Annotated in this window: 91 protein-coding genes, 4 tRNA genes and 1 pseudogene (2 of these 96 cut by a window edge); 63 read left to right on the top strand and 33 right to left on the bottom strand. The window is 70.3% G+C overall.

From position 1 onward, the window contains the following. The 3 genes in view from U8525_RS11145 to U8525_RS11135 are tightly spaced (at most 20 nt apart) and all read left to right on the top strand, a layout consistent with a single transcriptional unit that may run on beyond the window. Positions 1-1,034: the 3' portion of a dihydroorotase gene (locus tag U8525_RS11145; protein ID WP_374264592.1), read on the top strand. Its footprint begins 268 nt before the window's first position; the window shows 1,034 of its 1,302 coding nt (coding positions 269-1,302); its start codon lies off the left edge, out of view; the stop codon is at positions 1,032-1,034. Next, positions 1,034-2,161 (top strand): glutamine-hydrolyzing carbamoyl-phosphate synthase small subunit, encoded by a 1,128-nt coding sequence (gene carA, locus U8525_RS11140; RefSeq protein WP_374264590.1) that lies wholly within the window; start codon positions 1,034-1,036, stop codon positions 2,159-2,161. The genes U8525_RS11145 and carA overlap by 1 nt, the downstream gene beginning before the upstream one ends. A gap of 20 nt (positions 2,162-2,181) precedes the next feature. Further along, a complete protein-coding gene (locus tag U8525_RS11135) occupies positions 2,182-2,847 on the top strand; it encodes a hypothetical protein (RefSeq protein ID WP_374264588.1) in 666 nt (221 codons plus the stop codon). Between the two features lie 36 nt (positions 2,848-2,883). Here the strand turns inward: U8525_RS11135 and pyk are convergent, their stop codons facing one another. The 3 genes from pyk to U8525_RS11120 form a co-directional block, all read right to left on the bottom strand. Then, positions 2,884-4,284 (bottom strand): pyruvate kinase, encoded by a 1,401-nt coding sequence (pyk, locus tag U8525_RS11130; RefSeq protein WP_374264586.1) that lies wholly within the window; start codon positions 4,282-4,284, stop codon positions 2,884-2,886. 209 nt (positions 4,285-4,493) lie between these two features. Beyond that, positions 4,494-5,291: a bifunctional nuclease family protein gene (locus U8525_RS11125; RefSeq protein ID WP_374264584.1), complete on the bottom strand. Its 798-nt coding sequence runs from the start codon at positions 5,289-5,291 to the stop codon at positions 4,494-4,496. 129 nt (positions 5,292-5,420) lie between these two features. Beyond that, on the bottom strand, positions 5,421-5,777 hold the full coding sequence (locus tag U8525_RS11120; RefSeq protein ID WP_374264582.1) for a hypothetical protein: 357 nt from the start codon (positions 5,775-5,777) through the stop codon (positions 5,421-5,423). Positions 5,778-5,872: 95 nt separating this feature from the next. On the opposite strand from U8525_RS11120, the gene U8525_RS11115 reads away from it, so the two are divergent. Then, complete coding sequence (locus U8525_RS11115) at positions 5,873-7,696, top strand: long-chain fatty acid--CoA ligase (protein WP_374264580.1); 1,824 nt, start codon at positions 5,873-5,875, stop codon at positions 7,694-7,696. Between the two features lie 80 nt (positions 7,697-7,776). On the opposite strand, the gene U8525_RS11110 is transcribed toward U8525_RS11115, so the two are convergent. From U8525_RS11110 to aroF, 8 genes are all read right to left on the bottom strand, one after another. Further along, positions 7,777-9,078 (bottom strand): citrate synthase, encoded by a 1,302-nt coding sequence (locus tag U8525_RS11110; RefSeq protein WP_374264578.1) that lies wholly within the window; start codon positions 9,076-9,078, stop codon positions 7,777-7,779. Between the two features lie 86 nt (positions 9,079-9,164). Next, the gene (locus tag U8525_RS11105; RefSeq protein ID WP_374264576.1) at positions 9,165-10,460 is read right to left on the bottom strand and encodes a 3-phosphoshikimate 1-carboxyvinyltransferase; all 1,296 of its coding nucleotides are present in this window, start codon (positions 10,458-10,460) and stop codon (positions 9,165-9,167) included. Continuing rightward, the gene (locus U8525_RS11100) at positions 10,457-11,527 is read right to left on the bottom strand and encodes a 3-dehydroquinate synthase family protein (protein ID WP_374264573.1); all 1,071 of its coding nucleotides are present in this window, start codon (positions 11,525-11,527) and stop codon (positions 10,457-10,459) included. The genes U8525_RS11105 and U8525_RS11100 overlap by 4 nt, the downstream gene beginning before the upstream one ends. Further along, positions 11,524-12,543, bottom strand: coding sequence for a chorismate synthase (aroC, locus tag U8525_RS11095; RefSeq protein WP_374264571.1), 1,020 nt, complete (start codon positions 12,541-12,543; stop codon positions 11,524-11,526). Before aroC ends, U8525_RS11100 begins: the two co-directional genes overlap by 4 nt. Continuing rightward, positions 12,540-13,787 carry a shikimate dehydrogenase gene (locus U8525_RS11090; protein WP_374264569.1) on the bottom strand — a complete coding sequence of 416 codons (1,248 nt, stop codon included), beginning with the start codon at positions 13,785-13,787 and terminating at the stop codon, positions 12,540-12,542. Before U8525_RS11090 ends, aroC begins: the two co-directional genes overlap by 4 nt. Then, positions 13,787-14,386 carry a shikimate kinase gene (locus U8525_RS11085; RefSeq protein ID WP_374264567.1) on the bottom strand — a complete coding sequence of 200 codons (600 nt, stop codon included), beginning with the start codon at positions 14,384-14,386 and terminating at the stop codon, positions 13,787-13,789. The genes U8525_RS11090 and U8525_RS11085 overlap by 1 nt, the downstream gene beginning before the upstream one ends. Then, positions 14,367-15,056 (bottom strand): bifunctional demethylmenaquinone methyltransferase/2-methoxy-6-polyprenyl-1,4-benzoquinol methylase UbiE, encoded by a 690-nt coding sequence (ubiE, locus tag U8525_RS11080; protein ID WP_374264565.1) that lies wholly within the window; start codon positions 15,054-15,056, stop codon positions 14,367-14,369. Before ubiE ends, U8525_RS11085 begins: the two co-directional genes overlap by 20 nt. Beyond that, positions 15,053-15,895: a 3-deoxy-7-phosphoheptulonate synthase gene (gene aroF / locus U8525_RS11075; RefSeq protein WP_374264563.1), complete on the bottom strand. Its 843-nt coding sequence runs from the start codon at positions 15,893-15,895 to the stop codon at positions 15,053-15,055. Before aroF ends, ubiE begins: the two co-directional genes overlap by 4 nt. A 206-nt stretch (positions 15,896-16,101) precedes the next feature. Here aroF and U8525_RS11070 point away from each other — a divergent pair, with 206 nt between their 5' ends. From U8525_RS11070 to U8525_RS11040, 7 genes are all read left to right on the top strand, one after another. Further along, positions 16,102-17,397 carry an isochorismate synthase MenF gene (locus U8525_RS11070; RefSeq protein WP_374264561.1) on the top strand — a complete coding sequence of 432 codons (1,296 nt, stop codon included), beginning with the start codon at positions 16,102-16,104 and terminating at the stop codon, positions 17,395-17,397. Continuing rightward, positions 17,397-19,166, top strand: a complete 1,770-nt coding sequence (gene menD / locus U8525_RS11065) for a 2-succinyl-5-enolpyruvyl-6-hydroxy-3-cyclohexene-1-carboxylic-acid synthase (protein WP_374264559.1) — start codon at positions 17,397-17,399, stop codon at positions 19,164-19,166. Before U8525_RS11070 ends, menD begins: the two co-directional genes overlap by 1 nt. Continuing rightward, a complete protein-coding gene (gene menH / locus U8525_RS11060) occupies positions 19,157-20,008 on the top strand; it encodes a 2-succinyl-6-hydroxy-2,4-cyclohexadiene-1-carboxylate synthase (protein ID WP_374264557.1) in 852 nt (283 codons plus the stop codon). Before menD ends, menH begins: the two co-directional genes overlap by 10 nt. A gap of 8 nt (positions 20,009-20,016) precedes the next feature. Beyond that, positions 20,017-20,925, top strand: a complete 909-nt coding sequence (locus U8525_RS11055; RefSeq protein ID WP_374264555.1) for a 1,4-dihydroxy-2-naphthoate polyprenyltransferase — start codon at positions 20,017-20,019, stop codon at positions 20,923-20,925. Positions 20,926-20,934: 9 nt separating this feature from the next. Continuing rightward, complete coding sequence (menC, locus tag U8525_RS11050) at positions 20,935-22,089, top strand: o-succinylbenzoate synthase (protein ID WP_374264553.1); 1,155 nt, start codon at positions 20,935-20,937, stop codon at positions 22,087-22,089. A gap of 75 nt (positions 22,090-22,164) precedes the next feature. Then, positions 22,165-23,628, top strand: a complete 1,464-nt coding sequence (gene menE, locus U8525_RS11045; protein WP_374264551.1) for an o-succinylbenzoate--CoA ligase — start codon at positions 22,165-22,167, stop codon at positions 23,626-23,628. Positions 23,629-23,820: 192 nt separating this feature from the next. Then, entirely contained in the window at positions 23,821-25,059 is a 1,239-nt protein-coding gene (locus tag U8525_RS11040) for a cytochrome P450 (protein WP_374264549.1), read from the top strand. 65 nt (positions 25,060-25,124) lie between these two features. On the opposite strand, the gene U8525_RS11035 is transcribed toward U8525_RS11040, so the two are convergent. Both U8525_RS11035 and U8525_RS11030 read right to left on the bottom strand, forming a co-directional pair. Then, a complete protein-coding gene (locus U8525_RS11035) occupies positions 25,125-25,325 on the bottom strand; it encodes a hypothetical protein (RefSeq protein WP_374264547.1) in 201 nt (66 codons plus the stop codon). A 107-nt stretch (positions 25,326-25,432) separates the two neighbouring features. Further along, a complete protein-coding gene (locus U8525_RS11030; RefSeq protein WP_374264545.1) occupies positions 25,433-26,227 on the bottom strand; it encodes a hypothetical protein in 795 nt (264 codons plus the stop codon). A 445-nt stretch (positions 26,228-26,672) separates the two neighbouring features. Between U8525_RS11030 and U8525_RS11025 the strand changes: the two genes are divergently transcribed. After that, positions 26,673-28,313: a bifunctional 3-(3-hydroxy-phenyl)propionate/3-hydroxycinnamic acid hydroxylase gene (locus tag U8525_RS11025; RefSeq protein WP_374264543.1), complete on the top strand. Its 1,641-nt coding sequence runs from the start codon at positions 26,673-26,675 to the stop codon at positions 28,311-28,313. 4 nt (positions 28,314-28,317) lie between these two features. Here U8525_RS11025 and U8525_RS11020 read toward each other — a convergent pair whose 3' ends face one another. Beyond that, on the bottom strand, positions 28,318-29,061 hold the full coding sequence (locus U8525_RS11020) for an iron-containing redox enzyme family protein (protein WP_374264541.1): 744 nt from the start codon (positions 29,059-29,061) through the stop codon (positions 28,318-28,320). 10 nt (positions 29,062-29,071) lie between these two features. After that, positions 29,072-31,219 carry a hypothetical protein gene (locus U8525_RS11015; RefSeq protein ID WP_374264539.1) on the bottom strand — a complete coding sequence of 716 codons (2,148 nt, stop codon included), beginning with the start codon at positions 31,217-31,219 and terminating at the stop codon, positions 29,072-29,074. A 400-nt stretch (positions 31,220-31,619) separates the two neighbouring features. Here U8525_RS11015 and U8525_RS11010 point away from each other — a divergent pair, with 400 nt between their 5' ends. The 18 genes from U8525_RS11010 to rsmI all read left to right on the top strand — a co-directional run bounded on the left by U8525_RS11010 (position 31,620) and on the right by rsmI (position 48,408). Then, positions 31,620-32,162, top strand: coding sequence for a sensor histidine kinase (locus tag U8525_RS11010; RefSeq protein WP_374264537.1), 543 nt, complete (start codon positions 31,620-31,622; stop codon positions 32,160-32,162). A 181-nt stretch (positions 32,163-32,343) separates the two neighbouring features. Beyond that, positions 32,344-33,639, top strand: coding sequence for an NADP-dependent isocitrate dehydrogenase (icd, locus tag U8525_RS11005; RefSeq protein WP_374264535.1), 1,296 nt, complete (start codon positions 32,344-32,346; stop codon positions 33,637-33,639). Between the two features lie 29 nt (positions 33,640-33,668). Further along, on the top strand, positions 33,669-34,610 hold the full coding sequence (gene mdh / locus U8525_RS11000) for a malate dehydrogenase (protein ID WP_374264533.1): 942 nt from the start codon (positions 33,669-33,671) through the stop codon (positions 34,608-34,610). Between the two features lie 229 nt (positions 34,611-34,839). Continuing rightward, the gene (gene sdhA, locus U8525_RS10995; RefSeq protein WP_374264663.1) at positions 34,840-36,717 is read left to right on the top strand and encodes a succinate dehydrogenase flavoprotein subunit; all 1,878 of its coding nucleotides are present in this window, start codon (positions 34,840-34,842) and stop codon (positions 36,715-36,717) included. Positions 36,718-36,806: 89 nt separating this feature from the next. Beyond that, the gene (gene sdhB / locus U8525_RS10990) at positions 36,807-37,613 is read left to right on the top strand and encodes a succinate dehydrogenase iron-sulfur subunit (RefSeq protein ID WP_374264531.1); all 807 of its coding nucleotides are present in this window, start codon (positions 36,807-36,809) and stop codon (positions 37,611-37,613) included. Between the two features lie 268 nt (positions 37,614-37,881). Then, entirely contained in the window at positions 37,882-39,042 is a 1,161-nt protein-coding gene (gene sucC / locus U8525_RS10985; protein WP_374264529.1) for an ADP-forming succinate--CoA ligase subunit beta, read from the top strand. A gap of 32 nt (positions 39,043-39,074) precedes the next feature. Further along, positions 39,075-39,971, top strand: coding sequence for a succinate--CoA ligase subunit alpha (gene sucD / locus U8525_RS10980; protein WP_374264527.1), 897 nt, complete (start codon positions 39,075-39,077; stop codon positions 39,969-39,971). Between the two features lie 51 nt (positions 39,972-40,022). Continuing rightward, entirely contained in the window at positions 40,023-40,448 is a 426-nt protein-coding gene (ndk, locus tag U8525_RS10975; protein ID WP_374264525.1) for a nucleoside-diphosphate kinase, read from the top strand. Between the two features lie 181 nt (positions 40,449-40,629). Further along, entirely contained in the window at positions 40,630-41,445 is an 816-nt protein-coding gene (locus U8525_RS10970; RefSeq protein ID WP_374264523.1) for a siderophore-interacting protein, read from the top strand. 88 nt (positions 41,446-41,533) lie between these two features. Beyond that, the gene (gene rlmN, locus U8525_RS10965; protein ID WP_374264521.1) at positions 41,534-42,664 is read left to right on the top strand and encodes a 23S rRNA (adenine(2503)-C(2))-methyltransferase RlmN; all 1,131 of its coding nucleotides are present in this window, start codon (positions 41,534-41,536) and stop codon (positions 42,662-42,664) included. A 103-nt stretch (positions 42,665-42,767) separates the two neighbouring features. Then, complete coding sequence (gene rpsP, locus U8525_RS10960; RefSeq protein ID WP_014397299.1) at positions 42,768-43,028, top strand: 30S ribosomal protein S16; 261 nt, start codon at positions 42,768-42,770, stop codon at positions 43,026-43,028. Between the two features lie 23 nt (positions 43,029-43,051). Beyond that, positions 43,052-43,336: a KH domain-containing protein gene (locus U8525_RS10955; protein ID WP_374264518.1), complete on the top strand. Its 285-nt coding sequence runs from the start codon at positions 43,052-43,054 to the stop codon at positions 43,334-43,336. After that, positions 43,333-43,905: a ribosome maturation factor RimM gene (gene rimM, locus U8525_RS10950; protein ID WP_374264516.1), complete on the top strand. Its 573-nt coding sequence runs from the start codon at positions 43,333-43,335 to the stop codon at positions 43,903-43,905. The genes U8525_RS10955 and rimM overlap by 4 nt, the downstream gene beginning before the upstream one ends. Continuing rightward, positions 43,902-44,639: a tRNA (guanosine(37)-N1)-methyltransferase TrmD gene (gene trmD, locus U8525_RS10945; protein ID WP_374264514.1), complete on the top strand. Its 738-nt coding sequence runs from the start codon at positions 43,902-43,904 to the stop codon at positions 44,637-44,639. The genes rimM and trmD overlap by 4 nt, the downstream gene beginning before the upstream one ends. 119 nt (positions 44,640-44,758) lie before the next feature. Next, complete coding sequence (gene rplS / locus U8525_RS10940; protein ID WP_374264512.1) at positions 44,759-45,148, top strand: 50S ribosomal protein L19; 390 nt, start codon at positions 44,759-44,761, stop codon at positions 45,146-45,148. 101 nt (positions 45,149-45,249) lie between these two features. Continuing rightward, entirely contained in the window at positions 45,250-47,157 is a 1,908-nt protein-coding gene (locus U8525_RS10935; RefSeq protein ID WP_374264510.1) for a chromosome segregation protein SMC, read from the top strand. Between the two features lie 38 nt (positions 47,158-47,195). Next, positions 47,196-47,561: a YraN family protein gene (locus tag U8525_RS10930; RefSeq protein WP_374264508.1), complete on the top strand. Its 366-nt coding sequence runs from the start codon at positions 47,196-47,198 to the stop codon at positions 47,559-47,561. Positions 47,562-47,574: 13 nt separating this feature from the next. Then, positions 47,575-48,408, top strand: a complete 834-nt coding sequence (gene rsmI, locus U8525_RS10925; RefSeq protein WP_374264506.1) for a 16S rRNA (cytidine(1402)-2'-O)-methyltransferase — start codon at positions 47,575-47,577, stop codon at positions 48,406-48,408. Positions 48,409-48,450: 42 nt separating this feature from the next. On the opposite strand, the gene U8525_RS10920 is transcribed toward rsmI, so the two are convergent. The 5 genes from U8525_RS10920 to U8525_RS10900 all read right to left on the bottom strand — a co-directional run bounded on the left by U8525_RS10920 (position 48,451) and on the right by U8525_RS10900 (position 53,797). Then, a complete protein-coding gene (locus U8525_RS10920; RefSeq protein ID WP_374264504.1) occupies positions 48,451-49,746 on the bottom strand; it encodes a hypothetical protein in 1,296 nt (431 codons plus the stop codon). 78 nt (positions 49,747-49,824) lie between these two features. Next, complete coding sequence (locus U8525_RS10915; protein WP_374264502.1) at positions 49,825-50,856, bottom strand: M23 family metallopeptidase; 1,032 nt, start codon at positions 50,854-50,856, stop codon at positions 49,825-49,827. A 75-nt stretch (positions 50,857-50,931) separates the two neighbouring features. After that, complete coding sequence (locus U8525_RS10910) at positions 50,932-52,356, bottom strand: sigma-54-dependent transcriptional regulator (protein ID WP_374264500.1); 1,425 nt, start codon at positions 52,354-52,356, stop codon at positions 50,932-50,934. A 25-nt stretch (positions 52,357-52,381) separates the two neighbouring features. Then, positions 52,382-53,254: an encapsulin nanocompartment shell protein EncA gene (encA, locus tag U8525_RS10905; protein WP_374264498.1), complete on the bottom strand. Its 873-nt coding sequence runs from the start codon at positions 53,252-53,254 to the stop codon at positions 52,382-52,384. A gap of 63 nt (positions 53,255-53,317) precedes the next feature. After that, on the bottom strand, positions 53,318-53,797 hold the full coding sequence (locus tag U8525_RS10900; protein WP_374264496.1) for a ferritin: 480 nt from the start codon (positions 53,795-53,797) through the stop codon (positions 53,318-53,320). A 201-nt stretch (positions 53,798-53,998) separates the two neighbouring features. On the opposite strand from U8525_RS10900, the gene murJ reads away from it, so the two are divergent. The 5 genes from murJ (at position 53,999) to U8525_RS10875 (ending at position 58,489) form a co-directional block, all read left to right on the top strand. After that, on the top strand, positions 53,999-55,636 hold the full coding sequence (gene murJ, locus U8525_RS10895) for a murein biosynthesis integral membrane protein MurJ (RefSeq protein WP_374264494.1): 1,638 nt from the start codon (positions 53,999-54,001) through the stop codon (positions 55,634-55,636). Positions 55,637-55,864: 228 nt separating this feature from the next. Next, complete coding sequence (locus U8525_RS10890) at positions 55,865-57,871, top strand: S1 RNA-binding domain-containing protein (protein WP_374264492.1); 2,007 nt, start codon at positions 55,865-55,867, stop codon at positions 57,869-57,871. Positions 57,872-57,973: 102 nt separating this feature from the next. Further along, positions 57,974-58,047: transfer RNA gene (locus tag U8525_RS10885), tRNA-Met, on the top strand. Positions 58,048-58,117: 70 nt separating this feature from the next. Further along, a tRNA-Met gene (locus U8525_RS10880) sits at positions 58,118-58,191 on the top strand. Between the two features lie 166 nt (positions 58,192-58,357). Continuing rightward, a complete protein-coding gene (locus U8525_RS10875) occupies positions 58,358-58,489 on the top strand; it encodes a hypothetical protein (protein WP_374264490.1) in 132 nt (43 codons plus the stop codon). Here the strand turns inward: U8525_RS10875 and U8525_RS10870 are convergent, their stop codons facing one another. The 4 genes from U8525_RS10870 to U8525_RS10855 all read right to left on the bottom strand — a co-directional run bounded on the left by U8525_RS10870 (position 58,490) and on the right by U8525_RS10855 (position 61,050). Continuing rightward, on the bottom strand, positions 58,490-58,789 hold the full coding sequence (locus U8525_RS10870; protein ID WP_374264488.1) for a hypothetical protein: 300 nt from the start codon (positions 58,787-58,789) through the stop codon (positions 58,490-58,492). 142 nt (positions 58,790-58,931) lie between these two features. After that, positions 58,932-59,126 carry a hypothetical protein gene (locus U8525_RS10865; RefSeq protein ID WP_374264486.1) on the bottom strand — a complete coding sequence of 65 codons (195 nt, stop codon included), beginning with the start codon at positions 59,124-59,126 and terminating at the stop codon, positions 58,932-58,934. A gap of 105 nt (positions 59,127-59,231) precedes the next feature. Then, positions 59,232-59,963: a 2OG-Fe(II) oxygenase gene (locus tag U8525_RS10860; RefSeq protein WP_374264484.1), complete on the bottom strand. Its 732-nt coding sequence runs from the start codon at positions 59,961-59,963 to the stop codon at positions 59,232-59,234. Positions 59,964-60,042: 79 nt separating this feature from the next. After that, the gene (locus U8525_RS10855) at positions 60,043-61,050 is read right to left on the bottom strand and encodes a DNA topoisomerase IB (protein ID WP_374264482.1); all 1,008 of its coding nucleotides are present in this window, start codon (positions 61,048-61,050) and stop codon (positions 60,043-60,045) included. Between the two features lie 272 nt (positions 61,051-61,322). Here U8525_RS10855 and U8525_RS10850 point away from each other — a divergent pair, with 272 nt between their 5' ends. The 4 genes from U8525_RS10850 (at position 61,323) to U8525_RS10835 (ending at position 70,370) form a co-directional block, all read left to right on the top strand. After that, on the top strand, positions 61,323-62,135 hold the full coding sequence (locus tag U8525_RS10850; protein WP_374264480.1) for a hypothetical protein: 813 nt from the start codon (positions 61,323-61,325) through the stop codon (positions 62,133-62,135). 117 nt (positions 62,136-62,252) lie between these two features. Further along, positions 62,253-64,415, top strand: a complete 2,163-nt coding sequence (locus U8525_RS10845) for a hypothetical protein (protein ID WP_374264478.1) — start codon at positions 62,253-62,255, stop codon at positions 64,413-64,415. Positions 64,416-64,454: 39 nt separating this feature from the next. Continuing rightward, positions 64,455-69,989, top strand: a complete 5,535-nt coding sequence (locus U8525_RS10840) for a DNA repair ATPase (RefSeq protein ID WP_374264476.1) — start codon at positions 64,455-64,457, stop codon at positions 69,987-69,989. 189 nt (positions 69,990-70,178) lie between these two features. Continuing rightward, entirely contained in the window at positions 70,179-70,370 is a 192-nt protein-coding gene (locus tag U8525_RS10835) for a hypothetical protein (protein ID WP_374264474.1), read from the top strand. 57 nt (positions 70,371-70,427) lie between these two features. Here the strand turns inward: U8525_RS10835 and U8525_RS10830 are convergent, their stop codons facing one another. Beyond that, positions 70,428-71,030: an expansin EXLX1 family cellulose-binding protein gene (locus U8525_RS10830; protein WP_374264472.1), complete on the bottom strand. Its 603-nt coding sequence runs from the start codon at positions 71,028-71,030 to the stop codon at positions 70,428-70,430. 213 nt (positions 71,031-71,243) lie between these two features. On the opposite strand from U8525_RS10830, the gene U8525_RS10825 reads away from it, so the two are divergent. Further along, the gene (locus U8525_RS10825; RefSeq protein WP_374264469.1) at positions 71,244-71,846 is read left to right on the top strand and encodes a hypothetical protein; all 603 of its coding nucleotides are present in this window, start codon (positions 71,244-71,246) and stop codon (positions 71,844-71,846) included. Between the two features lie 101 nt (positions 71,847-71,947). Here the strand turns inward: U8525_RS10825 and U8525_RS10820 are convergent, their stop codons facing one another. Continuing rightward, positions 71,948-73,774, bottom strand: a complete 1,827-nt coding sequence (locus U8525_RS10820) for a von Willebrand factor type A domain-containing protein (protein WP_374264467.1) — start codon at positions 73,772-73,774, stop codon at positions 71,948-71,950. A gap of 144 nt (positions 73,775-73,918) precedes the next feature. Between U8525_RS10820 and U8525_RS10815 the strand changes: the two genes are divergently transcribed. After that, positions 73,919-74,410 (top strand): VOC family protein, encoded by a 492-nt coding sequence (locus tag U8525_RS10815; protein ID WP_374264465.1) that lies wholly within the window; start codon positions 73,919-73,921, stop codon positions 74,408-74,410. On the opposite strand, the gene U8525_RS10810 is transcribed toward U8525_RS10815, so the two are convergent. The 3 genes from U8525_RS10810 to U8525_RS10800 all read right to left on the bottom strand — a co-directional run bounded on the left by U8525_RS10810 (position 74,367) and on the right by U8525_RS10800 (position 88,484). Continuing rightward, positions 74,367-75,494, bottom strand: a complete 1,128-nt coding sequence (locus U8525_RS10810; RefSeq protein ID WP_374264463.1) for a heparan-alpha-glucosaminide N-acetyltransferase domain-containing protein — start codon at positions 75,492-75,494, stop codon at positions 74,367-74,369. The genes U8525_RS10815 and U8525_RS10810 overlap by 44 nt on opposite strands. Before the next feature lie 172 nt (positions 75,495-75,666). Continuing rightward, positions 75,667-87,750 carry a non-ribosomal peptide synthase/polyketide synthase gene (locus U8525_RS10805; protein ID WP_374264461.1) on the bottom strand — a complete coding sequence of 4,028 codons (12,084 nt, stop codon included), beginning with the start codon at positions 87,748-87,750 and terminating at the stop codon, positions 75,667-75,669. Between the two features lie 191 nt (positions 87,751-87,941). Next, a complete protein-coding gene (locus U8525_RS10800) occupies positions 87,942-88,484 on the bottom strand; it encodes a DUF3105 domain-containing protein (RefSeq protein WP_374264459.1) in 543 nt (180 codons plus the stop codon). A 241-nt stretch (positions 88,485-88,725) separates the two neighbouring features. Between U8525_RS10800 and U8525_RS10795 the strand changes: the two genes are divergently transcribed. The 5 genes from U8525_RS10795 to U8525_RS10775 all read left to right on the top strand — a co-directional run bounded on the left by U8525_RS10795 (position 88,726) and on the right by U8525_RS10775 (position 93,983). After that, complete coding sequence (locus tag U8525_RS10795; RefSeq protein ID WP_374264456.1) at positions 88,726-90,561, top strand: M2 family metallopeptidase; 1,836 nt, start codon at positions 88,726-88,728, stop codon at positions 90,559-90,561. A 121-nt stretch (positions 90,562-90,682) separates the two neighbouring features. After that, complete coding sequence (locus tag U8525_RS10790) at positions 90,683-90,886, top strand: cold-shock protein (protein ID WP_223632522.1); 204 nt, start codon at positions 90,683-90,685, stop codon at positions 90,884-90,886. Positions 90,887-90,963: 77 nt separating this feature from the next. Further along, entirely contained in the window at positions 90,964-93,048 is a 2,085-nt protein-coding gene (locus tag U8525_RS10785) for a hypothetical protein (protein WP_374264454.1), read from the top strand. Positions 93,049-93,090: 42 nt separating this feature from the next. Beyond that, positions 93,091-93,741: a hypothetical protein gene (locus tag U8525_RS10780; protein ID WP_374264451.1), complete on the top strand. Its 651-nt coding sequence runs from the start codon at positions 93,091-93,093 to the stop codon at positions 93,739-93,741. Beyond that, positions 93,738-93,983, top strand: coding sequence for a hypothetical protein (locus U8525_RS10775; protein WP_374264449.1), 246 nt, complete (start codon positions 93,738-93,740; stop codon positions 93,981-93,983). Before U8525_RS10780 ends, U8525_RS10775 begins: the two co-directional genes overlap by 4 nt. A 45-nt stretch (positions 93,984-94,028) precedes the next feature. Here the strand turns inward: U8525_RS10775 and U8525_RS10770 are convergent, their stop codons facing one another. Then, positions 94,029-94,802, bottom strand: coding sequence for an FKBP-type peptidyl-prolyl cis-trans isomerase (locus tag U8525_RS10770; RefSeq protein ID WP_374264446.1), 774 nt, complete (start codon positions 94,800-94,802; stop codon positions 94,029-94,031). 225 nt (positions 94,803-95,027) lie between these two features. Here U8525_RS10770 and U8525_RS10765 point away from each other — a divergent pair, with 225 nt between their 5' ends. The 14 genes and pseudogenes from U8525_RS10765 (at position 95,028) to U8525_RS10700 (ending at position 106,779) form a co-directional block, all read left to right on the top strand. Beyond that, complete coding sequence (locus tag U8525_RS10765; RefSeq protein ID WP_374264444.1) at positions 95,028-95,360, top strand: PilZ domain-containing protein; 333 nt, start codon at positions 95,028-95,030, stop codon at positions 95,358-95,360. 203 nt (positions 95,361-95,563) lie between these two features. Further along, positions 95,564-96,379 (top strand): LPP20 family lipoprotein, encoded by an 816-nt coding sequence (locus U8525_RS10760; protein ID WP_374264442.1) that lies wholly within the window; start codon positions 95,564-95,566, stop codon positions 96,377-96,379. 8 nt (positions 96,380-96,387) lie between these two features. Beyond that, on the top strand, positions 96,388-96,765 hold the full coding sequence (locus U8525_RS10755) for a hypothetical protein (RefSeq protein WP_374264440.1): 378 nt from the start codon (positions 96,388-96,390) through the stop codon (positions 96,763-96,765). A 153-nt stretch (positions 96,766-96,918) separates the two neighbouring features. Beyond that, positions 96,919-98,103 carry an AI-2E family transporter gene (locus tag U8525_RS10750; protein WP_374264438.1) on the top strand — a complete coding sequence of 395 codons (1,185 nt, stop codon included), beginning with the start codon at positions 96,919-96,921 and terminating at the stop codon, positions 98,101-98,103. Then, positions 98,100-98,780 (top strand): uracil-DNA glycosylase, encoded by a 681-nt coding sequence (locus U8525_RS10745; RefSeq protein WP_374264436.1) that lies wholly within the window; start codon positions 98,100-98,102, stop codon positions 98,778-98,780. Before U8525_RS10750 ends, U8525_RS10745 begins: the two co-directional genes overlap by 4 nt. An 83-nt stretch (positions 98,781-98,863) precedes the next feature. Continuing rightward, positions 98,864-98,935, top strand: a tRNA-Val gene (locus U8525_RS10740). 87 nt (positions 98,936-99,022) lie between these two features. Continuing rightward, positions 99,023-100,951: a threonine--tRNA ligase gene (thrS, locus tag U8525_RS10735; protein ID WP_374264434.1), complete on the top strand. Its 1,929-nt coding sequence runs from the start codon at positions 99,023-99,025 to the stop codon at positions 100,949-100,951. A 74-nt stretch (positions 100,952-101,025) separates the two neighbouring features. Beyond that, positions 101,026-101,769: a translation initiation factor IF-3 gene (gene infC / locus U8525_RS10730; RefSeq protein WP_374264661.1), complete on the top strand. Its 744-nt coding sequence runs from the start codon at positions 101,026-101,028 to the stop codon at positions 101,767-101,769. A gap of 100 nt (positions 101,770-101,869) precedes the next feature. After that, complete coding sequence (gene rpmI / locus U8525_RS10725) at positions 101,870-102,076, top strand: 50S ribosomal protein L35 (RefSeq protein WP_223632473.1); 207 nt, start codon at positions 101,870-101,872, stop codon at positions 102,074-102,076. Between the two features lie 94 nt (positions 102,077-102,170). Then, positions 102,171-102,518, top strand: a complete 348-nt coding sequence (gene rplT, locus U8525_RS10720) for a 50S ribosomal protein L20 (protein WP_374264431.1) — start codon at positions 102,171-102,173, stop codon at positions 102,516-102,518. 123 nt (positions 102,519-102,641) lie between these two features. After that, complete coding sequence (gene pheS / locus U8525_RS10715; protein ID WP_374264429.1) at positions 102,642-103,691, top strand: phenylalanine--tRNA ligase subunit alpha; 1,050 nt, start codon at positions 102,642-102,644, stop codon at positions 103,689-103,691. A 31-nt stretch (positions 103,692-103,722) separates the two neighbouring features. Then, positions 103,723-106,137, top strand: coding sequence for a phenylalanine--tRNA ligase subunit beta (gene pheT / locus U8525_RS10710; protein WP_374264427.1), 2,415 nt, complete (start codon positions 103,723-103,725; stop codon positions 106,135-106,137). A 93-nt stretch (positions 106,138-106,230) separates the two neighbouring features. After that, a pseudogene (locus U8525_RS10705) lies at positions 106,231-106,509 on the top strand (integration host factor subunit alpha); the annotation flags it as partial. Positions 106,510-106,702: 193 nt separating this feature from the next. After that, positions 106,703-106,779: transfer RNA gene (locus U8525_RS10700), tRNA-Pro, on the top strand. An 81-nt stretch (positions 106,780-106,860) separates the two neighbouring features. On the opposite strand, the gene U8525_RS10695 is transcribed toward U8525_RS10700, so the two are convergent. Beyond that, the gene (locus U8525_RS10695; protein WP_374264424.1) at positions 106,861-108,471 is read right to left on the bottom strand and encodes a glycoside hydrolase domain-containing protein; all 1,611 of its coding nucleotides are present in this window, start codon (positions 108,469-108,471) and stop codon (positions 106,861-106,863) included. A gap of 606 nt (positions 108,472-109,077) precedes the next feature. Beyond that, positions 109,078-109,254, bottom strand: a complete 177-nt coding sequence (locus U8525_RS10690) for a zinc ribbon domain-containing protein (RefSeq protein ID WP_374264422.1) — start codon at positions 109,252-109,254, stop codon at positions 109,078-109,080. A 365-nt stretch (positions 109,255-109,619) separates the two neighbouring features. On the opposite strand from U8525_RS10690, the gene U8525_RS10685 reads away from it, so the two are divergent. After that, positions 109,620-110,717, top strand: coding sequence for a hypothetical protein (locus U8525_RS10685; protein ID WP_374264420.1), 1,098 nt, complete (start codon positions 109,620-109,622; stop codon positions 110,715-110,717). Between the two features lie 39 nt (positions 110,718-110,756). On the opposite strand, the gene U8525_RS10680 is transcribed toward U8525_RS10685, so the two are convergent. Then, positions 110,757-113,198 carry a penicillin acylase family protein gene (locus U8525_RS10680; protein ID WP_374264417.1) on the bottom strand — a complete coding sequence of 814 codons (2,442 nt, stop codon included), beginning with the start codon at positions 113,196-113,198 and terminating at the stop codon, positions 110,757-110,759. A gap of 123 nt (positions 113,199-113,321) precedes the next feature. Here U8525_RS10680 and U8525_RS10675 point away from each other — a divergent pair, with 123 nt between their 5' ends. After that, on the top strand, positions 113,322-113,684 hold the full coding sequence (locus U8525_RS10675; RefSeq protein ID WP_374264415.1) for a YciI family protein: 363 nt from the start codon (positions 113,322-113,324) through the stop codon (positions 113,682-113,684). A gap of 332 nt (positions 113,685-114,016) precedes the next feature. Further along, positions 114,017-115,343: the 5' portion of a hypothetical protein gene (locus U8525_RS10670; RefSeq protein WP_374264413.1), read on the top strand. Its footprint extends 1,322 nt past the window's final position; the window shows 1,327 of its 2,649 coding nt (coding positions 1-1,327); it begins with the start codon at positions 114,017-114,019; the stop codon falls past the right edge of the window.

The raw sequence follows: 115,343 nt of genomic DNA, 5'->3' as shown, positions 1-115,343 counted from the left end.
CCGGCGTCGTGGCCATGCCCAACACCAAGGTGGTGAACGACAGCGCGCTCGTCACGGAGCTGGTGCTGTCGCGCGCGCGGGACGCGGGCCTGTGCCACGTGTACCCGGCGGGCGCCATCACCAAGGGGCTCAAGGGCGAGGAGCTGTCGGAGGCGGGCGAGCTGATTGGCGCCGGCTGCGTGGCCCTCACCGACGACGGTCGCCCGGTGATGAACGCGGGCCTGATGCGCCGGGTGCTCCAGTACGCCACGCAGTTCGACGTGCCGGTGATGGTCCACGAGGAGGACCTCACGCTGTCCGCCGGCGGCGCGATGCACGAGGGCGCCACCTCCACGCGGCTGGGCCTGCGCGGCATTCCCTCCTCCGCGGAGGTGGCCATGGTGGCGCGCGACCTGGTGCTCCTGGAGGAGACGAAGGGCCGGCTGCACGTGGCGCACGTGTCGTGCGAGGGCAGCGTGCGGCTCATCCGCGAGGCCAGGCAGCGCGGCCTGCGCGTCACCTGCGAGGTGGCGCCGCACCACTTCACCCTGGATGACCGCGCGGTGGGGGACTACGACACCCACGCGAAGATGGCGCCGCCGCTCCGGAGCGACGTGGACGTGAAGGCGCTGCGCGAGGCGCTGGTGGATGGCACGGTGGACGCCATCGCCACGGACCACGCGCCGCACGGCGTGTCCGACAAGCTGGTGGAGTTCGAGAAGGGCATCAACGGCATCGTGGGGCTGGAGACGGCCCTGGGGCTCACGCTGGCGCTGGTGCACGAGGGCGTGCTCACCCCGCGCCGGGCGGTGGAGCTGCTGTCGGACGGACCGGCGAGGGTATTCGGCCTGCCAGGCGGTCACCTGGCGCCTGGTGCCCCGGCGGACATCACGCTGGTGTCCCCCATGGAGGAGTGGACGGTGGATGCCCACCGGTTCTATTCCCGCAGTCGCAACACGCCCTTCCACGGGCGCACGCTGAAGGGCCGCGTGACGCAGACGTGGGTGGGCGGCCGGTGTGTGTTCGAGGACGGTCAGCTCAAGGAGTCGCGGTGATGACGAAGCGGGCGGTGCTCGCGCTGGCGGATGGCACCACGTTCGAGGGGCGCGCCTTTGGCGCGACCGGCGAGACGGTGGGCGAGGTCGTGTTCAACACGTCCATGTACGGCTACCAGGAGATCCTCACGGACCCCTCGTACGTGGGGCAGATCGTCACGATGGCGTACCCGGAGATGGGCAACATCGGGGCGAACGCGCTGGATGAAGAGGCGGGGCAGCCGCACGCGGTGGGCATGGTGGTGCGCTCGCTGACGAAGACGCCCTCCAACTGGCGCGCGCAGGAGACGCTGGACGCGTACCTCGCGCGCCACGGCCGCGTGGGCATCGAGGGCGTGGACACCCGCCGGCTGGTGCGCCACCTGCGCACGCACGGCGCGCAGACGGGCATCATCTCCACGGAGGACGTGTCCGCCGCCGCCCTGTCCGAGCGCGCGCGCAACGCCACCGGCATGGAGGGCCTGGACCTGGCCACGGGCGTGTCCTGCAAGGAGCCCTACGTCTTCACCACGCCGTCGCCGGACGTGTTCCTGGGCGCGGGCGACAAGCGCCCGGAGCCGGAGCTGAAGTACGACGTCATCGCGTACGACTACGGCCTCAAGCGCTCCATGCTCCAGTACCTGGTGGACGTGGGCTGCCGCGTGACGGTGGTGCCGTCCCACTTCACGGCGGAGCAGGTGCTGGCGAAGAAGCCGCACGGCGTCTTCCTGGCCAACGGCCCGGGCGACCCGGCCGCCGTGAAGGGCGCGGACCGCACGGTGGCGGCGCTCCTGGGCAAGGTGCCGGTGTTCGGCATCTGCCTGGGGCATCAGATCATGGCCCTGGCCCTGGGCGGCCGGACGTACAAGATGAAGTTCGGCCACCGCGGCGGCAACCAGCCCGTGAAGGATCTCACCACGGGCAAGGTGGAGATCACCGCGCAGAACCACGGCTTCGCGGTGGACGACGCCAGCCTCAAGGGCAAGGCCGTCGTCACGCACATCAACCTCAACGACGGCACGGTGGAGGGCCTGGCCGTTCCGGACGCGCGGGCCTTCAGCGTGCAATACCACCCCGAGGCTTCGCCCGGCCCTCACGACGCGCGCTACCTGTTCGGCCGCTTCGCGACGCTGATGGCGGGTTCGTAGGAAGAGGCTCGCAAACGGCCATGGACTCCGCGCTGACCCCGTTGTCGTATCAGCCGTACCTGGACCAGCTCATCGCCTTCGGCAGCTCGGAGGCGCGCAAGCCGGACCTCCTGGACGCCAAGGCGGAGTACTTCCGCCTCACCGGCGAGGTCTTCGAGGACGACAAGCTCTTCGAGCTGCGGATGGCGTCGTTCCTGGACTTCTACCTCTACGACCGCGTCTCGCCGCTCACCGGCAAGACGCCGGCCGCGGAGCTGTACGAGCAGCGCCTCCAGGCGGCGCCGCCGGAGGAGGCGAACGCCTTCCGCAGCTTCACGGAGACGGTCCACGGCCTCTTCGAGGTGCGCAAGCTGGGCAAGGGCATGGTGCGCCTGCGCGAGCTCTTCTCCGGCAAGGACTTTGACGTGACGGAGCGCCGCCACATCGCGGGCCTCGCGGCGGGGGACGTGCTGGAGGCGCGCCTGGTGCCCTTCGGCGGCCACCTGCTGTTCTCCTCCGCCTTCTGCTACCACCCGGCCGTGGCGCTGAAGGCCATCAAGGCCGAGGTGAAGCGCCGCAAGAAGAAGGAGCCGGAGCGCCCCGCCAAGGAGCTCGTGTGGGAGTGCGCGCGCCGGGCGCTCAACGTCGAGCGCTACCGGCAGCTGTCCGTGGAGAAGATCTACGACTTCGAGCAGAAGGTCCTGTAGGGCCCTCCGCCCTCACGCCTCCACCGCGCGCCGTCCTCAGGCGCGGTGGATGCTCATCAGGTTGGTGTTGCCCGGCACGTTGAGCGGCACGCCGGCCACCAGGATGAAGGGCTCGCCGGGCTTGCAGAAGCGCAGCTCCTGGCTGAGCCGGCGCACCTGCTTGAGCATGGCCTCCGTGGACGTGATGCGCTTCACGTGGTGGCCCGTCACCCCCCAGTACAGGCCCATCCGGTTCACCGTGTCCGCGTTGGGTGTCAGGCCGATGATGCGCGCGTCCGGGCGGAACTCGGAGATGAGGCGCGCGGAGTGGCCGCTCTCCGTGTACGCGATGATGGTCCCGATGTTGAGCTGCCGGGACGCGGCCACCGCCGCCGCGGCGACGCCGGTGCCCAGGTCCTCCGAGCGCTCGAAGGGGGAGTGGGCCAGGGGGATGAGGGTGCTGCGCTCCGTCTCCTCCACGATGCGCGCCATGGTGGCCACCGCGTCCACGGGGTAGCGGCCCGCAGCCGTCTCGCCGGAGAGCATCACCGCGTCCGCGCCGTCGATGATGGCGTTGGCCACGTCCGACACCTCCGCGCGCGTGGGTCGGGCGTTGAGCACCATGCTCTCCAGCATCTCCGTGGCGACGATGACGATGCCGCCCAGGCGGTTCACCTCGCGCACGGCGCGCTTCTGGATGGCGGGCAGCTGCTCCAGCGGCATCTCCACGCCCAGGTCGCCGCGGGCCACCATCACCCCGTCCGACTCCGCGGCGATGGCCTCCAGGTTCTCCACCGCCTGGGGCTTCTCGATCTTGGAGATGATCGGCGTCTTCAGCTTCGCCACCAGCGCGCGCGCCTGGCGCACGTCCTGCGCGGAGCGCACGAAGGACAGCGCCACGTAGTCCACGCCCACCTCCTGGCCGAAGGCCAGGTCCACCTTGTCCTTCTCCGTCAGCGTGGGCACCGACATGGCCGTGCCGGGCAGGTTGAGCCCCTTGTGATCCTTGAGCAGCCCGCCCACCTCCACGCGGCACTTCGCGTCCTGGCCGCTCACCTTGAGCACGCGCAGGCGCACCCGGCCGTCGTCCAGCAGCACCTCGTGGCCCTTCGCCACGTCCCGGGGCAGCGTGCGCACGGGGGTGGGGATGACGCGCCCCTGGCCCATCACCGCGCGCGTCGTCACCGTCACGGTGTCGCCCGCGGTCACCATCAGCTGGCCGCCCTCGAAGCGCCCCAGCCGGACCTTGGGGCCCTGCACGTCCTGGAGGATGGCCACCGGGACACCCAGCTTCTTCGACACCGCGCGGATGCGCTGGACGCGCTGGCGGTGCTCCTCATGCGTCCCGTGGGAGAAGTTGAGCCGGGCCACGTTCATGCCCGCCTGCACCAGGCCCTCGATGACTTCCTTCGAGTCCGACGCGGGACCGAGTGTGCAGATGATCTTCGCTTTGCGCATAAGTCGCCCATCCTAGCTCCACCCGGTGGGCGGCTTGACAGTCTCGCGGCCGACGGACTAACTCTTCGCTTCACGCGCTGGACGGAAAGTTACCGCAGGCCAGCGCCTGCCATTCGTGGCCTTCTCAGACGCTTGAGACGACGAAAGCCCGGCTACCCTGGGAGGGGGGGCCGGGCTTTCATCGTTTCCGGGTGGGCCTCGTCGGGCAGCTAGAGGTTGATCTCCTGGCCCTTGCCCATCGGCGCCACCTGCGGCTGCTCGCGGATGGAGTGGTCCATGCCGATGTCCTCCGACGGCGGCTTCGGATGGCCGGAGGGGCCCATGGGAGGCGGCGGGGGCAGAGGGCCCATGTCCTCGTCACCCAGGTCGCCGCTGCCGCCCACGCCCAGGTCCTGCTGCTTCTGGAGGGCCTCGATCTCCGCGCGGGTGATGCCCGCCATGGCCAGCACCTTGCGCGTCACGCGGATGCGGGCCTGGCTGTGCATGGCCATGGCGATGGAGTCAGAAGGCCGCGCGTCCAGCGCCAGCTCCTTCTTGCCCTGCTGGAGGAAGACGCGACCGGAGTAGACGTTGTCGCGCAGGTCGTCGATGCGGACCTCCGTCACCTTGCCGCCCAGCTTGGACACCACGTCATCCAGCAGGTCCTGCGACAGCGGCTGGGGCGGCGGACGCTCGGCGAGGCGGAAGGCGATGGAGACCGCCGCGCCCTCGTCCACGAAGAGGGGGAGCACCGTCTCCCCGTCCTTGGTGGTCAGCACGACGGCGTGCGTCTGCGCCTCCATCAAGGGGACCACGTCCTTCACCTCCAGCTCCACCAGCTCCGTGCAGGCCTTGGGGTCGCTGCCCTTCTCGGTGATGCAGGGCTTCTCCTTCTTTCCTTCCGCCGAGTCCCCAGCGGCGATGGCGCCGGGGATCCCGAACGCGGGAAGGAACAGGGCTCCCCCCAGCGCCAGCACCACGGCCGTGAACGGAGCGACGAAGAAATTGGCGCGGTTGGACGTTTTCACATCCCTAAGCTACGCACCTCGCCCTGCACCGGGAGGGCGCCGCCCCATCGCCGTCGCGAGCGGCCCCCGGGCCCTGGCCCACCCGGTAGGAGGGCGGGCGGGCAGCCGGGAAGAGGGCGTGTGAGACGACTAGCGGTCGTCGTCCTCGGACTCCTCGTCGTCGTAGTCCTCGTCGTCCTCGGACTCCTCGTCGTCCTCGTCCTCGTCGAGGTCGTCCTCGTCGGACTCCTCCTCGTCTTCGTCCTCGTCGTCGAGCTCGTCCTCCAGCTCCTCGGCTTCGAGCGTCATCGTCACCGCGAACTTCTTGCTCAGGGTCGCGATCTGCGCGCGCATCTCCGTGAGCGCGGCGACGAAGTCCTCCGTGAGGTTGGCGGGCGCCTTCGCGTCGCAGTGGGGACAGACAATCTTCTCCGTCCCCTCGATGAGGTCCTGGGCTTCCAACTCGAAGCTGGCCTCGCACTTCTGGCAGGTGAAGTCGATGCTCATGGTCGGGCGCGGCATACAAAGACGGTGAACATGCTGTCAACGCCTGAGACGGGGGGACGTGGAACGGGCGTGAGGCTTCCACTACGTTCCGCCCGATGGACCTGCCCAAGACGATGCTGCATGCGCTCCATGACCAGGCCGCGCGGCTGGAACACCGCCCGGCACTCTGGTCCCGCCATGGTGGCGCCTATGTCCCCACCTCGTGGTTCGACTATGCCCAGCGCGTCAAGCGCTTCGCCCTGGGCCTGCACGCGCTGGGGTTCCAGGAGGGGGACCCGCTGGGCATCCTGAGCTTCAACCGCGAGGCGTGGCACGTCGCGGACCTGGGGGCCATGGCCCTGGGGGGCGTGCCGGTGGGGCTCTACACCACCAGCAGCGTGGAGCAGCTCGTCTACATCCTGGGCCACTGCGAGGCGCGCTTCCTGGTGGTGGAGAACGCGAAGCACCTGGCCACCGGCCTGGAGGTCCAGAAGCGCCTGCCCGCGCTCCAGCACCTCATCGTGGTGGACACGCCCACGCCCCTGCCGGAGGGCGTGCTGCGCTACGCGGACGTGCTGGCCTCCGGCGCGAAGGCGGACGAGGCCCCCTACTGGGACGCTGTCCACGCGCTCCACCCGGACGCGCTGGCCACGCTCATCTACACCTCCGGCACCACCGGCCAGCCCAAGGGCGTGGCCCTCAGCCACCGCAACCTCGCCTGGACGTCGAAGCAGCTGGGCGACACCCTGGGCTTCCACGACATGGAGGACGAGCGGCTGGTGTCGTACCTGCCGCTGTCCCATATCGCGGAGCAGATCGTCTCCCTGCACAGCCCGCTCCTGCTGGGCACGCAGGTGTACTTCGCGGACTCGCTGGACGCGCTCGGCAAGAACCTCACGCAGGTGCGCCCCACCATCTTCTTCGCGGTGCCGCGCGTCTGGGAGAAGTTCAAGACGAAGGCCGAGGAGGGCCTTGCCGCGCAGCCGCCCCTGAAGCGCCGGCTGGTGGAGTGGGCCCGCGCCACGGCGCTGGAGCGCAACACGCGCGTGTTGAACCAGGAGCGCGTGCCGTCGCTCATGGAGGCCAGGTTCGCGCTGGCCCGGCGCGCCGTGTTCCAGCCGCTGAAGACGCGCATCGGCCTGGAGAAGGCGAGGCTGTTCTCCACCTCCGCGGCGCCCATTGGGCGGGACGTGCTGGACTTCTTCGCCTCCATCGACGTCGTGCTGCTGGAGGTCTGGGGCATGACGGAGCTGTCCGGCCCCGCCACGGTGAGCACCCCCGAGTGCGCCCGGCTGGGCACGGTGGGCCGCCCCATGCTGGGCGTGGAGGTGCGCATCGCGGAGGACGGGGAGATCCTCGTGAAGGGCGGCAACGTCTGCCTGGGCTACCACCGCAACCCGGACGCCACGCAGGAGCTCCTGGCGGACGGGTGGCTGCACACGGGGGACGTGGGGCAGCTGGACGCGGAGGGCTTCCTGCGCATCACCGGGCGCAAGAAGGAGATCATCGTCACCTCCGGCGGCAAGAAGACGTCCCCGGCGAACCTCGAGGAGCTGCTCAAGGCCGTGGCCCCCGTGGGGCACGCGCTGGTGGTGGGCGACCGGCGCAACTACCTGGTGGCGCTGGTGACGCTGGAGCCGGACCGGGCGCGGAAGCTGGCGCGGGAGAAGGGCTGGCCGGAGGACATGGCCGCGCTGGTGGACGACCCGCGGCTCCAGCAGCACCTGTTCGAGGCCTTCGAGCGGGACGTGAACCCGAAGCTGTCGCGCTTCGAGACCATCAAGCGCTTCCGCGTGCTGCCAGGGGAGTTCACCATCGACGGCGGTGAGCTCACGCCCAGCATGAAGATGCGCCGCAAGGTGGTGGAGCGGAAGTACGCGGACGTCATCGACGCGCTCTACCGCGAGCCGGCCGCTCCTGGCGCCGCGGCCCACGGGTAGGGCGGCAAAGCGAAAGGGGCGGAGGACCCGGCTTCGAGTCCCACGCCCCTTCGTGCTTCAGCGGCGGTGACCGCCGGCGACTACTTGCCGGTCCGCGCCTCGCGGGCCACGTAGTCGCGGCGCGCGGAGCCCGTGTAGACCTGACGGGGACGGGCGATCTTCTGCTCGTTGTCCGTCACCATCTCCTCCCACTGCGCGCACCAGCCCACCGTGCGGGGGATGGCGAACAGGACGGGGAACATCTCCGCCTGGAAGCCCATCGCCTCGTAGATGAGGCCCGAGTAGAAGTCGACGTTCGGGTACAGCTTGCGCTTCACGAAGTACTCGTCCTCGAGCGCGATGCGCTCCAACTCGAGCGCGATCTCCAGCAGCGGGTTCTTGCCCGTGACCTCGAAGACCTCGTCCGCCACGCGCTTGATGACCTTGGCGCGCGGGTCGTAGGACTTGTAGACGCGGTGGCCGAAGCCCATCAGCTTCTTCTCGCCCTCGCCGCCCTTCACCTGCTTGATGAACTCCGGGATGGCGGACTTGGTGCCGATCTCGCGGAGCATGCGGAGCACCGCCTCGTTGGCGCCGCCGTGCAGCGGGCCGTAGAGCGCGCCCACGCCCGCGGCGACCGCGGAGTAGGGGTCCACCTGCGACGAGCCCACCGTGCGCACGGACGTGGTGGAGCAGTTCTGCTCGTGGTCCGCGTGCAGGATGAAGAGGACGTCCAGCGCCTTCTCCAGCGTCGGGTGCACCTTGTACGTCGAGGTGCCGATGCGCTTGATCATCGCCAGGAAGTTGGCGACGTAGGACAGGTCGTTGTCCGGGTAGACGTACGGCAGGCCCATCGAGTGCCGGTACGAGAACGCGGCGATGGTGGGCATCTTCGCGATGAGGCGCGTGATCTGGATCTCACGGCTGCGCGCGTCGCGGATGTTCTTCGCGTCCGGGTAGAAGCCGGACAGCGCCGCCACCGTGGAGCCCAGCATGGACATGGGGTGCGCGTCGTAGCGGAACCCGTCCATGAAGGACTTGATGTTCTCGTGCACCAGCGTGTGGTGGGTCACGTTGTGCGTGAAGTTGTCCAGCTCCGCCTGCGTGGGCAGCTGGCCCTTGAGCAGCAGGTAGGCCACCTCCAGGAAGGTGGACTTCTCCGCGAGCTGCTCGATGGGGTAGCCGCGGTACTCCAGGATGCCCTTGTCACCGTCGATGAACGTGATGGCGCTCTTACAGTTCGCCGTGTTCAGGAACGCGGGGTCGTAACCCATCAGACCGAAGTCATCGCTGCCGGTCTTGATCTGGCGCAGGTCGGGGGTGCGGATACAGCCGTTCTCGATCGGGATCTCGTACGTCTTCCCGGTCCGATTGTCGGTGACGGTCAGCGTGTCCTTGGGCATGGGCGGAGATTTCACAGGGCGGCGGACGCTTTCAACAAAAAAGAACGATAAGTCCTAGAGGCGAAGTTTCCGGGTCGGCCCCCCGCTCAGGAATAGCGGACGCCGGCGCGCGCGAGCTGCCGCCAGAAGCCCGGGAAGCTCTTCTCCACGCACTCCGGCCCCGTCAGCTCCAGGGGCACCCCGGACAGCACACACAGGGTGGCCGCTGACATCGCCAGGCGGTGGTCGCCCCGGCTGTCCATGGCGAAGCGCGCGGGCTTCGTCCTGGGAGGGAGGATGCGCAGCGTCTCGCCGTCCGCGCCGGAGGACAGCTCCGCGGTGCCACCATAGGCGGCCACCAGCGCGCGGATTCCCTCCAGCCGGTCGCTCTCCTTGACCCGCAGGATGCCCACGTCGCCGAGGGTGGTGGGGCGCGGCAGCACGCACGCGAGCGCCGCCAGCGTGGGCAGCAGGTCCGGACATTCCCTGCCCGTCGCGCGCAGCTCGCCCGTGGCCTCTCCCTCGAAGCGCCACGTGTGGGGCGCGCCCGCGGGGAGCATCTTCAGCCCCACGTCGGCGACCAGCCGGAGGATCGCCTGGTCCGGGTGGGCGCTCTCGGGCTCCGCGCGCTCCACCGTGCCGCCCGTGCGCCAGGCGATGAGCACCAGGTAGCCCAGCGATGACCAGTCGCCCGGCAGTGATGGGACGGATTCGGGCGCCTGATACGCCGTGACGGCGTAGTGACCTTCGGACTGCTCCACGGTGAAGCCGAAGCGGCGCAGCCACGCCACCGTGAGGTCCATGTAGCCCGCGCTGGTGAGCGCGCCTTCGATCTCCACGCGCCACGCGCGCTTCTCGCGCAGGAAGCGCTCCGCGCAGCCCAGGAGCAGGCTGGAGGCGTACTGGCTGCTCTGCGCGCCCGGCACGCGGAACACCGGCGCCACCTCCGAGGTGTCCCGGGGCGCGTGCAGCTCCACGGGCCACGGGGCGCCCTCGGTGAGCGTCAGGCCGGCGGAGCCCAGGGCCTGCTTCAGCGACGTGAAGAGCGGGCCGTGGGGGCGCTCGCCCAGGCGGGGCGTGCCGGTGAAGCGCACGCGCGCGCCGGGCGTCACCGCGGCCTGCGTGACGAGGATGCGGAAGGGGGCGCCGCCATCCGCGCAGTCCACGTCGCGCACGGGGCCCGGGGGAAGGCGCAGGGCCTCCACGCCCCGGCGCAGCACGCGCACGTCGGCGGGGAGGTCCTCGTCCGACTCCGCCTGCACCGACGGCAGCGGCCAGGCGCCCGTGAGGTGTCCCAACACCAGGGCTCGCTGGGCGTCCGACTTCGACACGGGCGGGGTGAGCGGTGAGGCGCTCAAGGCGCTCGGGTCGACGGTGAGGCGGCTCGGCGAGGCGTGGCTCAAGGGCGGGCTCCACGGGTCCAGGCGGGCCACAGGGCCCGCCACGTCTTCGGCATCACGTCCACGACGTCGGCGGCGCCCACGGCGGTGAGCAGCACCATGCGCAGCTCGCCGTTGGCGCCGGCCTTCTTGTCGGCGTCCAGGAGCGCGACCACGTCCTTCAGCGCCGCGCGGTGGGCGATCTCCGCGGCGCGGTCGCGGCCGAGCACGCCCGGGCCCCTCGCCAGCGCGCGCTCCACCTCGTGCGCCACCGGCTCCGGGGTGATGCCCAGGTGCCGGCCCACGTCCAGGGCCCAGAGGATGCCCAGGCCCACCGCGTCGCCGTGCGACAGCTTGAAGCGCGACAGGCTCTCCAGCACGTGGCCGAAGGTGTGGCCGAAGTTGAGCACGCGGCGCAGGCCCTGGTGCTCGTAGGGGTCCTTCGCGCAGATGCCTTCCTTCAGGCCGCGCGCGTCCTTCACCAGCTTCTCCAGCGACGGCGGCGCGCGCACGTAGCGCTTGAAGAGGGACGCGTCCAGCGACGCGACCATCTTCCACGCCTCGATGGAGCCCTCGCGCACCTGCGCGTCGGACAGCGTGGCGTACAGCTCCGGGCACAGCCACGTCTCGTCCGCGTAGTGGAAGACGCCCGCGGGGTTCTTCACCACGCGGCCGCGCACCACCAGGTCCACCGCGCCCTTGCCGCCCAGGCTGCTGTCCACCGCCGCGAGCAGCGTGGTGGGCACCTGGAGCAGCCGCACGCCGCGCTTGAGCAGGTGCGCGGCCACGGTGGCCACGTCGCCCACGGTGCCGCCGCCCACGGCGACGAGCGTGCCGGAGCGCGGCAGCGTGATGCCGCCCGCGAGCACCTTCTGGAGCGACGCGAGGCTCTTCGCGCGCTCACCGCCGACCAGCTGGATGATGGCGCGCGGCTTGCGGGCCTCCAGCGCGGGGATGAGGGTGGGGTGGAAGCGCGCGACGGTGCGGTCCACCACGGCGACGCTGCCCTCGGGCAGCTTCGCGGCGAGCTTCGTGAAGGAACCCCAACGGTCGTTCGGGGGACGGTAGGAACCGGGAGGAAGCGGGCTCATGCGGAGTGGGGGCGGGCGTTGAGTTGCTGGACGAGGTCGGCGATGACGAGCGACACCATGGCCTCCAGCACCGGGACGGCGCGGGGCATGATGCACGGGTCGTGACGGCCGCCCTTGGCGTGATCCGCGAGCGTCGCGGGGGGCTTGAAGTAGGCGCGCACCTGCATGGGCTCGCCGTTGGCGAGGCCACCCTGGATGCCGCCGTAGGCGTCCTTCACGGAGTGGAACTTCGTGCCGGGCTGGCCGATGCGCTGGAGCAGGTCAGGCGGGCCCCACACGACCCCGGTCACGGCGCCGATGCTGCCCAGCGCCTGCGCGATGAGCGCCTTCAGCTTGCCGAAGATGGGCTCGCCCAGGCCCACGGGCAGGCCCTCCACCCGCACGTCGATGGAGCCGCCCAGGCTGTCACCGGCCTCCTTCGCGGCGAGGATCTGGCGGGCCATCTCCTCGCGCACGGCGGCGTCCGGGCAGCGCGTGGGGTGCGCGTCCACCATGGCGCGGGTGAGGCCCGGCGCCGGAACGGGAGCGACCAGCTCACCCACCTGGGAGACGTAGGCGACGGTGGTCAGCGAGGGGAGGTCTCGCGCGAGGTACGCCTCCGCGACGGTGCCGCCGATGACGCGGCAGAGCGTCTCGCGCCCGCTGGTGCGGCCGCCGCCCCGGTGGTCGCGGTGCTTGTAGCGCTCACGCCACACGGCGTCCGCGTGGCCCGGCCGGTCCACGCTGGCCAGCTGGTTGTAGTCCTGCGAGCGCTGGTTCGTGTTGCGCACGATGGCCGCGATGGGCGTGCCCAGCGTCTTGTCCTCGAAGACGCCGGAGAGGATCTCGACGGTGTCGGGCTCGTTGCGCGGCGTCACCAGGGCGGACTGCCCGGGGCGCCGGCGGTCCAACGCCGCCTGGAGCATGTCGCGCGTGAGCGGGACGCCCGCGGGGCAGCCGTCGATGACCGAGCCCAGCGCGGGGCCGTGGCTTTCGCCAAAGGTGGTCAGCCTGAAGAGGGTGCCAAAGGTATTCATGTCGCCGTTTCCCAGAGTTGTCGCTGCCGCCGGGCCTGGGCGACGAACCACGCCGCACCGAGCAGGAGAGGGGTGCCCCCGCGGCGAACGATCTCCGCGGCGACGCGCCGGCCGGGCGCACCGTATGCGATCACCGCCACGCGTGCCCCCTGGAATCTCAGGTTTTCGGGGGCGGCCACCCGGTCCGGCCACGTCCAGACCCACTCCCCCGACAGCGGGGCCTGGATCTCCGCGCGCCGCACGACGCGCAGGGCGAGCCCCTGCTCGGCGGCCACCAGCCGCAAGGCCTGCGTGGAGCCGCCGTCGCCCAGCACCGCCACGTCCTTCGCCCCCAGGCGCGTGAGCACCGCGCGGGCGCCCTCCGTGTCGGTGTTGAAGGACTCCCACCGCGAGCCCCGGCGCACCAGCGTGTTGACGGCGTCCAGCGAGGAGCCCGTGTGCTTCGCGAGCCGCATCTTGAACGGGCTCGTCACCGCGAAGCCCGCGTAGTGCGGCAGGAGCGCGTCCACCACCGCCTCCACCGGCGCGTCCTCCGCCAGGTCGATGCGGTCGAACGGTTGACGGTGGATGCGCGGCGAGCGCGAGTGCGGAATCGCCGTGCCCAGGATGCCCAGGCGGAGCGCGTGCGGATCCTTCGCCTTGCGGTGCTCGCGCACGACGTCGTCCAGCAGGCGCTGCCCCGGGGCCGCCGTCCACGGGCCGCCCATGGCCACGTACTCCAGCCCGTTCCGGCGCGAGAGCACCGCGCGCGCCGGGATGGCGACGGGCCCCATGCCCAGCACGGTGACGCGCTCGGCGCCGAAGCGCTGGGCCAGCCGCGCCTGGGTCTCCAGCAGCACGTCCAGGTGCGCGGGCCCATCCATGGGCTCCACGTGCTTCACCAGCGCATCCGGAGGGATGGGGCGCGACCAGCGACGGAGCGCCTCCTCCGTCGTCAGCGGCCCTTCCGCGTGGTGCGACGCGAGCAGCTTCCCGGGCGGCGCGTCCATGTCCTGCGCACGCTCCACGTCGCGGTCCACGCGCCACGCGGCCTGGAGCCACGGGGCGGGCAGCGGCCTGCCTCGCTCGGAGACGAGCAGCGGCATCGCGCGCGCGAGCGCCTCCGGGTCGATGTCGCCGGGCGCGTGCAGGTCGGTCCGCACCTCGATGACGTCCGCGCCGCGCTGGAGGCCGTCGCGCGCGAAGGCCGCGGCGTCCGCGCCGGTGAGCGTGGGGGGCAGGGTGATGATGCGCCGGGTGGCCATCAGGCGGGCTCCTGGGCAAGACAGCCCCGGAGGAAGTCCGCCAGGGAGATGGTGGGGACGCGGGCGTGCAGCGCCTCGCGCTCGTGGAACAGCGAGTGCAGCTCCTCCTCCAGCGACACGTCCGTGCGCAGCCGCGGGCGCGTGGTGTCCGCCAGCAGCCGCTCGCGGTACGTGGCGAAGGTGACGGGGACGACGAGCGTGAAGTGCCCCGCGAGCGCCTCCGGATGGTGCGACAGGAAGCCGCCGCCCACCGCCACCACGCTGCCCGCGGGCAGCAGGCCCAGCGTCTCGCGCTCGGCGGCCCGGAAGGTGGTGGGGGACTCGGCGACCCAGGAGCGCAGCGGGCGCCCGTGCCGGCGCTCCAGCTCCGCGTCCAGATCCAGCCCGGTCCTGCCGAGCAGCCGCGACACGAGCGGCAACAGCCGCGACTTGCCGGCGGCGCGGTGCCCCGCGATGACCACGGTCTGCGGGTCTGCGGGGCGGGGGCCGGGCCCCGGGGACGAGAGCGCCCCCTGGAGCGCCTGCCGGAGTCTGGGGTCTACCGACGCGACGACCTGGGAGACGAGGGCGCGGCGGGCCTCAACGGACGGTGCCGACATAGACGTAGGCGGTTCCAAACAGCAGGGGGTGGGCGGCGCGCTCGGAGTAGGCGCCGGCCTGGTCCATCAGGGAGAGGAAGCGGTCGCCGGCGGGGAAGGCCGCGGCGGTGCGGGGCAGGTACTGGTACGCCGCGCGGTTGCCCGTGAGCAGGCCGCCAATCGCAGGCATCACCGTCTTGCTGTAGAAGCGGAACAGCGCCCCGTACGGGCCCGTGGGCTGGCCGAACTCCAGCACCACCACGCGGCCTCCGGGGCGCACCACGCGCGCCATCTCCTGGAGGCACTTCACCGGATCATCCACGTTGCGGATGCCGAAGGAGATGGACGCCACGTCGAAGGTGTTGTCCGGGAAGGTGAGCGCCATGGCGTCCTGCACCTGGAACTCCACGTCCAGGCCCGCCTTGGCCGCCTTCGCCGGCGCGCTCTCCAGCATCTCCGGGCAGAAGTCCGTACCCACCACGCGGCCCGAGGCCCCCACCTTGCGCTTGAACGACAGCGCCAGGTCGCCCGTGCCGGTGGCGCAGTCCAGCACCTGGCTGCCGGCCTTCGCGCCGCTGAGCTTCACCGCCGTGCGCCGCCACAGCCGGTGCACGCCGAAGGAGAGGACTTCATTCGTCACGTCGTAGCGCGTGGCGATGGAGGAGAACATCTGACGCACTTCGGTGCTCATCGCGCCTCCGCGATCTGTTTTGCCGGCCCCGCCGGCGTCCAAAGGTGACGGTCCACCGCGGCGAGCACGCCCGGCAGCCGTTGCATCAACGTAGCGAAGTCCCCAGGCGACAGGGCCTGCTGCCCGTCGCACAATGCCTGCTCCGGCCGGGGGTGGACTTCAATCAACAATCCATCCGCCCCGCAGGCCGCCGCCGCCAGCGACATGGGAGCGATGAGGGACGGGATGCCCGTGGCGTGCGACGGGTCCACGATGACGGGCAGGTGCGTGCGCTCCTTCGCCCACGCCACCGCGGCCAGGTCCAGCGTGTTGCGCATCGCGGACTCGAAGGTGCGGATGCCGCGCTCGCACAGCATCACCTGCTCGTTGCCCCCCGCCAGGATGTACTCGGCGGCGTTGAGCCACTCCTGCACCGTGGCGGACAGCCCGCGCTTGAGCAGCACCGGCTTGCGCAGCCTGCCCAGCGCGCGCAGGAGCCCGAAGTTCTGCATGTTCCGCGCGCCCACCTGGAGCACGTCCGAGTGCTCCACCATGAGGGGCAGTTGCTCCGTCTCCATCACCTCGCTGATGATGGGGAGGCCGTGCCGTCTGCCGGCGTCCACCAACAGCTTCAGCCCCGGCTCCCCCATGCCCTGGAACGCGTACGGACTGGTGCGCGGCTTGAACACGCCTCCTCGCAGCAGGTGCGCCCCCGCCTGCGCCACCGCGCGGGCCGCCAGCTCCAGCTGCTCCGCGCCCTCCACCGCGCACGGCCCGGCCATCACCACGAAGCCGGGCCCGCCCACCTCCACGCCTCCCACCTGCACGCGCGTGCCCTCCGGACGCGCCGCGCGCAGCACGCGGTGTGCGCCCGGGTCACGCCGCCCGGCTGGGCTGTCTGGTTGCTGGGCTCCCACGGCGGCTCCCCTTCGCTGGAGTTGCAGGAATTCGTGTTTCATGGAGTTCAAGCGGTTTTGAACTCCTTGGTGCATGTATAGCCGAGATCGCTTAGAAGACAATCGAAGGTGATGTCACTCGCATCCCCCGAGGTGCAGGAGAATGGCTGATGACGCCGCTCAGTCCCGCTGAGGGCCCACGATGGGTCGCCGGGATGATTCCCCTGCCCGGTGTGGATCCGCTGGCTGGGGCGGACGGCCTCGGGGCTCCCTCGGTGTATTGGGAGCGGCCGGTGGCGCGCGAGGCGGCGGCGGGCTGGGGCGCGGCCGGGGTGCTCGAAGCGCATGCGCCGGGAGAGCTGCCGGCGGTGCTGGGCGCGCTCGGCGACGACCGCGTGCGGTGGCTGGACGCGGCGTCGCCCGTGGTGCCGGGCCCCTGGTTCGGCGGGATGCGCTTCAGCCCCACGGCGCCGGTGGATGGCGCGTGGCGCTCGCATGGCCTCGCGCGCTGGACGCTGCCGGAGGTGCTGGTGTGGCGCGAGGGCCCCGCGCTGGCGGCCGCCGTGTTCGCGCCGGAGGGGCCGGGCGCGGAGGACGTGGTGCGCTCGCGCCTGGAGCGCGTGCGGACGTCCTTCCCTTCGTCGTTCCGGCACCCGGTGGGGGCGCCGGTGGCGCTGCGCACGGCCTCGTCCCGGCCGGACTTCGAGGCGCTGGTGGACCGAGCGGTGGAGGCCATTGGCGCGGGCCAGTTGCACAAGGTGGTGCTGGCGCGGGCGCTGGAGGCGGAGGGGCCGGAGCCCTTCGACGTGGTGGATGTCCTGGCGCGGCTGCGCGAGCAGAACCCGCGCTGCGCGACGTTCCTCTTCCGCGCGCCGGACGGCACGGGCTTCCTGGGCGCGACGCCGGAGACGCTGTGCCGGGTGGACGGGCGGCGGCTGGAGACGGAGGCGCTGGCGGGGTCCGCGGCGCCGGGGGGCGCGGAGGCGCTGGACGCCAGCGACAAGGACCGGCGCGAGCATGAGGCGGTGGTGCGCTACATCCTCCAGGCGCTGACTCCGGTGGCGGCGAGCGTGTCCGCGGACGCGCAGCCTTCGGTGCTCGCCCTGAAGAACGTGGTGCACCTGCGCACGGGCATCCGCGCGGAGCTGGCGGACGGCGTGGACACGGCGCGCGTCGTCACCGCGCTGCACCCCACGCCGGCGGTGGGCGGCACGCCGCGCGAGCGCGCGCTGTCGTTCCTGGTGGAGCACGAGTCGTTGGACCGGGGTTGGTACGCGGGTCCGGTGGGCTGGGTGGGCCCCGGGCGGGCGCACCTGGTGGTGGCGTTGCGCTCGGCGCTGGTGCGCGGGGCGAAGGCCCGGCTCTTCGTGGGCGCGGGCATCGTCGCGGGCTCCAGCGCGGAGTCCGAGTGGCGGGAGACCGAGATGAAGAGTCTGGCCATGCTGCGCGCGCTGGGGGGCCAGTGATGTCCCTGGACGCCAACCTCAACGTGCTGTGGTCGCGTGCGCTGCTGGAGGAACTGGTGCGGGGCGGCGTCCGGCACGCGGTGGTGTGTCCGGGCTCCCGTTCGTCGCCGCTGGCGCTCGCGTGCGCGCACACCCCGGGCCTGCGGGTCTGGTCCGTCATCGACGAGCGGAGCGCGGGCTTCTTCGCGCTGGGCATGGCGAAGCAGTCGCGTCAGCCGGTGGTGCTGGTGGCGACGAGCGGCTCCGCGGGCGCGCACTTCTTCCCGGCCGTCATCGAGGCCGCCATGGCCCAGGTGCCGCTGGTCATCCTCACGGCGGACCGGCCGCTGGAGCTCCAGGGCTGGGGCGCGCCGCAGACGGTGCCCCAGGCGCGCTTCTACGGCGACTTCGCGCGGCTGTTCGCGGACGTGGGGATGCCCGAGGCGAACAGCGCCGCCATCGCGCACCTGCGGGCCACGGCCGCCCGGGCGGTGAGCGCCGCGTGCCGCGCGCCCCGAGGGGCCGTGCAGCTCAACGTGCCGTTCCGGGAGCCGCTGGCGCCCATCGCGCAGGACTTCGGCGCGGAGAAGCTGACGGCGCTCGCGAGGGAGGGGCGCCCGGACGCTCCCATCACCCGCATCCTGCCGTCCTCGCGGGCCCCGGACCCGGCGGCGCTGGACGCCGTGCGCGCGAGCATCGCCGCCACCGAGCGCGGCGTCATCGTGTGTGGTCCGCGCGACGAGGACGACGGCTTCGCGGAGGCCATCGCCGCGCTGAGCCTGGCGACCGGCTACCCGGTGCTCGCGGAGGCCACGTCGCAGGCGCGCTATGGCGGCGGCCCGCTGACCGTGTCGCTCTACGACGCGCTCCTCCGCCACGAGCCCTTCGTGCGGAGCCACGTGCCGGAGGTGGTGCTGCGCTTCGGCGGGGGCCTGACGCCCAAGTCGCCGCAGCAGTGGCTGGACACCTCCGGGGCGGACATCACCGTCTTCAGTGACGAGGGCGCGCTGTACGACCCGGCGCACCGGGCGACCCGGGTGGTGGAGGGCAACGCGGTGCTCGCGTGCCGCGCGCTGGCGGAAGGGCTGTCGCGAGGCCCCGGCCGCTGGTCGCAGGACTTCATGAACGCGGAGCGCGTGGTCCGCAACGCGCTGGAGGTGGCGCTGGGCGAACAGCAGGACGCGCTGACCGAGCCCCGGCTGGCCCGCGAGGTGGTGGCGGCGCTGCCGGAGAACGCGCTCTTCTTCGTGTCCAGCAGCATGCCCATCCGCGCGGTGGACGCGTTCGCGCACGGCGGTGGCGTGCCGCTGCGCGTGCTGGCGAACCGCGGCGCCAACGGCATCGACGGCATCGTGTCCAGCGCGGCGGGCATGGCCGCGGCGGCGGAGCGGCCCGCGGTGCTCCTGTCCGGGGACCTGGCGCTCCTGCACGACGTGGGCGGGCTCGTCACGGCGGCGCGGGCGCGCGTGCCGCTGACGGTCGTGGTGGTGAACAACGACGGCGGCGGCATCTTCTCCTTCCTGCCGCTCGCGCAGGTGGCGAAGGTGGACGAGTTCGAGGCCCTCTTCGGCACGCCGCATGGCGCGGACCTGTCGCACGCGGCGGCGCTCGCGGGCGCCCGCTTCGAGCGGCCCACGACGCCCGCGGCCCTGCGCGCGGCGGTGCGCACCGGGCTGGAGGGCGGGCTCCATCTGGTGGAGGTCGTGGTGGACCGGGCCACCAACGTGGACGCGCACCGACACCTCTTCACGCGGATGGCCACCGCACTGGGAGAAGGATCATGGGCGTGACGCTCGCTTACGACAGCTGGGGTGAAGGCCCCCATACGCTCCTGGCGCTGCACGGCTTCACCGGCAGCGCCGCTTCGTTCGCGCACCTGCGCCCGCTGCTGGGCCGCTCCGTGCGCGTGGTGGCGGTGGACCTGCCCGGCCACGGCCGCACGCCGCTGCCGGAGAAGACGGGACGCGACGGCTTCCTGGAGACGGTGGACGCCGTGGTGCGACTGGCGCGCGAACTGGGCGGCCACGTGGATCTGCTCGGCTACTCGCAGGGCGCGCGGGTGGCGCTGGGCGCCGCGGTGCGCGCGCCGGAGTGCTTCGGCCGGCTCATCATGGAGAGCGGCTCGCCCGGGCTGCACCGCCGCCAGGAGCGCTCCGAGCGGCGCGAGGCGGACGGCAAGCTCGTGGACCTCCTCCGCGCCAGGGGCGTGGACGCCTTCGTGGAGCGCTGGGAGGCGCTGCCCCTCTTCGACGGCCTGCGCCGCCTGCCGGAGCCGGCGCAGGCCGCGCTGCGCGAGCGCCGCAAGGCGTGCACGGCGGAGGGGCTCATTGGCGCGCTGGAGACCCTGGGGCTGGGCGTCCAGCCGGACTACTGGCCGGCGCTGCACCGTCAGCGGCTGCCCACGCTGCTGCTCACGGGCGACCAGGACGTGAAGTTCACGAACCTGGCGCGGCGCATGGCGGCGGAGCTGCCGGTGGTGTGGCGCCACGCGTTCGCCGGGGTCACCCACGCCCCGCACCTGGAGGCGCCGGAGGAGTACGTGCGAGAAGTGCTCTCGTTCCTCCAGACGCCCTGGTACGAAGCGCCTCAGTTCGAACACGCCATCCTGGCGCGAGAGGCGACCCACTCGTGACAACCCTGGTGAGCACCCCCCCCGATGCCGCGCGTCCCAAGCCCACGCTGAAGACGTGGCTGATGGCCGTGCGTCCGAAGACGCTGACGGCGGGCGCGGTGCCGGTGCTGGTGGCCACGGCGCTCGCATACGGTGACGGCGTGGGGCGCCTGGGGCCCGCGCTCGCGGCGCTGCTGGGCGCAGTGCTGATCCAGATCGGCACCAACTTCATCAACGACTTCTACGACTACAAGAAGGGCGCGGACACCGAGGAGCGCCTGGGGCCCAGGCGCGTGACGCAGAGCGGGCTCATCGCGCCGGGCACGGTGCTGCTGGGCGGACTCGGGTGCTTCGCGCTGGCGACGCTGGTGGGACTGTACCTGGTGGCGGTGGGCGGCTGGCCCATCGTGTTCATCGGCGTGGCCTCGCTGGTGTGCGGCTATGCGTATACGGGCGGCCCGTTTCCGCTGGCCTATCTCGGGCTGGGCGACCTGTTCGTGCTCATCTTCTTCGGCATCGTCGCGGTGACGGGTACGTACTACGTGCAGGCCGGCGTCGTGGGCCCCGCGGCCTGGTGGGTGTCGCTGCCGGTGGGCGCCATCGGCACGTGTCTCATCGTGGTGAACAACCAGCGCGACGCGAGCACGGACGTGAAGGCCGGCAAGCGCACGCTGGCGGTGCGCTTCGGAGAGGGCTTCGGCCGCGCGGAGTACGTGCTGCTGCTCGTCGCCTCGTACGCCACGCCGTTCGTGCTGTTCGCCAGGGGCTACGCGAGCGCCTGGGTCTTCCTGCCGCTCCTGAGCCTGCCGCTGGCGGTGCCGCCGCTGAAGCTGATGCTCAAGGCCGAGGGCGCGGCGCTCAACCCGGCGCTGGGCGGGACGGCGCGGCTCCAGATGATCTTCGGGCTGCTGTTCGCGGTGGGCCTGTACCTGCGCTGAAGGAGCGTCATGCGCATCACCGACGCGACGCTCACGCCGCTGCACCTCGCGCTGGCCCAGCCCCTGAAGACGGCGAGGGGCACCTACGCCACGCGCGACGGGTTCCTCGTGCGGCTGTGGGACGACGAGGGCCACATGGGGCAGGGCGAGGCGATGCCATTGCCCGAGTTCGGCACGGAGTCCCTGTCCACCACGCACACGGTGCTTCGCGGGTGGCTGAACGCCCTCAAGGGCCAGACGCTGGAGGACAGCATCGAGGGCGTCGAAGCCACGCTCGTGCCGTCGGCCAGTGAAGAGGTGCGTCAGCGCGGCGCGCGGCTCCGGGGCCTCGACACCGACGGGCCCGTCCCCGCCGCGCAGCACGGCCTGGAGCTGGCGCTGCTGGACCTGGTGGCCCAGCGCAAGGGCGTGCCCCTGTGCTGGCTGCTCGCGGAGGAGGCGCGACAGGACGTCTTCGTGAACGCGCTCCTGAGCGCCGAGGACCCCGAGGTGCTGGCGCGCGAAGCGCGGGCCGCGGCGGACGAGGGCTATCAGACGCTGAAGCTGAAGGTCGCGGGCCGCTCGCTGGACGCGGATGAAGCCCGGGTCCGCGCCGTGCGCGAGGCGGTGGGGCCGCGCGTGCGCCTGCGCCTGGACGCGAACGGTGGCTGGTCGGAGCCCGAGGCCAACCGCGCGTTGGACCGGCTGGGCTGGTATGACCTGGAGCTGGTGGAGCAGCCCACGCCGCCGGAGGATTTGCAGGCGCTGTGGCGGGTGCAGCGCCGCGCGCCGTGCATCATCGCCGCGGATGAGACGCTCGCCACGCCCCCCGCCGTGCGCACGCTCCTCACGATGGACCTGGGCGGTGGGCCCGCGGTGGGCGCGGTGGTGCTCAAGCCGATGGTGCTCGGGGGACTGCTCCCCTCCATGGTGGTGGCGCTGCGAGCCGCCCACCTGGGCATGCACGCCTACGTCACCAGCTCCATCGACGGCGTGGTCGCCCGCGCGGGCGCCGCGCACCTGGCCTCGGCGCTGCCGTCGGGGGAGCTGGCCTCCGGGCTCGCCGTGGGGCGGCTGTTCGCGGACGAGCCGAAGGAGCATCCGTATCACCCCCAGCAGGGGCTCGTGCGGCTGCGCGACCTGCCTGGGTTGGGGCTGGACCCGGGCCTCGGCCGCGGACACTGAGCCCTTCGCATCCACGACGGTATGCGAAGGCCCGCGACGGCCAAGGCGGATACATCTCCTCGGAGGAGCGAGGCCATGACCTACGACTGTCCCATCCGCGAAGGCGCGCGTCTGTCCCCCGACGCGGAGGCGCTGCGCTTCGCCGGACAGACCTGGACCTTCCGCGCGCTGGACGCGGAGGTGGCGCGTTGGACCGCCGCGCTGGACGCTCGCGGAGTGGGGCAGGGGGACCGCGTGGCGCTGCTGTCCACGAGTCACCCGGCGGTGACGTTCCTCTTCTGGGCCCTCGGGCGGCTGGGCGCGTTGTTCGCGCCGCTCAACGCCCGGCTCACCCCGGCGGAGCTACGGCCCCTGCTGGAAGACGTCGAGCCCCGGCTCACGCTGGCGCTCGACCCCCTGCGCGACCGGCTTCCCGAAGCGGAGCGCCTGGAGTCATTTCCCAACGGTGTCGCTGCCGGCTCCGTGGCCGCCCGCGCCTGGGACGCGGACACGGCCCGGGTCATCCTCTTCACCAGCGGAACGACGGGCAGGCCCAAGGGGGCCGTGCTCACCGAAGGGGCCTTCCGCGCCTCGTGCCGGGCCTCCGCCGCGAACCTGGGCGCGCACCCCGCGCCGCGCTGGTTGGGCACGCTGCCCCTGTTCCACGTGGGGGGGCTGGCCATGCTCACGCGCACCGCGTACGAGGGCGGCTGCCTCCTCCTGCACGATCGCTTCGACGCGGACGCCGTCAACCGCGCCATCGACACGGAGGGCGCATCCCACGCCAGCTTCGTCGCCACCACGCTGGAGCGCGTGCTCGACGCGAGGCACGACCGCAAGCTGCCCGGCACGTTCCAGTGCGCCCTCATCGGCGGCGGTCCCGTCCCCACGGCGCTGCTCACGCGGGCCCGGGCCGCGGGGCTCCTGGCCCTCCAGACCTACGGCCTCACCGAGGCCTGCTCCCAGGTCGCCACCGAGCGCCCCACGGAAGCGGACGGCCGCACCGCGGGCCCGCCCTTGCCAGGGCTGGAGGTTCGCATCGTCGGGCCGGACGGCGCGCCGCTGGGGGAAGGACAGGAGGGGGACGTGGAGGTCCGCGGCCCCACCCTCATGGCCCGCTACTGGCGCCAGCGCGACGCCACGCGCGAGGCCTTCCACGACGGCTGGCTGCGGACCCGCGACGTGGGCGTCCTGGACGAGAAGGGGCGCCTCACGCTCCTGTCGCGCCGCACGGACCTCATCGTGAGGGGAGGGGAGAACCTCTACCCGGCGGAGATCGAGGCCGTCCTCGCCAACCACCCCGCCATCCTCGAGTCCGCGGTCGTCGGCGTGCCGGATCCGCACTGGGGCGAGGTCCCCGTCGCCTTCGTCGTCCCGCGCCCCGGCCACGCGCTGCCCGGAGACCTGGACGCGTGGTGTCGCCAGTCGCTCGCGCGCTTCAAGGTGCCCACGCGTTTTGTTGCACTTGAAACATTGCCTCGTAACGCCATGAGCAAGGTGGAGCGCCCCGCGCTCCGAAAGCTCGCCCTGCCTCATCCGACGTATCAGCCAGGGTCGTGAAAGCCCTGTTTCCATGATGGGTGGGGTTCGCAGGACTCGCTGAGAAGACCTATCAGGTTGGGATATAATATTCCGCTGTGGGGGGATCCTGAGAGGAAGCTCACGGTGAGTACCGCAGTGGAAGCAGTGAAGGTGGAAGGGCAGTCCGAGGCGATCCCTATCGACGCGCACGCCAACAGGGCCGTTGGCGCCATGAAGTGCCCCCATCTGGGCGCGCAGTACAACCCGTTCGCGGGACCACACGTCGAAGACCCGCATCCGTTCTATGCGCAACTGAGGCAGGACGCGCCCGTCAGCTACAACCCCATGCTGGGGATGTGGCTGGTGAGCCGCTACGACGACATCTGCCACGTGCTGAAGGATCCGACGCGCTACTCGTCGGCGGATCTGGGCAACATGGGCTCGGTGCTGTCCCCGCAGACGCTCTCGGTGCTCGCCGAGGGCTATCCCCTCGCGGACAGCCTGATCAACTCGGATCCGCCCGCGCACACCCGCTTGCGCAAGCTGCTGGGGCGCGGCTTCTCCGCCCAGCGCATCGCCGCGCAGGAGGGCCCCATCCGCGCCGTCGCCGAGGAGCTCGTCCAGGCCTTCGCGCGCCGGGGACACGCGGACCTGGTGACCGAGTTCGCGTACCCGCTGCCCGTGCGGGTCATCCTCGGCATGGTGGGCGTGCCCCAGGAGGACATGGCGGACATCAAGCGCTGGTGCGACGACTTCTTCCGGATGATCTTCACCCGCGTCCCGCCGGAGGAGCAGCCGCCGCTCGCTCGCAGCTGGGTCACCTTCCAGCACTACGTCGCCCGCCTCATCCGCGCCCGCGAGGACGAGCCCCGCGACGACCTGAGCAGCTACCTGGTCACCACCGACGCGGACGGCGAAGCGCTCACGCTGCCGGAGCTGATCATCGCCATCGCCGGCAGCATGCTGGCCGCGGGCCATGAGACGACCACGGCGCTGCTCGCCCAGTGCTGGAAGCAGGCCCTGCTCCAGCCCGGGCTCTGGCAGCGGCTGCGCGAGGACCGCTCGCTGGTGCCGCACCTCATCGAGGAGACGCTGCGCTTCGACTCGGTGGCGCACGGGATGATCCGCACCACCACGGAGGACGTGGAGCTGGCGGGCGTCGCGCTGCCCAAGGGCTCGCGGCTGCTCCTGCTCTACGCGTCCGGAAGCCGTGACGCCTCGCTGCTCCCGGACGGGGACCACTTCGACATCAACCGGCACCACCCGACGCACCTGGGCTTCGGCCGGGGCATCCACTTCTGCATCGGGGCGCCGCTGGCCCGGCTGGAGGCGCAGATCGCCACCAACCTGCTGCTGGATCAGCTCGCGGACCCGCGCCTGGAGGAGAACCCGGACTTCGGCACCACGCAGTCGCTGACCATCCGCTCCATCCAGCACCTGCGCGTGTCCTGGACCCCTGCCGGGGCCTGAACGTCCCCTCGCTCCCGTCCCGCCCGTGGTGCTCCCACGGACGGGGCGGGCACCTCAGCCGCGCCTCAGCACTCCGACGCGGGGTGTCCCCAGGGGTTGGTGCGCGGGTACTGGCGCAGCAGCGTGCACAGGCGGTGCGCCGAGACCGTCGTCGTGGCTGGCCGCGGCGGCTCGGCGTGCATCGCCGTCTGGCCCAACCGGGCCGCCTGCAGTGCCAGCGCATGCTGGACTTCGGGTGACCAGCGCTTGAATTCGAGCCATTCCATGAGCCTGCTCCTCCTTGAAGGAGCGGCCATTGAAGCCACTTCAAACCTGGAAATCACGACGCCCCGCGTCGGCCCGGGGCGTCAGTGACCTCCTGCTGACACCCCGCTCAGGCCTGCGAGGGATGGGCAGGTCGGCCAATGAGCATCATCAGGCCGAAGGGGTTCCCCGGGTTGGTGAGCCGGTCGATCTCCCAGACGTAGTCGTCGCTCAGGCCGTGGGTGAGCTCGCGCATCTCCTCCACGGAGTACGTGCGCAGACAGGACACCACGCCGTCGAACGCCGCCGCGATGGGGATGAGCGGCATGAGGTAGGTGAGGGCGAGCCGATCCGCGCGGATGGGGCGGATGAACGGCGTCGTCAGCGGCACGTTGATCAGCGCCGCCGCGGTCATCGCGATGGCCGGCCCGCGCCGCTCCACCAGCTCCATGATGGCGATGCCCCGGCGCTGGGCCACCGCGTCCGCCAGCACCTTGCGCGCCATGTCCGGCGGCAGGTGGTGGAACGAGTTGCACATGATGCGGAAGCCCTTGTACGTCGCGGGCACCGCCGTCGCGTCCACGGGCGTCGTCACATAGTCGATGCGGCCCGGGTTCGCCGCCTTCGCCTTCTCGAACGCGGAGACCTCCGGGTACAGGTCCGTCAGGAGCGCCGTCGCCTTGTAGCCCTCCTGCGTCTCCAGCATCTCAATCAGCTTCGGCACCGGCCCCGCGCTGCCCGACGCCATGTCCAGCAGCTGCGTCTCCCCCATCGCCTCCATCGCGACCTTGAGCCGCTTCACGAACTCCGAATAGCGGTCGTCCGACAGGCTCCACACGAACGCCAGGAAGTCCGTCACCCCCCGACGCAGCACCTTCGGGAACCAGGGCTGATCCTCTAATTCAAAAAGTTGCAGTCGGGGCATAATCGCTGGGCGCTCCAAGGGGCTCGGGGGGAAGGAAACTCCAGCACTGTCGCCCAGTCCCGACCGACGTACAAGGGGCGCCTTCCAGGGGCATTGGCACACATCCGCTGCCCCTGGAATCCGAACAAACCCTCGATTCCCTGCCGCCATCACGAAACTTTGAAGCGTTGCAGGAAAACACAGCCAGAAAGCCAGACATGCGCCGTGGAGAATGATCCGCGGCCGCAAGGTTTCTGGAGGGGTGCGTTTGATTAGCAGGCGGTCGGAAGGGCGCGGACCGGGTGATTTTGACTCGGGGGGCGGCAACCGGGAGCACGCTGAAAACAGTGTCTCGGGGGTGGGGTTGCCGGTGTTTATAGGTATTATTACTTACGACCGAGGGGGGCTTCGGTCGTCCGGTCGCACGGTTCAAAGCGGATCAGCTCGCACACAACGGGAGGGAGTAATGGCTCCGGAATCTGTTGATGTGATCGTCGTCGGAAGCGGCCCGGTGGGTGCCATGGCGGCGAACCTGCTCGGGCAGTACGGGCTGCGCACCGTGGTCATCGAGAAGGAGACCACCGCGCATACGCAGTCCCGCGCCATCAACGCGGACGATGAAGCGCAGCGCATCTTCCAGGCCGTGGGCCTCACGGGCGAGCTGGGGCCGGGCTTCCACCCGTGCCTGAAGATGACCTACGTGGACGACGAGATGCGGATGCTCGCCGAGGTGGACTTCACCAAGGTGGAGCGCCCCAACGGCCACTACATCGGCGCGCTCTTCAACCAGCCGCGCCTGGAGGCGTCGCTGCACCGCGGCCTCGAGCGCTTCGCGCACGTCACCCTGTGGCGCGGCCACGAGGTCGAGTCCTTCATGCAGGACGACGACGGCGTGTCCGTGCGCGTGAAGGACAACGTCGCCAACCGCACCGTGACGGTGCGCGCGCGCTACCTGCTGGCGTGCGACGGCGCCAAGAGCAGCATCCGCCGCCGGCTGGGCCTGAAGCTGGAGGGCACCACGGCGCTGGAGCACGCGCTGGCCATCTCCGTGGAGACGCCGTCGTCCGCGCCGGACTTCACCTACTACCCCTGCGGCCCGGAGCGCGTGGGCATCGTGACGCGCACCGCGCACGACGAGATGCGCTTCGACACGGTGGTGAAGCCGGGCCAGGATCTGGAGTACGTGAAGACGCCCGAGTACGTGCGCGGCATCATCGCCCCGTTCATCGACCCGGACACCGTGAAGGTGAAGAGCGTCAACCTCTACGCCTACCACAGCCGCATGGCGGAGAAGTGGCGGGTGGGCCGGGTGTTCCTGCTCGGCGACGCGGCGCACCTGATGCCCCCGTTCCTGGGGCAGGGCCTGTGCTCCGGCCTGCGCGACGCGGCGAACCTCACCTGGAAGCTGGCGTACGTGCTGGGCGGCGCGGCGGACGCGTCGCTGCTGGACACCTACGAGGTGGAGCGCCGGCCGCACGCCGCGGAGATGATGCGCCTGTCGGACTCGCTGGGCTCGATGCTGTCGTCGGGCGGCCCGTTCATGGCCCGCGCGCGCAACGCCTTCATCAAGCTGCTGTACCACATGCCGGTCACCGGCCCCTTCATCCGCGAGTACAAGATGAAGCCGAACCTCTTCCTCGCGGAGGGGTTCCTCTTCGGCGGCAAGCGCGGCAGGTCCAAGCAGGCGGCGGAGGGCGCCTACTTCCCGCAGCCGCGCGTGGAGCACGGCGAGGAGGGGGAGCGCCCGCTGGATGACGTCATCGGCCACCGCTTCGCCGTGCTGACGCGGCCGGGCGCGCCCGCGGAGGTCCAGCAGGCCGCCAGGGCGATGGCGGAGGATATGGGCGGCGTGTGGCTGTCCGTGGCGCCGGCGGCGCGCTCCGGCGCGGGCCGCTCCGGCGAGGTGGTGGACCTGGAGGGCAAGCTGGGTGAGTGGTTCGCCCAGCACGGCTCGGACCTGGTCGTCCTCCGCCCGGACCGCTACGTCTACGCGGCCACGAACCAGGCGGGGGTCGCGCAGGTCCACGCGGCGCTGAAGCAGGCCGTCCGTCCGCTCACGCGTTGGAGCAGCCGCGGTTCGCGCCGCGCGGCGCAGCTGGGGGCCTGAGGCCTCAGGCGGCGGCGGACTGGAGCAGCTGCTTCGCCTTCGCCATGCAGTCGCCGTAGAAGCGCAGGTAGATGTCCAGGGCCCGGGCGCCCGTCTTCGCGATGGTCGCCGCGTGCTCGGGCTTCTGGCTGAGCAGCTTGTTGAGCATGACCTCGTTGAGCGCCGTGTGGCCCACGTCCAGCTCCACGTGCTCCTTGATGAACGACAGCGAGTTCATCACGTCCGGGCCCAGCACGCGCTTGCACTGCTCGATGAGCCGGGGCGCGAACACCACGGACAGGTTCTCGATCTCGTACTCGATGGCCACCTGGCCGCCCGGCATGGCGCTGGCGATGGTGTCCTCGTGGATCTGCCGGTACTCCTGCATGGCCTGGGTGGGGGCCTGGGCCATCAGGGCCTCCGCGTCCAGCTTGGGAAAGCGGCGCGCGTTCCAACTGGCCACCAGGTTCTTCGTGTCCTCCACCATCATCAGGTGGTGCCCGGCCTCGTGCTTGGCGTGGGTGATCAGCTTCTCGCCCACCTCCACCATGCCCACCTTCACACAGGCCTCACCGGCGCGGCGGATCCACCCGTCCACGGGCTCCGTCATGTAGACGCCCAGGGCACACAGCTGGATGAGGAAGGCCTCCAGGAGGGCGGGATCCACGTTCGGATCCAGCAGCGTCGACACGTGGGGGCCGGTGGCCAGCAGGTGGCGGACGTCGGCGACGTGGGGGAGGTACTGCTCTTCGACGAGGGGCTTGGTCATGGGGGGATCCTCAACGGGAATGGGCACCACGGCGCCCGATGGTGAGTTCGCTGATGTGCTCCAGGAAGTCCGGGACGAGCTTGGAGGAGATGATCCACAGGTAGGGATCCGGGCCGTCGTGCAGGCCGCACTCCTGGATGTAGTCGCCGCCCTCGTCCTCGCGCAGGTAGAGGAAGGAGGGGCGGTTGCGCTCGGCGTACCAGCGGCGGGCCGCGTCCAGGAGCGCCGAGTACGCGCGCGTCCCATCCTCCAGCAGCGGGAACAGGCGCGTGTTGTCCAGCAGGCGGAAGAGGTTCGCGCCCAGCTGGCCCAGCTCCACCACGGCGGCGGCGCAGGGGACGCCGTCCCGGCGCGCGACCAGGACGGTGCGCTCGCGCTCCATGCCGTAGCTCTTCCACTTCGCCGTCACGGGCCCCATGTCCAGCCGGTCGCGCGTGAGGTCCAACGACTGCACGTAGCACTCGGGGAAGCGCTGCGAGATGGTCGCCGCCAGCAGGCTCAGCTCGCTCGCGGTGGCGGGGCCCACGCTGTACGGGTGCACGCGGCCGGTCAGCTCGTGGCTGAAGGCCTTCATCTTCTGGATCTTCCGCGTGAACGCCAGGGGCGAGCCGGCCTCCATCTGCCGCTGCGCGTACTTCACGTGCGCCTTGTTGATCCACGGGTTGAGGGCCTCCACGTAGGCCACCACCCAGTGGAAGTCCGGGTCGCTCTGCGGGTGCTCGAAGGTGCGCAGGTAGAGGTCGCGCATGATGGCGCCCGCCTCCTGCACCCCCGCCGGCGGCTTGCCGGGCCGCTTCGCCACCTGGTGGCCCAGCCACGCGTGGCGGTACGGCTTGGTGAAGGACAGCGTCGCCTCGATGCCGCGCTCGGACGGCCACACCGCGTTGCAGAACAGCTGCGGCACCTCCGCGGCGCGCTTCGCGAGCGACGCGAAGTTCTGCTTCAGCTCCTCGAACTCCGCCGGGGTGCTGCCGCCCAGGCTGAAGAAGCCGGAGCGGTTGAACAGGTCCCACAGCTGATCCACCAGGCCCTCGCTGGTGCGTGTGGCCGGGGACAGCGTCTGGGACACGAAGCGCACCCAGCGCGCCTCGTCGGAGGAGTAGGGCAGCACGCTCAGGCCGCACATCACGGTGCCGTCCGCGCGCATGCCGCTGACGTAGCGGATCTCCCCGCGCACGCTCACGCGCTGGCCGTCGCCCAGCTCCAGCTCGATGAGGGGCGGCAGCAGACCCGGGAAGAGCAGGTCCTGCGGCTGGCAGCGCATGCACATGCCGGAGAAGGAGATGTCCAGCACCTCGCGGCGCATCAGCCCCTGCTCCCGCCAGAGTGGGTGGTGGAAGCGCGCGTGCACGCCCGCGGGCGCGGGGACGCGGCGGTGCCAGCGGTGCCGGATACGGAACAGCTGCTCGGGCAGGGGCGTGAAGAGGCGATCCCCCTCGCTCCGGCCCGTCTCCACGCGCAGGCGGTAGGCGGAGTTGTAGCCGATGACGTCGATGTCGTACGCCGGCTCGCCGAAGTCCGGGGTGGCCTCCTCCGTGCGCCACTCCAGCTGGCCCGTGGCGGAGTGGAAGCGCTCCAGCACCATGCGCACCACCCGGCCCTGGCGGCGCAGCACGCCCTTGTTCCCGGACGCGCAGATGGCGGTGAAGATGGAGCGGATCCGCTCCGGGTCCGTGATGATGTCCTGCACGGGCAGCGCGGAGGCCGCCGGCTCCGCCACGCCCTCGCGCAGCGCGTCCGCCAGGAGGCCCAGGATCTGCCGGCCCTGCTCCTGCGTCACGCCCACCAGCTGCAGCCCCACGGGCGCGTTCGGGACATCCATGTCCGTCCGGATGAAGGCGCCGTTGAGCGGGCCGATCGTGGCGCCGTTGCACGCCAGGTACACCGGGAAGGTGCGCGACTCGGCCGGGTCCGCCAGCGGCTGCCGCGGGGCCACCCACACCACCGTCGGGGACAGCCGCGTCACGTCACCCAGCACCGCGTCCGGCCGGCCCACCGCGCAGGTGATGGCCGTGGGGCCGCTGCCGTGCAGCGAATAGCCCGAGTCGTCCAGGGCCGCTTCCGCGGGCGGAAGGGGAATCACGTTGCGCAGCGCGTCGCCACTGCCGAATTCGATCGCCTGCCGGAACTTCGAGGACGCCGGGATCCCTCCGTCCATCGTCAGGACTCCCCTCTTGCGGGCAGCGGTACCGTTGGTGGTCGGCGATGTTGCGAGCACAACACTTCCTCCCTGATTCACTGGAGACGCTGACGGCTCTGGATTCTGGGACGACATATTGGGGAACTCGCCAGTAACAGTCAAATCGAATTTATATGCCTGGGCTGTTTTTTCTTCCTGTGCCCTGACTCACCCCGGGTCTCAATTGACCGGATATATGCGTGTTTTCCGAGGAGCGGGACGGACCCAGCGTGCACATCCTTATCAGCAAAGTGGCGCAGGCCTGTAACCCTCCACAGAGCGAAAGAGTGGCGAGGACCCGGGGCGCGCAGGCAATGGACGACTGTCGGAGGTGGCCGTTATGGTCGGTGCTTCTGGGCTTGGGGGAAGGGAGCCGCGAATGAGCGCAGCGCTGGAGGTCAAGAGGTCGCAGGGGGCCGGTTCGGGTGCCCAGGGGCTTGAGCCCGTGGACCTGCCGGACGTCTTCCAGGTGGACGTGGTGGCGTGCGTGCGCGACGCGCTGGGGCTGCTCGGCGCGACGCGGCGGCTGCGCGGCGTGGAGGTGACGGTGGCGCTCCCCGAGGAGCCCGTGCGCGCCCGGGTCAGCCGCCGCCGCCTGGAGCAGGTCCTCCTGCTGCTCGTCGCCCACGCGGCGGACGTGGCGCCGCCGGACGCGGCCGCGGTGCGGGTGGAGGTGGAGCCGCCGGACGACTTCGGGGACGAGGGCCCGCGCTTCCAGGTGGTGATGCCGGGCGTGAGCCTGTCCGAGCGCGAGGCGCGCTCGGTGGCGCTGTCGCCCCTGCTCGTGGGCAGCCCCCAGCGGCGGCTCGCCCGGGCCCGGGAGCTGGTGGACGCCATGGGCGGCGAGCTCGCGCTGGAGCACGGGGAGGAGGGGCTGGCGGTGCGCGTCCTCCTGCCCGCGCCGGGGCTCGCGAGCTTCTAGGCCGCGCCCGAATTCCGGAATAACGATCCTCCATTCCGGACCATTGGCTGCGATAAGCGCGGCACACCCCGGGGGCACCGAACCCAGGGGGACGCGCGGCCAAACTCCTTGACGACCGGGGGCGGGTTCCCGACTATCCGCCGCCTCTCAAGACCCCGGTCTCAATCAGGAGTTTGCGTTCATGGCGCCTCCCTCTGGCGAGAAGATCACCCTGCAGAACGGCAAGCTGAACGTGCCGGCGAACCCGATCATCCCCTACATCGAGGGCGACGGCACCGGCCGCGACATCTGGAAGGCCTCGCAGGCCGTGTTCGACGCGGCGGTGGAGAAGGCGTACGGCGGCAAGAGGAAGATCTCCTGGTACGAGGTGCTGGCCGGCGAGAAGTCCTTCAAGCAGGTGAACAACTGGCTGCCGGACGAGACGGTCGCCGCGTTCCGCGAGTACCTGGTGGGCATCAAGGGCCCGCTGACGACGCCGGTGGGGGGCGGCATCCGCTCCCTGAACGTGGCGCTGCGCCAGATGCTGGACCTGTACGTCTGCCTGCGCCCCGTGCGCTACTTCAAGGGCGTGCCCAGCCCGGTGAAGCAGCCGGACAAGGTGGACATGGTCATCTTCCGTGAGAACACGGAGGACATCTACGCGGGCATCGAGTTCGAGGCCGGCTCCGCGCAGGCGGAGAAGTTCCTGGGCTGGCTGAAGCAGGAGTTCCCCAAGGAGGCGGGCAAGGTCCGCTTCTCCGCGAACGTGGGCATCGGCATCAAGCCCGTGTCGAAGGAAGGCACGGAGCGCCTGGTGCGCGCGGCCATCCAGTACGCGGTGGACCTCAAGCGCAAGAGCGTCACCCTGGTCCACAAGGGCAACATCATGAAGTTCACCGAGGGCGCGTTCCGCAAGTGGGGCTACGACCTCGCGGCGCGCGAGTTCGGTGACAAGGTCTACACCTGGGACCAGTGGGAGGCCACCAAGGCCGCCAAGGGTGAGGACGCCGCCAACGCCGAGCAGAAGGCCGCGGTGTCCGCCGGGAAGGTCATCGTCAAGGACTCCATCGCGGACATCACCCTGCAGCAGGTGCTGACCCGCCCGGACGAGTTCGACGTCATCGCCACGCTCAACCTCAACGGCGACTACCTGTCGGACGCGCTCGCGGCGCAGGTGGGCGGCATCGGCATCGCGCCGGGCGGCAACATCAACTACGTCTCCGGGCACGCCGTCTTCGAGGCCACCCACGGCACCGCGCCCAAGTACGCGGATCAGGACAAGGTGAACCCGGGCTCCGTCATCCTCTCAGGTGAGATGATGTTCCGCCACCTGGGCTGGCACGAGGCCGCGGACCTGATCATCAAGGGCATGGACAAGGCCATCGCGGCGCGCACCGTGACGTACGACTTCGCGCGCCTGATGAAGCTGGAGACGAAGGAGACCGTGTCCGAGGTCAAGTGCTCGGAGTTCGGTCAGGCCATCATCAAGCACATGTAGTCCCCACCCCAAAGCAGGAGGGCGAAACCATGGCTCACAAGAAGAAGAAGATCGGCCTCATCGGCGGCGGTCAGATCGGCGGCAACCTGGCGCTGCTGGCGGTCCAGAAGAACCTGGGCGACGTGGTGCTCTACGACATCCCGGCGGCCGAGGGGCTGGTCAAGGGCAAGGCGCTGGACATCAACCAGCTGTCCGCGGTGGACGGCTACGACTGCCGCGTCACCGGCTCCACGGACTGGAAGGACGTGGCGGGCTCGGACGTGATCATCATCACGGCTGGCGTGCCCCGCAAGCCCGGCATGTCCCGCGAGGACCTGCTGGACGTCAACCTGAAGATCATGAAGGACGTGGCGGGCAACATCAAGCAGCACGCCCCGGACGCCTTCGTCATCAACGTGGCCAACCCGCTGGACGCGATGGTGTTCGCGCTCCACAAGATCGCCGGCCTGAAGGACAACATGGTCGTGGGCATGGCGGGCGTGCTGGACACCAGCCGCTTCAAGTGCTTCGTGGCCGAGGCCCTGGGCGTGTCCATCCGTGACGTGGAGGCGCTGGTGCTCGGCGGCCACGGCGACGACATGGTCCCGCTCGTGCGCCACAGCACCGTGGGCGGCGTGCCCCTCACCCAGCTCATCGCCAAGGACAAGCTGGACGCCATCATCGACCGCACCCGCAAGGGCGGCGCGGAGCTGGTGGGCCTCTACAAGACGGGCAGCGCCTACTTCGCCCCGGCGTCCTCCTCCATCGCCATGGCGGAGAGCTACCTCTTCGATCGCAAGCGCGTGCTGCCGGCCGCCGCCCTGCTCAAGGGCCAGTACGGCATCAACGACTTCTTCTTCGGCGTCCCCGCGCAGATCGGCGCGAACGGCGTGGAGAAGATCATCGAGGTGGAGCTGAACGACGCGGAGAAGGCCGAGCTGAACAAGTCCTTCACCTCCGTCAAGGGCACCGTCGAGCTCGTGAAGCTGTAGTCCCCGGACGTCGACCGGGCCCGCCGGAATGCTGCTGGCGGGCCCTGTCTGATGCCGTGAATGATCCGGGCTTATCCCCCGGCCCCCCGTCCTTGCGGCGGTATTTTTCCAAGTTAACTAGCGTGTTGGACTCGCACTGGCACGGGTGCGGGGCAGCGTCGCGAAGCAGGACTTCAGCGGCCCCCCGTGAAGGCACCCCCCCCGGCTTCCGGTGCCCAAGGAGACGATGATGGCGGCAGCAGCGCGATTCACGGTGGTGGGCGGCGGTCTCGCCGGGCTGATGACGACGATCAAGCTGGCGGAGGCGGGTCACCAGGTGGACGTGCTCTCGCTCGTCCCCGTCAAGCGTTCCCACTCCGTCTGCGCCCAGGGCGGCATCAACGGCGCGGTGAACACGAAGGGCGAGGGTGATCACCCGGACATCCACGTGAAGGACACGCTGCGCGGCGGCGACTTCCTCGCGGAGCAGGTGTCCGTGAAGGGCATGTGCTACGCGGCGCCCGGCATCATCTACCTGCTGGACCGCATGGGCGTGACGTTCAACCGCACGCCGGAAGGCCTGCTGGACTTCCGCCGCTTCGGCGGCACCCTGCACAACCGCACCGCCTTCGCGGGCGCCACCACCGGCCAGCAGCTGCTCTACGCGCTGGACGAGCAGGTCCGCCGCTATGAGGCGGAGGGCAAGGTCACCAAGTACGAGTACTGGGAGTGGCTCGGCATGGTGAAGGACGAGTCCGGCCGCTGCATCGGCAGCGTGGCCATGGACCTGCGCACTATGGAGATCCGCACCTTCCCCGCGGAGGCGGTGTGCCTGGCCACGGGCGGTCCGGGCATCGTCTTCGGGCGCTCCACCAACTCCATCATCAACACCGGCACCGCCGCGGGCCGCGCGTACATGGAAGGCGCGCTCTACGCCAACGGCGAGTTCATCCAGGTGCACCCCACCTCCATCCCGGGCGAGGACAAGCTGCGCCTGATGAGCGAGTCCGTGCGCGGCGAGGGCGGCCGCGTCTGGGTACCCCGCAAGAAGGGCGACACGCGCGCCCCCCGGGACATCCCGGAGAGCGAGCGCTGGTACTTCCTGGAGGAGAAGTACCCCAAGTACAAGAACCTGGTGCCGCGCGACGTGGCGACGCGCGAGATCTTCATGGTCTGCCGCGACCTGGGCATGGGCCTGGGCGGGCGCGACGGCGTGTACCTGGACGTGACGCACATCCCGGCCAAGACGCTCGACGCGAAGATCAAGGGCGTGATGGAGATCTACGAGAAGTTCGTCGGGGATGATCCGCGCCACACGCCCATGGTCATCTTCCCGGGCATGCACTACTCGATGGGCGGCCTGCACGTCTCCTTCGAGGCCGACCCGCGCACCCAGACGCCGCTGGACGGCAGCCCGGTGAACCAGAGCACGCGCATCCCCGGCCTGTACGCGGCCGGCGAGGCGGACTACGCCTTCCACGGCGCGAACCGCCTGGGCGCCAACTCGCTCCTGTCCTGCATCTACTCCGGCATGATCGGCGGCCCGGCGATGGTGTCCTTCTCCAAGAGCCAGGCGACCAGCGCCGCGGCGATGCCGGAGAAGTACTTCGCGGACGCGAAGAAGTACTGGGAGGACCGCTTCGCCACCATCAAGAAGATGAACGGCGCGGAGAACCCGTACCAGATCGCCAAGGAGCTGGGCGAGGTGATGACGGAGAACTGCACCGTCGTCCGCTACAACGACCGCCTGAAGAAGACCATCGAGCGCGTGCGCGAGCTGAAGGACCGCTGGAGCCGCGTCAACGTGCTGGACACGGGCGTGGTCGCCAACCGCGCGCTGTCGTACACCAACCAGCTGTGGAACATGCTGGAGCTGGGCGAGGTCATCGCCACCAGCGCGCTCCTGCGCGACGAGAGCCGCGGCGCCCACTACAAGCCGGACTTCTCCCTGCCGGAGCCCAAGGTGAAGGATCCGACCCAGGATCCGGAGTGGATGGCCCTGTGGCGCAAGCGCCACGAGAAGTGGGCGAAGACGACCATCGCCACGTACTCGCCGGAGGGCCCGCAGATCTCCTACCAGGACCTGCCCACGCCGGTGCTGGACCCCGAGCCCCGCTGGTACGCGTAAGGCGTTCGTTTTCTTTCCGGCCCCGCGCGCTTCCCCTGGCGCGGGTTTCCGCCACCTGATTTGGCAGTGAAGGGAAGGGCAGCCGCACCATGGACACCGCACAGGCCAGCGCCGTCAGCTCGAAGACCATCTCCTTTCGCATCTGGCGGCAGGATGATCCGAACAAGCCCGGACACTTCGAGGAGTTCAAGGTCCCCTATACGAAGGGCGCCAACGTCATCTCCTGTCTGATGGAGATCCAGCGCAACCCCGTCACCGTGGAGGGCAAGAAGGTGGCCCCCGTGGTGTGGGACTCCGCGTGCCTCGAGGAGGTGTGCGGCAGCTGCGCCATGAACATCAACGGCCGGGTGCGCATGGCGTGCTCCGCCCTGGTGGACAAGCTCCAGCAGCCCATCACCCTGGAGCCGATGAAGAAGTTCCCGGTGGTGCGCGACCTCACCGTGGACCGCGACCGCATGTTCGAGTCGCTCAAGCGCGTGAAGGGGTGGATCCCCGTCGACGGCACGTACAACCTGGGCCCCGGCCCGCGCCAGTCGCAGAAGGACCAGTCCGTGATGTACGTGCTGTCCACGTGCATCACCTGCGGCAGCTGCCTGGAGGCGTGCCCCCAGGTGACGCTGGACAACGAGTTCATGGGCGCGGCGCCCATCAGCCAGGCCCGCCTGTTCAACATGCACCCCACGGGCAAGCTGAACGCGGAGGAGCGCACGCGCGCCCTCATGGGCCCCGGCGGCATCCAGGACTGCGGCAAGGCGCAGAACTGCGTGAAGGTCTGCCCGAAGGAGATCCCCCTCACGACCTCCATCGCGGTGATGAACCGCGAGGTGAGCAAGCTGATCATCAAGGACATCTTCTTCAAGGAAGAGGAGCAGAAGGCCTCCGCCGGTCCGGGCTAGCCCTCTCCGAACGCCGTCCTGGCTTCCTCGCGGCCCCGTGCTTGCGCCCCTGCTGGACGGGCGCCGGGCGGGGCCGCGGCCGTGAGGGTGAAGGCCGCCTCATTCGCCCGGACACCGGGTGTTATCGCTGGGGGGCGGAGCCTGTGTCCCGTCGCGACGCTGGGGGCCAAACGGCCTTGCCATCCGTCGTTTTCTGCGCAATGAGGGCCCGCGTTGACGCCCCGTGTAGGGGCTGTCCTCGTCTCCCCTCGTCCCACCCGGAGATTCGATGAAGATCCACGAGTACCAGGGCAAGGAACTCTTCCGGAAGTATGGCGTGCCCACGCCGCGCGGCATCCTCGCGCTCTCTCCCAACGAGGCGGAGGCCGCGGCGAAGGAGCTCGCCACGCCCGTCGTCGTCGTGAAGGCGCAGATCCACGCGGGTGGCCGCGGCAAGGGCGGCGGCGTGAAGCTGGCCAAGAGCCCCGCGGAGGCCAAGGAGCTCACCCAGCAGATGCTGGGCATGATGCTCAAGACCATCCAGACCGGCCCGGAAGGGCAGAAGGTCAACAAGGTCTACATCGAAGAGGGGCTGGACATCGGCCAGGAGCTGTACCTGGGCGTGACGCTCGACCGCGCCACCAGCCGCATCACCTTCATGGCGTCCACCGAGGGCGGCGTGGAGATTGAAGAAGTGGCGGAGAAGCACCCGGAGAAGATCCTCCGCGCCTCCGTGGACCCCGCGGTGGGCTTCGCGGACTTCCAGGGCCGCGAGCTGGCCTTCGGGCTGGGCCTGTCGGGCCCCACGGTGAACAAGTTCGTCCAGTTCTGCAGCGCGCTCTACAAGATGTACGTGGAGACGGACGCGTCCCTCGTGGAGATCAACCCGCTGGTCATCCGCAAGAGCGGCGGCGTGGTGGCGCTCGACGCGAAGGTGAACTTCGACGAGAACGCGCTCTACCGGCACAAGGACCTGCTGGAGTACCGCGACCTGGCGGAGGAGGAGCCCCGCGAGACGCAGGCCAAGGAGCACGACCTGGCCTACATCGCGCTGGACGGCAACATCGGCTGCATGGTGAACGGCGCGGGCCTGGCCATGGCCACCATGGACACCATCAAGCTGGTGGGCGGCAGCCCGGCCAACTTCCTGGACGTGGGCGGCGGCGCGAGCAAGGAGAAGGTGACGGCGGCCTTCAAGCTCATCCTCGCGGATCCGCAGGTCAAGGCGGTGCTCGTCAACATCTTCGGCGGCATCATGAAGTGTGACGTCATCGCGGAAGGCATCATCGCGGCGGCGAAGGAAGTGCAGCTGAAGATCCCGCTCGTCGTGCGCCTGGAAGGCACCAACGTGGAGCAGGGCAAGGAGCTGCTCCGCAACTCGGGCCTCGCCATCACCCCCGCGGACAACCTGCGCCAGGCGGCCGAGAAGGCCGTGGCGGCCATCAAGTAGGGCCTTCGCTCCCTCTTTCCTGAAAGAACGCCATGAGCATCCTCGTCAACGAGAACACGAAGGTCCTCGTCCAGGGCATCACCGGCTCGGCGGGCTCGTTCCACGCCAAGCAGATGCTGGAGTACGGGACGAAGATTGTGGGCGGTGTCACGCCGGGCAAGGGCGGCACCACCTTCGAGGGCAAGGTTCCCGTGTTCAACACGGTGGCCGACGCCGTGAAGCAGGCGGGCGCGAACACGTCCGTCATCTTCGTGCCGCCGCCCTTCGCCGCCGACTCCATCATGGAGGCGGCGGACGCGGGCATCTCCCTCATCATCACCATCACCGAGGGCATCCCGGTCAACGACATGGTGCGCGCCAAGCGCTACCTGCAGGGCAAGCCGGGCGTGCGCCTCATCGGGCCGAACTGCCCGGGCGTCATCACCCCTGGCGCCAAGTGCAAGATCGGCATCATGCCGGGCCACATCCACAAGCCGGGCCGCATCGGCGTGGTGTCCCGCTCCGGCACGCTGACCTACGAGGCCGTGCACCAGCTCACCCAGCTGGGCCTGGGCCAGTCCACCGCGGTGGGCATCGGCGGTGACCCGGTCAACGGCACCAACTTCGTGGACGTGCTGAAGCTCTTCCAGGCCGACCCGGAGACGGACGCCGTCATCATGATCGGCGAGATCGGCGGCAGCGCGGAGGAGGAGGGCGCCGAGTACGTCAAGCGCGAGTTCACCAAGCCCATCGCCGGCTTCATCGCCGGTCAGTCCGCGCCCCCGGGCAAGCGCATGGGCCACGCGGGCGCCATCATCTCCGGCGGCAAGGGCACGGCCACGGAGAAGATCAAGGCGATGGAGGCCGCGGGCATCCTGATGGCCGCGAGCCCCGCCGAGCTGGGCACCACGCTGCAGGAGGCCGTCAAGCGCGGCCCCCCGAAGCGCTAAGTCGAACCGCTGAGCATTCATCCCCGCGACACACACACGAGGAGCCAAACCATGGCCATCGAGCGTACGCTTTCCATCATCAAGCCGGACGGTGTGAAGAACAACCACGTCGGCGAGATCATCTCCCGCTTCGAGAAGAAGGGCCTGAAGCCCGTCGCCATCCGCATGCAGCAGCTGTCGCAGGCGGAGGCGGAGGGCTTCTACGCCGTCCACAAGGCCCGTCCGTTCTTCAAGGACCTGGTGTCCTTCATGATCTCCGGCCCGGTGGTCCTGATGGTGCTGGAGGGTGAGAACGCCGTCCTCGCCAACCGCGACCTGATGGGCGCCACGGACCCGAAGAAGGCCGACAAGGGCACCATCCGCGCGGACTTCGCCCAGAGCATCGACGCGAACACGGTCCACGGCTCGGACAGCCTGGAGAACGCGAAGAACGAGGTCGCGTACTTCTTCCGCGAGACCGAGATCCAGAAGTCCTGAGCAGCCCCACGCCCGTCTTCGCGCGGGTGAGGTGACAGCGGCCCGGTGTCCACGCCCCACGCGGCGCGGACCCGGGCCGTCGTCTTTCTTCCGCACGCTCGCGGGGCCGGCCGTATCCGGTTGCCCTCCCCGGCGCTCCTTGCTAGCGATAATGCAAATCACAATCGTAAAGGAAGCACGCATGAGCGGCGATTCAGAGCGCGTGGCCCGTCGTGGGCCGTTCCCGGTGAAGCTGCGGTTGCTGGAGGTCCTGCGCGTGACGCGGCTGTCGCCGCACATGGTGCGGGTGACGCTGGGCGGCCCGGAGCTGGAGGGCTTCTCGTCCCCCGGCGCGGATGACCACGTGAAGTGCTTCTTCGCGGAGCCCGGCGTGAAGAAGCCGAACATGCCGGTGGTGGGGCCCAACGGCCTGTCCATGCCGGAGGGGCTCGCGAAGCCCGCGTCGCGCGACTACACGCCGCGCCGCTTCGACCCGAAGGCGAACGAGCTGGACATCGACTTCGTGCTGCACGGCGAGGGCCCCGCGTCGCTCTGGGCCGCGCAGGCGAAGCCCGGCGACTTCATGGGCATTGGCGGTCCGCGCAGCACGCACGACGTGGCGGACGACTTCGACTGGTACCTGCTCGCGGGGGACCAGAGCGCGCTGCCGGCCATCGCGCGGCGCCTGGAGGAGCTGCCGGCGGGCCGGCGCGCCTTCGCCTTCATCGAGGTCTCGGACGCGGCGGAGGAGCAGCCCATCATCAGCAAGGCGGACGTGGAGGTCACCTGGCTGCACCGGGGCACGGCGGAGGCCGGCACGACGAAGCACCTGGAGGACGCGCTCCGGGCCTGGACCCAGCCCGCCGGGGACGGGTTCGTGTTCGTGGCCGGCGAGGCCACGTCGCTCAAGCCCATCCGGGAGCACCTGGTGAACGAGCGCGGGCTGAACAAGAACTGGATGCGGGTGACGGGCTACTGGAAGCGCGGCGTCGCCGAGCACCACGATTCGAAGGGGTAGGCGGGGAGGGGGGCGGGCACTCCTTTGACTTGCCGTGCCTTCTTGTGGGAAGCACGCCCCGTTGCCCGTCGTTAGCCCCGACTGAACGATGTCCGAGCCTATCGCCACAGCCCTCCCAGTCACCGAGCCCCTTCCGGTGCCGGCCCCCGCGAAGCTGGTCGACGTGGCCAGCCTGTCGCGTGAGAAGCTCACGCAGTTCCTGAGCGAGCAGCTGGGCGAGCGCCCGTTCCGCGCCACGCAGCTCTACCGCTGGCTGCACCAGCGCGGCGCCACGACGTTCGACGAGATGACGGACCTGTCCAAGGCCCTGCGCGAGAAGCTCAAGGCCAAGGCGGAGATCGTCCCGCTGGTGAAGGACCTGGAGCAGCGCAGCGTCGACGGCACCATCAAGTACCGCTTCAAGACGCGCGACGGGCGCTTCATCGAGTCCGTCTACATGCCGGCGGAGGACCGCAAGACGCTCTGCGTGTCCACGCAGGTGGGCTGCGCCATGGCCTGCTCGTTCTGCATGACGGGCACGCTGGGCCTCAAGCGCAACCTCACGCCCGGGGAGATCGTCGCCCAGGTGCACGCGGTGAACCGCGAGGTGCGCGCCAACGAGGGCCTGGAGACGCTCCGCCCGCTCACGAACCTGGTGTTCATGGGCATGGGCGAGCCGCTCCACAACTTCGAGAACCTCAAGACGGCGCTCTCCATCCTCCAGTCGGAGGAGGGGCCCAACTTCAGCCACCGGCACATCACCGTCTCCACCGTGGGCCTGGTGCCGATGATTGAGCGCTTCGGCCAGGAGACGGACGTCAAGCTGGCCATCTCGCTCAACGCCAGCACGGACGAGCAGCGCAGCAAGACGATGCCGGTCAACCGCAAGTGGAACATCCAGGCCCTGCTGGACGCCTGCCGCAAGTTCCCCCTGCGCCAGGGCCGCCGCATCACCTTCGAGTACGTGCTGCTCAAGGGGTTCAACGACACCGACGAGGACGCGCACCGCCTGAGGGAGCTGTTGCGCGACATTCCCGCGAAGGTGAACCTGATTCCCTACAACGAGAACCCCGGGCTGGGCTTCCAGACGACGGGCGAGCAGCGGGCCGAGGAGTTCCGCGCCATCCTTGCCGAGGCGCACGTCGCGGCGTACATCCGGAAGAACCGGGGTCGGGACATCGCCGGGGCCTGTGGCCAGCTCGCCAACCGCGACGAGATGGCCGCGGAAGCACCGACATGACATAAGCACCCGAGCTTCCTTGACAATCCAGTCGGCAGGGCGCTAAGAGCGCCCCCCTCCGCACTGTTACCGTAGAAGTCACACGATTTCGCTGGAGCGTTCCATGGCCGTTGTCCTCCGTCTTGCCCGCGCGGGCGCCAAGAAGATGCCGTACTACCACGTGGTTGCCACCGACTCGCGCAGCCCGCGCGATGGCAAGTTCCTGGAGCAGGTCGGTTCCTACGACCCCAACCACAGCCCCGCGAAGGTGCAGTTCAACGAGGAGCGGCTGAACTACTGGCTGAAGAGCGGCGCGCTGCCCTCCGAGACGGTCGCGGACCTGATCAAGACGGCGAAGAAGCAGGCCCCGGCGACCACCGCCTGAGCACGCCCCCGTCTGGACAAGACGTGGAGCCGCTGCTCACGTATCTGGCGAAGGCCCTGGTTGATCAACCCGACCAGGTCTCCCTGCGCATCTCCGAGGCGGATGGCGGCCGGCTCTATGAGCTGAAGGTCGCCCCCGAGGACGTCGGCAAGGTCATCGGACGTGATGGGCGCACCGTGAACGCCCTCCGGACGCTGCTCAACGCCGCCGCCCAGAAGCAGGGCCAGAAGGTCCGCCTGGAGATCCTCGATGATCGGCGCGCCCCGGGTTCTCCCCCGGCGCCGCCCGCTCCGGACGCCTCGCGGTGAGCGCGCAGGCCTGTCTGGAGCTGGGCTACGTGGCCCGTGCCCACGGGCTGCGTGGCGAGGTGGCGATCAAGAGCTTCGACCCCGCCTCGGAGACGCTCGGCCTCGTCGAGCGCGTCCGTCTGCGCCTGCGCTCCGGTGAGGAGCGCGAGTTCGCCCTGGAGTCCTTCCGTCCCGCCAACAAGGAGGACCTCGTGGCCTTCGAGGGTGTGGAGTCCCGCACGGCCGCGGAGGCGCTGGTGGGCGCGAAGGTGTTCGTCTACCGCGAGGACCTGGAGCCGCCCGAGGAGGGCGAGTTCTTCCAGGGCGACCTCGTGGGGCTCCACGCCGTGGACGAGAAGGGCGCCCCCCTGGGCACGGTGGAGGAGATCTGGTCCACCGGGGAGGTGCCCAACCTGGTGATCCGCGCGAAGGGCCGGCCGGAGCTGGTGGTGCCCTTCGCGGATGACTTCGTGCCGTCGGTGGACCTGCCCGCGGGGCGCATCGTCATCCGGCCCCCGGAGTACCTGGAGGCGGAGGGACCCGAGGCGTCGCCAGGGGGCTCACCAGAGGGCTCGGGAGACGGCGGGTGAGCTACCGCGTGGAGCTGCTCACGCTGTTCCCCGGGATGGTGTCCGGCTACCTGGGCGCGAGCATCCTCGGGAAGGCCCAGGAGAAGGGGCTGCTCTCCGTCACGCTCACGGACGTGCGCGACTACGCCGAGGGCAGGCACCGCGTCACCGACGACGCGCCCTACGGCGGCGGCGCCGGCATGGTGATGAAGCCCGAGCCGCTGGTGGCCGCCATTGAAGCCGCTCGGGCCCGCCTGCCCGGGGCGAAGGCGCTCCTGATGAGCCCCCGGGGGCCGACCTTCACCCAGGCCACCGCGCGCGAGCTGGCGCGGCACGAGGCCGGGCTGATCCTCGTCTGCGGCCGGTACGAGGGCGTGGACGAGCGGGTGATGCCCTTCCTGGACGGGGAGCTGTCCCTGGGCGACTTCGTCCTCACGGGCGGCGAGGTGGCCGCCATGGCCGTGGTGGACGCGGTGGCGCGGCTGGTGCCGGGCGTCCTGGGCAACGAGGCGTCCTCCGTGTCGGAGAGCTTCGAGGACGGCGTCCTGGAGCACCCGCACTACACCCGGCCGCCCGTCTTCCGGGGGGCCGAGGTGCCGGCCGTGCTCCAGTCCGGCGACCACGCCCGCATCGCCCGCTGGCGCCGGTGGAAGGCCCTCAAGCTCACGCAGGAGCGGCGGCCGGACCTGTTCGCGCGGCTGGAGTTCAGCAAGGCGGATCAGAAACTGCTCGCCAGGGACGAAGAAGCGTTGTAACCCTGCGTGTTCTCGCGGAACACTTCGTTGCAGGCTTGTTCGTCCCGGCTGACTCTGCTAGGACGGCCCGCTCTTTTCCACGCGTCCTACGCGTCAAGTTCCGCTTTCTGGAGTCCGTCATGCGCCGCAGCCTCATCGAGCACGTCGAAAACAAGTTCCTGCGCAAGGACATCACCGCGTTCCGCACGGGTGATTCCGTTCGCGTCCACTGGAAGGTCAAGGAAGGCGAGAAGGAGCGCGTGCAGGCCTTCGAGGGCGTGGTCATCCGCAAGACCAAGGGCACCAACCGCGCCACCTTCACGGTGCGCAAGATGTCCTTCGGCGTCGGCGTGGAGCGCATCTTCCCCATCCACAGCCCTCGCTACGAGAAGATCGAGGTCCTCACCCGCGGTGACGTGAACCGCAAGCGCCTGTTCTACCTCCGCGAGCTGAAGGGCAAGGCCTCGCGCGTGGACGTGCAGGTGGACACGGAGAAGGCCGCCGCCAAGGCCGCCGCCGCGCGGGGCTAGTAGGTCTTCAGAAACCCTCTCGCGGCCCGCGCGGTCGCGTGCGAGAAGGAGCGTCCTTCACTGGACGCTCCTTTTTTCGTTCGGGCTAGACTGCGCGCGCCATGCACTTTGTCGAGGTCGCCATCCAGAACGTCCGTGGGTTCTCTCCCACCGGGCGCTTCCCGCTGAAGACCGGGTACGTCATCCTCAAGCCGCCCACGGCGGACGTGCTGCCCCTGGCGAACCTGGTGCTGTCGCTGCTGTTCGCGGATGGCCGGGGAGGGGACGCGAGCCTGGTGGGCTCGGCGGGGCGCTCGGGCAAGGCCGCGCTGACGTTCGTGGGCCAGGACGGGATGACCTACCGTGTGCTGCGCGAGCTGGGCGGTTCCGGGTCGCTGCATCGGCTCAACCCCGCCACCAGCCAGCCGGAGCTGGTGTCCACGGACGTGTCGGAGATCAACCAGTACCTGCGCGGACAGACGGGCCTGCCTCCGCGCACCACCTTCGAGCAGGTGTACTGCCTCCAACTGGTGATGCTGCCGTCGCGCCGGCCCCGCAAGAGCGTGGCCAAGGCCGCCGCCGCGGGTGGGAAGGCCTCTGGGGCCACGCCGTCGCTGGCGGCCGCCACCCAGGTGCTGCCGGCGGAGGACATCCCGGCCGCCGAGGCGAAGGTGAAGGCGCTGGAGAAGGAGCTCGTCACCGCGCGGGAGGTGGATCAGCTCCAGTTCAAGGTGGACGAGCTGGCGTCGCTCGTCTTCGAGGCGGACTCGAAGCTCAAGGGCGGCGAGGGGCTCAAGTCCGCCATCGCGGATGCGGAGGCCGCGTGGCGCGCGGCGCCCTCGCCGGAGTCGCTGGGCCTGCCGATTGACATCCTCTCGCGCGTGAAGCGCTACCCGAAGGCGGTGGCGCGGCGGGACGAGGCGCTGGCGCGGCTGGAGACGGACCGCGATCCGGAGCTGGAGGACGCGTCGCTGAGGGTGCCGCCGCTCACGCAGAACCGCTTCTTCTGGGGCGGCCTGGGCGCGGGCGTCCTCTTCATGGGCCTGAGCGTGGGCCTGGGCATCGTCGCCGCCCAGCCGATGTGGCGCTACCTGGCGTTGATCAACATCCCCGCCTTCGGCACGGCCGCGCTGATGGCGCTGCGCTACGTGGACGACCTGCAGAAGGCCACGAAGCGGGGCTCCAAGGACAACCGCAAGGACGCGCGGCAGAAGAAGATCCTCGAAGAGTTCGAGCTCGAGGACGCGCCGGTGCGCATGGCCGTCAAGGCGCTGAACCTGGAGAGCTACACGGAGATCCCCGCCGCGCTGGAGCAGAAGGACCTGCTCGGCATCCGGCTGGGGGAGCTGCAGACGCAGCTGGAGGAGTTCGAGGCCTCCGCCGACTACCAGGCCGCCCTGCGCGACGGGCAGGAGCTGCGCGCGCAGCAGGAGGCGCTCAACGCGGAGCTGTCCGCGAAGGGCACCTACGTGCGCGACCTGCGCGAGGTGGAGCGCGAGCTGTCCCGGCTGAAGGAGTCCATCGCGCTCGCGAAGGCGCCGCCGGTGCAGGTGGCCGCGGCCCCCGGCCAGGCGCCGGCGCCAGTGGACCCGCTGGAGGACCCGTCCCCCCTGGTGCTGTCGCAGGCCGCGGACGTGCTCACGTCCGACATGCTGAGCGTGCAGGCGCTCCTGAAGGACCGCTGCGTGCAGTACCTCACCGCGCTCACGGACCGGCGCTACCAGGGCGTGGAGTGGGACCGCGAGGGCAACGCGTTCCTGCTCGCGCAGAACCAGCGCATCCCCGTGGGCGAGCTGCCCCCGAAGGACATCGACCTCTACTACCTGGCGCTGCGCATGACGGTGGTGGAGAAGACGTGCGCCCGCGTGAAGCGCCCCTTCCTCCTGGACGACGTGCTGACGGGCGTGGACGAGGCGAAGCTGCCCCTCGTGGCCCGCATGCTCAAGCACCTGGGCACGCTCACGCAGGTGCTGCACGTCACCGCCCACCCCGGCTTCGGCCAGATGTCGGACGGCACCGTTAACGTCTAGCCGTCGCCAGCGGGTGCGTGGGGCGACGGGGGACGGGAATGGGAACGCGGCGGGACGTGGGGGACGCGGCGGAGGCGGAGGGCGTGCGCCTGCTGGAGTCGCAGGGCTTCCGGGTGGTGGCGCGCAACTGGACGTGTCGCTACGGCGAGCTGGACATCGTGGCGGAGCAGGGGGCGCTCCTGTGCTTCGTGGAGGTGCGCATGCGCTCCTCCGCGGCCTGGGGAGACCCGTCGCACACCGTGTCCTTCTCCAAGCAGCGCCGGGTGGTGAAGGCCGCGCTGCACTATCTCTTCCAGAACGGCATCGACGGGCGCATGGTGCGCTTCGACGTCATCTCCGTCGTGGGCCAGGGCGAGCGCGCCCGGGTGGAGCACCTGCCCGCCGCCTTCGACGCTGGCATGTAAAGGAATCCGTCCCTTGGCTGGAACGCTCTACCTCGTGGCCACGCCCATCGGGAACCTGGGGGACGTCACCGCCCGGGCCCTGGAGACGCTGCGCACCGCGGGCTTCCTCGCGTGCGAGGACACCCGGCACTCGCGCATCCTGTTGGAGCACTTCGGCATCGCCGGGAAGGACCTGGTGAGCCTGCCCGCCTTCGCGGAGGGGCAGCGCGCCGGGCGCATCCTGGACCGCATCGAGGCGGGGGAGGACTGCGCGCTCGTCACCGACGCGGGCAGCCCAGGCATCAGCGACCCGGGGGAGAAGCTGGTGGCGGAGGCGCTGGAGCGCGGCCTGAAGGTGGAGCCGGTGCCCGGGCCCACGGCGCTGGTGGCCGCGCTGAGCGCGTCGGGGCTGCCCACCGGGCGCTTCCACTTCCTGGGCTTCCTGCCTCGCAAGGGGCCGGAGCGCCGGGCCATGCTGGACGAGGTGGCCCCGCTGTCCGCCACCTGCGTCCTCTACGAGTCCCCGCGCCGCCTGGCGGAGACGCTGGTGGACCTCCAGGAGGCGTGGGGCGACCGCCGCGCGTGCGTGGCGCGCGAGCTGACCAAGCTGCACGAGGAGTTCGTCCGGGGGCCGCTGTCCACGCTCGCGGCGCGCTACGCGGCCGAGGAGCCCCGGGGGGAGGTGGTGGTGCTGGTGGAGGGCCGCACCGGCGAGCAGCGCTGGAGCGAGGACGAGCTGCGCCGGGCGCTGGAGTCGGGCCTGGCGCGCGGCGAGAAGCTCAAGCCGCTGAGCACGGAGCTGGCCCGGCGCGCGGGGTGGCCCGGCCAGGAGGTGTACCGGCTGGGCCTGGGGCTGAAGCAGCGGTAGGGGGAGGCCCGCCGCTGCTTCGTCTTCCTCCGGGGCGGGCCTTCAGAAGCTGAAGGTCGCGCCCAGGTCGAAGCGGAAGGTGGTGCTCTGGATGGCCCGGAAGCGGCGGGACACCGCGTCGTAGCGCCAGTCGAACGTGGGATTCAGCTCGCCCGAGCCCGGGGCCGTGTCCACGGTGCCGTCGCCGTTCAGGTCCTGGCCGATGGCCTCGGTCGTGAGCAGGTGGTCCGTGTTGTAGAGGAAGTTGCCGGAGGCGCGGATGGTGAAGGCCTCCGCGGCGCGGGCGGTGACGCCCACCTGGCCACCCACCTGGAAGTAGTCCTCGGAGGTGAGCAGCTTGCGCAGCGCGGAGCTCAGCTCGTTGTAGTACCGGCCGCGGCCCACGTAGTTGCCCAGCAGGCGCAGGTCCAGGGTGAGCTTCTGGGACTTCGTCGCGTTCTGGAAGGGCACCAGCTCCATGCCGAAGGTGAGCGCCGTCTGCGACGGGGCCTTGATGCCCGTCTCCTGGCGGGTCCAGATGTCCCGGTAGCAGTTGCCCGGCGCGCCCAGGTTGGGCGGGGTGGCGCCGGACTGGTCGCAGTTCGAGTACGCGCCGGGGCCTCGCACCGGGATGGTGTGGGACGCCTTGAAGTACGGCTCCGCCACGCCCATGCGCCGCGAGAAGGACGTGTAGAGCTGGTACTTGTGGACGCGGTCGCCCACGTTGCCGCGGTCGCCGTCCGGGTCCGTGTTGTCCAGGCTCGGGTCGCGCTGCTTGCCCGTGGGGGCCTCGTAGTCGATGCCGACGATCCACGTGGGCTTGGTGTCGTCCTTCTCCTGGTTGAAGAAGGCGTACGCCAGCCCGAAGTGCACGTTGCCCAGGCCGCCGCGGTAGCTCTCCTGGGGCATCTGGAACAGCCGGCCCACGCAGCCCTCGGCGGAGTAGGGCGAGCCGTCCGCGTTGTAGCAGCTGTTGGTGATGGTGGAGTTGCCCTGGCCCGTGCCCGAGACGAAGTTCCAGGTCTCGTTCTGCTGGAAGACGATGGGCAGCTTGAAGTTGAACTCCAGGTCCTTCCACAGGCCGAAGGCCACGGCCAGGTTCAGCCGCGCGTCCACGCCCTTGTACCAGAGCTCGTTGACCTCCCGGACCGAGTCCGGCGCCTCCGCCGGTGTCGCGGACGGGAGCTGCTCGCGGACGATCTTCGCGCGCGTCTGCGAGCGCTCGAAGCTCACGTCGAAGAAGAGGTCGAACGGATCATCCTCCTCGAAGGAAGAGGCGATCCGGGTGATCTCCGCCGCGCTGGCGGCGAACGGCACGCCCAGCGTCAGCGCGGCGATGACGGCGCGAAACCTGTGCATCCACTACCTCCGACGACCACGGCCCAGGCCTGCCAGCTAGCCGTGCCGTCGGAGGAGTGTCAAGAAATGGGTGGGGCTTTACTTCCCCGCGACGGACGTTCCCAGCAGGCCGTCCAGCCGCTGGACCTCGGCGTCGAAGGCGCCCTTGTGGGCGGAGGCCAGGGACGCGCGGAAGGTCTTGTGCTGGTCGAAGGGGTCCAGGACCCGGCCGTCGCTCGTCATGAGCTGGTAGTGCAGGTGGGGGGCGAAGGAGTGGCCCGTGTTGCCGCTCTGGGCCAGCACCTGGCCCGCGGACACGCGCATCCCGGGCTGGAGCGTTCGGGGCAGCTCGGACAGGTGCAGGAAGAGGGCGCTGCGGCCCTTGCCCCCGGACTCCACCAGCTCGAAGCAGTTGCCGTTGCTGCCGAAGTTCCAGTTCTTGCGCTTGATGACGCCCGCGAAGGGCGCCCGGACGCTGGTGCCCACCGGCGCGCGGAAGTCCACGCCCTTGTGGCCGCGGCCGTCGCGCAGGAGCGAGGTGATCTGCTCGTAGCTGTCGATGGGGGACTTCTCCATCCGCAGCTCCAACTCGTCGCCGTTGGGCAGGTAGTAGTGGGCGTTCTGCTCACCCGCGGGCGTGAAGCGGTAGGCGCGGTGCGTCTGGCCCGTCTTGCCACTCACGAAGCGCACCGCGTACACCAGCGGCTCCTCATTGGGGCGGCGCTGGTAGAGCACGTCCAGCGTGTCTCCCCGGAGGATTTCACCAGGTACGCGCACCCACCACACCAGCGTGCGTGTCACCACCTGGGCCAGGGCGGGGCCCACGGTGGCGTCGGAGGCCTGGACGAGCGCCGTCTCCAGGGGGCCCTCGATGCGGATGGAGGCGCGCTCCAGGCCCGCGGCCTTCACGGGGTCGGTGGGGGCGGGCGGGGCCACGGGGGCCTCGGCGACGGTGCCGGCGTCCAGCGGGGACGCGGGCTGCGAGGCGACGTCCATGGGGACATCCGCCATGCGCTGTTTCCACCACCACACGCCACCCGCGGCCGCGCCGAGGATGACGGAGACGGCAACCACCGGTCCGAAGGGATTGCGCTTCGGTGGTCCACCGAGGGTGGGAAGATTCGGCCGCATTCAGGCTCCCTGAGGGTAAGAAGGTACGCGGGGGCCGAAACCGCCGGCGAAACGGCGATATTTCGGCGCCCCAGGCTACTCGTCCGGGCCGTCTTCCTGACCGTCCGGGGTGGTGTCGCGCAGGCCGAACTCCTTCATCTTCGTCTGGAGTGACTTGCGGCTGATCTGCAGGAGGCGCGCGGCGCGCGTGACGTTGCCGCCCGTCTCCTCCAGCTTCTTGACGATGAGGTCCCGCTCCAGCTCCGCGGCCTTCATGCGCACGATGTCCTTGAGGCCCACCTCGCCCGCGGGGACGTCCAGCGTGCCCAGCGAGGCGGCGACCGGTGCCACCGCCTGCACGCTCGCTCCTCCGCGCACCGGGTCCGGCAGGTCCCTGGCGGTGATGAGGGGGCCGTCCGCGAAGAGCAGCACGCGCTCGATGAGGTTCTCCAGCTCGCGGATGTTGCCCGGCCACGCGTACGCCTGGAGCAGCGCGAGCGCGTCGTCGGCGATGCCTTCGATCTTCTTGTGGAGGCGCCGGTTGTACTTGTCCACGAAGTGCCGGGCGAGCATCGGGATGTCGCCGCGGCGCTCGCGCAGCGCGGGCAGCACGATGGGCACCACCGCCAGCCGGTAGTACAGGTCCTTGCGGAAGCGGCCCGCTTCAATCTCCGCCTGGAGGTCGCGGTTGGTGGCGGCCACCAGGCGCACGTTCACGCGCGTCGTCTTGATGCCGCCCACGCGCTCGAACTCACCCTCCTGGAGCGCGCGCAGCAGCTTCACCTGCATCTCGACGGGGATCTCGCCAATCTCGTCCAGGAAGAGGGTGCCCTCGTCGGCCAGCTCGAAGCGGCCCGGCTTGGAGGTGACGGCGCCGGTGAAGGCGCCCTTCTCGTAGCCGAAGAACTCGCTCTCCAGGAGCGTGGCGGGGATGGCGGCGCAGTTGATCTTGATGAACGGCTTGTCGCGGCGGCTGGACTCGCCATGGAGCGCGGTGGCGATGAGCTCCTTGCCCGTGCCGCTCTCGCCCGTGATCAGCACGGTCGAGGGCGTGTCCGCCACCTTGTCGATGATCTTGTAGACGTCCTGGATCTGCGGTGACTCGCCGATGATGGCGGAGCGGGCCTTGTGGTCCGCGCGCACGGAGCGCTTGGCGCTCTCGTTCGTCTTGGCGGCCTTGGCCACGACGGAGGACAGCTCCGCCTGGTCGAAGGGCTTGGTGATGTAGTCGAACGCGCCCGCCTTGATGGCCTCCACCGCGGAGTCCACGGTGCCGTGCGCGGTGATGATGATCACCGGCACGTCCGGGTTGGCGGCGCGCACGGCGGACAGCACGTCCATGCCGCCCAGCTTGGGCATCACCAGGTCGGTCACGACGATGTCCGCGCCGTTCTTGTGGAACTCGGCCAGGCCCTGCTCGCCGTTCTCCGCCACGGTGACGTCGAACCCGTCGCGGCGCAGCAGGGCGGCCAGCACCTTGCGCAGGTTCGTCTCGTCGTCGATGACCAGGACCTTGGCCATAAGCCTCCGCGCGAAAGGAAGAGGACTAGCGGCGCGCCGGGGGCGTGGCCGGGACGGCGCCTTCGAGCGTACAGATGGCGTCCGGGTGCTTGATGCGCAGCAGCAGCGACTCCAGCACGCGGAACGGGTGGTTCATCTTGCTGGCGCCCAGGTAGGCCGCGACCATGTCCATGGCCACCGCCAGGTCCATGTTCTCCCGGCCGGTGGACACCACCACGCCCGACTCGCCGCGCAGGCGGTTGGACTGGTAGACGCCGTCGGACGCGAGCTGGCGGATGGTCTCGATCTCCAGCACGCCCGTCTTCTCGTAGATGCGGTGCACCTGCGCGTACAGCCGGGGCGACAGCACCACGGCGTAGGGCCCGAAGTGGCCGGCCTCGTTGAGCTTGCGCGTGGCCTCCACGATGGTCTGGAAGCCGCCGCCCGGCGCCGTCCAGTCCCCCAGCGTGGCGGTGAGGCGGCCGTTGGCCGTCATCAGGCCCTCGTAGCCCAGGCGCTGGTCGCCGTAGAAGATGAGCTCGTCCTCCTGCTGCGCGCACAGCGCGGCGGCGCCGGCGGCGGCGGACACGTCCAGCGGCATGTTGTGCGTGCGCGCCGCCTCGATGTCCCGCCAGTGCAGGAGGAAGTCCTTGTAGATGATGGGGATGGTCTTGAACTTGCGGACGTCGGTGAAGACCATGGCGGTCTCCTGCTCACCGACGATGTCCACCGCGCCCGCGGAGACGCCCTGGAACTCGTCGTAGGCCACGGTCTGCACGCCCGCGCCCAGCGGGCCGTAGATGTCCAGGATGCGGCGGCCCACCAGCGAGCGGCGCGCCACCTGGATCACGGTCTCGTTGAGCCGGGCCCACTCCTCTTCACGCAGCGGGTTCTCGGCATGTCCAAGGAAGTCAGGCATCTGTGTCTCCGTCACGAGCGGCGGCAGAGGAGGGGAGGAGGGAAGGCAGGAAACGAAAGGGTTCTAGCGACCGCCACCGGCACCGCCACCGCTTCCACCGCCGCGGCGCAGGCTGCCGATGGTGAGGGGATGGCCGTTGGCCGTCGGCGGCGGTGCGGGGACGCCGTAGATGAGGCGCTGGGGCGGCAGCGACGTCAGGGGCTCGTTCGCCAGGCGGCCGACCGCGGGCGGTGCCGGCGGTGGCGCGGGCGGGGCTTCCACGGGCTCCGCGGGGGCGCCCCCCACGGCGGTCTGGAAGTGGCCGGGGACGAAGGGCTTGGCGAAGTGCGCGTCCTGACCCTGGTCGAGCATCCGGAGCATGTGGGTGGCCTCGGACACGTGCTCCTTCTCCTCCGCCGCCAGGTGGAGGAAGAAGGCCTTCACCTCCGGGTCGGAGGAGTCCTCGGCGAACGCCTCGTACTCGTTGATGGTCTCGAGCTCGCGTGCCAGCACGGCGCGGATGCGCGCGACGTCGGAGCGCTCGGTGTCGGACTTTCCGGCCATTGGAGGCGGAACCTCGCAACCCGTGAGGTGAGCGTCAAGAGAAACAGCGGTTGAAGGGTTTCCTGCTGCATGCCGAAGAACGCCGGACGTAGAGTCCGCCCCTTCGTGACCGCCCCCGCCCCCGCTTCGCCGTCCCCGCCCGCCTCCCCGGCCGTCCCCCCACCGTCCGCCGCTGAACGCGGCGCGGGAGGCCGGGGCGCCATGCTGGTGGCCATCGGCATCCTGGCGTCGCGGCTGATGGGCTTGGTGCGCGAGCGCGTGTTCGCGCACTACCTGGGCAACGCGGAGGCGGCCGCCGTCTTCAAGGCCGCGCTGCGCATCCCCAACTTCCTCCAGAACCTCTTCGGGGAGGGCGTGCTGTCGGGCTCCTTCATCCCCGTCTATGCCCAGCTGCTGGGCAAGAAGGACGCGGACGAGGCGGACCGGGTCGCCGGCGCGGTGTTCGGGCTGCTGGCCCTGGCCACGGGCGTGATGGTGGCGCTGGGCATGCTGGCCACGCCGCTGTTCGTGGACCTCATCGCGCCGGGCTTCGAGGGCGGCGAGCGAGACCTGGCCGTGCGCCTGGTGCGCATCCTCTTCCCCGGCACGGGCTTCCTCGTCTTGAGCGCGTGGTGCCTGGGCATCCTCAACAGCCACCGGCGCTTCCTCCTGTCCTACCTGGCGCCCGTGGTGTGGAACGTCGTCATCATCGCCACGCTGCTGGGCGTGGGCAGCGCGCACGGGGCGTCCGGGGGCCGCGCCGCCGAGGAGGCCGTGACGGAGTGGCTGGCCTACGGCGTGGTGCTGGGCAGCTTCCTCCAGTTCGCGGTGCAGGTGCCCACGGTGCTGCGGCTGCTGGGGCGCTTCCGCCCGGTGCTGTCGCTGGCCAGCGCCTCCGTGCGCCAGGTGCTGAAGAACTTCGGGCCGGTGGTGCTGGGGCGCGGCGTGGTGCAGTTCAGCGCGTGGGTGGACACCGCCTTCGCGTCGCTCATCTCCAACCGGGCGCTGTCCTCGCTCCTCTACGCGCAGACCATCTACCTCATCCCGGTGAGCCTCTTCGGCATGGCCGTGTCCGCCGCGGAGCTGCCGGAGATGGCGCGCGCGACGGCGGAGGGCGAGGCCCAGGCGCACGCGAAGCTGCGGAGCCGCATCGACGCGGGCTCGCGCCGCATCGCCTTCTGGGTGGTGCCGTCCGCCGCCGCGCTCCTCTTCCTGGGGGACATGGTGAGCGGCGCGCTGCTGCAGACGGGCCGCTTCGGCGCCTCGGACTCACGCTACCTCTGGTACCTGCTGATGGGCGCGGCGGTGGGCCTGGTGGCGTCGACGGTCGGCCGGCTCTACGCCTCCGCCTTCTACGCGCTGAAGGACCCCAGGACGCCGCTGCGCTACGCCGTCGTGCGCGTGGCCCTGGGCACCGTGAAGGCCTGGTTCCTGGCGCTCTGGCTGCCGGAGCGGCTGGGCCTCCCCCGGGAGCTGGGGGCTGCCTTCCTCACCTTGTCCAGCGGCATCGTGGCCTGGGTGGAGACCACGCTCCTGCGCCGCAAGCTGCGTTCAATGGTGGGGCCCGTGGGGCTGCCCTCGGGCCTGCTGCCCCGGCTGTATGGCGCGGCGGTGGTGGGCGGGCTCGTGGCGCTGGCCGTCAAGCAGGGGTTGACCGGCCTCCTGGGGCCCATGCCCGGAGTGGGGGTGGAGTGGGGCGGGGCGCTGCTCGTGCCGCCCCGGCTGCACCCGGTGCTGGGCCTGGCGGCGACGGCGGTGCCCTTCGGGGTCGTTTACTTCGCCGTGTCCGCCGCGCTGGGCATCCCGGAGGCGGGCGACGTCTTCCGCAAGGTGGGCCGGCGGCTGGGGCTCGCCCGGTAGACGCGGCGCGGCGCACGGCGGCATGGCTGCCCTCCAGGCGGTGCCTGGGAGCTCAAACGGAATGGAGGACAGGCCCCTTTCCGTTGCGATAGGAGGCCGATTGTGCGGGGGAAGGCCGCATGCGGCTTCCTCCGGGCGTGGCGCGCGTGTAGAGTGCGCCGCCTTTTTCACGAGGCCCTGACTTCAAGGAAGTCCCGGGTCGGAATCGTCAAACGGAAGGTCTCGGCAGTGAGCGACGAGAAGAGCGGCGGAAATTCGGGCGGTCCTGGCGGTTTCGGTCCCAAGAAGCCGAAGGCCACGTTTGGCGACGTGATGCTGGGCATCCCCTCGGGGGGCCAGGGCAACGAGCGCGGTGGTGGCCGTGGCGGCCGTGATGAGAAGAGCGGGTCGGGCCGCGGTGATCGCGGGCCTCGCGACGCGCAGTCACAGCCCCGTCCCCAGGGCGACGCGCCCCGCGGTGGCGGCGAGCGCGGCGGTGGCCGTGGCGGCGAGCGCCGGGGTGGCGGTGGCGGCGAGCGCCGTCCGTCCGGTCCCATGGTGGTCGTGAAGCGGGCCTCGGGCTCCATCGAGACGCGCGCCCTGGAGGGTGAGAAGCCCGCCGAGGCGACCGCGACGGCCGAGCAGACCGGCGCCGACGCGCAGGCCTCCGCGGCGCCCGCGCCGGCCCCGACGCCGCGCCCGGTGACGCCGGCCCCCGCGCCGTCCAGCCCGCTGTACGACGAGGTCCCGGAGACCGAGTCCTTCGCGGACATGTTCGAGGCGCAGATCAAGGACGGAGGCGCCCCCGGTCGCCGCAGCGTGCGCGTGGGCGAGAAGGTCTCCGGCACCATCTTCCAGTTGGGCGCGGACACCGCGTTCGTGTCGCTGGATGGCGCCGCCAAGTCCGAGGCGATGATCGAGCTGCGCGAGCTCAAGGACGACGAGGGCATCCTGCGCTTCGGCGTGGGTGACCGCCTGGATGCGCACGTCGTGGAGATGGGCGCCAAGGGCATCATGCTCAGCCGCGCGCTGGCCAAGGGCAACGCGTCCTTCGCGATGCTCGCGGAGGCTCGCGCCTCCGGCATGCCGGTGGAGGGCCTGGTCCTCAGCGTGAACAAGGGCGGCGTGGAGGTGGCGATCGGCGAGACGCGCGCCTTCTGCCCCATCAGCCAGCTGGACATCCGCTTCGTGGAGAAGCCGGATCAGTTCATCGGCGAGAAGCTCCAGTTCCGCGTGACGGAGGTGCGCGACCGCAACGTCGTGCTGTCGCGCCGCTCGCTGCTGGAGGACGAGCAGCGCCGGCTGGCGACGGAGACGCGCAAGAACCTGGCCGTGGGCAAGACGGTCAAGGGCAAGATCTCCGGCGTGCGTGACTTCGGCGCCTTCGTGGACCTGGGCGGCGTGGAGGGCATGATCCCCGTCTCCGAGCTCTCCTACACCCGCGTGGGTCACCCCAGCGACGTGGTGAAGCAGGGCGACGAGGTAGAGGTGGAGATCCTCCGCATGGAGGAGGGCCAGCCCAACTCCCCGGACAAGTCCAAGCAGAAGGAGCGCATCACCCTGTCGCTGCGCTCGCGCCAGGAGGATCCGTTCAAGAAGGCGCTGGAGGAGATCAAGGAGGGCGACCGGCTGCAGGGCAAGGTCGTCCGGCTCCAGCCCTTCGGCGCGTTCGTGGAGCTGCGGCCGGGCGTGGACGGCCTGGTGCACATCTCCGCGCTGAGCGACCGGCGCATCGCGCACCCGCGCGACGCGGTGAAGGAAGGCGAGACCGTCTGGGTCTCCGTCGAGAAGATCGACCCGAACGAGAAGCGCATCGGCCTGCGCCGCATCTCCGAGGAGGAGGCCCAGCGTCCTCCCGAGGAGCGTCCGGCGAAGGAGGCCCAGGCCTCGGCGGCTCCCAAGGAGCCCGCGGCGCCCCGTCCCAAGGTGGGCGCGGTCGTCGTCGGCAAGGTGGACCGGCTGGAGCCCTACGGCGTGTTCCTCGCGTTCCCGGGCGGCAAGGGCCTCATCCCGGCCAGCGAGACGGGCACGGATCGCGGCACGGACATGCGCAAGCACTTCTCCATCGGCCAGGAGCTGAAGGTGGCGATCATCGACATCGACGCCTCCGGGAAGATCCGCCTGTCCATCCCCGCGGCCATCCGCGCGGAGGAGCGCGCCGAGGTCGAGGCGTGGCAGAAGTCGCAGCAGCCGCAGGGCGGCGGCAAGAAGGGCTTCGGCACCTTCGCGGATCTGCTCAGCAAGCTGGGCAAGTAGTGACGCCACGCCAGCTCGGTGCGCCTCGCGAGAATGCGAGCGGGCGCCGAGATAGGTGTTGACGGTGACGAGGGGCTTCGGTACTTAGCCTCTCGTTCTCGCCGCGGGGTGGAGCAGCCTGGTAGCTCGTCGGGCTCATAACCCGAAGGTCGCAGGTTCAAATCCTGCCCCCGCAACTTGAAAAGCCCAGGGTCGAGATGGATGTTTCGACCCTGGGTGTTCAAATCGAGAACGGCAGCACGGTGACGCGGGGTGGAGCAGCCTGGTAGCTCGTCGGGCTCATAACCCGAAGGTCGCAGGTTCAAATCCTGCCCCCGCAACTTGAGAGAGGGCCCCGGTGGAAACGCCGGGGCCCTCTCGCTTTTCAGCAGCGTCTGGGCGCGCGCCTCGCTTCGATGGGCAGGGGCGGGGGCTGCTTGTGGCATGGTAGCTGGCGCGTCGCTTTGTGCATGCTGCGTTCTCAGCGCGGCGGCCCTTGCTTGGCTATTGGCCACGCTCACGCCCGACGAGGCGGAGCTCGACAAGCTGCTGCGCTCATTGGGGACCGAGCTTCGGACGCTCCGCGCGGAGAGCCGCTCCCAGCGCGACGACCTGGAGCGACTGCAGCGCCGCGGCTGATCAACCCAGCGGCTGGACGTGCTCCGCGATGCGGCCGGACGCGAGCAACTCGCGCAGCTCATCGGCCATGCGGTCGCCCTCGGTCAGCACCTGCTGCCACGCGCGGATTCGGTCGTCGGCCTGCATCTCCGTGAAGTCGGAACGGTCCGGGATGCGCCCACCGGGCAGCCGCGCGAGGTGCGCGGGTGACGGCGTGATGAGCAGCGCGCGGCGGAAGTTGAGGGGGCCTGCGCGGCTGCTGGAGGAACTCGCCGAACAGCACGCGGTCGATCCCCTCCAGCCCCAGCCACTTCGGGCCACCGGAAGCGCCCGGGAGGATGTCCACGTCCTCCGCGCGCAGCCCTCGCTCCCGGAGGGTGCGCAGGGCGTCGGGGCCGGCAAGCAGGGTCAGGCTCTGGCTCATCGCGGGCGCGGACCCTAGCAGTCCGGTGCGAGGAAAGGCTCAGCGCTCGTTGTCCGGGACGTCCGACTCCAGCGGATGGAGCGTCACCACCTGGTGGCCGTCCTCCGGTTCGGAGCGCGCTTCCTCCAGCTCCTCGGGGGTCTGGGGTGCCCGCTCGGAGAACTCGTCGTTCTCCAGGTGTCGCTGGCGCTGCTCACTGGTCTCGCCGTAGCCCTCCAGCTTCTTGCCCGCCATGGTCGTCCTCCCGTCCGAAAGGTGAACCTCAAGACTTGGGATGGTGCCGGGTGGGCGCAAGCGGTGGTCAGCCCGCGCGGCCGCACGCTCCAGGAGCGGGGGCGCTCACTCCTCCAGCGTGCCCACGGAAGGGGCCGCACCGTCGCGCTCACGCTGGGCCTCCAGGTAGGCGGAGAAGCCCGCCTTGGACTGGATGCGGAACGCTGGCAGCCGGGGGAGCACGTCCTCCGCGAAGGCGTACTGCTCGCAGACGAGGCTCGCGCGCAGGGCCCCTTCCGGGGCGCCGGTGAAGGGCTGGACCTCGTGCTGGAGGTTTCCCCGGAAGTGGACCAGCAGGCCCGGCCGGGGCCGCACCTCGCCCTGGAGCTGGTTGTCGCGCAGCAGCCGCAGCGCGCCGCCTTTCGCTCCTTCGGGGACGCGCAGGTACAGGACGCTCACGTGCTCGGGCGTCGCGTCCGGCACGCCGCTCGGCTCCTGGAGCGTCGCGTCGATGTGGCGGCCCACCGCAGTGCCCGCGTCCAGCAGCAGCAGGTTCAGATAGAAGGCATTGGGACGCGGACGCGTGTCACGACGGCCGAACCAGCGCTGCGTCCACGGCAGGAGTCCGCGCGCCCTGTCTTCGTCGAGGATGCGGCGCAGGTAGACGGACAGGAACGGGAAGCGGGCCTCCAGCGTCGCGCGGCCCTCTCGCGTGAAGACGAACGCGAAGCCCCGGCTCGCGCGGAACGTCCCCATCAGCGGACTGCGCGCGACGAACCGCGAGCCGAGCAGGGCGTCCCCCAGGGACTCCAACTCGGCGCGGGGCAGGGCGTGGCGGTGGGTGACGTACTCGGGCACGGACCGGACGCTAGCGCCTTCCCGAGTCGCGCGAGAGGGGAACCGCCTCCGCTCGCCTCCCTCCCGGCCGGGCCTGTGGCTACACGGAGGCCTGCTTCGCGGCGCTCTTCGTCATGTCCAGCATGTGCAGCAGCGCCTTCTCCGAGCAGTGCATGCCTTCGCCCGGGCTCGCCGCCAGCTCGTCCACGGACTCGAAGTAGCGGTCCACCACCTGGCCCCGCTCGAACATGACGAGCACGGACGGGTAGATGTACGACGCCTTCGCGACCGCGGGCGTGTTGCCGAACTGCTCGGACGCTTCTCTCACCGCGGCCACCATGCTCTTCTTGAGCACCGTCTTCTTCACCGGGCCGCCGTCGCCGTCCGCCTTCACCCGCTCGCGGGCGCGCGCCAGCGCGCAGGCACAGATCAGCGTGCCCGCCCAGGTGCGGAAGTCCTTCGCGCTGTAGCCTGGGCCCATCACCTGCTGGATGTACTCGTTGATGTGCCGGCGCCGCACGTCCACCACCGCGCCGTCGTCGAGCACGAACTTGAAGACGTCGCGCCCGGGCACCTTCAACAGCTGCCGCACGAGCGTCGCCACGCGCCGGTCCTTCAGCTCGCGGTGCTGCCGCACGCCGGACTTGCCCGGGTAGTCGAACACCACCGTGTCGCCATGCACCTTCACGTGCCTCGCCCGCAGCGTGGCCAGCCCGAAGCTGCCGTGCTCCTCCGCGTAGCGCTCGCTGCCCGGGCGGATGAAGCAGGTGCCCAGGATGCGCAGCATCCCCGCGAGCACGCGCTCCCGGCCCAGGCCCCGCTTGCGCAGGTCCATGTTCACCTGGCGCCGCATCTTCGGCAGCGCCTGCGCGAAGCTCACGATGCGCTGGTACTTCGCGTCGCGCTGCTTCTGCGTGTGCGCCTCGCTGTAGCGGTACTGCCAGCGCCCCGCGCCGTCCCTGCCCACCGCCTGGAGGCGCGCGGATGCGCTGGGCGAGATGTACACGTCCGTCCAGGCGGGCGGCAGGCGCAGCGCGTCGATGCGCGCTCGCTCCGCGGGGGACACAGCGCGGCCTCGCGCGTCCACGTAGCGGAAGCCGCGCTTCATCGTCCCCAGCCTCCGGTGACCGCGCTGACGCAGCCGCTCCAGCTGCGTCGTTCCCCGGCGGAGCGAGCGAGGAGCGCGCTCGGTTTCTGAGACGGCGGCATGGGCGTGCATCGCCTCCCTGTAGTGCGCAGCCCACGCCGGGGCGGCAATCCGGTTGCCCCCTGTCGGCATGGAGGGCAGCCGGCCAGAAAAGCCCCGGGTGGCATTTTCGGATGGGGGTGCAGTCGCTTAGAGTTCGTTGCGACTCCCACCTCCAATTTCATTCCCGAGGCATGACGACCTTCCTTGACGCCCTGCTGGCGTTCCCGACCGCCATCTTCACCATCCTCCTGGGAGTGGTGCTGGCCTACTGGTTGTGCGTCATCGTCGGCGCGGCGGGCATCGACTTGCTGGACGGCGACGTGGACCTGGAGGGCGGCGCCAAGGCGGTGAGCGGCGCCTTCGAGGGCGGGGCCAAGGCGACGTCGGGCCTGCTGGAAGGCGGCGCGAAGGCCGTCGCGGGGCATGGGGTCGACCACGCGGGCCACTCGCACCTGCACGACGCGGAGGCCGCCACCGGCCTGCTCGCGGCGCTGGGCTTTGGCGGCATCCCTGTCACGGTGTCGGTGAGCCTGGTGGTGTTCCTCTCCTGGTCGCTGTCGCTGCTCAGCGGACAGGCCACGCACTCGGCGCTCTCCATGCTGCCCGCGTGGCTCGTCAGCACGGGCCTGGGGCTGAGCTGCGCCGCGGTGGGCACGGTGGTGGGCGGGCTCGCGGTGCGGCCGCTGCGCCCCATCTTCATCGCCAAGAGGGCCCCGGGCCGCGAGGCGCTGATGGGCCGCGTGTGCACCATCTCCAGCGGCAGCGTGACCGCGAAGGACGGCCACGCCACCTTCGACGATGGTGGCGCGGGCCTCATCCTCAATGTCTTCTGTGACAAGCCCAACCAGCTCAAGCGCGGCCAGCCGGCGCTGATCCTCGGCTACGACGCGGAGCGGGGCGTCTACGAGGTGGAGCCGGTGGACTGGCTGCTGCCCGAGGAAATGGAGCAGCTGCGCGATCCGCTCAAGGCAGCGGCCATCGCGCGAGCCCGCGCCCAGCGATGAACATTGGCGTCCTCCGGGCTCCTCCGGACGGGCGCGACAATCGGCACCGGGTGGCTTTCGCGGGGGACCCCGAGTGCTTGGAACTAGGCCCGCCCAACGGACTTCACAGGATAGGCCATGGATCCCATCAGCCTGGCAGCAATCATCGGCGGCGGCATCATCATCCTCTTCGGCATCTTCGTCAGCGTGGCCAAGTTCTACCGACAGGTGGATCAGGGCAAGGTGCTCATCGTCAACACCATGAAGACCGAGCCCACGGTCACCTTCACCGGCGCCGTGGTGCTGCCCATCGTCCACCGCGCGGAGGTGATGGACATCTCGCTGAAGACGGTCGAGATCGACCGCCGCGGCAAGGAGGGCCTCATCTGCCAGGACAACATCCGCGCGGACATCAAGGTCACCTTCTTCGTGCGGGTGAACAAGACGCGCGAGGACGTGCTCAAGGTGGCCCAGTCCATCGGCTGCGCGCGCGCCTCCGACCATGAGACGCTGGAGAACCTCTTCGAGGCCAAGTTCTCCGAGGCCCTCAAGACGGTGGGCAAGTCCTTCGACTTCGAGCAGCTCTACACCAAGCGCGAGGAGATCAAGGACAAGGTGGTGGAGACCATCGGCCGGGACCTCAACGGCTACATGCTGGAGGACTGCGCCATCGACTTCCTCGAGCAGACCCCGGTGGAGATGCTCGACAAGGACAACATCCTGGATGCGCAGGGCATCCGGAAGATCACCCAGCTCACCACCGAGCAGAACGTCTTCACCAACGAGCTGCGCCAGACCGAGCGCCTGGCGGTGACCAAGCGCAACGTGGAGGCCGACGAGGCCATCTTCTCCCTCGAGCGTCAGCGCGAGGAGGCGGCCGCCAAGCAGCGCCGCGAGATCGACAGCATCCAGGCGCGTGAGACGGCCGAGGCCGACCGCGTGAAGAGCGAGGAGTTCGCCAAGGCGCAGCTGGCGCGCATCAAGGCGGAGGAAGAGATCGCCATCAACGAGGAGAACAAGCAGCGCCAGGTGCAGGTGGCGCAGAAGAACCGCGAGCGCGTGGTGGGCGTGGAGTCCGAGCGCGTGGAGAAGGACCGCGCCCTGGAGGCCATCAACCGCGAGCGCGAGACGGAGCTGCAGCGCATCGCGAAGGAGAAGGCGCTGGAGTCGGAGAAGAAGGCCATCGCCGACGTGGTCCGCGCCCGCATCGCGGTGGAGAAGACCGTCGCCCAGGAAGAGGAGAACATCAAGGACCTGCGCGTGACGGCGGAGGCCAAGCGCACCAAGGAGGCGGTCATCATCACCGCCCAGGCGCACGCGGAAGAGGCCTCCGTCAAGGACGTCACGGCCGCGGACGCGAGCGCGAAGATCGCCGTGTTCCTCGCCAAGGAGAAGCTGACCCTGGCCGAAGCCGACCTGGAGGCCGCGGACAAGCAGGCGAAGGCGAAGATGCGGCTGGCCGAGGGCATCCAGGCCGAGTCCGCCGCCGAGGGCCTCGCCAGCGTGCGCGTGCGTGAGGCGGACGCCGTCGCCACGGAGAAGCTGGGCATGGCGCAGGTGCGCGTGAAGGAGGCCGAGGCCTCCGTCATCGAGAAGCAGGGCCAGGCGCAGGCCGCCGCGGTGCGCGAGAAGCTGCTCGCCGAGGCCGCGGGCTCGGAGCAGAAGGGCCTGGCGAACGCCCGCGTGCAGGAGGCGGAAGCCACCGCCATCCACAAGCGCGGCGAGGCGGAGGCCTTCGCCACGCGCGAGAAGCAGCTGGCCGAGGCCGCCGCCATCCAGGAGAAGCTGATGGCCGAGGCCCGGGGCCTGTCGGAGAAGGCCGCCGCGATGAAGGCCCTGGACGGCGTGGGCCGCGAGCACGAGGAGTACCGCCTGCGCCTCCAGAAGGAGCGCGACGTGGAGCTGGCCGCCATCAACGTCCGCAAGGAGATCGCCCAGGCCCAGGCCACCGTCCTGGCCCAGGCGTTCAGCAACGCGAAGTTCCAGATCGTCGGCGGCGACGGGAAGTTCTTCGAGAACTTCATCAAGGCCGTGTCCATCGGCAGCTCGGTGGACGGCGCGCTGGAGCATGGCGAGTCGCTGAAGAAGGCGCTCGGCGGCTACCTCAACGGTGAGAAGGACCTGCCGGCGGACCTGAAGGAGATCCTCTCCAAGCCGGGCCTGAGCAACGACGCGCAGAACCTGGCCGTCGCGGCGCTGCTCAACCGGATGTCGGTGAACCCGACGGAGACCACCGCCGCCGGCCTCAAGGCGCTCGTGCAGTCGGAAGCCGCGGCCCTCGCGCAGAAGCAGCAGGGCTGAAGCGTCCCGCCAATCGCAACTCCTTTCCGGTGAACACCCATGGCAACTGACAGCACCAAGACCCCGGGCGCCCAGGCGCCCGGGGGCGAGGCGATGCTGGAGGGCGGCAGCTACGAGGTCATCCGTGCGCGCCTCCTCTCCCAGGCGGACGCGCTGGCGACCCAGGCGAACGCCCTCAACGCCCGGCGCAAGGCGCTGTTCGGCGGCACGGAGCTCACCGTCATCGGCAATGAGCGGGTGCGCACGGAGAACAACTGCGTCCCCCGCGACATCGTCAGCGTCGGGAAGTACCTCCTCTTCGGCTACAACGTCTTCATCGGCCTGAGGAAGGAGACGAACGTCTCGGACGTCTTCTCGCTGCACCGCTTCGAGAAGACGGCCGAGGGCTTCGATCTGTCCGCCGTCCCTCCCACGGAGGCCGGCGGCTTCCTCGCGGACCCGCGGTTCGTGAAGGACTTCAGCGAGCTCTACAAGTACTACAAGGACACGAAGCTGCTGCAGCTGCGGCGGCGGGACTCGCGCCTGCTCGCGGTGTTCCAGACGGGCCAGTCCGCGCGCGACCTCAAGGTCTTCCGCTTCAACGTGGACGTGGAGGGCCGCGCCACCTACGTCGACAACCAGGGCGAGCGCGACCACGTCTTCCCGCCGTCGCACGACTTCGAGTGGACGGTGGCCACGCGCGAGCAGTACGTGCTGGGCCAGCACCCGCACGTCAACGTGCTGGACCAGGTCTTCGTGGAGACGGTGAAGGGCGACCTCACCGTGAAGGTGGAGAACAACACCGCCACGGGCCTGGGCATCTACAGCGAGCCGGTGGATGACCCGGACCAGTCGCTGGACGACGCGGAGTTCGCCTGGACGCAGGTGGGCGGCCTCATCCTGCTGCGCGTGCTGCCGTTCCGGGAGAAGGCCTACCGCTACCTCGTCTTCAACTCGCGCACCCACCACGTGGTGCGCATCGACGCCATCGGCCAGTCCTGCGTGCGGCTGCCGGAGGACCAGGGCATCGTCTTCCCGGGCGGCTACTACCTCCAGACGGGCGACTACAAGGTCTTCGACGGCGCGTCGGAGGGGATGGAGTTCCACCAGGCGGTGCGCTCGCCCAACGGGGAGGACGTGCTCTACGTCTTCCACCGCCGGGACGAGGGCTCCTACGTGCTCTTCCCGTACAACCTGGTGCGCAAGGAGGTGCAGACGCCGCTGCAGGCGCACGGCATGAGCCTCTTCGCGGACGGCGGGCTGGTGGTGTTCCGCGCCACGTCGCAGGAGCCCACGCGCGTGCACCCCATGCAGGTGTGGCAGACGCCGTTCGTCTCCGACGAGCACGCGGCGAAGCTGCCCCCCGCGCCGGGCTACCTGGGCAAGGTGGGCAACGCGGAGCTGGTGCGCGGCATCAGCGACGCGCTGACGCTCCCTCGCGTGGCGAAGACGGACAAGCCCACCCGCCGCACCTACGAGGACCTGGTCTCCGCGGCCACGCGCGCCCTGGACGCGTACTACTGGCTGTCCCACGCGGAGGTGGGGCTCCAGGAGCCCATCGAGCAGCTGCGCCGCACCTCCGAGCTCATCATCGACGAGTTCGAGAAGGTCCTCGCGATGCGCAAGCGCGCGGAGGAGTCGCTCGCGCAGGCCACGCAGGCGCAGGAGGCGCTGCTGCTCAACGCGCAGCCGGAGGGCCTCACGGACGCCGAGGGCTTCATGCGCGCGCTGGCGGACCTGCGCCGGCACCGCGGGCACCTCATCACCCTGAAGGACGTCCGCTACATGGACCTGGGGCGCGTGGACGCCCTGGAGCAGGCGGTGGTGGCCGCGTCGGACGCGGTGAGCACGGCGTGCGTGGACTTCCTCCAGAAGGGCGAGGCGCTCCAGCCCCTGGCCTCGCGGCTGGACGGGCTGCTGGAGCGGCTGGAGCCGCTGGCGACGACGGCGGAGCTGGCCCCGCTGGCCGAGGACGTGGAGCGCACCGGCCAGGGCCTGGAGGTGCTGGGCGAGGTGGTGGGCGGGCTCCAGGTGGGCGATCCGCTGGCCCGGGCCCGCATCCTGGAGGGCATCTCCGAGCTGTTCAGCCGCTTGAACCGCGTGCGCGCGGGGCTCCAGGCGAAGCGCAAGGAGCTGTCCGGCCGGGAGAAGCGCGCGGAGTTCGGCGCGCAGTTCAAGCTGCTGGGGCAGAGCATCGAGAACGCGCTGTCGCAGGCGGACTCGCCGGAGAAGTGCGACGAGGCGCTCTCCAAGCTCACCGTGCTGCTGGAGGAGCTGGAGGGCCGCTTCGGCGAGTTCGACGAGTTCCTGGGGCAGATCACCCAGAAGCGCGAGGAGCTGCTGGAGGCCTTCGGCGCGCGCAAGCAGGCGCTGGTGGACGAGCGGCAGCGCCGGGCCTCGGGCCTCTTCGGCGCGGCGGAGCGCATCCTCCAGGGCGTGCAGCGCCGGGCGAAGTCCTTCAAGGCGGACGACGAGCTCAACGCCTACTTCGCGTCCGACGCGATGATCCTCAAGCTGCGGCAGCTGTCCGAACAGCTGCTGGCGCTCCAGGACAGCGTCCGGGCGGACGAGGTGATGTCGCGGGTGAAGGCCGCGAAGCAGGACGCCCTGCGCGCCCTGCGCGACAAGCAGGACCTGTTCGAGGGCGGCGAGGGCCTCATCAAGCTGGGGCCCTATCGCTTCCACGTGAACACGCAGCCGCTGGAGCTGACGCTGGTGCCGCGCGACGGCGCGCTGTACCTCCAGCTCACCGGCTCTGACTACGCGCAGAAGGTGGAGGACCCGGAGCTGCTGAAGTACCGCGAGCTCTGGGATCAGCACCTGGTCTCCGAGACGCGCGAGGTGTACCGCGCGGAGTACCTGGCCGCGGGCCTGCTGATGGACGCGGAGGAGGGGAAGGGCGGCCTCACGCTCACGGCGCTGTACGAGGCCGGTGCGCAGGGGCAGCTCCTGGAGCGCGTGCGCGCGTACGCGGCGGACCGCTTCGACGAGGGCTACGAGCGCGGCGTGCACGACGCCGACGCGACGGCGATTCTCGAGAAGCTGCTCGCGCTGCACCAGGGCGCGGGCCTCCTGCGCTTCGCCCCGGCGCCTCGCGCCTGGGCCGCCCTGTACTGGGCGTTCGACGCGGACGACGCGCTCCGGGGCGTGTTCCACCGGCGCGCGCGCAGCCTCGCGCGGCTGCGGCAGGCGTTCGACATCGGCTCGGACCTGGTGGCGCTGGGGGACGAGCTGGGCGAGCGCGTGCTCGCGTTCCTCCAGGGGCATGGCCTCGCGGCCTCGCCCGCGGAGGGCCGGCAGGCGGGCCGCTACCTGGTGGAGGAGCTGGCGGTGGACCGCCCGCGCTTCACCACCAGCCGCGAGGCGCTGGCGCTGAAGGACGCCTTCCTCGCCCACCTGGACCGCCACGGTTCGCGCACCGCGTTCGATGACGACCTGCGGGGGCTGGAGAAGAACCTGCCGGAGCGCCTGCGCATCGCCCGCGCCTGGGTGGACGCGTTCCTGGCCCGTCGTGAAGGCGGCCCGGGCGACGCGGCGCACGTCGCGCTGGAGACGGCGGTGGTGCTGCTCACCGAGCGCAAGCTGGACCGCGAGACGGCGGGCGCCCTGACCGCCACGGCGGCCACGGGCCTGCTGGGCAGCCACCCGCGCATCCAGGAGCGCACGCTGCCCCTGCGCCTGGACGAGTTCCTGTCGCGGCTGGGCGAGTTCCGCCAGGTGCGCGTGCCCGCGTACACGGCCTACCGCGCGTACCTGCGCGACCTGCTGGACCGCGAGCGGCGCAAGCTGCGGCTGGAGGAGCTGACGCCCAAGGTGCTCACGAGCTTCGTGCGCAACCGGCTCATCGACGAGGTGTACCTGCCGCTCATCGGCGCGAACCTGGCCAAGCAGCTGGGCGCGGCGGGCGAGGGCAAGCGCACGGACCGCATGGGCATGCTGCTGCTCATGTCGCCGCCGGGCTACGGCAAGACGACGCTGATGGAGTACGTGGCCAGCCGCCTGGGCCTCACCTTCGTGAAGGTGAACGGGCCGGCGCTGGGCCACTCCGTGAAGTCGCTGGATCCGGCGGAGGCGCCCAACGCCACCGCGCGGCAGGAGGTGGAGCGCATCAACCTGTCCTTCGAGATGGGCAACAACGTGATGCTCTACCTCGACGACATCCAGCACACGGACCCGGAGCTGCTCCAGAAGTTCATCTCCCTGTGCGACGGCCAGCGCCGCGTGGAGGGCGTCTGGAACGGCCAGACGCGCACGTATGACCTGCGCGGCAAGAAGTTCTGCGTGGTGATGGCGGGCAACCCGTACACGGAGACGGGCGAGCGCTTCCGCATCCCGGACATGCTCGCCAACCGCGCGGACACCTACAACCTGGGCGACATCCTGGACGGCAAGGAGGAGCTGTTCGCGCTCAGCTACCTGGAGAACGCCCTGACCTCCAACCCGGTGCTGGCGCCGCTGGCCACGCGCGACCCGCAGGACGTGCACCGCCTCATCCGGATGGCGAAGGGCGAGGAGGTCCCCTCCGGCGAGCTGAAGCACGGCTACGCGGCGGCGGAGCTCCAGGAGATCATCGCCGTCTTCCAGCGCCTCTTCCGCGTGCAGCAGGTGCTGCTCAAGGTGAACCTCCAGTACATCGCGTCCGCCGCGCAGGACGAGCGCTTCCGCACGGAGCCCCCGTTCAAGCTGCAGGGCAGCTACCGCAACATGGGCAAGCTGGCGGAGAAGATCGTCTCCGCGATGACGGACGAGGAGCTGGAGCGCCGCATCGACGACCACTACCAGGGTGAGTCCCAGACGCTCACCACGGCGGCGGAGCAGAACCTGCTCAAGCTCCAGGAGCTGCGCGGGCGCCTGACGCCGGAGAAGGCGAAGCGCTGGGAGGAGATCAAGCAGGGCTTCGCCCGCGTGAAGCGCATGGGGGGCAAGGAGGACGACCCCGTGGCGCGCGTCACCGGCCAGCTGGGCGCCATCGAGGAGCAGCTGGGCTCCGTGCGCGACGCGGTGGTGCAGGCCGCCGCGCAGGTGAACGCCCCCAGCGACGACGCGCCCGTGGCCCCGCACCTGGAGGCCCTGCGCGAGGCCGTGCTGGAGGTGGCCCGCGTGGGCCGCGAGGCCGCCCGGAAGCCGCCCGCCCCGGTGCAGGTGTCGCTCCCGCCCGCGCCGCAGGCCCCCCAGGCTCCGGCCACGGACCTGGCGCCGTACCTCAAGCACCTGGCGCAGCTGCTCAAGGCCCTCACGGAGCGCGTGGCCACCGCGGCGGAGGCGCCCACGCTCGTCAACGCGCCCATCCCCCAGGCGCCTGCCCCGGACTTCGGCCCGTACCTGGCGCAGCTCGCCAAGGCCATCACGGCCCTGGCGGACCGGCCCGTGTCGGTGTCCATGCCTTCACCCGCGGAGGGGCTCCAGCGCGCGGCGAACGGCCCGTCCCCGGCGGAGCTCAGCCGGCAGATCGAGCTGGTGGAGGGCGCGCTGCTGCCCCTGGAGCGCGCCGCCCGCCGCAACGTGCAGGGCGAGGGTGAGGGCATCAAGGCGCTCCAGGTCTGGCAGGGCGTCACCGAGGCCCTGGAGCTGCTGCGCGGCATGCTGCGGCGCTAGGGATTGGACGAACGTCGCGGGTGTCTTCACACCCGCGGGATGCGCGGACGGTCGACGGAGGAAAGCGCTTTCGTGGCTGGCATTGACCTTTAAGGGGGGCGGCGCAGCACCAACCCCCGAGGTCAGTGCCATGCGGCAGGGATCAAGCACGTCGCCCCGGATACGCTGTCGATCGTCCGCTCCGCCGAATTGACCCCGACCACGCTGGGGAGCTCCATCTACTCCGGAGTCCTGGGCATTGCTCCTGACGGCACGACGCTGATCGTCACTGGCACCAAGAACGTCCCGATCTCCGGAGAGACGGGCTCGGGGGACCACTACGTGGCTGTCTTCCCGAACTTCTTCACCAGCACCCTGAATCGCACTGTTGTCGCATACTGAAAGCAATTCGTTGCCAATGACTTTGATTCGCTGACGGACGGGCGGTGGAGGGCGCGCCTACTTCTGGGGCGCGAACTGCTCCGCCCCGTCCACGCTGTCGTCGTCCAGCACCTTCTCCACGGAGTCCACCAGCTGCTGGCCGTCACTGGCGGTGACTCGCAACTGGAAGCGCCCCTCGCCCACGCCGGAGTCGGTGACGAAGTAGTTGTAGCTCTCGCGCCGGAGCGCCTGCCAATCGCCATCGCGCTTCCACTCGAGCTTCTGGATGGGCAGCCGGTGGTTGCGCACCTGGATGGCCGTCCACCAGGGGTTGCTGCCGTCCTTGAAGTGATACTTCACCGGACCGGCCACGTCGCAGGACACCGGCGTCCAGGTGATGTCCACGCGGCCGTCCTTCATCTCCGCCACCTTGGCGAAGGCCTCGCGCGACAGGTCCAGGTGGCCCTTCTCGCACTCGGGGCACTGGTCCACGATGCGCACGCGCACGCTGCCCTTGGGCCCGACGATGTCCACGCACGCGCCGCAGACGGCGCTGTTGTCGTACTGCTCGTGGTTCATCGCGGCCACCATCAGGTCGCCGCCCTTGTCGAAGCTGCAGTTGCCGGCCCCGGTGGCGTCGTAATAGGTCGCAATCCCTTTCTGCTCCGAGCCCAGGGTCACGCCACCCCCAGAGGCCGAGTCATCGCAAGCCCCACAGGCAAGCGTGGCCAGGGTCAAAACCAGCGAGGTCTTCCACGAAGCGGGTCGGTTCATACCGCGCACTATACACGCGTCGCTCCGCGTCAACGGCAGACGCGCCTCCGCGCATTGGTTCTGTCAGGCAGTCTTGTTAGCGTCCGGGCCTTCCCCCTCCCAAAAGAGAAAGGAATTCCCATGCTGAACAAGTTGACGTCCGTGGTGTGTCTGGGGTCTGCCCTCGTGCTCTCCGCCTGTGGCGCGCCGGAGCAGGAGGATGGCGCGGAGCTGGCGCAGCAGGGCGCGCGGCTGACGACGGCGTCCTCGCAGGGCTGTGACTACGAAGCGACCACGGTGCAGATCACCACCTCGCCGCCGCAGTACGACATCGTGGTGACCCGCACGGGCGGCGCCAGCTGTACCCTGACGATTGGCGCGTCGCAGGTCATCCAGACCGTCCCGCTCAGCCCCCCGGGCACCGTGTCCCTCTCCGGCTCCAGCCTTGGGCTCGCGGTGGGCTTCGTGATGCGGAACGGGTGGAGCGGCTCGGCCGCCAACATCATGGCCGTGCGGGCGGTGGACCCCACGACGCTCTCCACCACGCGCAACGCGGACATCTACTGCGACTACATGACGGGCAGCATCAGCACCGGCGGCCTCAGCGTCAGCAGCTCCGGGACCCACGTGAGCGCCTCCGGCACCAAGGCGTGCAAGATCGGCGGCAGGTCGGGGACCTACTGGGCGGCGAGCTTCGCCGACTTCTTCACCACCACCACGCCCCCCGTCATCACCGTCATCTGACGTCCCCTTGAAAAAAGCCCAGCCCGCCACCGGTGCATCCCCGGTGGCGGGCTGGGCCCCCCTTGCTGCGCGTTTCCCGTGGGTCGTGCTGGGGCTCCCGTTCAGCGGCCGCTGGCGGACGCGGTGGTCAGCGCGCGGGCCTGGCCGATGAGGCGAACGAACTCGGTGCGGTCGGCGTCACCGGCCACGGCGCCCTCCGCCAGCTTCTGCGTGGTGGCCAGGCTCCAGCCCTCGGCGGCCGGCGCGGCGCGGAGGATGTCCGCGGTGGCGGCCACGGCGACGGCGAAGCGGAAGTCCGCGGACGCGGCGTCCAGGGACGGCTTCAGGTTGGCGCGGGTGAGCGGGAAGGCCTGCTCCTTGGCCTCCGTGCCGTTGGGCGCCTTGGCGCGGATGCGCACCGTGGCCAGCGCCTGGGGGGCGTCCGCCGCGAGCTCGACCTCGTAGAGCGCCGTCACGGTGTGGCCCGCGCCGATCTCGCCCGCGTCCACCTTGTCGTCGCGGAAGTCCTTGTCCGCGATGTCCCGGTTCTCGTAGCCCATCAGGCGGTAGCGGGTGACGGCCTGGGGGTTGAACTCCACCTGGAACTTCACGTCCTTCGCGATGACCTCCAGCGTGCCGGTGAGCTGCGTCTCGAAGACCTTGCGCGCCTCCTTCAGGCTGTCCACGTAGAAGCTGTTGCCGTTGCCCTTGTCCGCCAGCTGCTCCATCAGCGAGTCGTGGTAGTTGCCCATGCCGAAGCCCACCGTGGTGAGGGTGACGCCCTCGGCCACGGACTTCTCGATGCTGGCCAGCATGGCCTTCGGGGTGGTGTTGCCGATGTTGGCGTCGCCGTCGGTGAGCACCACCACGCGGGACACCACGCCGCCCGCCGCCTTCTTCACCGCGTGCTTGTAGGCCAGCTCCATGCCGGAGCCCATGGCCGTGCCGCCGCCCGCGGACAGCGAGTCCAGCGCCGCGTGGATCTTCTTCACGTCCGTGGCGGGCGTGGGGGGCAGCACGTCCCGCGTCGAGCCCGCGTAGGTGACGAGCGCCACGGTGTCGTTCTCGTTGAGGTTCTTCACCGCGATCTTGATGGACTCGATGGCCAGGGGCAGCTTGTCCGACGAGGCCATGGAGCCGCTGGTGTCCACCAGGAACACCAGGTGCGCGGGCTTGCGCTGCGAGCGGGAGACGACCTTGCCCTGCACGCCCACGCGCACGAACTGGCGGCGCGCGTTGAAGGGCGAGGGCGCGCCCTCCAGGTGCACCGTGAAGGCGCCTTCCTCCGGCGGGGTGTAGCGGTACTTGAAGTAGTTGACGAACTCCTCCACGCGCACCGCCTGGGTGGGCGGCAGCCGGCCCTGCTGCAGGTAGCGCCGCGCCATGGAGTAGGAGGCCGTGTCCACGTCCGCCGCGAAGGTGGACAGGTTGTCCTTCGCCGTCTCGGTGAAGGCGTTGGGCTTGTAGGCCTCGAAGGTGTTGCCGCCCTCGGCGATGGACTTGTCGTCGCCCAGGTCCAGCTTGCCCTTCTCCAGGGGCTGCTGGAGCGGTGCGCCGCTGCCCGCCAGGGCGCCCATCGTGGCCTTCAGCGCCTTGGCCGGCGCAGCGCGCCGCATCGCCGGCTCGGCGGGCTCGGCCCTGGCCGTGCTGGAGGGGGCCGCGGCCAGGGACTCGGACGCGGCGCCGGTGGCCTCGTCGGCGGCGACGTCACCGACCTTCTTCCTGGCCGCGACGGGCGCCGGCGTGGAGGGCGGCGGAGGCGGCCGCGCCAGCTGGGACTCGGCCTCCTCCTTGGAGGCGCGCTCGGTGGTGGCCATGGCCTGGGGCCGGAGCTCGGTGCGGGGCGCGCTCTGCGCCGGCTCCATGGAGGAGCACGCGCTTACGAGGCTGGCGCAGAGGAGGGCACCACTGACAAGGGACACGCGGCGCTTCGAGAAGAACGGGGACATGGCGGCTCCGGGACCACGGGAGGAAGGTCAGCGTGCCCCTGGAAACGACCGACCTCCGGAATGGGTTTTTCCAGTGAATTTTTCCCGGATCCGGGCATGGCCCGCGCTTGCGTGGGGGGACCCCTTTTGCGACGGTGCCCGCCCATGGAGACGACACGACCGTTCCGGATTCTGGGCATCCAGCAGATCGCCATCGGGGGGCTGGACAAGGGCGCCCTGCGCAAGCTGTGGGTGGACACGCTGGGCCTGACCTCCCATGGCACCTACCGCAGCGAGAAGGAGAACGTGGACGAGGACATCGTCGTGGCGGGCGCGGGCCCCTTCAAGGTGGAGGTGGACTTGATGCAGCCCATCAATCCCGACGGCCGTCCCAAGGTGCACGACCCCGCGCTCAACCACGTGGGGCTCTGGGTGGACGACCTGGCGGTGGCCGTCAAATGGCTGGAAGGGCAGGGCATGCGCTTCACGCCCGGCGGCATTCGCAAGGGCGCGGCGGGCTTCGACGTGTGCTTCATCCACCCGAAGGCGAGCGATCAGTTCCCGCTGAGCGGCGAGGGCGTGCTGATCGAGCTGGTGCAGGCCCCGCCGGAGCTCATCCGCGCCTTCGAACAGGCCGCGGCCAGCGCGGCACACTGAGCAGCCACTGGGTGGAGCGCGCGAAGCCCTTCTTCACCGCGCGCTCCACCGGCTCCCACGCGAGGCACAGCGCGAACGTGCACGCGATGAGCAGCGCGAGCAGGCCCGTGAACTTCAGCCACCCGCTGGAGTCGCCCCACAGCTTCTGGAACGAGAAGACGCCGAAGACGCGGTAGTACAGCAGCATCTCGTGGAAGAAGTAGGCGGACAGCGACGAGGTGCCGAAGACCTCCAGGAAGCGGCGCGCGCGGGACGGCTTCGCGTCCGGGGCCATCCGACCCTCCACCCACAACATCACCAGCAGCACCGCGCAGACCCACATGAAGCGGGTGGCGGAGTTGGACGGGTTGGTGACGAAGAAGCGGTGCGGCGGGTAGAGGTTGCTGAGCACGCCCGGCATCAGCGTGCCCCCCAGGCCCAGCGCGATGAGGAAGCCCAGGGCCCACGCCAGCCCCTTGCGGCCCCACGCGCCCGCGATGCAGCCCGCGAAGGCGCCCAGCCACGCGAAGCCCACCCAGGGCACCAGCGGGAAGGGGGCCCATCTGGACTTGCGCAGGAACGACGCCCAGGGCTCGCCCGCGGAGTCGCTGAAGGGCGCGAGCGCGAACGCCACCATCGCCAGGGCGAAGGCGGTGCCCGCGAGCGCTCGCGGGCGCGAGGCCAGGAGCGCGGCCATGGGCAGGGTGAGCAGCAGGCACAGCCCCACGCAGTGGAGGATGTCCAGGCGCAGCAGCCACACAGGCTCGGTGAGGATGGGGAACCAGACCGCGTTGACGAGCGCGGCGACGGCGAAGACCTCCGCGATGCGGCGCAGGTTGCGGGGCACGCGCTCGTGGAGCACGCCCGCGGCGGCGCTGCGCACCATGAGCAGCGCCAGCGCGAACCCGGCGGAGAAGATGAACGCGGGGGCCACCAGTCCATCCACCTTGAGCAGGCGTCCGGTCCACGCGCTCTTGCGCAGCTCGGGGGTGAGCAGCACGAGCGCGTGGGTCTGGATCATCACGATGACGGAGAGGCCGCGCAGCCAGTCGATGGCGCGCACTCGCTCGCGGGAGATGGGGACGGCGTTGGTCGGGGAGCTCACAGGCGGCGCTACCCTACGTCGGTCTCGCGGGCGGTTGCACGTCCCCGCGAGCCCCTGAACGAGCGTGCCGGGCGGTACGGTACGGCCGTGTTGAGCACGGCCCTCCGGTCCTGGCCCCTCATGCCCCCGGCCGTCCGCTCCTCGGACACGCCGCCGGGGGCTGCCCGCGCCGCTATGCGACCGAGCTGTGGGCCGCGGCGTCCTCGACGCGCCGCAGGCACGTGGCGAGGTGGCGCGCCAGGGTCTCGACGTTCGGCGGCTCGATCATCGTCTGGTGGTTGCCGGGCACGGGCAGCACCTCCAGCCCGTGCTTCACGAGCCCCTGCCACGGCTGCTCCGGATGCAGCGGGTGTGGCGGCACGTGCACCTGGGCCTTCAGGTACGTGGCGGTTCCCTCGTAGGGCACGGGCTCGTAGCTGAAGAGGGCGCGCATGTGGGCCTTCCAGACGTCCAGGAAGATCTCCAGGTCGCGCAGCGAATACGACTCCGGCACCGTCGCGCCCTCGCGGGCCTGGCGCAGCACCTCCTTCATCTGCTCGTGCGGAGGCATCGCGCGCAGGCGCTGGGCGAGCGTGGGCGTGTCGTCGCCGAACATGGCCGCGAGCAGCGCGGCGTCGTCCTCGAAACGCGTGGGCATCTGACCGGGGCCCGGCGTGTCGAGGAAGACGAGCAGCGCCGGGGGAATGCCCAGCTTGAGCATGCGCTGGGCCATCTCGTAGACGATGGTCCCGCCCATGGAGAGGCCCACGAGGTAGTAGGGCCCCTGGGGCTGCCACTGGAGCATGGCGCTCAGGTGGTGTGACGCGAGCGCTTCGATGCTCGAGAGCGGCGGGCACTCGCCGTTCACGCCCGGCGCCTGGAACCCGTACACCGTGCGGTCGGGGCCGAGCGCCCGCACGAGGTCCTGGTAGCAGAACACCGTGCCGCCCACCGGGTGCATGCACCACAGCGGCGGGAGGTCGGCGCGCCCCTCCTGGAGCCGCACGATGCCTTCGGGGAGCGTGGGCCCCTGTGGGCCCACCGGCGCGTCCGGGGTGAGCTTCGCCTGGATCCACAGGGCCAGCGCCGCGACCGTCGGGCTCTGGAAGAGGACCTGGAGCGGGACCTTGAAGGGGAAGTGCTCCGACAGCTTGGACACGAGCTGCGCCGCGAGCAGCGAGTGGCCGCCCAGGTCGAAGAAGCTCGCGGTGACGCTGATGTTCTTGCGCCCCAGGACCTCCGCCCAGATGTCCGCGATCTGTTGTTCCAACGGCGTGCGAGGCATCACGCCGCTGTCCTCCGCGTCCGGAGTGTCGGAGGGACGGGGAAGGGCGCGGCGGTCCACCTTGCCGTTCGCGTTGAGGGGCAGGGCGTCCATCAACACGAAGGCGGCCGGGACCATGTGGCTGGGGAGCGAAGCCTGGACGTGGGCGCGCAGGTCTTGAGCCGTGATGGCGTCGCGGAAGGTGACGTAGGCGACGAGGCGCTTGTCACCCGGCGAGTCCTCACGCACGAGGACGAGCGCTTCACGGACGGCAGGGTGCTGCCGCAGGACGGCCTCGATTTCGCCGGGCTCGATGCGGAAGCCACGCACCTTGACCTGATGGTCGCGACGGCCGACGAAGTCGAGCGCGCCGTCGTGGTGCTGCCGGACGAGGTCGCCCGTGCGGTAGAGGCGGGCGCCCGGGGTGGAGGAGAAGGGATGGGGGACGAAGGCGGTCGCGGTGAGCTCGGGCCGCTCCCAGTAGCCCCAGGCGAGGCCGTCTCCGCCGACGAACAGCTCGCCTACGACGCCGGGTGCCACCGGGTGCAGGTGCGCATCCAGCACATAGGCCGTGCTGTTGGACAGGGGCTTGCCGATGGGCACCGTGCCGGTGACAGGCTCCGTGACGAGGTGCCACGTGCTGAACGTGGTGTTCTCCGTGGGGCCGTAGACGTGCACCAGCCTTCGGGGTCCACCGTGAGCGAGCAGCCGGTTCACGCAGGCCGGATCCGAGGCCTCGCCACCGAAGAGGAGCGTGGACAGGCCGTTGAAGGCCGTGGGCTCCATCCGGGTGACATGGTTGAAGAGGGCCGTGGTGAGGAACAGGGCGGTGATGCGCTCGTCCCGCAGACCCCGGGCCAGCGTCGCGGGATCGATGATGTCCTCCTTGGAGAAGAGGACGAGCGTGGCGCCGTTGAGCAGCGCGCCCCATACCTCGAAGGTCGAGGCGTCGAAGGACGCCGTCGCCGCCTGGGCCACGCGGTCCTCCGGGCCGAAGGGGATGTAGTCAGGATCCATCACCAGGCGCATCACGGCCTGATGGGGAACGCAGACGCCCTTGGGGCGCCCCGTGGAGCCGGACGTGTAGATGACGTAGGCGGGCTCCTGGGGGTGGAAGCGCGTCGGGTCGTAAGGTGAACCGGAAGGCGCGGTGGCCTCCAACGCATCAATGCGAATGCACCCGGCGCTGTCCGAAGAGATCCGGCTCGCGGGGGCCGGCCCCGTGATGATCCGATGCACCTTCGAATCGGAGATCATGAGCGCAAGGCGATCCGCCGGGTAGTCCGGATCCAGCGGTACGTAGGCGCCACCCGCCTTGAGCACGGCGACCAGCGCCACGATGAGCTCAGCCGAGCGAGGCAGGCACACGCCCACGCGAGGCGCGGCGGGGCCGATGCCCTGGGCCTTGAGCGTCCAGGCGAGCTGGTTGGCGCGGGCATCCAGCTCCGCGTAGGTGAGCGCCTGGTCCCCATGGCGCACGGCGATGGCGTCCGGACGCTTCGCCACCTGGGCCTCGAAGGCCTGCACCAGGGAGCTGTCTCGCGGATAGGGACGGCCGGTCTCGTTCCACGCGGTGATGGCCTGCTGGCGCTCCGCCTCGGAGAGCCAGGGCAGGGCGTGGATGGCCACATCGGGATCGCGGAGGGCGCCTTCGAGGATGCGGTGGAAGTGGTCGGCCATCCGCTCGACGGTGCGGGGCTCGAACAGGGAGGTCGCGTACTCGAACGTGCCGCTGAGTCCTTCGGGGGTTTCGGTCAGCGCCAGGGTGAGATCGAACTTGGACGTCGGGGTCTGAAGCTCCAGCGCCTGGACCTGGAGGCCCGGGAGCTGCGGCGGTGCGCCGGGAGCGTTCTGCAAGGTGAACATCACCTGCACCAGCGGCCCGTGGCTCAGGGCGCGTTCGACGTGCAGCTCTTCCACGAGCTTTTCGAACGGCAGCTCTTGATGGGCGTACGCGCCCAGGGCCCGGTCGCGCACCTGTCGCAGCACATCGCGGAAGGAAGCGCCGTCGGGCAGGTGGGCCCGCAGCGGGAGTGTGTTGACGAAGAAGCCGATGAGGCCCTCCACCTCCTCGCGTGTGCGGTTGGCGATGGGCGTGCCGACGATGAAGTCCCGCTGCCCGCTGTAGCGGGACAGCAGCAACTGGAAGCCCGCCATCAACGCCATGAACAGCGTGGCTCCTTCCTGTCGCCCCAGCCCCGACAGCGCGTCGAGCACGGTGCGCGGCAGGGTGAACCCATGGATGGAGCCCGCGAACTGCTGCACGGCCGGGCGGGGATGGTCCGTGGGCAGCTCCAGGACATGCGGTGCGTCCGCGAGCTGTCCCTTCCAGTAGTCGAGCTGCCGCTGGAGCACGTCGCCCTGGAGCCACTGACGCTGCCACGCCGCGAAGTCCGCGTACTGCACGGGCAGGGCCGTCCGCTCCGAGGCCCGCCCCGAGTGGCGCGCGTCGTATTCCGCGGACAGCTCGCGGTAGAGCACGCCCATCGACCAGCCATCGGACACGATGTGATGCAGGTTGAGCAGCAGCACGTGGTGAGTCGCGTCCTCGTGCACCAGCAGCGCGCGGAACAGCGGGCCCTCGGCGAGGTCGAAGGGCGTCTCCGCCTCCTCGCGCAGCAGGGCGTCCGCTTCGTCCCGGGAGGATGCCTCGACGCGGCGGAGGGACACGGTCACGTGGGGCAGGATGCGCTGCTCGGGGGCTCCTTCGCCGGGGAACACCGTGCGCAGGGATGCGTGCCGGTCCACCAGCGCCTGGAGGGCGTGCGCCATCGCGTCCACGTCCAGCGAGCCTTCCAGCCGCAGCACCATGGGCATGTTGTACGCAGCCCGGTCCGAGTGGAACTGGTTGAGGAACCAGAGCCGCTCCTGCGCGAAGGACAGGGGCGGCGACCCTTCGCCGGTCCAGGGCCGGAGCGCGGGAACGGATCCGACCGAGTCCTGCACGCGGCCTTCCAGCGCGCGGGCCATGCCTTCGATGGTCGGGAACTCGAAGAGCGTCCGCACGGGGACGGGAATGCCCAGCACCTGTGATGCACGCGAGACGATCTGCGTGGCCAGCAGGGAGTGCCCGCCCAGCTCGAAGAAGTTCGCGTCGATGGGGATGTGGGCCCGGTTCAGCACCGCGCACCAGATGGCGCTCAAGGTCTGTTCCAGCGCGGTCAGCGCCCGCGCGCCCGTCGTCGGCGCGGCCTCACCTTCAGGCGCTGGCAGCGCGCGGCGGTCCACCTTCCCATTGGGCGTCATGGGCAGGGCGTCCATCAGCACGAAGGCGGACGGGACCATGTGGCTGGGGAGCGAAGCCTGGGCGTGGGCGCGCAGGTCTTGAGCCGTGATGGCGTCGCGGAAGGTGACGTAGGCGACGAGGCGCTTGTCGCCCGGCGAGTCCTCACGCACGAGGACGAGCGCTTCACGGACGGCAGGGTGCTGGCGCAGGACGGCTTCGATCTCGCCGGGCTCGATGCGGAAGCCACGCACCTTGACCTGATGGTCGCGACGGCCGACGAAGTCGAGCGCGCCGTCGTGGTGCTGCCGGACGAGGTCGCCCGTGCGGTAGAGGCGGGCGCCCGGGGTGGAGGAGAAGGGATGGGGGATGAAGGCGGTTGCGGTGAGCTCGGGCCGCTCCCAGTAGCCCCAGGCGAGGCCGTCTCCGCCGACGAACAGCTCGCCGACGACGCCGGGTGCCACCGGGTGCAGGTGCGCATCCAGCACATAGGCCGTGCTGTTGGACACCGGGCGACCGATGGGCACCGTCACCGCATCGGGTTCGACGTGCGTCGGGGAGAACCACGTGCTGTACGCGGAGTTCTCCGTGGGCCCGTAGGCGTGGACCAGGTGCTCCGGTGCGCTGTGTGCGAGAAGCGCGCGGATGCACGCCGGATCCGCGGCCTCGCCCCCGAACAGGAGCCAGCGGAGGCCCTTCAGCAGCGACGGGTCGGTTCGCGCGACGTGGTTGAGGAGCGCCGTGGTCAGGAACAGGACCGTGATGCCTTCGTCACGGACCCGCCGCGCCAACACCGTGGGGTCGATGACCTCCTCTTTCGATAGCAGGACGAGCGTCGCGCCGTTGAGCAGGGCGCTCCACAGCTCGAACGTCGAGGCATCGAAGGCGACCGTGGACGTCTGCGCGATGCGGTCCTCGGGGCGGAGCTGGATGAAGTCGGGATCGAGGACCAGCCGGGCAACGCCTCGATGCGGAATGCACACGCCCTTGGGCCGGCCCGTGGACCCGGACGTGTAGATGAGGTGCGCCAGATCATCGCCCGTGCACGCCTCCGGAGGCGCATGGCGCTCCAGCCCCGCCGGCAGCGCATCCATGCGCAGGACCGTCCACGGCCCCGAGGGGACCTGCTCCGCGAGCTCCGAGGCGCTGACGACCGCGACGAGCCGAGCATCGGTGGCCATGAAGGCAAGCCGGTCCGCCGGGTAGTCCGGATCCAGTGGCACATAGGCGCCACCGGCCTTGAGGATGCCGACGAGCGCCACGACAAGGTCGATGGAGCGGGGCAGGCACACGCCGACACGCGGCGCAGCCCGTCCGACCCCCTGGGCCTTGAGCGCCCACGCAAGCTCATTGGCGCGAGCATCCAGCTCCGCGTAGGTGAGTGCCTGGGCGCCATGGCGCACGGCGATGGCACCGGGGCGCGAGGCCACGTGCGTGTCGAACGCCCGCACGAGGGAGGCTTCGCGAGGGTAGGGACGCGCGGTGTCGTTCCACGCCGAGAGGACCTGGTGTCGCTCCGCCTCGGAGAGCCAGGGCAATGCATGAGTGGCGGCATCGGGCTGGCGCAGCGCGCCTTCCAGCAGGCGGTGGAAGTGGCCGGCCATCCGTTCGATGGTGTGAGGCTCGAACAGCGCGCTCGCGTATTCGAGGACGCCCAACAGCCCGTCGCCGGTCTCCTCCAGCATCAAGCTGAGGTCGAACTTGGAGGTCTGGAGCGGCAGCTCCAGCGCCTGAATCTGGAGGCCCGGGAGCCGCGGCAACGTGCCGGGCGCGTTCTGTAGGGCGAACATCACCTGCACCAGCGGCCCGTGGCTCAGGGCGCGCTCGACGTGCAGCTCCTCCACGAGCTTCTCGAACGGCAGCTCCTGATGGGCGTACGCGCCCAGGGCCCGGTCGCGCACCTGTCGCAGCACATCGCGGAAGGAAGCGCCGTCGGGCAGGTGGGCCCGCAGCGGGAGCGTGTTGACGAAGAAGCCGATGAGGCCCTCCACCTCCTCGTGCGTGCGGTTGGCGATGGGCGTGCCGACGATGAAGTCCCGCTGCCCGCTGTAGCGGGACAGCAGCAACTGGAAGCCCGCCATCAGTGTCATGTAGAGCGTGGCCCCTTCCTCTCGGGCCAGGGCCTCCAGCGACTGGCGAAGCCCGGAGGGCAACGTGAACCGGAACGAAGCGCCGTCGAACCGCTGCACCGCGGGGCGCGGGCGGTCCGTGGGCAGCTCCAGGACATGCGGTGCATCCGCGAGCTGCCCCTTCCAGAACTCAAGCTGTTCCTGAAGCACGTCGCCCTGGAGCCACTGGCGCTGCCACGTCGCGTAGTCCGCGTACTGCACGGGCAGCGGGGGCAGCCGCGGCACCTCGCCCTGGAGCCGCGCGCGGTATTCGTCGGACAGCTCCCGGTAGAGCACGCCGAGCGACCAGCCGTCCGACACGATGTGGTGCAGGTTGAGCACCAGCACCGAGCACGTACCTTCGAGCTGGAGCAGGAGCGCCCGGAACAACGGCCCCCGTGCGAGATCAAAGGGCCTGTCCGCCTCCTGCCGCAAGCGGGCCTGGACCCGCGAGTCCCCCGGCTCCCGCGCGTCGAATCGCTGGACCTCCAGCGCGAGGACCGGCGCCTCGGTGATGTGCTGCGTGGGGCGTTCACCCGCTGGGAACGTGGTGCGAAGGGACTCGTGGCGCAGCACGAGCGCCTCCAGGCTGGCGCGCAGCACCTCGACCTCCAGGGGACCGTCCAGGCGCAGCGCGAGGGGCATGTTGTAGACGCCCGGCGCGTCGTGAAGCTGGCTCAGGAACCACAGCCGCTCCTGCGCGAAGGACAGCGGGAGCGGTTCGGAGCCGCGAGGCGCCACGGGGATGCGCGAGTCCTCCCGGGGACCTTGCGCGAGCAGGCCCTCCACGATGCGGACGAACGCCTCCAGGCGCGGCGCCTCGAAGAGCGCCCGCACGGGAAGCGACACGCCCAGGGCCTCCCGCACGCGGGACACCACCTGCGTGGCCAGCAGCGAATGGCCGCCCAGGTCGAAGAAGTGCGAGTGCGCTCCCACGTCACGTCCGCCCAGGACGGCGGACCAGATGGCGGCGATGCGCGCTTCGAGCGGGTTTCGGGGCGCGATGAAGTCCTCGGTCGCGGAGGCTTCGGGGATGGGCAGGGCGCGCCGGTCGATCTTCCCGTTGGGCGTGAGCGGCAACGACTCCAGCACCACGAACGCGGAGGGCACCATGTGGCCCGGGAGCCGGGCCTGGAGGAACTCACGGAATGCCGCCTCCGTGACCTCCGTGGCCGCGACGTAGGCCACGAGCCGGCGGTCGCCCGGTGTGTCCTCGCGCAGCATCACGATCGCTTCCCTCACGGCCGGGTGCTGGCGCAGGGCCGCCTCCACCTCGCCCAGCTCGATGCGGAAGCCGCGCAGCTTGATCTGATGGTCGCGGCGGCCCACGTACTCCAGGACGCCATCCGCGCGTTGCCGGACGAGGTCTCCGGTGCGGTAGAGCCGCGCGCCGGGCGTGTCGCTGAACGGGTGCGGGATGAACTTCTCCGCGGTGAGGCTGGGCCGCTCCCAGTACCCGAGCGCCAGCCCGTCTCCGCCTACGAACAGCTCTCCCACGACACCCGGAGGCACCAGGTGGAGCCGGGCATCGAGCACGTACGCCGTGCTGTTTGCGATCGGTCCACCGATGGGCACGGACTCGGCGCCCGCGCGCGGCACCCGGTGCCACGTGCTGAACGACGTGTTCTCCGTGGGCCCGTATCCGTTGATCAGCGCCGTGGGTCCGCCATGCGACAGGACCACGTTGACGCTGGCGACGTCCGCGGCCTCGCCGCCGAAGATCATCCAGGACAGGTGGCGGAAGGCCTCGGGCCGCGAGCGCGCGACGTGGTTGAACAACGCCGTGGCCAGCACCATGTGCGTGATGTGCTCGTCCTGGAGCCTGCGCGCCAGGACGTCCGGGTCGATGATCTCGTCCTTGGTGAACAGGACCAGCGTGGCCCCGTTGAGCAGCGCACCCCAGATCTCCAGCGTGGACAGGTCGAACGCGATGGTCGTGGACTGCGCCATCCGGTCGCCCGGTCCCAGGTGCACGTAGTCCGGGTTGAGCACCAGCCGCACCACGCCCTGATGCGGGATGCACACGCCCTTGGGTTGGCCCGTGGACCCGGAGGTGTAGATGATGTGCGCCAGGTCCGCAGGCATCGTGGGTTCGGTGGCTGGTCCTTCCATGGCATTCCACGGAACATCCAGGCACACGGGAGTCCATGACCCCGGAGGCAGCCCGGACGCCAGCGCCTCATGCGTGACGATGGCCACCAGCCGCGCGTCGGTGGCCATGAAGGCGAGCCGCTCGGAAGGGTGTTCCGGATCCAGCGGGACGTACGCGCCGCCCGCCTTGAGGATGGCGAGCAGCGACACGATGAGGTCGATGGAGCGCGGCAGGCACACGCCCACCTGCGGCGTGCGGCGTCCCACCCCGAGCGCCCGCAGCCGCCGCGCCAGCGACTCCGCCCGCGCATCCAGCTCCGCGTAGGTGAGCGTCACGGCCCCGTGGCTCACGGCGATGGCCTCGGGCCGCCGAGCGACCTGGAGCGCGAAGGCGTCCACGATGGACAGGTCCGAAGGGTAGAGGCGCGCGGACGCGTTCCAGTCGCGGAGTGCCCGCCGTTGCTCCGCCTCCGACAGGAAGAGGGCATCGCCGGTGGCCCGGTCCGGTGCTTCGACGAGGCACCGCAGCACCTGGAGGTAGTGCTCCATCAGGCGCTCGATGGTGGTCGCATCGAACAGCGCCGTGGCGTACTCGATCGTGCCCGCGAGCGCCCCACCGGCTTCCTCCAGCGCGAGGAACAGGTCGAACTTGGACGTGTTCGTGTCCAGCGTCAGCGGGGTGACGGTGACGTCCGGGAACTCGAGCCGCGACGCGGGCGCGTTCTGTAGCGCGAACAGCACCTGGATGAGGGGCGTCCGGCTCGCATCGCGTTCGACCTGGAGCGCGTCAACCAGCTTCTCGAAGGGCAGGTGCTGATGTGCATACGCCCCCAGCGCGTGGTCGCGCACCTGGGCGAGCAGTTGGACGAACGATGGCTCCCCGTCGAAGCGGGCCCGGATGGGCAGCGTGTTGACGAAGAAGCCGATGAGCCCCTCCAGCTCCTTGCGCGTGCGGTTCGCGATGGGCGTGCCCACCACGAAGTCCCGTTGTCCGCTGTAGCGCGACAGCAGCACCTGGAACCCGGTGAGCAGGGCCATGAACAACGTGGCCCCTTCACGGCGGGCCAGTCCCTCCAGCGCACGGTGGAGCGGGGCGGGAACCGTGAAGCGATGCACGGCGCCCTCGAAGCGCTGCGCGGCGGGACGGGGCCGGTCGGTGGGCAGCTCCAGCACGTGCGACACCCCCGCGAGTTGCCGCTCCCAGAAGCCCAGCTCCCGCTGGAGCACGGCGCCCTGGAGCCACTGGCGCTGCCACGCCGCGTAGTCGGGGTACTGGAGGGGCAGGGGCGCCAGCTCCGCGGCGCGGTACGCCAGGGACAGCTCCTGATACAGCACACCGAAGGACCAGCCGTCGGACACGATGTGGTGCAGGTTGAGCACCAGCACGTGGCGCCGCTCCGCCTCATGGATGAGCAGCGCGCGGAACAACGGGCCCCGGGCCAGGTCGAACGGGCGCTCCGCTTCACGCTGCATGCACGCGAGCGTCTCCGCCTCGGAGCTGGCCTCCGCGCGCTCCAGCGTCACGGGCAGCTGCGGGGCGACGTGCTGGAGGGCGGCGCCTTCCCCCGGGAAGGTGGTGCGCAGGGCTTCGTGCCGGTCCACCACGACCTGGAGCGCTCGTTCCAGCGCCTCGGGGTCCAGAGGCCCCTCCAGCCGGAACGCGAACGGCAGCGAGTACAGCGCGGAGCCCGGCATCCACTGATCCAGGAACCACAGCCGCTGCTGCGCGAACGACAGCTGCTCCCGTGCGGAGTCCGTGCGCGGGGGGATGGGCGCCTCCGCGCGCTCGGCCGTCGGCGCGGCGGTCTCCAGCGCGGCGGCGAAGTCCCGGAGGACGGGATGGGCGAACAGCGAGCGGAGCGCGACGGGTCGCTGGAGCACGTCGCTCAGCCGGCCCATGGCCTGCGTGGCCAGGAGGGATTGCCCGCCCAGCTCGAAAAAGTTCGCCGTGGCGCTGACCGCGTCCATGCGGAGCACCTCCGCCCAGACCCGCGCGATTGCCTGCTCCAGCGCGGTCTCTGGCGCGACGAAGTCCTCACCGGCTCCTGCGGATTCGCGCGGATCCGGCAGGGCCTTGCGCTCCACCTTGCCGCTGGGTGCGAGCGGCATCTCGTCCAGCACGACGATGGCCGAAGGCAGCATGTGCGCGGGCAACAGGCCCTTCAGGTGGGCTCGCAGCACCGGCGCCGTCAGGGGGACGGACGCCGTCACATACCCCACGAGCCGCCGGTCTCCTGGCACGTCCTCGCGCACCATCACCACGGCCTCCTTCACGGAGGCGTGCAGGCGCAGCGCCGCTTCGACTTCACCGGGCTCGATGCGAAAGCCGCGCACCTTGACCTGCTGGTCGCCGCGTCCCACGAAGTCCACCGCGCCGTCCTCGAGCCGCCGCACCAGGTCCCCCGTGCGGTACATGCGCGCGCCGGGTTCGGCGCTGAAGGGATCCGGCAGGAACCGCTCGGCGGTCAGCTCCGGACGCGACCAGTAACCCCAGGCGACGCCGCTGCCTCCCGTGTACAGCTCCCCCACGGCGCCCACCGGGAGCTCGCGGCCCTGCGTGTCCAGCACGTACATCCGAGTGCCAGAGACGGCGTGGCCGATGGGCACGGGCCCGGAGCCGAGCGGCGCGCGCAGGGGCTGGCAGCTCGTGAAGGCGGAGTTCTCCGTGGGGCCGTAGCAGTTGACGATGTGCCCTCGGGGCAGCAGCTCCAGCGCCCGGCGCGCGTGGGGCAGCGACATCACCTCGCCGCCCGTGAGGAGCTGTCGCAGCGCCTCCGTGCCCGGCAGGCCCCGGTCCACCATCGTGTTGAACAGGCCGGCGGTGAGGAACGCCGTCGTCACACGCTCCGCACGCAGGAAGTCCCCCAGCTCGTCCAGCGCCGAGGCCCCAGGCGAGAACACCGCCAGCCGACCCCCGTTGAGCAGCGCGCCCCAGAGCTCGAACGTGGACGCGTCGAAGGCTACCGGAGACAGCTGCAACAGCACCTCGTCCGGGCCCAGGTGCGCGTAGCCCGGATCGAGCACCATCCGCAGCACGCCCCGGTGGGGGATGCACACGCCCTTGGGCCGCCCCGTGGAGCCGGACGTGAAGATGACATAGGCGAGGTCCTCCTCCACGGCGTCGCGCGCGACGGGGCCATCGCTGAACACCGTCACCGCCTGCGCGTCCGCATCCACGCGGAGCGTGTGCCAGTCACCGGACGGCAGCCGCGACTCCAGGCCGGCGCGCGTGACGATGATCCGCACGCACGAGTCCGTGGCCATGAAGGCGAGCCGCTCCGACGGGTACTCCGGATCCAGCGGGACGTACGCGCCGCCGGCCTTGAGGATGCCCACCAGCGTGACGATGAGGTCGATGGAGCGCGGCAGACACACGCCGACCTGGGGGTGTTCGCGGCCCACGCCTCGCGCCTTCAACCAGCCCGCGAGCTGGTTCGCCCGCGCATCCAGCTCCGCGTACGTGAGGTGCTCTCCGTCACAGCTGACGGCGACAGCCTGGGGACGAAGCGCGGCCTGGACCTCGAAGGCATCAGCGATGGTTCGAGGAGCCAGACCCCGAGGGGACACGGGGGCGTCGACGGTTTCGGTCATGTCGACGCGCCGCCCCCGACAAGGGGGGAGATTTCAGGTCCGCCCGGGGAAACGCAGGCGGCTCAAACAAGGGCGGCGCGTGTCTCATTAAGAGACCGTGACGCAGTGCGCGCAAAATTTTGGCGAAACGAGACACGCTGACGGCGCGGAGCCCGCGCATGTATGCCATTTATTCCGTGATCGCAGTTGTTTCATGGAGGGCAGACCAGGCCCGGTTCGTTGGCATCCACGTCCTGCAACGCGAGCAGACAGCTCAAGGCCCCGGGATCCACGGAGTCCATCAGGTACGTGCGGCGCCACAGCAGCGCGGCGAAGCGCTTGGGCAGCTGCGAGTCCGGAGCGACGAGTGCGCGGCGCACGCCGTTGCTGCCCGCCGCGGCCTGGCCCATCGCGGCCTCCAGCTTCGCGACGTCGTCGGGGCAGCCCTCGGGGCAGTTGTAGAGGAACACGGCGTGGCCGTGCTCCAGGTTGTGGATCCACGAGCAGCGCGGCTGCTCCGTGGTGTAGCTGCGGCACGACAGCCACGTGGGGCAGTGCATGCCGGAGTTGGGCGGGTTCTCTCCGTTGCCGCACGCGGTGCTGCCGCACGAGCTCACGTGACTGGACGATGACGTGTCCGACAGCGGGAAGGAGTACTGCGCACACGCTTCGCCACCGGGGTTGGGCGGAGCCTCGTTCGTCGAACCACAGGCGAGGCACAGCGAGAAGAGGAGGGCGGGGAGGGCGCGACGCATCCGCTCGTCATATCGCAACGGCCCCCTGGCGCTCAGCGTCTCGGGCCGGTGCGACGCCGCGTCGCTCCATGTCCCGGTCGCTCAACCCGTGGACACCCAGGGCACAGGCCGTGGTGGTGGCGGTGCTGTTTTCGCACTGCGTCGGGAGGCGGGCGCGCGGTGTTCACCCCGAGCGCAGGGCGCGCGGGCCCGGTGACTTCGCGGGTGCGAGGGCAGGGCACTTCCCATAGTGTCCGCGTCCATGACCCGCACTCCCCCGTCCTTCATTCGCGCGGCACTGGCCGCCCTGTCGCTCGCGGCGCCGGCCGCCAGCGCGCAGTCGACGCCTGCTCCGGCCGCGAAGGCCACGCCCGCGGAGGCGAAGCAGTTCGTCGACAAGCTCAACGCGGACCTGAAGCAGCTCTGGACCCGCCAGGCCACCGCCGAGTGGATCAAGAGCACGTACATCACCGACGACACCGAGCGGAACGCCGCCTCCGTCAACGAAGAGGTGATGGCCTACGTCAACAGCGCCATCAAGGACTCGCGCCGCTTCGACGGGCTGAAGCTGGACGCGGACACCGCGCGCATGCTGCACCTGCTGCGCGTGTCCCAGACGCTGCCCGCCCCGTCCAACCCCACGCAGCGCGCGGCGCTGGCCGCCACCGCCGCGAAGCTGGAGGGCCTCTACGGCAAGGGCAAGTACTGCGGCAAGGACGGCAAGGGGAAGTGCCGCGACCTGGAGGAGCTGTCCGACGTGATGGCGGAGAGCCGCAACGCGGATGAGCTGCTGGACGCCTGGACGGGCTGGCACGCCATCAGCCGCCCCATGCGCCCGCTCTACACGCAGCTGGTGGACCTCTCCAACGCGGGCGCCAAGGACATCGGCTTCAACGACCTGGGTACGCTGTGGCGGTCGGCCTACGACATGCCGCCGGAGGCGTTCGAGAAGGACGCGCAGCGGCTCTGGGCCCAGGTCAAGCCCATGTACGACGAGCTGCACTGCTATGTGCGCGGCCGGCTCGCGAAGCAGTACGGCGCGGCCGTCGTGCCCGCCGGCAAGCCCATCCCCGCGCACCTGCTGGGCAACATGTGGGCGCAGGAGTGGAACAACATCTATCCGCTGGTGGAGCCGTTCCCCGGTCAGGCCAGCCTGGACGTGGACAGCGCCCTGGTGAAGCAGGGCTATGACGCGCAGAAGATGGTCAAGCTGGGCGAGAAGTTCTTCACCTCGCTGGGCCTCAAGTCGCTGCCCGAGTCCTTCTGGGAGCGCTCGCAGTTCACCAAGCCCCGCGACCGGGACGTCGTCTGCCACGCGTCCGCCTGGGACGTGACCTACGACAACGACCTGCGCATCAAGATGTGCATCAAGCCCACCGAGGAGGACCTGGTCACCATCCACCACGAGCTGGGCCACGACTACTACTACACGTACTACTACAAGCTCCCCGTCCTCTATCAGGCCGGCGCCAACGACGGCTTCCACGAGGCCATTGGCGACGCGCTCACGCTCTCCATCACCCCGGCCTACCTCCAGCAGCTGGGCCTGCTGGGCGCGGTGGAGAAGAACGAGAAGAACGTCATCAACCTCCAGCTGAAGGACGCGCTGGAGAAGGTGGCCTTCCTGCCCTTCGGCCTGCTGGTGGATCAGTGGCGCTGGGACGTGTTCAGCGGGAAGGTGAAGCCGGCGGACTACAACAAGAGCTGGTGGGCGCTGCGCACGAAGTACCAGGGCATCGCCCCGCCGGTGGCCCGCACGGAGCAGGACTTCGACGCGGGCGCCAAGTACCACGTGCCGGCGAACGTGCCGTACACGCGCTACTTCCTCGCGAGGATCCTCCAGTTCCAGTTCCACAAGGCGCTGTGCGAGGCCGCCGGCATCAAGGGCCCCCTCAACGAGTGCTCCATCTACGGCAACAAGGCCGCCGGCCAGCGCCTGCAGGCCATGCTGGAGCTGGGCGCCAGCAAGCCGTGGCCGGACGCGCTGGCCGCCATGACGGGCAGCCGCCAGATGGATGCCACCCCCATGCTGGAGTACTTCGCCCCGCTGCGCCGCTGGCTCCAGGCGCAGAACAAGGGTCAGAAGTGTGGCTGGTGACGCATCCAGGGAGTGGACTTCCGCACGGACGGGCGCTTAGGCTGGTTCCCGTCTTGTAGGGTCGAACTCTGTAGGACCGGACGGCGACTCTTCCTGTCCGCGATGAAAGAAGAACAAGGCAATGGCAACTGGAACCGTGAAGTGGTTCAACGACGCGAAGGGCTTCGGCTTCATCACCCAGGACGGCGGTGGCGAGGACGTGTTCTGCCACCACACCGCCATCAACATGGACGGCTTCCGCACGCTGGCCGAGGGCCAGAAGGTGGAGTTCGAAGTCACCAAGGGCCCCAAGGGCCTGCAGGCGCAGAACGTTCGCGCGGTCTGAGCCTGACCGTTTCCTGATTCACCCAAGAAGGTCCGACTCTCTCCCGGGTCGGGCCTTCTGTCTTTTCCGGAGCCCGCATGTCCCCCTCCCGCCTGCGCTTCCTCCCCCTCGTGGCCGCCCTGGGGTGCGCCACGACCTCTCCGTCCACGGCCCCCGCGCCGACGGCCGCCGCGTCCGCGCCGTCCGCGCCCGTGACGAAGGAGTCCCTGGCCGCGCTCAAGCAGGAGCTGGTGAAGCAGCACGGAGAGGCGGAGCGCGCGCGCATCGCGCGGGGCGTGGAGCAGGTGGCCGCGCTGTGGCGCCCGGAGGACGGGGACCTGGCGGCCTTCGCCCGCGAGCAGTTCCTGCCCACGGGCCCCCAGTTGGACGCGACGTTCACGCGCTTCGAGGGCCTGTTCGAGCAGTTCGACGGCCACATGAACGAGCTGGGGCGGGAGCTCCAGTGGTTCACGGACCTGGACCTGGGGCCGCTGCTGCCGGTGGAGCCGCTGCTCGCGGCGTATGACCCGTCCGCCAACGTCACCTCGGACCTGTTCCAGGCGAAGCCGGGCTTCGTCGTCCTGCTCAACTTCCCGCTCACCACCCTGTCCGAGCGCGTGAAGGAGGGCCCGTCCTGGACGCGGCGCCAGTGGGCGGAGGCGAAGCTCGCGTCGCGCTTCAACCGGCGCGTGCCCGCGGCGGTGGAGCAGAAGGTGTCGCAGGCCATCGCGGACGCGAACCTCTACATCGCCGAGTACAACATCTGGATGCACCACCTGGTGGACGCGAAGGGCGAGCGGCTCTTCCCCCAGGGGCTGCGGCTCATCAGCCACTGGAACCTGCGCGATGAGCTGAAGGCGGACTACGCGGATCCGCGGGGGCTGGCGAAGCAGCGGATGATCGTCCAGGTGATGGAGCGCATCGTCACGCAGACGCTTCCCGCCGCCGTCATCGACAACCCGCGCGTGGACTGGGACCCCTTCACCAACAAGGTCACCGTGGCGCCGCCGGAGACGGTGGAGGCGAACGCGCCCCGGCGCGCCGCGAAGGCGGACGCCGCGCCGGAGCCGGACACGCGCTACGCGCGGCTGCTCGCCACGTTCCAGGCGTCGCGGAAGGTGGACCCGTACTCGCCGGTGGCGCCCACGCGCATCGCCCGTGCCTTCGAGCTGGATCGCGGCCTGCCGGAGGAGCGCGTGCGCGCGCTGCTCACCCAGCTCCTGGAGTCCCCGCTGGTGCCGCGCGTGGCGAAGCTGATGGAGACGCGCCTGGGCCGCCCGCTGGAGCCGCAGGACCTGTGGTACCCCGGCTTCCGCCCGGGCTCGAAGGTGCCGGAGGCGCAGCTGGACGCGCTGACGCGCAAGCGCTACCCCACGGCGGAGGCCTTCGCGCGCGACATCCCCCGCATCCTCCAGGGCATGGGCTTCACGCGGGAGAAGGCGGACGTGCTCGCGTCGTACATCCGTGTGGACGCGTCCCGGGGCGCGGGCCACGCCCAGCAGGCGCTGCGCCGCGGCGACTTCCCCCGCCTGCGCACGCGCGTGGAGCAGGGGGGCATGGACTACAAGGGCTACAACATCGCGGTGCACGAGCTGGGGCACAACGTGGAGCAGGTCTTCAGCCTGTACCAGGTGGACCACACGCTCCTGTCCGGTGTCCCCAACAACGCCTTCACGGAGGCCCTGGCCTTCGTCTTCCAGGCGCGCGACCTGGAGCTGCTGGGCCTGGGGCAGCCGGACGCGGCCAGCGAGCGCGAGCGCGTGCTCAACGACTTCTGGCAGGCGTGGGAGATCGCCGGCGTAGCGCTGGTGGACATGGCCACGTGGCACTGGATGTACGAACACCCGGACGCCACGCCCGCCCAGCTGCGCGAAGCGGTGGCTGGCGTGTCGCGCGACGTGTGGAACCGCTACTATGCGCCGGTGCTGGGGCGGAAGGACAGCCCCCTGTTGGGCATCTACAGCCACATGATCAGCTACCCGCTGTACCTGCCGGACTACCCGCTCGGGCACCTCATCGCGTTCCAGATTGAAGAGCACCTGAAGCAGCACGGCCCGCTGGGCGCGGAGTTCGAGCGCATGGCCACCTTCGGCTCCGTCACGCCGGACGAATGGATGCGCCACGCCACCGGCGCCCCCGTCAGCGCCGACGCATTGTTGCGCGCCACCGAAGCGGCACTGTGATAGTTCGGGCATTCCCCACTTCGCTTCCCTGGAGGACTGACCTTGAATTTCTTCTCTCGCGTGCTGGTGCTGGGCTCCCTGTCGACCCTGGTGGGCTGTGCGACGACGAAGGGCGGCACGAAGCCCTCGGACACGACGGAGCCGACGCCCGCGACCGCGTCGCTGGTGGACTTCTGTGACGATGCGCAGAAGGCCATCTCCAAGGAAGCGGACGCGATGGCCAGCCCCTACGGGATTGATCAGCACATCGCGAAGAACTTCCCGGACCGCAAGGTGTCGTGGCTGATGACGGACAGCGCGTACCAGAAGTTCGTGGTGCAGACGGGCGCGAAGAACTTCGGCCGCTGCAACGACGCGGCCTGCTACCTGTTCGCGGCGCCGTCGGCGAGCATCCACGGCGCGGTGGAGAAGGCGAAGACGGCGGACGGCAAGCACGACCCGGCGGTGCTGGGCAAGGAGCTGGGCCTGCCGGCGACGAACTTCGAGGGCCCGCTGCGGATGATGACGCTGGACCTGGGCGCGCAGAAGGTCTGCACGCGCCTGCCGGTGGAGGCGGACCCCGGCGTGTGGAAGTGCACCACGCCCGAGGACACCGACTGCTTCAAGTTCGGCGGCTACACGTCCGGCGGCGCGCCGGAGGTGATGGTGATCAACGCGCCGGTGGCGGAGACGCAGGTGGCGGAGATTCCGTGAGCGGCGAAGAGGTGCTCCTCCAGAGCCCGCTCCTGTATCGCGTGCTGCGCGAGCGGGGCGGGGCGCTGTCCATCGAGGTCGTGGTGGGCGGCATCGTCCAGTTCGAGGTGCGCGTGCGCCTGAACGCGGAGGAGACCGAGTCCTTCCAGCGAGAGGGACGCGCGTTCTCGGACCGGCTGGCCCAGGCCATCATGGCCAATCCGCCCTTTGGCGGCCGGTCCGTGAAGCTGCCGACGTCGTGACACCTTCGCGGGGGCCCGCGACATGCGGGCCCCCGGCGGAGGGCTTCAAGGCGTGGCGGCGGTGTTGCCGGGGACGTCCACCAGCTCCACGTCGAAGGTGAGCACGGCGTTGGGCGGGATGCGCGAGCCCGTGGGCGGGTGCTCTCCGTACGCGGTGCTCGCGGGGCAGGTGAGCTTCGCCTTGCCGCCGACCTTCATCTTCTGCACGCCCTGGGTCCAGCAGGGGATGACGCCGTTGAGCGGGAACTCCACCGCCAGGCCGCGCTTGTAGGAGCTGTCGAACTCCGAGCCATCCACCAGGGTGCCCTGATAGTGCACCTTCACGGTGTCGGTGGCGCGGGGCGACTTGCCGGTGCCGGCCTTGAGCTCGCGGTAGATGACGCCGGAGGGAAGCCGGGTGGCCCCGGGCTCCTTGGACGCGCGATCCAGCGTGGCGACGTTGACCTGCGCCATGCGCGCCTTGGCGAGCGCCTGGATCTTCGGGGTGTACTCCTTCGGGTCCACCGCGGGCTGGCGGCCGGCGACCGCGTCCTGGAGGCCGCCGATCAGCAGCTTCACTTCGTCCGGGCTGAGCGCGAGCGCCGTGACGCTCTGGCCCAGCGACACGCCGAGCGCGTAGATGGTCTTCTGGTCCTCCGTCTTGAGGTCCGCGGGCCCGGTGCCGGACGGGTCTTCGGACGCAGGGCTGGAGACGGCGGTGTTGCCGGAGGACGCGGCCTTGGGGGCGGCCGGCTTGGAGGGCCTGGTCGGGGTCTGGGCCAGGGCGAGTCCCGGAGCGCCGAGCATCAACACCAGGGCCGCCTTCCACTGCATACGCATGCTTCCGCCTTTCACGAGAATGGGGGGGACTATAGGGGCGCTGGCAGCCCGCGGGCACAGGCCAACGCGAAGAATCCAGCGAGCGGAAAAAGGCGGCGCACGCAGGCCCGCCTGGCGCACGGGGAGGCCGCCGTTTTCTTGCGCGCATGACGTCTGAACGTACTGTGCCTTCAGGTCGCTGCACCCCCGCAGCAGCCTGTTGCACCTGCTGGAGGTCATGAGCCAATGAGCGAGAAGCGGAAGGCCAATCGGGCGCCCCTGGACATCTACCTCAACAAGTACATGGGCGGCGTGCCGTACATGACCCGGGCCGCGGACATCAGCCAGGAAGGCGTCAGCCTCTCCCGCCTCATCGAGCCCCAGCACGACGCGCGCCGCGTGGGCCTCCAGTTCCAGCTCCCCGGCTCCGAGGAGATCATCTACGCCGAGGGTGAAGTCGTTCGCGAGTGGAAGGAACTGGGCCGCAAGGAACAGTCGGGCGTGCGCTTCACGCTGCTCACCGAGCGCCACCGCAAGATGATCGACGCCTACGTCGACCGTCACAGCGACGGCAACTGACACGAGGCGTTACCCTCTGCGTGCGCCACCGCGATCGCGCGGCGCCACCGGGGGTTCGCGGTACGCGAAGCCGAGGGTGTCTGGCGGATCCGCCCGTCCCCGGGTCGCCTTGACTTCGCGCGAAGTGCCCCCCTTGAATGACCGGAGAGGTTCCCTGTGCGCTCGCCGCCGTTCCGCGGCGGCGACAACGGGAGGAGTGCTCCGTGAGGCGTTCCCTGTGGGGATTGTTGCTGGCCGTGCCGCTGACGGCGTCGGGCCAGGGCAAGGACGCGAAGGCCGCCGCACCCGCCACGTCCGCCGCTGGGCCCGCGCGCGGCGTGGGCACCGCGGGCATCAACTGGGAAGGCCAGGTCCTGCGCGCCACGGGCGCCGGGGCCCCGGACCTCAAGGCCGCCAACCCCGGTCAGGCCCGCCTGGGCGCCGAGCGCTCCGCGAAGCAGGACGCGTTCCGCAACCTGCTGGAGCAGGCCCGCGGCATCCAGGTGAGCGCGGGCCGCACCGTGGGCGACGAGCTCGTGCGCGACGACGTGAGGACCCGTGTGGAGGGCGCGCTCCGGGGCTACAAGATCCTGGCCACGCGCTACTTCTCCGACAGCGGCGTGGAGATGGATGTGGAGGTGCCGCTCGCGGCGCTCACCGCGGCGCTGATGCCCCCGCCGGATCCGGCCATCGTGCTCAACGCGGAGGGCGCGGCGAAGTACACGGGCCTGGTGGTGGACGCGCGAGGGCTGGGCGCGAAGCCGGTGCTCGCGCCCCGCCTGGTGGACACCACGGGCAAGGCGCTCTACGCCGCGACGGTGCTCTCGCAGGAGGCGCGCGGCACGGCGGGCGTCGCGGCCTGGTTCAGCAGCCTCGACGCCGCGCGGAAGGCCTCGCGCGTGGGTGACAAGCCCCTGGTGGTGAAGGCCGCGCAGCTCCAGGGCTCGGACCTGGTGCTGAGCGCCGAGGGCATCCGCGCCCTCACCGAGGCGAACACGCGCTTCCTGGCCGAGGGCCGGGTGGCCATCGTCACGCAGTGATGCCCGGGATGATCCGCGGAACGACGGCGGGACTCGCCCTGGCGCTGCTGCTGACGGGCGGCTGCGCGGCGAAGCAGGAGCAGCCCGCGACGGTGGCCCGCGCGGAGCAGCTGATGGCGTCCAACGCGGCCAAGCGAGGCGACCTGGTGCTCCGGTGCGAGCCCTCCGACGCCCAGGTCCTGTTGGACGGGGTGGAGCAGGGCACCTGCACCGACTTCGCCGGGGTGTCCCGGAGCCTGCGGCTGGGGGACTCGGGCTTCCACCAGGTGGAGGTGAAGAAGCGCGGGTTCTACCCGTACACGACCTACTACCAGCCCAGCGGCGCGCGCGTGACGCTGAAGGTGAAGCTCCGGCCCCTGGCTCCCGAGGGCGGCGGCGCTCCCTGAGGGGGCCCCTCCGGGGCTGGCGCCCTGGTCCGCGAGGTGGCGGGCGACGCCTCGGGCCCGTACATGGAGCGCAATCAGGGGCCGAAGACGCCGTAGGATGGGCGGGGACAGGAGGCGGTCATCGGACGTCGGAAGAGAGGCAGTGCGCGCGCGGTGAAGGCTCCGCCGCCTGGCGCGACCCCGGAGGTGTCCCCGGTGCTGCACGTCGTGCACCCGGAGCCCGTGCCCCCGCCTGGAGACCCCTCGGCCCTGGATGAGGCGGAGGCCCGCCGGGTCGACTTCATCTGGTCCGGAGCGATGGTGGGCTCGCTGGCGCTGGTGTTCGCGCTCCTGTCCGTGTTCGGCGGGGTGGCGGTGCCGGTGCTGCTGGCGCTGACGGGCGCGTACGCGTTCAACCCGATGGTGACGCTCCTGGAGAAGCGCGGCGTGGACCGCACCTGGGGCACGTCCATCCTCTTCGTCGCGGGCACGCTCCTGATGGTGGGCGCGGGCCTGTACCTGGTGCCGGTGTTCCGCGACGAGGCCGCGAAGCTGCCCGGCTTCTTCCAGCGCGCCAGCACCCAGGTGGTGCCGCAGGTGGAGTCACTGCTGGGCGTGTCCCTGCCGGAGCTGGTGAGCCAGCGCACCGCGGAGCTGGGGGAGAAGGCCTCCGAGCTGATCCAGAGCGCGGGCCCCACGGCGGCCCGGCTGGTGGCGAGCTTCGCCGGCAACACCGCGCGCTTCGCGGCCACGCTGCTGGGCCTGTCGGTGGTGCCGGTGCTGGCGTTCTTCTTCCTCCAGGACTACCCGCGCCTCATGGGGCGCATCCAGGACCTGCTGCCGCGCCGCTCCGTGGCGCTGGTGAGCCAGCGCTTCCGCGAGGTGGACGAGGTGCTGTCCGCCTTCGTGCAGGGCCAGCTCACCGTGGGCGCCATCCTGTCGGTGCTCTACGCGGTGGGGCTGTCCGTGGCGCGCATCGACCTGGCCATCGCCATCGGCCTCATCGCCGGCTTCGGCAACATGGTGCCCTACCTGGGCACGGGCATCGGCGTGGTGCTGGCCGTCCTGGGCGTGCTCCTGTCGTGGCAGGGGCCGTGGCAGCTGGCGGTGGTGGCGGCGACCTTCATCGTCGGGCAGCTCGCCGAGGGCTTCGTCATCACCCCGCGCGTCGTGGGGGAGAAGGTGGGCCTGGCCCCCGTGGCGGTCATCATCGCGGTGCTCGCCTTCGGCGAGCTGTTCGGGTTCGTGGGCATCCTCCTCGCGGTCCCGGCCAGCGCCATCCTCAAGGTCGTCCTGAGCGTCGTCCTCCAGCGCTACCGCCGCACGGAGCTCTACAAGGGGAGCGCACGCGCGCCGTGACGAAGCTGGAGAAGCTGCATCAGGAGATCATCGCCTGCCGGGCCTGCCCCCGGCTGGTGGCCTGGCGTGAAGAGGTGGCCCGCGTGAAGCGGCGCGCCTACCGCGCCTGGGAATACTGGGGGAAGCCCGTCCCTGGCTTCGGCGATCCGAAGGCCCGGCTGATCATCGTGGGGCTGGCGCCCGCCGCGCACGGCGCCAACCGCACCGGGCGGATGTTCACCGGGGATCGCTCCGGCGACTTCCTCTATGCGGGCCTCCAGCGCGCGGGCTTCGCGAACCAGGGGCACAGCGAGCACCGGGAGGACGGCCTGAGGCTGACGGACGCCTTCATCGTCGCCGCCGGCCGGTGTGCGCCGCCGGACAACAAGCCCCTGCCGGAGGAGCTGGCCCGCTGCGCCCCCTTCCTGGACCGGGAGATGGCGCTCCTGCCGGGCCGGGTGCTGCTCGCCCTGGGGGCCATCGGGTGGAACGCCGCGCTGGCGTCCGCTGCCCGCACGGGCGGTCCGCTCCCCACGCCCCGGCCCGCCTTCGGCCACGGCGCCGAGTCCCGGTTGCCGGACGGCCGGTGGCTCGTGGGCAGCTACCACGTCAGCCAGCAGAACACCCAGACGGGGAGGCTCACCCCCGCCATGTTCGACGCGGTGATGAAACGCGTCCGCGCGTTGTTGGAGTCGTGAGCGCGGGGAAGAGAAGGGCCTTCGCTCATGTTCCTTGACAGGTGCGGGAGCCCGCTGTTATTCCCCGCGCCCATCCGCACGACGGGTCGTTAGCTCAGCGGTAGAGCACTACCTTGACACGGTAGGGGTCAGTGGTTCGATCCCACTACGACCCATCATCAGTAAGCGTTCCATCTCGCGGGCGGCCGGCTTTTCCAAAAGCCTGCCGCCCGCGGTTTTTTCCAGCGCAGGGGTCTTCCTCCATGTCCGAAACCATCACGGTCACGCTCCCCGACGGCAGCCAGAAGCAGACCGCCCGGGGCACGACCATCGCGGACTTCGTGAAGGGCAGCATCGGCGTCGGGCTCGCAAAGGCGGCCCTGTTCGCCCGGGTCAATGATCAGGACGTGGACCTGTCCCGCACGCTCGACGCGGACGCGAAGCTCCAGATCTTCACCTCCAAGAGCCCGGAGGGCCTGGACCTCATCCGCCACGACGCCGCGCACGTGGTGGCCAGCGTCGTGCAGCGCCTGTTCCCCGGCACGCAGGTGACCATCGGCCCGTCGACGGAGGAGGGCTTCTACTACGACTTCTTCCGCGAGAAGCCCTTCACCCCGGAGGAGCTGGAGAAGATCGAGGCGGCCGCCAACGCGGAGCTCAAGCAGGACGCGCCCTTCGTCCGCACGGAGATCTCCATGGAGGACGCCATCAAGCTCTTCGAGGAGAAGGGCGAGAAGTTCAAGGTGGAGATCGTCAAGGACATCGCCGCCAAGGGCGCCAAGACGCTCACGCTCTACAGCCACGGCGAATGGGTGGACTTCTGCCTGGGGCCCCACGCGCCCAGCACCGGGAAGATCGGCGTCATCAAGATCCTCTCCTCCAGCGGCGCGTACTGGCGCGGCGACCACCGCAACCCCATGCTCCAGCGCGTGTACGGCACGGCCTTCTTCGACAAGAAGGCGCTGGAGGCCTACCTCACGCGCATCGAAGAGGCGAAGAAGCGCGACCACCGCAAGCTGGGCAAGGAGCTGGACCTCTTCCACTTCCACCCGTACTCGCCGGGCGCGGCCTTCTGGACGCCCAAGGGCACCGCGCTCTACCAGACGCTGTCCAACTGGATGCGCAACCTCACGGCCGGCGACGGCTACGTGGAGATCAAGACGCCCCTGATGTTCAACAAGGGCCTCTGGGAGACGAGCGGCCACTGGGGCAAGTACAAGGAGAACATGTTCCTGGTGCTCGACAGCGAGTCCGGCGAGCACGACTTCTCCCTGAAGCCGATGAACTGCCCGTCGCACCACCTGTTCTTCGGCTTCAAGAAGCACAGCTACCGCGACCTGCCCCTGCGCCTGCACACCCAGGACGTGCTCCACCGCAACGAGGCTGCTGGCTCCCTGGGGGGGCTCACCCGCGTCCGTCAGTTCGCGCAGGACGACGCGCACATCTACTGCATGGAGAGCCAGATCACCGACGAGGTGCGGCGCTTCGTGCAACTGCTGGATCGCGTCTACAAGGCGGTGGGCCTCACCTACGCGGTGAAGCTGTCCACGCGCCCCGAGCAGCGCCTGGGCGATGACTTCCTCTGGGATCGCGCGGAGGGCGGCCTCAAGGCGGCGCTGGAGTCGCTGGGCCTGGCCTACGAGCTGGCCCCGGGCGACGGCGCCTTCTACGGCCCGAAGATCGACTTCGCCGTGTCGGACAGCATCGGCCGCAGGTGGCAGCTGGGCACCATGCAGCTGGACTACCTGGCCCCGGAGCGCTTCGACCTCACCTACGTGGGCGAGGACAACGCCGAGCACCGCCCGGTGGTCCTCCACCGCGCCATCTTCGGCTCCTTCGAGCGCTTCACCGCCATCCTCATCGAGCACTTCGCCGGCGCCTTCCCGGCGTGGCTGGCCCCGGTGCAGGCCACGATCGTCACCGTGGCGGACCGTCAGCTGGACTATGCCCGCAAGGTGCGCGACGACCTGCGCGCCAAGGGCTTCCGCGTGGAGCTGGACGAGCGCGGCATGACGCTCAACGCGAAGATCCGCGAAGCCCAGCTGCAGAAGGTCCCCTTCACCCTGGTGGTGGGCGACAACGAGGTGGAGTCCGGCGCCGTGGCCCCCCGCCGGTACGGGGGCGAGGACCTGAAGACCATGAAGTACGCCGACTTCGAGGCCCTGTTGGCCAAGGAAGCCGCGCTGCCCTGAGCCGGGTGGGGGACTTGACTCCCAGTCCGGGCTGAACTACGTGCCCGGCTTTCCGGGGATTGAGAGCCTGCTCGATCCCCGACCCGTCGGAGGGTCCTCCCATCGTTCGCGATCAGAGAACCAATCGCCGTATCCGAGCCCGTGAGGTCCGCGTCGTCGGACCCAACGCCGAGCAGCTCGGGGTGATGCCCATCGAAGCAGCCCTGGCGCGCGCCCAGGCGGACGGACTCGACCTCGTCGAGATCTCCCCCATGGCCAAGCCGCCGGTCTGCAAGATCATGGACTACGGCAAGTTCAAGTACGAGGAGAAGAAGAAGGCCTCGGAAACGAAGAAGAAGCAGGTCGTGGTCCACCTGAAAGAGGTGAAGCTCCGCCCCAAGACGGAGGAGCACGACTACGAGTTCAAGGTCCGCAACGTCCGCCGGTTCCTGGAGGAGGGGAACAAGGCGAAGATCACCATCATGTTCCGGGGTCGTGAAATCACCCACAAGGAGCTGGGGAGCGCGATCCTGGACGACGTGACGAAGGACCTGAAGGAAATCGCGGTGGTGGAGCAGCACCCCCGGATGGAAGGGCGCCAGATGTTCATGATCCTGGCCCCCAACCCGAAGGTGGCGCAGCGCGCCCGCGACCTGGCCCGCCAGCAGGTGGAGGCGGCCGGGAAGAAGCAGGAGGGCAGGCCGGCGGACGTCAAGCCGGCGGAAGTGGGGAGGGGCGGCGGGGCCCGGGGACCCGGGGCGGGGGGGCCGGAGGTTCCGGCGGCGGTGGTTTCTGCAGCGGCTGTAGGAAACGCTACCCCCATCGCATCAAAAGAGTGATAGAGGCTTTCGCCCAAAGCGTCCGGGAACCGTGTGTCCCGGACCGCCGTCCGTCACGAAGACTGCCGGCCGACACGAAGCAGAAGGAAGGTTTGGGATCATGCCCAAGTTGAAGACCCGCAGCGCCGCGAAGAAGCGCTTCCACGTGAAGAAGAGCGGCCAGGTGAAGTTCGGCAAGGCGTACAGCAAGCACCTGTTCACCTTCTCCAAGACGCCCAAGCAGAAGCGCGGCAACCGTGGCACGGGCCACCTGCGCGACATGGACGCCAAGAAGGTCATCAAGGAGCTGTTCCCCTACGGCGCCTGAGTCGTCCTTTCAGGGTTTGAACCAATCGTGAGTCCTGGCGGAGCGGCGTGCAGCCAGCGCCCCGGGGCTCCCTTCCAGAAGTCAGGAGTGTGTCATGCGCGTCAAAAAGGGTTTCAAGGCTCGTCGTCGTCGTAATCGCATTCTGAAGCTTGCGAAGGGCTTCCGCGGCCGTCGCAAGAACTGCTACCGCCGTGCGAACCAGGCCGTGGAGCGCGCCCTGGACTACGCCACCCGCGACCGCGCGGTGCGCAAGCGCAACTTCCGCTCGCTGTGGATCGTCCGCATCAACGCGGCCGCGCGCAGCGTGGGCCTGTCCTACTCGAAGCTGATCGCCGGCCTGGCGAAGGCGAAGATCTCCCTGGACCGCAAGGTCCTGTCGGATCTGGCCATCGCGGACCCCGCGGGCTTTGCCGCCATCGCCAACATCGCGAAGGCAGCCTGAGACACGGCCGGCGGTGACGCCGGCTCCCGAAGCTGAAACGGGCTGCCTCCACCAGGGGGCGGCCCTTTTTTTTGCCCGGCGTCAGAGGCGTCCGGGGCGTGAATGGAAGGCGGGAAGAGGACGATGCGAGATCGATTGCAGGCGTTGGCGGACGCGGCGCGCCAGGAGATCTCCGGCGTGTCGGAGCCCTCGCAGGTGGAGGCGCTGCGCATCCGCTACCTGGGCAAGAAGGGCGAGCTGTCCGCGGTGCTGGGCGGCATGGGCAAGCTGCCCCCGGACGATCGCCGCGCCCTGGGCGAGGTGGCCAACGCCGTCAAGGCGGAGCTGGAGCGGCTGCTGGCGGACGCGGTGAAGCGCGCCGAGGACGCCGCGCTGGAGGCGAAGCTCAAGGGGCCGCAGCTGGACGTGACGCTGCCGGGGCGCGCGGTGCTGCCGGGCGGGCGGCACCCGGTGTCGCGGACGCTGGAGGACATCGTCCGGACGTTCGCGCGGCTCGGGTTCGAGGTGGCGGTCGGGCCGGAGATCGAGCTCGACTACTTCAACTTCGAGGCGCTGAACCTGCCCAAGGACCACCCTGCGCGGGACATGCAGGACACGTTCTACGTGGACGAGCCCAGCCTGGGGCACGCGAAGAAGGCGGACAGCCCGTCGCTCTTGCGCACGCACACGTCGCCGGTGCAGGTGCGGCACATGCTGTCGCGCAAGCCGCCCATCCGCGCGGTGATGCCGGGCCGGGTGTACCGGCGCGACTCGGACATCACGCACACGCCCATGTTCCACCAGGTCGAGGGCCTGCTGGTGGACAAGGACGTGAGCTTCGCGGAGCTGAAGGGGACGCTGGACGCGTTCGTGAAGGCGTTCTTCGGCTCGGAGACGCGCACGCGCTTCCGCCCGTCGTTCTTCCCCTTCACGGAGCCCTCCGCGGAGGTGGACGTCACCTGTGCGTCGTGCGGCGGCAAGGGCTGCCGCGTGTGCAAGCAGACCGGGTGGCTGGAGGTGCTGGGCAGCGGCATGGTGCACCCGAACGTCTTCACCGCCGCGGGCTACGACCCGAAGGAGGTGACGGGCTACGCGTTCGGCATGGGCGTGGAGCGCCTGGCGATGTTGCGCTACGGCGTCGACGACCTGCGGATGCTGTTCGAGAACGACGCCCGCTTCCTCGCGCAGTTCTGATTCCGGCCCACCAGGCAAGAGGACAAACCCTGTGAAGATTTCAGTGAAGTGGCTGGGTGATTATGTCGCGCTGCCGCCGTCCGTGGACGAGCTGGCGCGCAAGCTGACCGCGGCGGGGCTGGAGATCGAGGGCGTGGAGCGCCCCGGCGAGGGCCTGCGCGGCGTGGTGGTGGCGCAGATCCGCGAGTCGGTGCAGCACCCCAACGCGGACAAGCTGTCCGTCACGCAGGTGGACATCGGCGGCTCCGCGCTGTTCCAGGTGGTGTGCGGCGCGAAGAACTTCAAGGTCGGCGACAAGGTGCCGCTGGCCACGGTGGGCGCGAAGCTGCCCAACGGCATGGAGATCAAGCAGGCCGCGCTCCGGGGCGTGGACAGCTTCGGCATGCTCTGCTCGGCGAAGGAGCTGGGCATCACCGAGGACTCGGCCGGCCTGCTCATCCTGCCCGCGGACACGAAGCTGGGCATCCCCATCGCGGAGGCGCTGGGGCTGGATGACTCCGTGCTGGAGGTGAACGTCACCCCGAACCGGCCGGACGCGCTCAGCCACCTGGGCATCGCGCGCGAGGTGGGCGTGGTGACGGGGGCGCCGCTGAAGCCGCCGCAGCCCAGGCCCGTCGAGTCCGGCAAGGCCGTGGCGGAGCTGGTGAAGGTGCGCATCGACGCGAAGGAGCGCTGCTCGCGCTACGCGGCGCGGGTGGTGGAGGGCCTCACCGTCCAGCCGTCGCCGCAGTGGATGCAGGACCGGCTGAAGGCGTGCGGCGTGCGCGCCATCAACAACGTGGTGGACGTCACCAACTACGTGCTCCTGGAGTATGGCCAGCCGCTGCACGCGTTCGACCTGGAGAAGGTGGCGGGCCAGGAGATCGTCGTCCGCACCGCGAAGCCGGGCGAGAAGCTGCGCACGCTGGACGACAAGGAGCGGACGCTGGACGCGGACGACCTGGTCATCGCGGACCGCGACCGGGCGCAGGCGCTGGCGGGCGTGATGGGCGGCGGCGACAGCGAGGTGACGCAGGGCACGAAGCGCATCGTCATCGAGTCCGCGCACTTCCACGGCTCCGGCGTGCGCCGGTCCGCGAAGCGCTACGCGCTGCACACGGAGGCGTCGCACCGCTTCGAGCGCGGGGCGGACCTGGACGCGGTGCTGCCGGCGTTGGATCGGGCCGCGCAGCTCATCGCGGAGCTGTCGGGCGGCACGGTGGCGCCGGGCCGGGTGGACGTGCAGCCCGAGCCCCTGGCGCCGCGCCGGGCGACGCTGCGCTACGGCCGGGTGGAGAAGGTGCTGGGCGTGGCGGTGCCGGAGGCGGAGGTCCGGCGCATCCTGACGGCGCTGGGCTTCAGGGCCGTGGACGAGTCCCAGGGCCAGACGACGTTCGAGGTGCCGCGGGCGCGCGTGGACGTGGAGCGCGAGGAGGACCTGCTGGAGGAGGTCGCCCGCGTGTACGGCTACGACAACATCCCGGCGAGGCTGCCGCGAGGGCTGGAGACGCTGGCGCCGGAGCCGCCGTCCATGGAGGCGGAGCGCCGGCTGCGCCACGCGCTGGGCGGGGCGGGGCTGTCCGAGGTGGTGAACTACTCGTTCGTGGCGCCGAAGTCGCTGGAGGTGCTGGGCGGGAAGGAGGCGCCCATCGCGCTCCTGAACCCGCTGAGCGTCGAGCAGTCGGTGATGCGCACGAGCCTGCTGCCGGGCCTCTTGGAGAACCTGTCGCGCAGCGTGCGCCACCAGGTGGAGTCGGTGGGCCTGTACGAGGCGGGCCGGGCGTACTTCCGGGACCCGGAGGGCGGGCAGGGGATGCGCCCCGCGGCGCGCGAGGTGCCGCGCGTGGCGGGCTTGGTGTGGGGCCTGCGCGGCGGGGGCCGGTCCTGGACGCAGAAGGACGCGCGCGTGGACTTCTACGACGCGAAGGGGGCGGTGGAGGCGCTGCTGCACGCGCTGCACGTGGAGGGCGTGGCCTTCACCCCGGCGGAGCCTCCGGCGTACCACCCTCGGAGCACGGCCCGGGTGGCGCTGAAGGACGGGACGGTGCTGGGCCACGTGGGCGAGGTGCACCCGCGCGTGGCGAAGGCGCTGGGCCTGCCGGAGGGCGTGTTCGTGTTCGAGCTGGACACGGAGCCGCTGTACGCGGCGGCGCGGCTGGTGCCGCAGGCGGAGGGGCTGCCCAGGTACCCGGCGGTGTTGCGGGACCTGGCGGTGGTGGTGCCGCTAGAGCTGCGCAACGAGGAGGTGCGCCGGGTCATCCTGGAGGTGGGGGCGCCGCTGGTGGAGGACGCGCTGGTGTTCGACGTCTACACGGGCAAGCCGATCCCCGAGGGGAAGAAGAACCTGGCGTACGCCCTGAGGTACCGCTCGCCCGAGCGGACGCTGACCGACGCGGAGGTCACGGAGGCCCACCAGCGCATCATCGCGGAGGTGAACCAGCGCCTGGGGGCGGCCCTGCGCGCCTGAATTCCTGAATGAAGTCAGGACGTTGACACGGTTCGGGGAAGGCTGACACCATGCCCCGCGTTCACCGGCCATCACGGGTGCCAGAGGACTCGCATGACGAAAGCGGACATCATCGAGGGGGTCTACGAGAAGGTCGGCTTCTCCAAGAAGGAGTCGGCGGAGATCGTAGAGCTCGTCTTCGACACCGTGAAGGAGACGTTGGAGCGCGGGGACAAGATCAAGATCTCCGGGTTCGGAAACTTCCAGGTGCGCCAGAAGAAGGCGCGCGTGGGGCGCAACCCGCAGACGGGCAAGGAGATCGAGATCAGCGCCCGTCGGGTCCTGACCTTCCGGCCGAGCCAGGTGTTGAAGAGCGCCCTGAACGGCGAGGCGCCGCCGGAGAACCACGCGGAGATCGACGCGCAGGAGGAGGCGGCGGCGGACGCGGCGGAGGCGAGGGGCGAGGACTTCGACGAGGGAATGGAAGAGGGCGACGAGTAGGTTTTTCACCGGCGCCCGTCACCTCCTGCTTGACCTGAAACGAGGGCAGGGGCATAAGGGCGCACCGTTTCACGACGGCCGTTTTCGGGGCGTAGCGCAGCCTGGTAGCGCACTTGCTTGGGGTGCAAGTGGTCGCAGGTTCAAATCCTGTCGCCCCGACCATCGAAGGCCCTGGAGTTTCCGGTGCAAGCCGGTGACTCCAGGGCCTTTGTTTTTTGGGCTCGTGGGGGCCGCAGGGAACAGCTACTGCGGCGTGACGCGATTCCGGCACAGTTGCAGGTAGCGCCGGATGAGCTGGAGCCGCGCCCGGTCGAAGGCACCGCCGTCGTCGGGGACCGCCCAGGCGTGCGGGATGAGCTGCCGGGCCACGGCGCGCGCGTACGCCGGGTCGCCCGCGTCACTCACCAGCTTCAGCCATTCGTAGTCCTGCATGCCCTGCCGGATGAGCTTCATGCGCAACGAAGGCAGGGGGATCTCCGTGGTGCCTCCGATGACCGAGGGCAGCCCCGGATAGAAGAGCGTGCCGTCGCCATTGCCATTGAAGCGGAACTGCGTCGTCCACGCGGAGAAGAGCAGGCCCACCGTCTGGTAATACAGCTCGCCGCTGGCTCCGTTGATGAAGGCCAGCCACTGCATGCCGCGCGCCTTGGCCGCCGAGCGGTCCACCATGTACGAGGGCCAGCCCTGGCCGGGGACGTTCTCCGGCGGGGGCGGCTCTCCTGGGGCGCAGCCGTGGCTCGCGCAGCTCTGGTACAGCCACAGCTCGCGGTGCGGCCGGGTGAGGAAGTCGTCGTACTTCGGGCGCTGGTTCCCCTCGTAGGGCGGCTGGGTTCCGTCGATGAAGTTCGCCAGCACGGTGATGATGTCGATGTCCTCCAACAGCCCGTGGGTCTCCAACTCGGTGACGGTGCTGGTCAGCAGCGTGCGCAAGCGCGGGGCCACCGTGCGGGTGAGCCCGGCTCGGGCCGTCACCGCCTCCCAGGTGGTGCCGTAGGGCGGCTCATCCCCCACATAGTCGAACGAGCGCGACAGCCAGCCGCGTGCCGTCGCCTCCGTCTGGAACTCCGCCAGCGACGCGCCGTCGCCTGGCCCCAGGTATTGCAAGGCCGTCATGCGCGCTCCGGGCAGGCGGTTGGGCGCGGATCCGTTGAGGAACGGCCCCCAGCGCTCACTGAACGTGTCGTAGTCCGGCAGGTCCCACGTGGGCAGGTCCACCTGACGGGGAAAGCCGCTCGCCAGGGAGATGCGGTGCTCCAACGCCATCCGGTGGAACCGCTTCAGGAGGCGCACCTGGGTGTCCACGGGGCACACCGGATCTCCGGTGAAGGCACGGCACACGTGGGGAGGCCAGAGCAGGAACGCGCTGCGCAGGGAAGAGGTGCTCGGCAGGAGGGCGTCCACCACCTGGAGGTCCACCTCCACGCGCGAGGTGAAGCCAGCACCCTTCACCGACACGGCGCCCCGGTAGGTGCCGGGCCGCGCGGTGGAGGGCACGTGCACGTCCACCCAGACCGCGCGGGACTCGCCCGCGGGCACATCGAAGGGAAAGGCCAGACGCTTCTCTCCCACCACCTCGTCCACGTCCGGCACCAGGCCATCCGGCCACCGCCCGGGCGTCGTCCCCGGAGGCGTGGGCGTCGTGATGTCCAGGAGCGCTTCCCGGTAGAGCAGCAGGTCCCCGCCTTGGATGCGCGACCGATCACCGCGCAGCTCCGGCAGGACGGCGCTCACGCCTCGCAGGCCCGACGGTCCTCCGTGAAGGACCACCTGAAAGGACACGAACTCGTTGCGCGCGGCGGTCAGGGAAACCGACCCCTGGACGCGGGGCGGCGTCTCCGGGCGCACCTTCACCATCGCGCTTTCACCCCAGATGGCTGGACGCGACGGATGCGCCCAGACGACCTGGCTTCCCAACAACAACAAACAGACCAGTCCCCGTTCAATGGCTCGCATGACTTCGCAGCCTGGACTTCGAGAGGGATTGTGGCAATCCGTTGGCACCGGTGCCCGTGAGGCATTCGCCACCGGCGGATGGTTGGCCTGCCCTCCGGGGCAGCTTGATCCTTGCTGGCGCAATTGCATGGGGAGCATGCGCAGGCTGGCGAGTCGGCCGTCCGTTGGATCCACCGACGCCAGGTACATCACCGCCGAGTCCGGCCGGAAGTCCTCGTGGCCCAAGAAGCCCTCGTAGTCATTCAGGAAGTCGCCGCAGCCATGGAGGATGAGGTGGCCGTGGTGGATCTCGATGCCGCGAGGGTGGGACGTAGGCCCGGGCATCCCGCCGGTACGCCTCGTGGAGGCCGGGCGGGGCGGGGTGGGGCAGCACCTGATCAATGCCCCTGCCGGTCATCACGTCGCCGCAGAGGAAGAGGGAGATCCGCCTCGTGTCCTGGTGAACCGGAGTCATCGCCGCCGTGCGGGCCCTTGCCCGTTCAAGGGGACAAGGGCGCCAGGACTGCTTCAGTAGGTGAGCGACTTCCGGGTGGTCACGGCGTGGGCGGAAGAGATGCGCTTCTCCACCTCCTTCGCGTCGTGGCCGCGCGGGCACTGTGGTGCTCGCTCGTCGTGCTCCTTGATGGTCATGAACGCGGTGAAGGGCTCCTGACACTTGCGGCAGAAGAACTCGTAGATGGGCATGTCGTGCTCCCCTTGAAGGTGCTCCGGTGCTGGGCGAGGCCCGCGGCCTCCGAAGGAGGATGGGGTCCGCCACCGGCGGGAGGCAGGTCACGAGGCGTCATCCCCATGCCGGGATGCCGTCTCCTTTCGTCCGACTGGCGGTCCGGGCCTGGCCGCACGGCGCCCGCACTCCCGGTGGAGAGCCCCTACGCCGGGGAGAGTGCCGGTCGCTCCCATGCCCCCCACGCAGCTTCACGGGGAGTGGTGCGCAAGTGGACAGCGCCTTTCCGCACAGGGCAACTCCGAGCGGTCGAGCGCCGACAATACCCAGGGCCCGCGAAAGGTAGGATGCAGGCCCTCGAGTACCCGCAGCCGGAGACAGGCCCTTGATCAGCTCCCTCATCCGTCAAGTCGTCACCGCAGTCCAGACGGCGGTGACGAAGCCCCCGGTGGCCCAGCCTCCGCCTGCGCCCCCTCCTGCCGCCGCTCCCTACTTCCAGGACGGTCTGGACGCGTCAAAGGCCGGGCCCGTGAACCTCAGCGGCTACGGGAACACGCCTTCGGCCACGGCTCCCGCGAGCGTGGACTCGCCTCTGACGAAGGCGAGCAGCGGGGAGAAGGTCGGCCCGGAGCTCATCCACCTGGACGCCGGCTGGACGCCCCAGGGGCAGGGCTACGACGCCGGGCGCGGCGAAGTGCTCACGACCTATTACAACGACGACCACCGGGTGCTCCTGTCGGTGCAGGACAAGGACTCGGGCAAGGAGACACATCAGGCCGTGCTGGGTGGACCTCCGCCCGCGGGCCCTCCCAGCCATGGCGGCGGCGTCTCGACGGACGGCGATCACGTCTACGTCTCCGACACGAAGCACATCTACGTCTACACGCGCGAGGAGATCGAAGCGGCCCAGAGCGAGTGCCGCGAGGCCATGCCCTCCCAGGTCATGGATGTCCCCAAGCCTGATGGACTGACCGATCCCGCCACCGGCATCGGGCTCGTGTCCTCCGGCAGCTTCATGACCATCAAGGACGGCTACGCGTACGTCGGTGGCTACAGCCCGGACGGCGATGGCAAGGCGGGCGCCGTCTGGCGTTACGAGATCGACGAGAAGACCGGCGCGCTCGTCGAGGACTCGCGCGAAGGCCCCATCCGCGCTCCGGACCGCGCGCAGGGGATGACCGTCGTCGACGGGGCCATCCTCTTCACCACGGGCGACCACAAGCTCATCTACCAGCCGTTCACGTCCACCGAGGACACCTTCTCGGCGGACATCGACAAGCGGGCGGACATCAGCAATGGGCTCATCGACCCCTACGCCCAGGGCATCAACATCATCGATGGCGAGCTGTGGGTCACCTACGAGAGCGGCTCGCACAAGTACCGCGACAACGTCGACAAGCCCCGCGATCACATCCAGCGCATCCCTCTGGAGGATCTGGACCTCGCGGCGGCCTGCCTGACGGCGGATCAGCTCGACAGCTGAGCGGCCGGGGCCGGACACCTGGCCCCGGCGCCACCTCCGCTACTCGAGCTTCGACGTGGCGTCGATGCTCAGCTCCAGCGTCGTGAGCTCCGGATCCGCGAGGAGGTCGGCCTGCTCGAAGCGCACGGGACGGAGGTGCTTGCCGGAGAAGAGGTCCGTCTGGTCCGCGAAGTGCGGCGACGCGGGATCCGTGGACTCCGCGTAGGAGAGGACCGCGTTCGCCTTGGGGCCCTCGGGCGTGAACTCCATCACCATCAGGAAGCTGGTTCCGAAGTCGACCAGATAACCTTGAGGCGTGAGCCCCGTGCCAGGGGAGAGCAGCGGGCCCTGCGGCTGGGACTGCGGCAGCAGCGTCGCGTTCGCTCCAGAGAATCCCACGACGTTGGTGACCCCCTCGAAGGCCGCGCCGCCGTGCAGCGGCACCTTGCGGTCTTCCTTCCACGCGAACTGCACGTCCCCCAGCTTCGCTCCCACCGCGATGCCTGCCTTGCCCAGGAGCGCCACGGCTTCGCCCAGCTTCTGGTTCACCGGGTCCACTCCGGTCTCCGGTGCGGGCACCAGCCCGGCCGGCGTCACCGTCGCTCGCGCGGGATCGAAGGGCTGCGCGAAGAGGGCTCCCTGATCCACGAGGTCGGAGCGGCTGAAGCCATTCAGGAACTCGCGCCAGACGATGGCTCCCTGGGCGTCCAGGTCCAGCCTGCCGTCCCAGGCGCTGAGCAGCTGGCACGCCTCCGTGATGTCCACCGGCGCGCCCTCGACGATGACCGGGTCCGCGCCCTGGCAGCGCTGCACCACCGCCGTGCGCAGCTGCTCCGCCACCCAGGTCCGGTTGCTCAGGATGGCCTGCTCGGCCTCCTCCCGCGTGAAGCGCCCGTCGCTGCCGGCCGCGGCGGTGGCTCCTTCCTCCGTGATGAGGGTGAGGTTCATGTGCGAACGCGTGCTCAGTCGCCCTCGCGTCCCGAAGATCTCGTAGAGGAAGGGCAGATCTCGCAGGGGCTCGGCGGGGTTCGTGAACGTCGCTGGATCATTCGCGTTCATCACGAAGTCCGTCCGGCGCAGCTGTGGCATGACCGTCGTCGGCACCAGGCCGTGCGTCTCGCTGTCCAGGCCCACCCATTCGTCTCGCGACGTGCTGCCGTCCAGCAGGACGAGCCCCAACGACGCGAACACCGGCGCGTCCGGCGTGGACTCGAGCGAGTCGCGATACGCCGCGACCGTCGCCGCGCTCAAATACGGGACCCGGGACGCGTCCACGTAGCGCGTGTTGCCGTCGGCGCTCACCAGGAGCGTGTTCACCCAGGGCGCTCCTCGCACCGTGCGCTCCACGTCCGCGGCCTCGTCGAGGGTGCGCGCCGTGTTCATCCGCAGCCAGTGCTCCGTGAACCCCGGGTTGTCCTCCGTGGCGTCGCGCGTCGTGTAGGCGACCTCGCTCGTCCAGTCCGCTCCCGGGCCCGCCAGGATGGGGCCGTAGTGGCTGCGCCAGAACGTGCGCGACTCCCTCGTCATGCTGCCGTCGTCCCCTCGCACGTCGACGGTGACGGTCTGCGACGTCATGCGGCGGGTCGCTCCGTCATACACGTAGGCGGTGGGGTCTCCCGGCGTGAGCTTGAGTCGGTACAGCGTCAGGTGGCTCGACGCCGTTACCGTGTGCGTCCACGCGATGTCCCGGTTGAAGCCGATGTTGATGGCCGGCACGCCCAGCAGCGACACGCCGTACACGTCGAGCTTGCCGGGGATGGTCTGGTGGCTCTCGTGGAAGCGGAGGCTGCCCTCCCAGGGGAAGTGCGGGTTCGCGACGAGCATGCCCCGGCCGCTCGCGGTCTTCTCGCGGCCCAGCGCCCAGCCGTTGCTGCCCAGCTCGTCCTTGCGTGGTGACAGCGCGAGCGGGCGCGACTGGGGCCCGCGTCCTTCCGCCTGCGCGGTCGGAGGCTGCGCGTTCCCCACGTAGCCCAGGAGCGGGATCAGCGTGTCGAACAGCGACAGGTCCAGGTGGTACGCCGTCAGATCGTAGGCGCTGATGGGCTTCACCCACTCGGCGCCCCGGCACGGCGCGGGGCGCTGATCCGCCGGCACGTCCGCGAGGTACTGGTTGTAGCCAGCGGCATAGCCCTGCACCAGGTCCCGCAGCGCCTGCGACTGCTCCGCGAAGGTGGCCTCGGCGCGGGTCCTCAGCGCGAGCCCCCGGTAGGTGAAGTCGCTTTCGAGGTAGGCATCCTGGGGGCCCCGGCCCAGGTAGCGCGCGCGCTCGCCGCGGACCTTGAGGAACTGGTCCGCGAGGATGCAGACCGCGTCCTGCGCCTGCGCGTAGCCGATGCCGGCGCCCAGGCCGCGGTAGCCGTCCGCCTGGATGTGGGGGACGCCGTAGGAGGTCCGGTGGACGGTGGCCCTGAGCCGGGTGGGAGCGGGCGGGTCGTCGTTCTTGCATCCGCTGAACGCCGTCAGGGTCAGCAGCAGGGACAGGGAGAAGGGCGCGGTACGCATGGGTCAGCCTCGCATTCAGGGCTGACAAGGCTATTCGTCCAAAGTCCGTTATCCATGGTCCGGCGGGGAGTGGTGGCCTCGTCAGACCCATGGCGTAGGCTGCGCCCCAAAAAGGAGCAGGCCATGTCGTACATGCTGGTGGTGATGCAGACCGGTGGCGGGAAGCCCCAGACGGCGGAGGAGAAGCGCGTCGCGGCGGACCGGATGGCGAGGATGCAGCGCTTCGGGGCGGCGCTCCAGGCGCGCGGGATCCTCCAGGCCGCGGACTCCCTGCGGTCGGACGCGGAGGGCGTCCGGGTGGAGCGGCGGGACGGGAAGGTCAGCTTCAGCGACGGGCCGTTCACCGAGTCCAAGGAGATCATCGGCGGCTTCTTCCTCATCGACGTGAAGACGCGCGAAGAGGCGCTGGAGCTGGCCACCCAGTGCCCCGCGGCGGAGTGGTCCACCGTCGAGGTCCGCCAGAGCGGGCCCTGCTTCGAAGAGTGAGGGCGTGAAGCCCAGAGGCAGTGGGCTGGCGGCATGCTGATGCCTGTCCTGGCCTTCTCCCCCTGGAGCTGCGCAGCTCCTTCGATGAACGCGGTCAGCGCCTCTGGGAGGACCGCAGGTTCGTCAAGGGCGAGGGCCACACGTTCATCAACCCCTGGCCCGACGACCTCGTCGTTCGCGAGCCGGAGAAAGCCTTCCAGGGGCCGCCCCGGGAGGGCTGTGCCTCCGCCGTCCCCCTGACACCGTGAGGTCCGCGGCTTCCACCTTGCGACATCCCGCCTGACTCCAGGGCGATTCGCACGGCGGTGTCCCCCGGCCATCCTCCCGGGGCCATGCCCACGACACCGAACGCCGCCCCGGAGGCGGGCTCGCCGTATCTGCCCATCCCCATTCCGGAGGCCCAGGCCTTCGCGTGGGCCGACCTGCTGACCCCCACCCGCCGGGGCCTCCAGGAGCTCTTCTCCTGGCTGGAGGCGGCGTGTGAGCCCTGTTCCCTGGACGCGGGCACCAGCACCGAACACCTCTCCACCAGCCTGCTCATCTCCGGGGCTCGTGGCTCCGGGAAGACGACTCTCCTGCTCAGCGCCGTGCAGGCGCTGCGCGACGGGAAGACCTTCGTGGGCGGAGCGGATGGCCCGGAGGCGGCCGCCCTGTCGCGGACGCTCGGCCGGATCGAACGACGCATCCTGTGGCTGGAGCCGCTCGACCTGGAGCCCGTTCCCGCCCAGGCCAACCTGCTGGCCACGCTGCTCGTCCGCGTGCGCGCCGCGCTGGACCGCCCCCGTCACGCGAAGGGGACCCACTCCGAGTCCGCCCGGTGGGCGTCCTCCATCCTGGAGGAGGGCGCGGAGGAGACGTGGGGGAAGCTGGATCACCTCATCCGCGACGCGTCGTTCATGTGGGAGGACATCCCCTCCACCACCGACGCCCGCGTGCGCGCGGAGCAGCAGATCCGCGCGTCGGAGATCTACGCCAACTTCCAGCCGCGCTTCGCCGACGCCATGGAGGACGTGTCTCGCACGCTGTCCATGCCTCGCTTCGGCGCGTCCGGGGGCGACCAGGTGGTGCTCGTGCTGCCCATCGACAACGTGGACCGCAGCATCGAGCACCTCTACAACATCGTGAAGCTCACGCGCATGGTGGCCAGCCGCCACCTGTGGTTCGTCCTGGCCGCCGGCCACCAGGAGTTCCAGCGCTTCATGGAGCGCTCCTTCCAGAAGGAGCTCATCATCTCCGGTCAGGCCGGCATCGGCTCGCGCGGCCAGGAGGAGACGCTCGCCATCGCCCGGCGCCAGGCGGCCACCACGCTGCGCCGCGCGCTGCCCCCCAGCTATCGCATCGCGCTGGAGCCGGTGGCGCCCCACGAGGCCTGGCGCTTCCCCGTGGACGGGCGGGGCGAGACGCTCGGTGCGCTCCTGGCACGCCTGCCGCTCCCCACCGGCAAGCGGACGGAGTCGCGCGTGCTCGCCACCTTCGCCGACCTCTTCGACCTGGGAGGCCGGCTCACGCCCGACGTGTCGCGCAGCTACCGCGAGGCGCTCCGCACCGACGGCGCGGAGTCCCCCGAAGCCGAGCCGCGCCCGGATGAGCCGCTCCTCAACTACATGGGGAGGCTCGCGCTCACGTTGCCCGCGCGGACCCTTCAGGACCTCTGGCACT

It is taken from the genome of Corallococcus sp. RDP092CA (genome assembly GCF_041903675.1).
In the GTDB taxonomy this organism is placed as follows: domain Bacteria; phylum Myxococcota; class Myxococcia; order Myxococcales; family Myxococcaceae; genus Corallococcus.
The sequence above is the reverse complement of the archived record's forward strand: the minus strand, read 5'-3'. Positions and strand labels throughout refer to the sequence as shown.

What these genes read in the sequence shown, in the direction of transcription:
- U8525_RS10820 (WP_374264467.1), bottom strand. Translation starts at nt 73,774, where the DNA reads ATGTCCCCGTTCTTCTCGAAGCGCCGCGTGTCCCTTGTCAGTGGTGCC.
- rpsP (WP_014397299.1), top strand. Translation starts at nt 42,768, where the DNA reads ATGGCCGTTGTCCTCCGTCTTGCCCGCGCGGGCGCCAAGAAGATGCCG.
- U8525_RS11135 (WP_374264588.1), top strand. Translation starts at nt 2,182, where the DNA reads ATGGACTCCGCGCTGACCCCGTTGTCGTATCAGCCGTACCTGGACCAG.
- menC (WP_374264553.1), top strand. Translation starts at nt 20,935, where the DNA reads ATGCGCATCACCGACGCGACGCTCACGCCGCTGCACCTCGCGCTGGCC.
- U8525_RS10915 (WP_374264502.1), bottom strand. Translation starts at nt 50,856, where the DNA reads ATGCGGCCGAATCTTCCCACCCTCGGTGGACCACCGAAGCGCAATCCC.
- rplT (WP_374264431.1), top strand. Translation starts at nt 102,171, where the DNA reads ATGCGCGTCAAAAAGGGTTTCAAGGCTCGTCGTCGTCGTAATCGCATT.
- ndk (WP_374264525.1), top strand. Translation starts at nt 40,023, where the DNA reads ATGGCCATCGAGCGTACGCTTTCCATCATCAAGCCGGACGGTGTGAAG.
- U8525_RS10690 (WP_374264422.1), bottom strand. Translation starts at nt 109,254, where the DNA reads ATGCCCATCTACGAGTTCTTCTGCCGCAAGTGTCAGGAGCCCTTCACC.
- pyk (WP_374264586.1), bottom strand. Translation starts at nt 4,284, where the DNA reads ATGCGCAAAGCGAAGATCATCTGCACACTCGGTCCCGCGTCGGACTCG.
- U8525_RS10755 (WP_374264440.1), top strand. Translation starts at nt 96,388, where the DNA reads ATGATCCGCGGAACGACGGCGGGACTCGCCCTGGCGCTGCTGCTGACG.
- aroC (WP_374264571.1), bottom strand. Translation starts at nt 12,543, where the DNA reads ATGAATACCTTTGGCACCCTCTTCAGGCTGACCACCTTTGGCGAAAGC.
- U8525_RS11010 (WP_374264537.1), top strand. Translation starts at nt 31,620, where the DNA reads ATGAGCGCAGCGCTGGAGGTCAAGAGGTCGCAGGGGGCCGGTTCGGGT.
- U8525_RS10805 (WP_374264461.1), bottom strand. Translation starts at nt 87,750, where the DNA reads ATGACCGAAACCGTCGACGCCCCCGTGTCCCCTCGGGGTCTGGCTCCT.
- encA (WP_374264498.1), bottom strand. Translation starts at nt 53,254, where the DNA reads ATGCCTGACTTCCTTGGACATGCCGAGAACCCGCTGCGTGAAGAGGAG.
- U8525_RS11085 (WP_374264567.1), bottom strand. Translation starts at nt 14,386, where the DNA reads ATGTCGGCACCGTCCGTTGAGGCCCGCCGCGCCCTCGTCTCCCAGGTC.
- U8525_RS10785 (WP_374264454.1), top strand. Translation starts at nt 90,964, where the DNA reads ATGTCCCCCTCCCGCCTGCGCTTCCTCCCCCTCGTGGCCGCCCTGGGG.
- ubiE (WP_374264565.1), bottom strand. Translation starts at nt 15,056, where the DNA reads ATGAGCACCGAAGTGCGTCAGATGTTCTCCTCCATCGCCACGCGCTAC.
- U8525_RS10850 (WP_374264480.1), top strand. Translation starts at nt 61,323, where the DNA reads ATGACGACCTTCCTTGACGCCCTGCTGGCGTTCCCGACCGCCATCTTC.
- U8525_RS10840 (WP_374264476.1), top strand. Translation starts at nt 64,455, where the DNA reads ATGGCAACTGACAGCACCAAGACCCCGGGCGCCCAGGCGCCCGGGGGC.
- sucD (WP_374264527.1), top strand. Translation starts at nt 39,075, where the DNA reads ATGAGCATCCTCGTCAACGAGAACACGAAGGTCCTCGTCCAGGGCATC.
- U8525_RS10695 (WP_374264424.1), bottom strand. Translation starts at nt 108,471, where the DNA reads ATGGTGAAGGTGCGCCCGGAGACGCCGCCCCGCGTCCAGGGGTCGGTT.
- U8525_RS10910 (WP_374264500.1), bottom strand. Translation starts at nt 52,356, where the DNA reads ATGGCCAAGGTCCTGGTCATCGACGACGAGACGAACCTGCGCAAGGTG.
- thrS (WP_374264434.1), top strand. Translation starts at nt 99,023, where the DNA reads ATGTCCGAAACCATCACGGTCACGCTCCCCGACGGCAGCCAGAAGCAG.
- U8525_RS11070 (WP_374264561.1), top strand. Translation starts at nt 16,102, where the DNA reads ATGACGCCGCTCAGTCCCGCTGAGGGCCCACGATGGGTCGCCGGGATG.
- menE (WP_374264551.1), top strand. Translation starts at nt 22,165, where the DNA reads ATGACCTACGACTGTCCCATCCGCGAAGGCGCGCGTCTGTCCCCCGAC.
- rplS (WP_374264512.1), top strand. Translation starts at nt 44,759, where the DNA reads ATGCGCCGCAGCCTCATCGAGCACGTCGAAAACAAGTTCCTGCGCAAG.
- U8525_RS10930 (WP_374264508.1), top strand. Translation starts at nt 47,196, where the DNA reads ATGGGAACGCGGCGGGACGTGGGGGACGCGGCGGAGGCGGAGGGCGTG.
- U8525_RS11120 (WP_374264582.1), bottom strand. Translation starts at nt 5,777, where the DNA reads ATGAGCATCGACTTCACCTGCCAGAAGTGCGAGGCCAGCTTCGAGTTG.
- U8525_RS11015 (WP_374264539.1), bottom strand. Translation starts at nt 31,219, where the DNA reads ATGGACGGAGGGATCCCGGCGTCCTCGAAGTTCCGGCAGGCGATCGAA.
- U8525_RS10815 (WP_374264465.1), top strand. Translation starts at nt 73,919, where the DNA reads ATGGAGACGACACGACCGTTCCGGATTCTGGGCATCCAGCAGATCGCC.
- pheS (WP_374264429.1), top strand. Translation starts at nt 102,642, where the DNA reads ATGCGAGATCGATTGCAGGCGTTGGCGGACGCGGCGCGCCAGGAGATC.
- U8525_RS10790 (WP_223632522.1), top strand. Translation starts at nt 90,683, where the DNA reads ATGGCAACTGGAACCGTGAAGTGGTTCAACGACGCGAAGGGCTTCGGC.
- U8525_RS11090 (WP_374264569.1), bottom strand. Translation starts at nt 13,787, where the DNA reads ATGGCCACCCGGCGCATCATCACCCTGCCCCCCACGCTCACCGGCGCG.
- U8525_RS10900 (WP_374264496.1), bottom strand. Translation starts at nt 53,797, where the DNA reads ATGGCCGGAAAGTCCGACACCGAGCGCTCCGACGTCGCGCGCATCCGC.
- U8525_RS10935 (WP_374264510.1), top strand. Translation starts at nt 45,250, where the DNA reads ATGCACTTTGTCGAGGTCGCCATCCAGAACGTCCGTGGGTTCTCTCCC.
- U8525_RS10770 (WP_374264446.1), bottom strand. Translation starts at nt 94,802, where the DNA reads ATGCGTATGCAGTGGAAGGCGGCCCTGGTGTTGATGCTCGGCGCTCCG.
- U8525_RS10800 (WP_374264459.1), bottom strand. Translation starts at nt 88,484, where the DNA reads ATGCGTCGCGCCCTCCCCGCCCTCCTCTTCTCGCTGTGCCTCGCCTGT.
- U8525_RS10765 (WP_374264444.1), top strand. Translation starts at nt 95,028, where the DNA reads ATGAGCGAGAAGCGGAAGGCCAATCGGGCGCCCCTGGACATCTACCTC.
- U8525_RS11035 (WP_374264547.1), bottom strand. Translation starts at nt 25,325, where the DNA reads ATGGAATGGCTCGAATTCAAGCGCTGGTCACCCGAAGTCCAGCATGCG.
- sucC (WP_374264529.1), top strand. Translation starts at nt 37,882, where the DNA reads ATGAAGATCCACGAGTACCAGGGCAAGGAACTCTTCCGGAAGTATGGC.
- U8525_RS10865 (WP_374264486.1), bottom strand. Translation starts at nt 59,126, where the DNA reads ATGGCGGGCAAGAAGCTGGAGGGCTACGGCGAGACCAGTGAGCAGCGC.
- U8525_RS11020 (WP_374264541.1), bottom strand. Translation starts at nt 29,061, where the DNA reads ATGACCAAGCCCCTCGTCGAAGAGCAGTACCTCCCCCACGTCGCCGAC.
- icd (WP_374264535.1), top strand. Translation starts at nt 32,344, where the DNA reads ATGGCGCCTCCCTCTGGCGAGAAGATCACCCTGCAGAACGGCAAGCTG.
- U8525_RS10970 (WP_374264523.1), top strand. Translation starts at nt 40,630, where the DNA reads ATGAGCGGCGATTCAGAGCGCGTGGCCCGTCGTGGGCCGTTCCCGGTG.
- carA (WP_374264590.1), top strand. Translation starts at nt 1,034, where the DNA reads ATGACGAAGCGGGCGGTGCTCGCGCTGGCGGATGGCACCACGTTCGAG.
- U8525_RS10855 (WP_374264482.1), bottom strand. Translation starts at nt 61,050, where the DNA reads ATGAAGCGCGGCTTCCGCTACGTGGACGCGCGAGGCCGCGCTGTGTCC.
- sdhB (WP_374264531.1), top strand. Translation starts at nt 36,807, where the DNA reads ATGGACACCGCACAGGCCAGCGCCGTCAGCTCGAAGACCATCTCCTTT.
- U8525_RS10825 (WP_374264469.1), top strand. Translation starts at nt 71,244, where the DNA reads ATGCTGAACAAGTTGACGTCCGTGGTGTGTCTGGGGTCTGCCCTCGTG.
- sdhA (WP_374264663.1), top strand. Translation starts at nt 34,840, where the DNA reads ATGGCGGCAGCAGCGCGATTCACGGTGGTGGGCGGCGGTCTCGCCGGG.
- U8525_RS11030 (WP_374264545.1), bottom strand. Translation starts at nt 26,227, where the DNA reads ATGCCCCGACTGCAACTTTTTGAATTAGAGGATCAGCCCTGGTTCCCG.
- U8525_RS11025 (WP_374264543.1), top strand. Translation starts at nt 26,673, where the DNA reads ATGGCTCCGGAATCTGTTGATGTGATCGTCGTCGGAAGCGGCCCGGTG.
- mdh (WP_374264533.1), top strand. Translation starts at nt 33,669, where the DNA reads ATGGCTCACAAGAAGAAGAAGATCGGCCTCATCGGCGGCGGTCAGATC.
- U8525_RS11110 (WP_374264578.1), bottom strand. Translation starts at nt 9,078, where the DNA reads ATGCCCAAGGACACGCTGACCGTCACCGACAATCGGACCGGGAAGACG.
- rlmN (WP_374264521.1), top strand. Translation starts at nt 41,534, where the DNA reads ATGTCCGAGCCTATCGCCACAGCCCTCCCAGTCACCGAGCCCCTTCCG.
- U8525_RS10680 (WP_374264417.1), bottom strand. Translation starts at nt 113,198, where the DNA reads ATGCGTACCGCGCCCTTCTCCCTGTCCCTGCTGCTGACCCTGACGGCG.
- U8525_RS11115 (WP_374264580.1), top strand. Translation starts at nt 5,873, where the DNA reads ATGGACCTGCCCAAGACGATGCTGCATGCGCTCCATGACCAGGCCGCG.
- menH (WP_374264557.1), top strand. Translation starts at nt 19,157, where the DNA reads ATGGGCGTGACGCTCGCTTACGACAGCTGGGGTGAAGGCCCCCATACG.
- U8525_RS11100 (WP_374264573.1), bottom strand. Translation starts at nt 11,527, where the DNA reads ATGAGCCCGCTTCCTCCCGGTTCCTACCGTCCCCCGAACGACCGTTGG.
- U8525_RS10920 (WP_374264504.1), bottom strand. Translation starts at nt 49,746, where the DNA reads ATGCACAGGTTTCGCGCCGTCATCGCCGCGCTGACGCTGGGCGTGCCG.
- rpmI (WP_223632473.1), top strand. Translation starts at nt 101,870, where the DNA reads ATGCCCAAGTTGAAGACCCGCAGCGCCGCGAAGAAGCGCTTCCACGTG.
- U8525_RS10675 (WP_374264415.1), top strand. Translation starts at nt 113,322, where the DNA reads ATGTCGTACATGCTGGTGGTGATGCAGACCGGTGGCGGGAAGCCCCAG.
- U8525_RS11040 (WP_374264549.1), top strand. Translation starts at nt 23,821, where the DNA reads ATGAAGTGCCCCCATCTGGGCGCGCAGTACAACCCGTTCGCGGGACCA.
- menD (WP_374264559.1), top strand. Translation starts at nt 17,397, where the DNA reads ATGTCCCTGGACGCCAACCTCAACGTGCTGTGGTCGCGTGCGCTGCTG.
- U8525_RS10845 (WP_374264478.1), top strand. Translation starts at nt 62,253, where the DNA reads ATGGATCCCATCAGCCTGGCAGCAATCATCGGCGGCGGCATCATCATC.
- murJ (WP_374264494.1), top strand. Translation starts at nt 53,999, where the DNA reads ATGCTGGTGGCCATCGGCATCCTGGCGTCGCGGCTGATGGGCTTGGTG.
- U8525_RS10795 (WP_374264456.1), top strand. Translation starts at nt 88,726, where the DNA reads ATGACCCGCACTCCCCCGTCCTTCATTCGCGCGGCACTGGCCGCCCTG.